A 114,041-nucleotide genomic window follows, 5' to 3' on the forward strand; every position below is an offset into this window, starting at 1 on the left:
CTCAGGCCCGGCCCTCTCCTCCCCCGACGCCAGTCCGATGTGACCGGATATATCTGATATGTCCGGCGGTTGGGTCGGCTTGGGCGCAGCAGAGGGCCGGTGCGGTTCGGTCAGCTCGGCGCAACAGAGGCCCGGTGCGGTTGAGTCGACTTAGGCGCAACAGAGGCCCGGTGCGGTTGGATCGGCTTGGTGCCGCAGAGGCCGGTCCGGCTATCCGGGCGGGCCGCCGGACAGTTCGTTGTATTCGTTCGCGCGTTGCTGGCCGGACAACTCGGCGATCGCGTCCATGATCTGGTCGGTGGCGGCCCGCCGTGCGCGCGCCTGCTTGCCGTCGGGCGGGGGCGCGAAGCGCAGCGGCGTACCGAATCGGACTGTCACCCGGCCGAAGCGAGGCAGGCGCGCGCCCACCGGCTGGATCTTCTCGGTGCCCTGCACCGCCACCGGCACCACCGGGGCGCCGGACGCCAGCGCCAGCCACCCCACTCCGGTGCGCCCGCGGTAGAGCCGTCCGTCGCGGGAACGACTGCCCTCGGGATGGATGCCGAACGCCCCGCCGCCGTCGAGCACCCGCAGCGCCGCGTCGAGCGCGTCCTGCGCTGCCCGGAACCCGCCACGGGGCACCGGGATCGCGTCGACCGCGGTCAGGAACGTCCGGCGCGGCCAGTGGCGGAAGTGTTCCTCCTTGGCCAGGAACGACACCCGGCGCGGCGTCATCAGCGGGATGAGGAAGCTGTCCAGGACGGACAGGTGGTTCGCGGCGAGGATCACCGCGCCGGTGCGGGGGACGTGGGCGGCACCGTGCACGTCGGGGCGGAAGGCCAGGTGGGCCGCCGGCAGCAGCACCGGGCGCAACGCGGACGCCAACATCACGACGCCACGCGAGCGTCGGTGGCGGGCAGGTGGGCGTCGACGGCCGCGACCAGCAGTGCGTCCGGTGCGTCCAGGCCGGTCACCACCTGGAGCGTGCCCCACTGCCACAGCTGTGCGATGCCGTGCAGGGCGGCCCACAGCGCCCCGGCCCGGGCCGCCGGCTCGGCCAGGCCGCCCCGCCGGAGCAGCCCCACCAGCACGCCGAACAGCGGGGTGCTCTCCTCGCGCAGGCCGATGTTGTTGCCGCGCAGCAGGTCGTGGCGGAACATAAGGGCGAACATGCCCGGTTCGTCCCGGGCGAACGCCACATAACGCCGGGCCAGCGCCAGCACGGCGGCGCGCGGTTCGGTGCGGGTGTCGCCGATCGTCTCGGCCACCACCGCGGCCAGCTTGCGGTAGCCCTCGCGGGCGATGGCCGCCAGCAGCGCCTGGTGGGTGGGGAAATACCGGCGCGGGGCGCCGTGCGAGACGCCGGCCCGCCGGGCGATCTCGCGCAGCGACACCGCCGCGTCACCGGCCTCGGCCACCAGCTCGACACCGGCGGCCACCAGCCGCTGCTCTACGTCCCCGGCACGCATAGACAGTGTCTACCAGTTGCCGTAGACACTGTCTACCGAGGGATCATGACGGAGGATGCAACCGGACGGCCGGGGTGCTGGTCCTTCCTGAAACGATCGTCGACCCCCCGGGAGAGCGTGTGGAAGCCGAAGACACGGTGCGCCAGGCGTACCAGGTCTACTACCGGCGGCTCGTGACGCAGGTGTTCGGCCTGGTCGGCGACCTGGCCGAGGCCGAGGACGCGGTGCAGGAGGCGTTCGCCCGGGTGCTGGCCTCGCCCCGGTCGTTCCTCAAGGCCGACGACGCCGAGCGGTGGCTGCGGGTGGTGGCCCTCAACGTCGCCCGCACCCGCTACCGCCGCCGGTGGCTGTTCGACAAGCTCGTCCGGGCCGGGCGGGTCGACGTGCCGGCGGCCGTGCCGGGACTGACCGCTGACCGGGTCGCCCTGCTCACCGCGCTGCGCCGGCTCGCGCCGCCCACCCGCGAAGCGGTGGTGCTGCACTACCTGGCCGACCTGCCGGTCGGCGAGGTGGCCGCGACGCTCGGGGTGCCCGAGGGCACGGTCAAGGCGCGGCTCTCCCGCGGCCGCACCGCGCTGGCCCGATTCCTGAACGACGACGAAGCCGCCCCGCTCACCGAGGAGGCCCGCCATGCGTGAGCCCAATTTCGAGTCGCTGGCCGCGTACGTCGAGGGCGCCGTCCGCCAGCCCGAGTTCGCCGTCATCCGGCAGCGGGCAACCAAGGTCAACCGGCGCCGTGCCTTCCTGTCGAGCGCCGCGGCCCTGGTCATCGCGCTGACCGCGACCAGCATCGGGTACGCGGCCGCGGACGGTGGCCCGCCGGAGGTCGACCCGATGCCGGCGCCGACCGAGAGCCCGGACCCGCCCGGCCTCTGGCCCCGCGTCGGCCAGGTGGTCGCCACCGGCTCGGGCACCCTCTACGCGGCGGTCGAGCCGTGCCGCCGCTGCGCAACGGAACTGCACGCCTCCGACGACGACGGCGCCACCTGGCAGGCCCGCCCCGTGCCGCCCAAGGCGAACGGCATCACGGACAGCGAGCGGTTCGCCTCGATGATGTCGCTGGGCCCGGACACCATCGCGTGGCGGGACGTCCAGACGATGACCGATTTCCAGGAGCTGTTCGGCTCGCCGGCGGTGGCTGGTGGGGACACCCCGGGCCCCGGCGAGCAGACCTCAGGCCCCGGCGAGCAGACCTCAGGTCCCGGGGAGCAGACGTCGGGCACCGGTAAGCCGCGGACCGGCGGGTTCTACACCTCCGTCGACGGCGGTAGGTCCTGGCGCCAGGCCGTCGTCGATCCCCCGGTGGCCGCAACGCCGCCCGGCGGCCGCGTGTTCGGCTGCAGCGTGATCATCGAAGAGTCGCCGTGCCGCATCTACGCCGTCGACCCGGGCACCGGCCACTTCGCGCCGCTGGCCACCCAGCCCGCCGGAATTCTGATCGAATCCCACTGGCCCGGCATGACCGACGTGCCGCTCGGCGGCCGCCTCTGGGTCCCCGGGCTCGATCCGGCCACCCGCAAACCCGCCGTGGCCACCAGCGCCGACGGCGGCCGGACCTGGAAGACCCACGTGTTCACGGCCGGCGTACCGGCCGTGTCCAGCGGAAGTTTCACCGCCGCGATGTATCTCCCGTTCATCGCCGCCAACAACGGCAAGGTGGCGTACGCGCTCCTCTACCGCGACGAGGCCGGCCGGCGCACCCCGTACCGCACCACCGACGGCGGCGCGACCTGGCGGCCGGTGTCCGGCGGCCCGCTGCCCGACGGCACCGAGCAGGGCTTCGTCACCACCGACGGCGCGCACGTGACCCGCACCGGCACGACGTTCCGGGTGGCCCGGCCGGGCGCCGGATATCGCACCGAGAAGCTGCCCGGATATCCGGCCGAGATGCTCGACCCCAACGAAAGCCGGGTGCCGTCGCAGCAGGCGGCCGGGCACTACCTGGTCAACAACAACACCCACGCCTATCTCTCCGGCAACGGCTGGAGCTGGAAGCGCGCCGACCTGCCGTAGCCGCCGTGGCCTGAGCCGCACCAAACACCGGGAGCACCGCGGTGGCGATGACGCGCGCCCAAATTCGGGGACTGGACGGGATCCGCGGGCTGCTGGCCCTCTACGTGGTGGTGCATCACTGCTGGCTGCTGACCTATCCCGGCTACCCGGCGAACACCGGGCCGGCCTGGCTCGGCTGGCTCGTGCACGGCCGGCTCGCGGTGGTCGCCTTCATCGTCCTCTCCGGCTTCTCACTGGCCACCGGGCCGGCCCGCGACGGGTGGCGGCTGGGCGGGGTACGGGATTTCGCCCGGCGGCGGGCCCGGCGGATCCTGCCGCCGTACTGGGCCGCCCTCGCGCTCAGCCTGGTGATCGTCAGCGACCCGCCGGGTCCGCGTTCGGCCGTGGTGCACATCCTGCTGCTGCAGGACCTGGTCGCGGTGCGTTCGCCGAACGGCGCGTTCTGGTCGATCGCGGTGGAGGCCGGGCTGTACGTCGCGTTTCCGGTCCTGCTGCTGCTCCGCCGCCGGGCCGGCACAACGCTGACCCTGGCCGCGGTGACCGTGCCGGTAATCGTCGCCGGCCTGCTCGGGCTCGCCGCCCCGGGCCGGCCGATCGGCTACACGCTGGAGTTCCTCCCGCTGTTCACGGCCGGCGTGGTGGCCGCCGGAGCGCGCGTCACGCCACGGCTCGCGGCGCTGGCCGCCGCGCCGGTCCTGCTCCTGATCGCGGTGCAGGGTCCGGTCTGGACCGTCCGGCACTACTACTGGGTGGATCTGGCGGCCGGGCCGGCGATCGCCCTGTTCCTGGCCGCGATCGCCGGTGGCCGCCCGGCCGCACTGGTCCGCTTCCTGGACAGCCGGCCGCTGCGCACGCTCGGCGGATTCTCGTACAGCCTCTACCTGATCCATCTGCCGGTGATCGCCCTGCTCACCCCGGCCTTCGCGGCCGTACCGGTCTGCCTGCTCCTGGCCTGGATCTTCGCCTCACTACTGGAAACGTCCGACCGGAACCGGTTTCACCAGGGCATATCGATGAGAGCGCTCTCTTGTTCCGGAACCTTTAAGGGAGACTTAAGTCGGTCAATTGCGCCTTGACCGGGCATGGGTCGAAGGGAACTGTTAACTCACTTTCCGGTTCCCCTCATCCCCACCCGGGAGCATCACCATGCGCAGAAGCGCCCTATTAGCGGCCTTTACAGCTTTCGTCGCACTAATCGCCACGTTCGGCGTACGGCTGAATGATGCCGACGCCGCGCCGACCACCTTTGCCCACCCGGGCGTGCTGGTCAGCCGGGCCCAACTCGACTTCGTGAAGGGCCGGGTCAACGCCGGCGCCCAGCCGTGGACGGCCGCCTTCAACCAGATGACGGCCAGCCGCTACGCCTCGCTCTCGCGTACCGCCAAACCCCGGGCGGTCGTCGAATGCGGCTCCTACTCCAACCCCAACAACGGGTGCACCGACGAGCGCGAGGACGCGATCGCGGCCTACACCGACGCGCTGGCCTGGTACCTCACCGGGAACGCCGCCTACGCGCAGAAGGCGATCGCGCTGATGGACGCGTGGTCGGCCACCATCACGTCGCACACCAACAGCAACGCGCCGCTGCAGACCGGCTGGGCGGGCTCGGTGTGGCCGCGGGCCGCCGAGATCATCAAGCACACGTACGGGAACTGGCCGAACCAGGGCCGGTTCGCCACCATGCTGCGCAACGTCTACCTCCCGGTGGTCATCGTCGGCAGTTCGAGCAACGGCAACTGGGAACTGTCGATGATGGAGGCCGCGGTCGGCATCTCCGTCTTCCTCGAGGACCGGGCGAGCTACGACCGGGCGATCACCCGGTTCAAGGCGCGCGCCGCCGCCTACCTCTACATCCCGGCGGACGGCAGCCAGCCGAAATACCCGCCGGTCGGCAGCGTCGACACCCCCAGCGAACTGATCAACTACTGGCAGGGGCAGAGCACCTTCGTGGCCGGCCTCTCCCAGGAGACGTGCCGGGACTTCACCCATACCGGGTACGGGATCTCGGCGATCAGCCACATCGCGGAGACCACCCGGATCCAGGGCGAGGACCTGTGGCCGTCGGTGCAGGAGCGCACCCGGCAGGCACTGGGTTTCCACACCAAATTCGAGAACGGTACGGCGGTGCCGTCCAGCATCTGCGGTGGCTCCGTGGTCAAGGGGTTCGGGCCGGTCACCGAGGTCGCCTACAACGCGCTGGCCGGACGGCTCGGGATCGCCATGACCAACACCCAGCAGTACACCGAGGCGCGCCGGCCGCAGGGCACCAACAACCTGTTCGTCGCCTGGGAGACGCTCACCCACGCGGGGAACCCGGCATGAGAAAACTGACGCAGATGGTGATGGTCGGCGTCGTCACGGCGGCGCTCGGTGCCGTCGGGGTGACCCACGCGCTGGCGGCCTCGTCCGGCACGCTGGTCAGTGCCGCCAACGGCAAGTGCCTCGACGTGACGAACGGGTCGACCACGAACGGCAACCAGCCGCAGATGTGGGCGTGCACGAGCGGCAACCAGAACCAGGTGTGGACGCTGGCCGACAACGGGTCGGTGCAGGCCCGCGGCAAGTGCCTCGACGTGGCCGGCAACTCGACCGCGAACGGAGCCGTCGTGCATCTCTGGGACTGCTACGACACGGTGGGCACCCAGAAGTGGACGCTGTCGGCCGGGCGGGACCTGGTCAACAACGCGGCCGGCAAGTGCCTGGACATCACGGACAACAATCTGGCGGACGGGGCGAAGCTCCAGCTCTGGGACTGCGGCGGCGGGGCCAATCAGAAGTGGACCTTCCCCACGGCTCCGCCCGGTGCGGGTAACCCCGATCTTGGACCCAACGTCACGATCTTCGACCCCACGATGTCCGCGGCGACCATCCAGAGCCGGCTCAACACTGTCTTCAATTCCCAGGTCACCAACCAGTTCGGGAACGCGCGATACGCGCTGCTGTTCAAGCCGGGCAACTACAACGTGGACGTCAACGTCGGGTTCTTCACCCAGGTGGCCGGCCTCGGGCTGGTGCCGGACCAGGTGAACATCAACGGTCACGTGCACGTCGAGGCGGACTGGTGGCCGGACGGGTCGCAGAACGCCACCCAGAACTTCTGGCGGGCCGCCGAGGGACTGTCGGTGACGCCCGGCGACGGCCTGGACCGGTGGTCGGTGTCGCAGGCCGCGCCGTACCGCCGCATGCACGTACGCGGAAACCTGGCCCTGTCCGACGGCGGCTGGTCGTCGGGCGGCTTCATCGCCGACTCCAAGATCGACGGCCAGATCCAGTCCGGCTCGCAGCAGCAGTTCCTCACCCGGAACTCGGCGATGGGCAGTTGGAGCGGCTCGAACTGGAACCAGGTCTTCGTGGGTTCGACCGGCGCACCGGGCAACAGCTTCCCGTCGCCGCCGTACACGACGATCGGAACGACGCCGGTCATCGCGGAGAAGCCTTATCTGTACGTGGACAGCGCCGGCGCGTACCAGGTATTCGTTCCGGCCCTGCGATCGAACACGAGCGGCACCACGTGGCAGTCGGGCACGCCAGCCGGCACGTCGCTGCCGATCAGCACATTCCATGTGGTCAAGCCGGGTGACACCGCGTCCACGATCAACGCGGCCCTGGCAGCGGGTAAGAACTTGCTGGTCACGCCCGGTGTCTATCAGCTCAACCAGACACTGAACGTGACCCGGGCCGGCACCGTGGTGCTCGGCCTGGGGCTGGCGACGTTCGTCCCGGCCGGCGGGGTGGACGCGATGCACGTGGCCGACGTGGACGGGGTCCGGCTGGCCGGCGTGCTGTTCGACGCGGGCACCACGAACTCGAACACGCTGCTGCAGATCGGCCCGCCCGGCTCGTCGGCGTCGCACGCGGCCAACCCGACCGTGCTGTCCGACGTGTTCGTCCGGGTCGGCGGCTCGATCGCCGGCAGGGCGACGGTCAGCGTCCAGGTCAACAGCGACCACGTGATCGGCGACCACGCCTGGATCTGGCGGGCCGACCACGGCAACGGCGGCACGGTCGGCTGGACTGTCAACACCGGCCGCAACGGGCTGATCGTCAACGGCGACAACGTGACGTTCTACGGCCTGTTCGTCGAGCACTACCAGCAATATCAGACGATCTGGAACGGCAACGGCGGCCGCACGTACTTCTATCAGAACGAGATGCCGTACGACCCGCCGAACCAGGCCGCGTACATGAACGGCTCGACGCAGGGCTGGGCGGCCTACAAGGTGGCCGACTCGGTGACCTCGCACGAGGCGTGGGGCCTGGGCAGCTACTGCTTCTTCAACGTGAACCCGTCGGTGGTGAACGCGCGCGCCTTCGAGGTACCGGTCAACGCGGGCGTCCGCTTCCGCAACATGGTGACGGTGTCGCTGGGCGGCGTCGGCACGATCAGCCGGGTCATCAACAACACCGGCGCCGCGGTGCACAGCTCCCATCAGGTGACGAGCATCGTCAGCGGTCCGTAACTCCTGGGGTCCGGCCGCGCAACGCCGCGCGGCCGGGCATCCTTGAACCGTGAACGCGGACGTCATCGTCGTCGGGGCCGGCCTGGCCGGGCTGGCCGCCACCCGGGAACTCGTCGCGGCCGGCAAGCGGGTCGCGCTGGTCGATCAGGAGAACGCCGCCAACCTGGGCGGGCAGGCGTTCTGGTCGTTCGGCGGCCTGTTCCTGGTGGACACGCCCGAGCAGCGCCGGCTCGGCGTGCGCGACTCGTTCGACCTGGCCTGGCAGGACTGGCAGGGCAGCGCCGGCTTCGACCGCCTGGACGGCGCTACCGGCGCCGACTCGTGGGCGGTGCGCTGGGCCCGGGCGTATGTCGAGTTTGCGGCCGGCGAGAAGCGGCGCTGGCTGTCCGGGCTCGGGCTGAGCTGGCTGCCCACGGTGGGTTGGGCGGAACGCGGCAGCCTGCGCGCCGGCGGTCACGGCAACTCGGTGCCGCGTTTCCACGTCACGTGGGGCACCGGCACCGGGGTGGTCGCGCCGTTCGTGGCGGCGGTGCAGCGGGCGCCCGACCTGGTCACCTTCCATTACCGGCACCGTGTGGACGAACTCGTGGTGACCGGTGGCGCCGTCACAGGCGTACGGGGAAAGGTTTTGGCTCCGGACACAGCGCGCCGAGGCGTGCCCACCAACCGTGACGAGACGGCCGACTTCGAACTGACCGCGCAGGCGGTCGTCGTCACCACCGGCGGCATCGGCGGCAATCATGACCTGGTACGCCGGTACTGGCCGGACCGGCTGGGCACGCCGCCCGCCTCGATGGTGACCGGGGTGCCGGCATACGTGGACGGCCGGATGCTGGAGATCGCCGAGTCGGCCGGCGCGCGCCTGGTCAACCGCGACCGGATGTGGCACTACACCGAGGGCATCCGCAACTGGGACCCGATCTGGCCCGGCCACGGCATCCGCATCCTGCCCGGCCCGTCGTCGATGTGGTTCGACGCGGCGGGGCGCCGCCTCCCCGAGCCGTGCCTGCCCGGTTACGACACCTTGAGCACCCTGCGTCACCTGCGCACCACCGGCCACGACCACAGCTGGTTCATCCTGACGCAACGGATCATCCGCAAGGAGTTCGCGCTCTCCGGCTCCGAGCAGAACCCCGACATCACGGCCCGTGACCGGCGCGCCTTCATCCGCGAGCGCATCTTCGGCAAGGGCGCGCCCGCTCCGGTCGAGGCCTTCAAGCAGCACGGGCCCGACTTCGTGGTGGCGGACACGCTGGACGAACTGGTGGCCGGCATGAACAAGCTGACCGACGAGCCGCTGCTCGACCTGGCTGCGGTGCGGGCCCAGATCGAGGACCGCGACCGCCAGATCGCCAACCCGTACAGCAAGGACGCCCAGATCCAGGGCATCCACAACGCCCGCCGTTTCCTGGGCGACCGCATCGGCCGCACCGTGCCCCCGCACCGCATCCTGGACCCGGCCGCCGGCCCGCTGATCGGCGTCAAGCTGCACATCCTGACCCGCAAAAGCCTCGGCGGCATCCAGACCGACCTGCAGTCCCGGGCGCTGACCGCGTCCGGCGCGCCCATCCCGGGCCTGTACGCAGCCGGCGAGGTGGCGGGTTTCGGCGGCGGCGGCCTGCACGGCTACAACGCGCTGGAGGGCACGTTCCTGGGCGGTTGCCTGTTCAGCGGCCGGGCGGCGGGCCACCACCTGGCCCACTCGCTGTGAGCGTCCGCCTCAGGCGGCCTCGCCGCGCGGCTCGAAACCTACTTTCAGACTCACGTCCAGAGCAGTCGCCAGCCGTTCGAGCACCATCAAGGTGGGAACGGTACCGCCGGCCTCGAATCGAGCAACCGCGGACTGCGTCATGCCCGCTGCTTTCGCCAGCTGCGTCTGGCTCCAACCCCGGCGCTCACGAAGCTCCCGGACGGAACGCCCGAGCTCGAACGCCAGCCGCGCAGCGTCGTACGCCTCAGCCGCCCCGGGCTCGGCCATCCGCCGCTCCCGCATAGCGGCCCAACCGCCACCTTCGCTCATGGCCTAGCCCTCCTCGTCCACAACGTGGTGCGCCTCGTCAATGCAGCGCGCCAACGCTCGGCGCGCCCGGTCGATTTCCCGCTCGTCCCGCATACGCGCCTTGCAGAAAACCGTCAACAGGATGATCCTCTTGTCGGTGCGACAAGCCCTGAACTATCCCAGCACGCGGACGTTGCGCCTCGAGCCTCCGAATTAGGACGCGGCGCACGGATTGTGCGGCTTCGGGAGCCGTTTGGGAGGAACGGTCAGATGCACCTGACGGTGACCGATACGACCCGCCGGAAGTAGGCTTCGACCAGGCAGGGGTCTTGATGCGCGACGCTCGTACGACGACGCTCCGCCGGCGGTTCGCCGCCGCCATGGCCGCGCCGGCCGTGCTGCTCGGGTTGCTGTCCGGGCCCGCCGCGGAAGCCGCCGTGCGGCCCGCCGAAACCGAACGGCCGTCCGCCCTTCGCGTGATGCCGCTCGGCGACTCGATCACCTGGGGTATCGGCTCCGCCGACCGCGACGGTTACCGGGCCGCGCTGCACCGGCGCCTCACCTCGGCGGGGCTGGACGTGGACTTCGTCGGTTCGGCGCGCAACGGGCGGGGACCGGACCGCGACCACGAGGGCCACAAGGGGTGGACCATCAACCAGCTGGCCGAGCACGTCGAGCCGTGGCTGACCAGGTACCAGCCGGACGTGATCCTGCTGCACATCGGCACCAACGACCTGGTGCAGGGCGTGCCGCAGCCGGCCCGCAAGCTGGCCCGGCTGCTCGACCTGATCGAGGCCGCCCAGCCGGACGCCGAGGTGTTCGTGGCCCGGGTCGTCGGCCTGGCCGACTACCCGAACCTGGAGCGGCTGGAGCGCCGGACCGCGGCGTTCAACCGGGCCGTCGGGCAGATCGTGACCGAACGCGGCGGGCGCTTCCACCTGGTCGACCAGAGCGTGGTCCGGGGCATCGACATGCGCAACGAGGTGCACCCCAACGATGTCGGGTACGCCCGGATGGCGTGGAACTGGTACCGGGCCATGGAGCCGGTGCTGAATGTCGACGGCACGGAGTGGCCGCAGGTCGCCAACCCGGACGAGGCCGCCACGTCGTTCCGCTGCATCGAATACTCCACGCTGCACCCGGCGGTCCGCGGCTGCCGCTACTGGTACCTGCGCGGCCCGAACCGCACCTGGCAGTTGCCGGTGACCCAGCGGGTGCACTACCAGGAGATCGTCGACGGCGAGGTGGTCGACCGGGTCAAGCTCGTGACGCGCTGGGTGAGCGCCCGCTAGTCAACCGTTTCCGCCTTCTCCGCCGCGGTGGTCGCCGAGGATGAGGGCATGGGTCGGCTGGTGCGCGTCGAGGGCCTGGTGGCCGTCGCGGGACTGGCCGCGTTCCTGATGATCTTCGGTGGGCTGGGCGGCGCGTCCGATCCGGCGCCCGAGGCGCGGTGGGTGGGGCTCGGCGTGCTGGTGGCGCCGGCTTTGATGGCGTACGCGCACCGCGGCGCGGCGGCCTGGGCCGGCGTGCTCGCCGCGGTGGTCTGGACGTCGCTGGCCGGCTCCGTCGCCACCGCGCTGGTCTCCTGGACGTACGCGCTGGTGGCCATCGTGCTCACCCGCCGGGACCGGTCGCCGGCCACGTCCGCGGTCCCGCTGCGGCAGCCGCCCTCGCCGCCCGGGTTGCCGAACGTCGCCGTACCGGCCGAGGTGGGCGGCTTCGCCCTGCTGCTGCTGGCCGTCGGCGGCCTGGTCCGGGTGCTGACCGGCGGCCCGGTGTCCTGGCTGGCCGCGGTAATCGCCGCGTTCGGGCTGGGCTGCGCGCTGCTGGCCCGCGTCGTGCGGCACCGCGCCGAGCTGCGCAAGCTGTTCGGCACCCTCCAGCCGGTGCACACGGTCCGGGCCGTCGAGCAGCTCGGCTACGTGCACGTCCTGCTGCCCGAGCCGGGCGGCGTGACCGCCCTGGAGTTCGCCTTCGACGTGGCCGAGCCGGACCGCCCGGCCGAGGCGGACGAGCCGCAGACCCGTCCCGGCGTGCTCTACGGCGACCCGCGGCCGGGCGCCTGGTGCGCCGTCGAGGTGGAGGGCCGGCTGCACGTGCCGGTCGGGCCGGTGGGCGACGTCCTCGAGGTCGGCTACGACGTGGTGCAGGGCCTGCCCCGCGAGATCGAGGACGACGAGGAGCAGCTGGTCGACCCGGCGGCGTTGCGGCCCGCGGACCGCGGGGTGGCCGCCTTCGAGTGCCGCGAGCACCGGATCGCGCCGCCCCGGGCCTGGGCCGCGACCGCCGCGATCGGCCTGGGCGCCGCGCTGGCCGCCGGTGAACTGGCCCTGCTCGCCGGTGGAACCGCGGCCACCCTGGCCGCGGCCGCCACGGTCGCCGCCGCGGCCGGCTACGAGTTCGGCTGGCGCACCCAGCTGCGGCCCCGGCTGCGCTGGCACGCCGGCGGGGTGGCCGCGGTCGGCTTCCGCGGCCCGGACCGGCAGCCCTGGGCCACCGACAGCGCCGTGGTGCACGACGATTCCGGCACCGTGGTGCTGACCGCCGGTGAGTCGGTGCTGACCGTGCCGGTGCCGCCGCCGTGGCCGTCCGCCGAGAGCCAGCGCAACGCCGACCAACTGGTGGCCGCGCTGCGCGACGCCCGCAGCCAGTCGTTCGAGATCAGCCCGCTGCAGCCGCCGCCGGAGATCGAGGTGCCCCGCCGCCCGGTCGCGCTCTACCTGTCCTGGCTGGCCTCCGTCGTGCTGACCGTGCTGATCCTCGGTTAGACGCGGAGATTCGAAACAACGGACGCGTAGCGTACGAATGTGGATCTGACAACCGTCGCCGAGGTGATCAGCCCGGCCGAGGTGGGCCAGTGGCGGCCGGGCGACGCCTGGCTGGGCGGTGGCACCGCGCTGTTCGCCGAGCCGCGTCCGCACCTGAGCCGGCTGCTCGACCTGGCCGCGTGCGGCTGGCCGGCGCTGACCCGCCGGGCCGACGGTCTGGAGATCGCGGCCACCTGCACGATCGCCGAGCTGGCCGCGAGCGGCTACGCCATCGCCGAGCGCTGCTGCCACGCGTTCCTGGCCTCTTTCAAGATCTGGAATGTGGCCACGGTCGGCGGCAACCTCTGCGCCGGGCTGCCGGCCGGGCCGATGATCGCCCTGGGTGCCGCGCTGGACGGCACTTGCCTGCTGCTCTCCCCCGAGGGCCGGCGCGAGGTCACGGTGGCCGACTTCGTGACCGGCGACGGCACCACGGTGCTGCGCGAGGGCGAACTGCTGCGCTCGGTGCACCTGCCGGTGGCGGCGCTGGCCGGGCGCACCGCGTACCGGCAGGGTTCGCTGCACACGCACGGCCGGTCCGGGGTGCTGGTGATCGGCCGGGTGACCGACCGCGACGGGCTGGTGATCACCGTGACGGCAGCCACGAACCGGCCGTACCTGCTGCACTTCCCGGGTCCGCCGACGCCGGAACTGGTGCAGATCGCGCTGACCGAGCGGGTGCCGCACGACGCGTACCTGGACGACGTGCACGGCCTGCGGTCCTGGCGCCGGCACCTCACCCGGCGCTACTGCAAAGAGGTCCGGCGGGAGCTGGTCGGATGAGGATCAACGGCGAGGAGCACGGCCGGGCCCCCCGTCCGGGCCAGTGCCTGCGGACCTACCTGCGCGAGGAGGGCTGCTTCGGGGTCAAGAAGGGCTGCGACACCGGCGACTGCGGTGCCTGCACGGTGCACGTCGACGGGCTGCCGGTGCACTCCTGCGTCTATCCCGCGTTCCGGGCGGCCGGCCGCAGCGTCACCACGATCGAGGGCCTGGCCGGTCCGGACGGCCTGCACCCGGCGCAGCAGGCGTTCCTCGACGCGCAGGGCTTCCAGTGCGGCTTCTGCACGGCCGGGCTGATCATGACGACCGCGGCCCTGTCCGGCGACCAGCGCGCCGACCTGCCCCGGACATTCAAAGGCAACCTCTGCAGATGTACGGGCTATCGCGCCGTCGCCGATGCGCTGGCCGGCGTGGTGAACACCGCCGAACCCGCCGCCGGTGCCGCCGTCGGGTCGGATCTCGGGGCGCCGGCCGGGCCGCAGGTGGTGACCGGGACCGCCCGGTACACGTTCGACCTGGACGTGCCCGGCGTGCTGCACATGAAGGTGCTGCGCTCGCCCCATGCGCACGCCCGGATCGCCGCGATCGGGGTGGAGGCGGCGCTGGCGGTGCCCGGCGTCGAGGCGGTGTTCACCCACGCCGACGCGCCGGACCGGCTGTTCTCCACGGCCCGGCACGAGCACACCGAGGAGGATCCGGCCGACACCCGGGTGCTCGACGACGTGGTCCGCTTCACCGGTCAGCGGGTGGCCGCGGTGGTGGCCACCTCGGAGGCCGCGGCCGAGGCCGGCTGCCGGGCGCTGGTGGTCGAGTACGAACCGCTGCCGGCCGTGCTGGACGCCGAGGCGGCGCTGCTGCCGGACGCCCCGCTGGTGCACCCGGACAAGGGCCCGAACGCGGTCGGCGAGTTGCACGCGGAACTGGGTGACGTGGCGGCCGGGTTCGCCGCCGCGGACGTCGTGCACGAGCAGACCTTCCGTACCGCCCGGGTGCAGCACGCCAGCCTCGAGACGCACGGTGCGGTGGGCTGGCTGGACGACGACGGCCGCCTGGTGATCCGGACCAGCACGCAGACGCCGTTCCTCACCCGGCGCGCCCTGGCCACCGTGTTCGACCTGCCCGCCGACCGGGTGCGGGTGGTGGCCGGGCGGGTCGGCGGCGGGTTCGGCGGCAAGCAGGAGATGCTGGCCGAGGACCTGGTGGCGCTCGCCGTGCTGCGGCTCGGCCGGCCGGTCAAGTGGGAGTTCACCCGGGCCGAGCAGTTCACGTCGGCCACCACCCGGCATCCGTTCACGGTCACTCTCAAGGCCGGCGCCACCGCCGACGGCACGCTCACCGCGCTGCAGTTGCGGGTCGTCTCGGACACCGGCGCGTACGGCAACCACGGCCCGGCGGTGATGTACCACGGTTGCCACGAGTCGCTGGCCGTGTACCGCTGCCCGAACAAGCGCACCGACGCGTACGCCGTCTACACCAACACGGTGCCGGCCGGCGCGTTCCGCGGGTACGGGCTCGGCCAGGTCACCTTCGCGATCGAGTCGGTGCTCGACGACCTGGCCCGGACGCTGGGCCTGGACCCGATCGTGCTGCGCGAGCGCAACGTGGTGCGGCCCGGCGACCACCTGCTGGCCCCGGGCGACCACGCCGAGGACCTGACCATCGCCAGCTACGGCCTGGACCAATGCCTCGACCATCTGCGCGAGGCGGCCCGCACGCCGGCCACCGACGTGCCGGACGGCTGGCTGACCGGCGACGGCATGGCGATCGCGATGATCGCCGCGGGTCCGCCCGGCGGTCACTACGCGGACGCCACCGCCACCCTGCTGCCGGACGGCCGGTACGAGATCGCGGTGGGCACCGCCGAGTTCGGCAACGGCAGCACCACGGTGCACTGCCAGATCGCCGCCGACGTGCTCGGCACCACCCCGGACCGGATCGCGGTCCGGCAGTCCGACACCGACGTGGTCGGCCACGACACCGGCGCGTTCGGCTCGACCGGCGTGGTGGTGGCCGGCAAGGCGGTGCTGCACGCCGCGCACGGCCTGCGCGCGGTGATCCTCTCCGAAACCGGCGGTTCCGCGCTGACCGTGGACGCGGTGGCCGACGGGCCCACGCTCAAGGAGGTGGCGGCCCGGGCCGGCCGGCCGCTGACCGCGAGCGGGCACTGGGCCGGCAGCCCGCGCTCGGTGGCGTTCAACGCCCAGTGGTTCCGGGTCGCGGTCGACCCGGTCACCGGCGAGATCCGCATCCTGCGCAGCGTGCACAGCGCCGACGCGGGCACCGTGCTCAACCCGCTGCAGTGCCGCGGCCAGATCGAGGGCGGGGTGGCCCAGGCGCTCGGCGCGACCCTGGCCGAACACGTGGACATCGGCCCCGGCGGACACGTGACCACGGCCGGGTTCCGGCAGTACCACCTGCCCACGTTCGCCGACGTGCCGCGTACCGAGGTCTGCTTCGCGCGGACCGACGACGCGATCGGGCCGCTGGGAGCCAAGTCGATGAGCGAGAGCCCGTTCAACCCGGTGGCGCCGGCGCTGGCCAACGCGGTGCGGGACGCCACCGGCGTGCGCCTCACCGACCTGCCGTTCACCCGCGACCGGGTGTGGGCCGCCCTGCAGCGGGCCACGGTCAGCTGAGCGCCGGAGCCACCGCCGGTTCCGGCGCCGGGATGGCCGGCAGGGTCACCGTGAAGGTGCTCCCCCGGCCCAGTTCGGAGCTGGCCGTCACGAGGCCGCCGTGCTCGGTCACGATGGTGCGCACGATGGCCAGTCCCAGGCCGGGGCCCTGCACGGCCTGGTCCATCGCGTTCGCGGCCCGGTGGAACGGGGTGAACAGGCCGGGCAGGTCGTCGGCCGGGATGCCCATCCCGGTGTCGGTCACGGTGAGCACGGCGTTCGGGCCCTCCGCCGCCAGCCGCAGCGCGAACCGGCCGCCGGCCGGGGTGAACTTGATCGCGTTCTCCACCAGCTTGCGCAGCATCAGCTCGATCTGGGTGCCGTCGCCGCGGACCCAGGCCGGCTCGGCCGTCACCTCGCTGTCCACGTCCTTGGCCCGGGCCGTGCCGGACGTCTCGGCGTGCAGGGCGGTCAGCAGCGCGGCCAGGTCGACCGGCACCGATTCGCCGCCGTCCGGCCGGCTGCCGCGGCCCAGCAGCAGCAGGTCGGCCACGGTGTCCCGGAGCCGGTGCGCGTTGCGCAGGATGGCCGACAGGCTGCGCCGCTGCATCGCGGTGAGCTCGCCGCCCGCGCCCTCGGTGAGCATCTCGGTGTAGCCCAGGATGCTGGTCAGCGGCGTCCGCAGCTCGTGCGTGACGGTGGCGATGAAGGCGTCCTTCTGCTCGTCCAGCGCGCGCAGCTCGCTGATCAGCCGCTCCTGGCGCATCCGCAGCCGCATCTGCCGGGCGGCGTGGTCGATCTCGCGGCACAGCTTGCCCAGCAGGCTGCGCTCGTCCTCGGTGAAGTCGGGCCGGCCGGCCCGGGCGAGGTACAGCAGGCCGGGCGGGCAGTCCTCGTCGCCGCTGAGCGCCACGCCGAGGCCGCCGGCGACCGGCCGGGCCACGCCGGTCCGGCCGGCCCGGATCTCGGCCACCGTCTCCGGGTCGAGCGACAGTTCCCGCTCCGGCCAGGTCACCACCAGCTGGGCGCCGGGACCCAGGGTGACCCGGCCGAGGACGGTGTCGGCCGCGAGCCCCTCGGCGATCAGCCCGGCGACCCGGCGGCCGATCTCGTGCGGGTCCCGCTCGCTGCGCAGCGCGGCGGCCACCTGCTGGCGCCGCTCGCCCACCGCGGCCCGCGCCTGCTCCTCGGTGATCAGGCGCTCCACCTCGGCGGCCAGGTCGTTCAGGGTGCTCATCACGGCGCGCAGCTCGCCCGGCCCGGACGGGACGGCACGGGCGGACAGGTCGCCGTCGGCCAGCCGGCGCAGGGTGTGCCGGACGTGCTCGATCGGGCGGATCAGGTGCCGTTCGTGCAGTAGCGCGATCGCCAGGCCGGTGAGCAGCACGAGCAGGGCGAGCGCCGCGAACATCAGCTCGGCCGTGCGGGCGGACCGGCGGTCGGCGGCGTAGACCTCGGTGCGCTCGGCGTCCACCGCGGCGTCGACGGCCGCGTTCGAGGTGCGCACGTCGTCGAACCAGGTCCGGCCGCGGGCGGCGCGCTCGACGTCGGCGTCCGCCTGCCCGGCGTTGACGATCGGGATCCCGTACGCGTAAAGCCAGTGCGCCACCGCCCGCCGTTCCGTTTCCACCAGCCGCTCGATCTGCGGATCGGTGACGCTGGCGGCCAGCTCGTCGAGGGCCAGGAACGCCTGCCGGCGGCCGTTCTCGTAGGGCGGCAGGTAGGCCCGGTCGCCGGTCAGCTGGAACCCGCGCACCCCGGTCTCGGCGTCGGTCATGAACTGCAGGACGGCCCGGTTCGCGTTCAGCATCCGCTCGATCCGCAGCGACCGCTCCAGCCGGTCGGCCTGCATCCGGTCGCTGACCACCAGCTGGAGGAAGACCAGGGCCAGGAAGAGCGTGCACAGGAGAACGAAACCGCCGACCACCCGGGCCTTGAGATTCATCGGCGCACCGCCGGCACGCCGGCCGTGGCCGGCAGGGTGAAGGTGACGGTGGTACCGCCGCCGGGGGTGTCGGCGGCCTCGATCCGGCCGCCGTGCCGGTCCACGATCCGCTGGCAGGTGGACAGGCCGACGCCGTGCCCGAGGCCGGCACCCGGGTCGATCTGGGCGAACATCTCGAACACCCGGGACCGCTGCTCGGCCGGGATGCCGCGGCCGTTGTCGGTCACCGACACCGCCCACTCGGCGCCCCGCCGCTCGGCGCTCAGCTCGACCCGGCAGGGCCGGTCCGGGTGCCGGTACTTGAGGGCGTTGCCGATCAGGTTCTGCAGCAGCTGCCGGATCAGCGTCGGGTCGCAGTCCACCACCGGCAGGTCGGGCGGCACCACGAGCGCCGCGCCGTCGATGCCGGAGCGCAGGTCGGTGACCGCCTGCTCGGCCAGGTCGCCGAGGTCGGCGGTCTCCAGCCGGCACGGCGCATTGCCGGCCCGTGCGTAACTGAGCAGCGAGGTGATCAGGCCGGACATCCGGCCCACCGCGCGGCGGGCCTGCCGGATCCAGGTGGTCATCTGCTCGTCGCCCTCAATCCGCTCGCCGAGCACCTCGAGGTAGCCGTTCACCACGGTGAGCGGGGAGGCCAGGTCGTGGCTCACCACGGCCGCGAACGCCTCCAGCTCGGCGTTCGAGCGGTGCAGCTCGGCGTTGCGGCTGTGCAGTTCCCCGGCCAGCTCGCCGTTCACCCGGGCCTGCCGGCGACGCTCGAACAGCGCGAGGATCACCTGGGCCAGGTCCTGCAGCCGGGCGATCTGCTCGGCGTTCAGCTCGCCGGGCTGATCGTGGAAGACGCAGAGCGAGCCGAGCGCGTACCCCTGCGGGGTGATCAGCGGTGCCGAGGCGTAGAACCGGACGTGGGCCAGTTCGCCGGTGACCCAGGGATTGGCCATGAAGACCGGGTCCTGGCTGGCGTCCGGGCGATGGACGAAGTCGCCCTTCTCGAAGTGCACGGCACACATCGAGTCGCTGCGCGCCGAGACGCCGCCCTCGAAACCGGTCGAGGTGAGCTGGCACTGCCGGTTCTCGTCGATCAGGTTGAGGGTGGCGGTGGGCACCCCGGCCACCATGGCGGCCACCCGGACGACAGCCTCCAGTTCGTCCCCCGCCGGGGCGTCGAGCAGGCGGTACTCGTGCAGGGCTGCGACGCGCTCCTGCTCGCGGGTCCTCACTTCGGTAGGTTCGGCAGGTAACCGCCCTCTCCTAAGGGTTCGCGCTTTCTGTGAACCTCCTGGATTCGTTACCGATCCGTAACTTACCCCGCCCTTATACACGTGGTAACGACCACACCGGCTCACGCTCGTCAATGTGTCCCGGTTGAGCACGGAATATCGGGCACGACCGTCGATGGAGTGACGCAGCGTCACGGTAGTCGCGTGACTCGGGTTACTGACCGGTAGCCGAGGCTCTTGTAACCGCCGAACCGGGGCGGCAACATTTCCCGCACGTTAAACGACGGCATCGACGGACCTCACTGCTGACGGCTGTGCGACAGGGTCGCCCGTCGATGCGAGCCTCTGGCGGTGTGGCCTGCGAGCCGTCAAGTACATCCATAGGAGGATCCGTGAAGGATGCGCTAGGCGATCCGGCATACGGGCGCACCAACTGGCGCCGGTTTGCCATCGCGGCGGGCGTGCCCGCCGTGGTCGCTGGAGGGCTGGTGTTCGGCGTCGCCAGTGGCGCGCTGGCCGCCAGTTTCTCGGTGTCCGGCAAGCAGTTCAAGCTGTCCGCCGACCGGCTTGAAGGCACTGGCTTCACCCAGTACGCAGGCGAGTTGGAGACGGTCGACGGGAAGATCCCGGCGGCCAAGTCCGGCATCGGTGAGGCGACGCTCACCAACCTCTGCCAGACCGTCGCGGCCGGACCCCTCGTTCTCCGGATCGAGGCGGGTAAGGACGCGGACAACCCGGTGGAGGCCTCCGACCTGCTCATCGGCATGTCCGAACTCAGCGGCGACGCCGAGTTCACCAATATCGACATCGGCCAGGACGCCTCCACCCTCAGCAAGGACGGTCTGCCGGAGCACGGCGCCGCCAAGAGCTTCGGGCAGCAGGCCGACAAGGTCGTCATCACCAACCTGCGACAGATCGCCTACTCGACGTCCGCGTCGACGTTCAAGCTCAAGGGCATGAGCCTCAAGCTGCACGTCGGCACCGGCAAGGAATGTTTCTGAGCTGACCCCGGGGCTCGCGGGACGTCCCGCGAGCCCTTCTCATGTGTGTTCCGCCCGTAGCGCGATTTCTGGAGGACAAGTGTCGACCGACAACTTCTGGGGCAAGTTCCGCCGCTGGCGGCGGGTCCGCCCGTTCTGGGGCGGGCTGTTCCTGATCCTGTCGGCGGCCGAGATGTTCCTCAGCTCCAACATGGAGCTCGACGGCATGCAGGTCCACCTCGGACCGCAGGGCTTCCTGTCCTACGTGCTGCCGCTGATGCTGCTGCTGTGCGGCCTGCTGTCCTGGTTCTCCCCGCCGCAGCGGCTGTTCTACGGCATCGTGGCGCTGCTCGCCGCGCTGTACTCGTTCGTCGGCCTCAACCTGGGTGGCTTCTTCGTCGGCATGCTGCTCGGCATCGTCGGCGGCGGCCTGGTGATCGCCTGGGGACCGCCGCAGCCGCGCCCGGAAGTCGAGAACACCGACGCGCCACCGAGCGACGAGCCCGGCAACCTGGCCCCGCAGGACCTCGACGAGACCCAAACCATCGATACCCAGACCATCGATACCCAGACCATCGCGGTCGCCGGCCACGACGACCGCCCGCCGTACGGCCACCAGGTGCGCCCCTCGGCGCAGGAGACCGCGATCGTCCCCGGCTTCCCGCAGCATGCGGCGCCGCGCAAGAGGCTCGGCAAGAATCCGAAGGCGATGGTCCTCGCGATGGTCCCGCTCGCGGCCACTGCGGCGATCTTCGTGGCCGGCAGCAACCAGCCGGCCAGCGCCGAGGAGTGCCCGAAGGGCCTGCCGTCCCGGTCGGCGCCGGCCTCGAAGGCCACCGCGGCCAAGACATCGGCGCCGAAGGCCACCACCGCCAAGCCCGCGCCCAAGAAGTCCAGGACCACGTCGCCGTCCGGCAAAGCGGCCGCGACCCCCTCCGCGTCCGCGTCCACGTCCGCCTCCACCGCCCCGGCCGAGGACGAGGGCGGCAACCCGATCCTGGAGGGCATCGAGAACTTCTTCGACGGCGTCGGCAATCTGCTCGGCATCAACGGCGACGAGACGCCGTCCCCGAGCGAGTCGCCGTCCCCGTCGGAGAGCCCGGCTGCGGAGGAACCCAGCGCGTCGCCGTCCGCGCCCTCTTCGCCCTCTTCGTCTTCTTCCCCGGACCAGTCCCCGTCCGCATCGGCTTCGGCCACGAGCGCGTCGGCCAACCCCAGCCCCAGCCCGTCCGACACCGAGATCCCCTGCCTGGGCGCCCGCGTCTTCGGCAAGATCGCCAGCGCCGACGACATCCCGCTGGTGTCCGCGAAGCCCGGCGTCATGAAGGTCGACTCGCTGACCATGTACAACTCCACCTACGACGGCGTGGTGGACATGCCGGTGGCCGGCGGCACCACGTTCAAGGCCCTGAAGTTCAGCATGGACAAGGCCGTGAACAAGCCCTTCAACCTGACCATCGACGAGGCCGGCAAGTCCACCACGGTAATCACCAGCGACGAGCTGACCACCACCGGCACGGTGCGCTTCTACACCCCCGAGTTCAAGGGCAACCTCTTCGGCCTGATCCCGGTGACCTTCACGCCGGACTCCCCGCCGCCGCTGACCCTGCCGGTGCTGTGGTTCACCGAGGTGACGATCCAGCTGGCCTACGTCCGCAGCGACGTACTGACCGGCGACCCCCTGAAGGTCCAGGAGAAGTTCTAGCCAGCTCGGCCCGGCAACCGTATCAGCGGGACGGGCGCGAGGTAATGCGGTCCGCCGCCCACCCGCGGGCAACCTACGAAGAGGCCCACGCGGCGGCCAACGAGGTCTCCAACTGGCAGGATCAGGTGCCTGACCCGACCTACGAGGACTACTCGGAACCCTGGAGGTAACCGTGGGCATGATGGTGGTCGGGCGCAAGGTCGCCGAGACCGTGGACGAGGTGCGATACGAGTTCGGGCTGGATCGCCGGTTCGACCCGGGTGCTCACCATCAACGAGCACACCTGGCAGGCGGCCGCCGACGACGGCCGGTTCGATTCCGCCGCCGGTGAGGTGGCCGCCAAGGTCTAAGGTGCGTGGCAGGAACGCGGAGAGTTTCCGCCGGGGGTCGTCTTCGCCAGCTGAGGACACGTCGCCCGTCACGAAACCGGGCGCTGCCGGGTCATGTCTGGTATGCCGGTGCTAATTCTCTGCGCGGTGGTCATCATCGCCGCGGTCGTTGCCAACGTCTATGCGGCCTGGGCGGACTTCGCGCGCGGCCCGCTTGCCGTGGACAACGCGATCCGGGTCGGTGTGCCGACCGCGCTCCTGCCGGTGCTGGGCGTGCTCAAGAGCGCCGGCGCCGCGGGTCTGCTCCTCGGGCTGCTCGGCGTACCCTATCTGGGTGTTGCGGCTGGGATCGGGCTGGTCCTCTTCTTTCTGGGTGCGATCGTCATTCACCTGCGCGCCCGTGAACACGACTTCATCCGCACCACGATCGGCTACCTCCTGTTGATGGTCGCGGCGCTGGCGGCAGCCGTGACGCTGGACTTGCGCCCACCGGGTTGACGTCACGCGCGACGGCCACCGCATCAGTGGCCCGATGGCCGATCGGGGGATGGAGCGGAGATCTCTGCCCGGGCGGCATCCGCCCCGAACCGCACCTGTGACACCGGCCGGAACCGGTCGTCCAGGGTCAGGATCAGCGTGAGTAGCAGCACGTAGAACACCGCGGCGGCCGGATCGAACCCGCCGCCGAATCGGGCGAGCAACCATCCCGCCGCCGCCACCATCGCGACGTTCAGCACCACCCGGGCCACGAACGCCGCCAGCAGGGACTCCACGTTGCCCGAACGCCGGGCCACCGCCATGCTGATCGCGGCGTTGACCACCACGAACGCGGCGACGCCGAGGAAAAGCTCCAGGTCGGTGGTCCGGCGCCCGGGCACCAGCTCGCCGTAAATGATGCACAACAGACCGAGCAGCACCACCTTCTCGGCGGTTGCCGCCGACCAGACCCGGCCTTGCGCGGTGACCCACCGGTCCCGCTCGGCGGCAGTGTCGATCTCTTCAGGCAGCGGGTCCGCCGCGACATGCCAGTCCCACGCCCGCGCCGGTAGCCGCGGCCGCAACCAGAACCAGCCGGCCGCCGCCAGGCCTGCCCCCAGCAGCACCAGGACCGGAACGAGCCAGGGCATCGCCCGCAGTGTGTCGGTCACGTCCAGCTGGGCGACGTGGATCCACCACTCCTGCGGCAGCTTCACGAAGATCCAGATAGCCGCCGCGGTGACCACCCAGGTCCGCCGGCTCACCCGCACCGGGTTCCAGCGCAACCGCACGATCTCGTACGCGATGAAGAAGTACTCGAAGGTGTTCGGGAAGATGAGGAGCAGCGGTCGCCAATCGGTGAGCTCGAACAGGACAACGCCGACCAACCGGTAGAAGAACAGGAACCGGAGCACGTCGAACGCCGGCCGGCTGGTCCAGTTCCGCATGGCCGCGAGGTACGCGATGGACAGGTAGAACATGTCCATCGCCTTGTCGTAACTCTGGTAGCCGGGCGGGTCGTACCCGAACAGCTGGAAGATCGACTGGTCGACACCGTCGAGCACCAGCGCCGCGACGATCGCCGGCAGGGGAAACCGGGGAATCAGCAGCGGGACGACGAAGCGCGCGCCGATGACGACCAGGAACACCAGCGTCTCCGGCTCGCTCATGGCCGGATCGTCGCAGGTGGATGGGGACCGGGGCTCACCCGTGACGGATGAAGACCTTGTTCCGGGTCGCTGCCTAGTGTCGGGTTGACCCGCCGCGAATGGCCGTAGCTACGAGGTACTGGCCACCGCCTACCACCGCGCCACTGGGTCGTCTCAGCGGTCGACTATGCCGTCACCCAGTCCCGATCGCGAAGCAGACCAGACGAAAGGGAGTCACCGCCATGCCCGACAACCGCAGCCTCGGCGTGTATTCGGAGGTAGGACGACTGCGCAAGGTGCTGGTCTGCGCTCCCGGCCTGGCGCACCGGCGGCTTACCCCGTCCAACGCCGACGATCTGCTGTTCGACGACGTCATGTGGGTGCAGATGGCGCAGCGTGACCACGCCGATTTCGTCCAGAAGCTGCGCGACCGCGGCGTCGAGGTGGTCGAGCTGCACGACCTGCTCGCCGAGACGATGGCGATCCCCCAGGCCCGCACCTGGCTGCTGGATCGCAAGATCGTCGCCGACGAGGTCGGCCTCGGCCTGCTCGAGGACACCCGCGCGTTTCTCGAGACGCTCAAGCCCGCGGAGCTCGCCGAATTCCTGATCGGCGGGCTGGCCACCAGCGACCTGCCCGAAGACTTCCGCTCCGGCTACATCGCGCTGGCCCGGGAGTCCACCGGGATCCGCGAGTATCTGATGCCGCCGCTGCCCAACACCCTCTACACCCGCGACACGACCTGCTGGTTGTACGGCGGCGTGACGCTGAACCCGCTGTACTGGCCGGCCCGGCACGACGAGACCCTGCTGATGAAGGCCATCTACCAGTTCCACCCCGACTTCGCGGGCGCCAGCGTCTGGTGGGGTGACCCGGAACGGGAGTGGGGTCTGTCCACCTTCGAGGGCGGTGACGTCATGCCGGTCGGCAACGGCGTCGTGCTCGTCGGCATGAGCGAGCGCACCTCCCGCCAGGCCATCACCCAGGTGGCTGCGGCGCTGTTCGCGGCCGGCGCGGCCGAACAAGTGGTGGTCGCCGGGATGCCGAAGCTGCGGGCCGCGATGCACCTGGACACCGTCTTCACGTTCGCCGACCGTGACATCGTGACCCTCTATCCGACCATTATGGACGGCGTTCACACGTTCTCGCTGCGTCCGTCCGACCGGTCGCCTGGCGTCGAGGTGATCGACGAGGGCGACCGGAAGTTCGTCGACGTGGTCGCCGAATCCCTGAATCTCCCACAGCTGCGGGTCATCGAGACCGGCGGGGACGTGTACGCCTCCGAACGGCAGCAGTGGGACAGCGGCAACAACGCGGTCGCGGTCGAGCCCGGCGTGGTCTTCACCTACGACCGCAACACTCAGACGAACGCCCTGCTGCGCCGCGCCGGCGTCGAGGTCATCACGATCGTGGGGGCCGAGTTGGGCCGCGGTCGGGGCGGCGGTCACTGCATGACGTGCCCCCTGATCCGCGACGCCGTCGAATTCTGAGAGGCCGGTTCGTGACCCGGAGAGGGACCCATGGCAGAGCATGAGGTGTCGACGGCGCGTCAACCGTCGTTGGTCGATGCTGTGGTGCCGCTGGTCGCGCTGGCGGCGTCGATCGCGAGTTGTCTGGCGCTGTTCGGTCTGGATGCCTTGGACGGGCCGCTGCAGGTGGCTCTGGTGGTGTGCGCCGCGATCGCCGCGTTGATCGCGTTGAAGAACGGGCACAGCTGGGCGGAGGTGCAGGGCGCCGGGCAGGAGGCGATCGCCTCGGTGACCAGTGCCTTGTTCATCCTGCTGGCCGTCGGTGCGCTGATCGGCACGTGGAACCTGTCCGGCACCATCCCGACCCTCGTCTACTACGGGATCCAGGTGCTGTCGGCGTCGTGGTTCTACGCGGCCACGGCAATCATCTGCGGGATCGTGGCGCTGAGCATCGGCAGTTCCTGGACCACCGCAGCCACGCTCGGGGTGGGTCTGGTCGGCATCGGCGGCCTGCTCGGCGTCTCGCCGGCGATCACGGCGGGTGCGGTGATCTCGGGGGCCTACCTGGGCGACAAGCTCTCGCCGTTGTCGGAGACGACGATCCTGACCGCGCAGATGGTCGGGGTCGACCCGCGCGAGCACATCAAACGGCAGGCGTGGACCTCCGTGCCTGCGTTCTTGATCGCGCTGGTCGTGTTCTTCGTTCTGGGCTGGATCAAGGCCCCCGACGTGCGGGACACCGTGTCGACGGCGACGGAGCTGGCCGACCTGGACCAGTTGTTCTGGATCAGCCCGGTGAACCTGCTGCCACTGCTGCTGCTGGTCGTGCTGTCGGTGCGCAAGGCACCGGCGTCGCTGGCCCTGCTCGCCTCGGCGCTGTTCGCCGGCCTGGTCGCGGCGTTCACCCAACGCCAGGTCATCGCCGACTTCATCGCCGGGCCGGGCAACGTGGTGGTGGAGTCCATCAAGGCGACCTGGTTGACGATGGCGACCGGGTTCCACGCCGACACCGGCCTTGCCGAGGTCGACCGGCTCGTCTCGCGCGGCGGCATGGCGAGCATGCTGTACACGCTGTGGTTGATCTTCGGGGCGGTGACCTTCGGTGTTCTGCTGGAGAAGTTCGGGCTGATCTCCCGGCTGGTCGACCCGATGATCGCCTCCGCCAAGAGCACCGGCCGGCTGTTTCTCACCGTGTTCGCGTGTGGGTTCGGCTTGAACATCGTTGCCGGTGACCAATACATCGCTCTGGTCCTTCCGGCCCGCATCTTCCGGGTCGAGTTCGCCCGGCGCGGTCTCGCGCCGACGAACCTGTCCCGGTTAACCGCCGACAGCGGAACCGTCACATCTCCGCTGGTGCCGTGGAACTCGTGCGGGGCGTTCATGGGCGCCACGCTCGGCGTCTCCACCCTGCTCTACCTGCCGTACGCCATCTTCTGTTACGCGAGCCCCGCGCTGAGCGTGCTGTACGGCGTCACCGGTTTCAAGATCGAGAGGGTCGAGCCGGTCGCGCTCGATCCGTCACCAGGACGGAGCGACCTACATGGCTGACACAGTTCCCGGCGCGGCGCACACCTCGGCCGGTAACACCCCGGCCGCCCACACCGCGCTCGCCGGCGCCTCGCCCCCAGGTACCCCGGCCGCCGATCCTCCGGTCGTGACGCCGGGCAAGATGAGTATGCCCACGCTGACCGCGATGGTGGTCGGCAGCATGGTCGGTGCGGGTGTGTTCTCCCTGCCGGCACGCTTCGGGGTGGCAACCGGCATCCTGGGATCCCTGATCGCCTGGACGATCGCCGGCACCGGGATGCTGATGCTCGCATTTGTTTTCCAGAACCTCGCCATCCGCAAGCCCAACCTGGACTCCGGGGTATTCATCTACGCCAAGGCAGGTTTCGGCGACTATGCCGGCTTCAACTCCGCGATCGGTTTCTGGGCCAGCGCGATCGCCGGTAACGCCTTCTACTGGGTTTTCATCAACGCGACCCTCGGCGCGTTCTTCCCCGCCTTCGGCGACGGCGACACCGTCCTCGCGCTGGCGTTGTCCACCGTCGGCGTCTGGCTGTTTCACTTCCTGATTGCGCGGGGAGTCCGCGACGCGGCCGTCATCAACCGGATCGTGACCGTACTCAAGATCCTGCCGATCCTGGTCTTCATCGTGGTGTTGTTCGTCGCGTTCGACGCCGGTGTCTTCGCGGACAACTGGATCGCGACCGGGTACGGCGATCTCGGCTCGCTCAACGAACAGATCCGCAACACCATGATCATCACGACGTTCGTGTTCCTCGGCATCGAAGGGGCCAGCGTCTACTCCCGCTACGCCAAGAAACGCCAGGACGTCGGCAGGGCGACCATCCTGGGCTTCCTGACCGTGCTGTCGATCTTCGCCCTGGTGACCTTGTCGAGCTACTCGGTGATGGCCCAGCCGCAGATCGCCGCGACCCGCCAGCCCTCGATGATCGGCGTGTTCGAGCACGTCGTCGGTGACTGGGGGCGCTGGTTCATCAGCGCCGGCGTCATCATCTCCGTCCTGGGCGCCTACCTCGCCTGGACCCTGATGGCCGCCGAGGTGATGTACATCCCAGCCCACAACGAGGACTTCCCGGCCTTCCTCGGCAGGGAGAACGGCAAGGGGACGCCGATCACCGCGCTCGTGGTCAGCTCACTGGCCGTCCAGCTGCTGCTGGCCGTGACCCTCGTGCTGACCGACGCGCTGAACTTCATGCTCGACCTGTGCACCAGCCTCGCGCTGATCCCGTACTTCCTCGCCGCCGCGTACGCGCTCAAGCTCGGCCTCACCGGCGAGTCCTACGAGGACGTGCCGGCGCGCACCCGCCGCAAGGAGGCGATCTTCGCGGGCATCGCGACAGCCTACACGCTGTTCCTGTTCGAGGCCGCCGGCCTGAAGTTCCTGCTGCTGTGCTCGGTGCTGCTCGCCCCGGCCACCCTGCTGTACGTCAAGGCGCGCAGCGAGCGTGGCCGCCGGCTGTTCACACCCACCGAGATCGCGCTGTGCGCCCTGATCGTGGCCGCCGGCATCACCGGCATCATCGGCCTGTGGGCCGGCTTCATCGCCATCTGAAGCAGCGTCCCGCGAAGGCCCGCCCTACCCTTGCCTGCTGTCGTCGTGCGGACCGGTCGCCTCGGCCGTCCGCGAACCGGGCGACCGGCGTGACGCACGGTCTACCCAGCGGATCTCGCTGCCGAGAAGCACGCCGAGCGCGACGGCGACCATCGTCACGGCCGTGGACAGCAGGGTATTGAGTCCGTCCAACGGGTCAGCCCCGATGTACTTGGTCGCGCCGAGCAGGCCGAGCGCCCCGGGCACGAGCAGCCAGAAGGCGGGTAGGACGCTGACCGGCGCCGGCGGCCCGTTCGGCGCACGCGCCACCAGCCGGGCCACCGGCGTCATGAGCACCGCACCGACGAATGCCGACAGCACTCCACCCAGGAAGTATCCTCCGACGACCTGCCCCGCGTACGCGATGTAGAGCACCACCAGCAGCCACCCGAGCGAGGCGCGGCGGGCGCAGTGATGCAGCACCACACCCGCACCGAACAAAGCAACGCCTAGCCAGGTGGTCCACGCCGGCAAGGGCTGCGAGCTGACCCCGACGACCGCATCGACTGGGGCGCCGACGAGTTCGGCCGCGCTGCTGATACCGAGGGCGAGCAGGAACAGGCGCATGCTGCCGGACGCCAACCGACCGGCCCCGGAGATCATTTGACCGGTGGCCAGCTCGATTGCTGCCGTCGTCAGCAGCGCGCCGGGAAGGAACGTCACCAGGGGCGCGGCCAGCGGCGCCAGCACTCCCATGCCCGGGGCGAGCCGGGCGAGCAGGAAGGCCGTAATCGCCACGCCGAAGGCGCACAACGACGGAAGGAACGGCTGCCACCGCGCCGGCGCCCGATCCGTCGCCAGTTGCAGCAGGCCGACTCCCGCGCCCAGCAGGACGGCGGCCAACAGGCCGGTCCAATCGGCCCGCAGGACCAGAGCCAGCCCCGTTGTCAGCAGCGCATAACCGGCCACCCGGGCCGCCGGCCCGAACACCGGCGGCAGAAGGCGGATCCGGTTGAGCTCGACCAGCCCATCGGCCGGCCCGATCTGACCGCGTTCCGCTGACCGGACAAGCCGGTGCAGAGCATCCATCTGCTCCAGGCGAAGCTGCTCGGTGCCGGCGGGCGCGACCGCGGTCTGCACCGTACCCAGCGTGGGCGTGGTGACGAACAACGCCGTCGCCAGAACGACGACTTCCGCGTCCGGAACACCGTTGACCGCCGCTACCCGGCCCAGGATCTGCTGAACCGACGACACCGGCTCACCGCCGTCGATCAGCGCCTGCCCCAGGGCCACGAGGAACGGCACCAGCGACCGGGAAACACCCGGGTCCGGCAGGGGCGGATCAGCCGCACGAGGACCGGCACGCGCTGCTCGACGGCCGATCGCGAGCGCGACCGCGCTCACGACCAGCAGGGCACCCAGGGCCGCGAGCAGCATGGACACCGTGATGCCAGATCGCGTCGCCGCAGGCGCACCCGCAGGCACCGGCGCCCGCGATGCGGGTGCCGCCGTCGTGGACGCCAGCGGGGTCGGGCTGGGCGGAGAGTCCGCAGACACGGACACGGACACGGACACCGGCGCCGAAGGGGTAGCAGGGTCGCTCGCCTGCGGGTCCGGCGAAATCGGCTCATCCGGTTCCGGGGTCGGCGATGGCTCACCGGCCTCGCCCGCAGACGTCGGGGCCGTTCCAGGTATCGGTGGACTGGAAGGCTGTGCGCCATCGGCCGGCCCGGCCAGGGCGAAACCGGCGGTGAGGCCGACCAGCAGGACAGCCAGCCACGACGCCGCGGAGACCGGCACCGGGAGGCCCCTAACGGCTGTCGCGGCGCCCCTGGCGCCGGGCGACACCGGCCCGGGTTGAGGCGTACCGCTTGGGAATACCGGCGTGGTCGGGACGACGATCCAGCCGCTGCGCGGTGCGACCCTGCACCGCCGCAACCGCGGGTGAATCCGGGGGCATGGGGTTGCCCGGTCGTTGAGCTTCGGCCAGTCGCTCAGCCTGCAGCGCCGCCGCGCTGGCTCGGGCCGCCGCGGCAAGTCGCTGGCTGACCCGAGCCAACGCGTCCTCGAAAACTTCGGCCTTGGCACGACTGCGGCTGTTCTTCGGGTACGCCTTGCCCCGGCCGCCGGCCGGCTCGACCTGAGCGGCAGCCTGCCGGCGGTACACCTTGACGTGTTTGTTCCGGGCCCGCCGGACCCGCGTGTGCAGTTCGATCAGCTCGTCTTCACCCAGCTGAGCCAGCCGCTCCGGCTCGGTCGCCCGGGCGAGCAGCAGCTCCGTCTCGGTGAGCGAGTTCAGTAACGCGTCCATGTCCCCATCTCTCACGGTGCGGTCACCGGTACGTCGGCTTTTTGGGCAGTGCCACCGCGCTGGTAGCCGATCTCGACGGTGTCACCGGGGCGGTGCTCCGCGACGGCCACGAGCATCTGGTCGGTGCTGTTCACGGCGGTGCCGCCGATCTGCGTGATCACATCGCCGGCGCGCAGGCCACCGCGGGCGGCTCCAAGACCGGGCAAAACCTGTTCCACGTACGCGCCGCGGGGCAGGCCGGTCGAGCCGGCCATCTCGTCGGTGACCGTCACGCTCAGGACGCCGATCATCGAGTGCTGAGCGCGGCCCGACTCGATGAGTTGTTCGGCGACGGACATCGCGAATCCGATCGGGATGGCGAAGTTGAGACCGATGCTGCCGCCGCCGCCCTGCGGGGTCTGCGCTCCGGCCGAATTGACCCCGACCTGCCGCCCGGCGCAGTCGAGCAGCGGGCCGCCGCTGTTGCCCGGGTTGATGGAAGCGTCGGTCTGCACCGCATTGACCAGGGCGGCCGGCTCCTCGCCCTGGCCGACGTCGACGTACCGGTTCAGGGCGCTGACCACGCCGGCGGTGATGGTGCTGTTGAGGCCGAGCGGCGAACCGGCCGCCACGACCGGCTGCCCGACCACCAGTGCCGACGAGTCGCCGACGGCGATCGGGCTCAGCCGGGCGGCGTTCTTGTCGACACGGATCACGGCGAGGTCGGTGGCCGGGTCGCGGCCCACCACGGTCGCCGGCACACCGGCGGGGCCGCGGGCGAAGTCGACGGTGACGCTGCCGCCGGCGCCGGGCGCGATGACGTGGTCGTTGGTCAGGATGTTCCCGTCGCCGTCCAGGACGGATCCGGAGCCCAGGCCGCTGGCCGCGCCACCCTGGACGTGGATGGTGACCAGGGAGGGAAAGACCCGGGCCGCCACCGCGGACACATCGCAGGAGGTGCCGCCGGCCGGGGCGGCGGCTGCCGGCCGGGCCGGTTCGTCGGAGCCGGCCGCCAGGGCGCCGACCACCCCGCCGGTGATGCCCGCCACCAGGGTCAGCCCGGCCGCCGCGGCGACGACGCGCCCACGCGAGACGTCCATGAGAACCTCCCGGCCGCGACGGGTCAGCCCGCCGTGCCGAGTTCCTCGGCGAGTTCCTTCTCCTGCTGGTGGGACAGCGACGTCTGGAGGACCTCGCCACCGAACGGGCGCAGGGCGTCGGCGAACTTGTCCTCGGTCCGTTCCCGGCTCATGATCACGAGGGCCGCCTTGCCGGGGGTGAGCAGGGCACGGACCCGGGCGCGGAACGAATCGTTGATGCCGGCCTGGCCCAGCTTGCCGAACAGTGCGCCGAGCGCGCCGCCGACCAGCGCACCGGCGAACGGCATGAGGAACAGCAGACCGAAGATCGCGCCCCACAGGGCCCCGGATGCGGCGCCGCCCGAGACGAACTTGCCCGGGGTGTCGACGTGGCTGTGTCCCTCGGCGTCCACGGTGACGACCGCCAGGCCGTTGAGCTCGACGATGTGATCCTTCTGGAGGTCGATGACCTGCGCGTAGGCGCGTTTGGCGGTGTCGTGGTCGCCGTACCCGATGATGATCAAGTCGGACATCGTGTGTTCCCCCTGCACAGATCGATCCTCATGGTGCGAGCAGGCAACGTTGGCATCGGTGCGGAGGGCGGGGCCTCATCCGACGTGGATGAGATCCGCAAGCCTTACGGAATCACCGCCTTTCAGCACTGCCCGAAGCCGTGAACATCGTCCCGGCGGGATGAAGCCGTGCCCGGTCGCCAGCCGTCACTGTCCTCCGTAGACCGGGCAGAGCGGAGCGCCATGACGACGGAACAGACCCACACCGCCGGCCGGCGTTACCAGTTCTCCGGCCTGGTCGTGGCCGCCGTCATGTTCTGCATGTCGTTGACGCCGTCGCTGCTGCCCCGGAGCTGGCTGATCCAGGGGTTGATCAGTGGCCTGCTGGCCGCCGTCGGATACGGACTCGGCACGCTCACCGTCTGGCTGGGTAAGCAGCTCACCGGGCGCACGCCGCCGCGACCCGGGCCGATCGCCTGGCGGGTTCTCGCCGGCGTCGCCACCGTCGGCTGCGTCATCTTCATCTACCTCGGTGCCCGGTGGCAGACACAGATCCACCGCCTCGTCGGCCTGGATCCACCGCCCCGGATCGGCTACCTGCTCGTCCTGCCCGTCGCGGTGGTGACCCTCGTCGCCCTGATCGGCCTGGCCCGGCTGCTGCGCCGGGCCGCGCAGCGCCTCGCCGCCCTCCTCAGCCGGTGGATCCCGGCGGCCGCGGCCAGGGCTGCCGCCGGCCTGGCGGTAGCGCTGCTGCTGCTCGGCATCCTCAACGGTGTCGTGCTGCGGGCGGCCTTCACCAGCGCGGACGCCTCGTTCCGCACGCTCAACGGCGAAACCCATGCCGACCTGGCCGCCCCGGCCGACCCGGTGCGGTCCGGCGGACCCGGCTCCCTGGTCACCTGGGACTCGCTGGGCAACCAGGGCCGGCGGTTCATCGGCGGCGGCCCGGGGATCGCCGAGCTCGAGGCGTTCGGCGGGCCCGGCGCCCGGCCACCGGTCCGGGTCTACATCGGCATCGACGCGGCCGGGTCCTCGCGGGAGCGGGCCGCCCTCGCGGTCGAGGAACTGGAGCGCACCCGCGGCTTCGACCGGGCCGTGCTGTGCCTGATCACCACGACCGGCACCGGATGGGTCAACGAGCAGGCGGTGGACCCGCTCGAGTTCATGTACCATGGGGACAGCGCGCTGGTCGCCACGCAGTACTCGTACCTGCCGAGCCCGATCTCGTTCCTGGTCGACAAGGAACGGGCCCGGGACGCCGGACGCGACCTGTTCGACGCCGTCTACGCGGTGTGGTCCCGGCTGCCCACCACCGGACGGCCCAAACTGCTCGTCTTCGGGGAGAGCCTGGGCTCGTTCGGCGCGGAGGCGGCGTTCAGCGGGCCCGCGGACGTCCGCAACCGTACCGACGGCATGCTGCTGATCGGCCCGCCCAACCGCAACCAGCTCTGGACCGACTTCCTCACCGACCGCGACCCCGCGAGCCCGGCGGTCCTGCCGGTCTACCAACAGGGCGAGACCGTACGCTTCGCCGCCGACCCGGCCGACCTCACCCGGCCGGCCGGAGCCTGGGGCACGCCCCGGGTGGTCTACCTCCAATACCCGTCCGACCCGATCACCTGGTGGTCCCCGCGGCTGATGGTGAGCCGGCCGGACTGGCTGACCGAGCCCCGGGGCGCCGACGTGCTGTCCACCGTGCGCTGGTACCCGTTCGTGACGTTCTGGCAGGTCTCGGCGGACATGGCGTTCGCCAACAACGTGCCTGCCGGCCACGGCCACAACTTCGGTGCCACGCCGGCCGCCGCGTGGGCGCAGATCGCGCCACCACTGGGATGGAACGCGGAGCGGACCGCCACGCTCACCCGTCTGCTGTCCCGGACCGACCGCTGACGCCGGCCGCCGCGGCCGGCACAGCGCGCCCGCCGCACCGTCACAAAGCCGGGGCGCCGCCCGGTCGTAGCTGACGAGCCGGAAGGGAGAACCTCATGGGGTCGCGAGTCGTGGTGGGCGTCGACGGATCCGAACAGGCACTGGCCGCCGTGCGCGCCGCCGCGGTGGCGGCCGGTCGCCGCGGCGTGCCGCTGCACGTCGTACACGCCTTCATTTGGCCTTATCTGCACGTCAACGTCGGGCCGGTCGACCGCGACATGCCGGAAACCGGGCTGCGGCACCATGCCGAGGACCTGCTGGCCGAGGCCGTGGCGGAGGCCGGGAAGGCGGCACCGGAGGTAGCGGTCACCACGGCACTGATCGACGGGGTGGCGGCGCCCGTCCTGCTGGCCGAAGCCCTCGGTGCCGCGCTGCTGGTGCTCGGCGACCGTGGTCTCGGCGGCGTCAGCGGCCTGATCGTCGGGTCGGTCGCCGTGCACGCGGTCGCGCACGCCGATTGCCCCGTCCTGATCGTCCGCGGCGCCGAGGCGGCAGGCGGCCCGGTCGTCGTGGGCGCCGACGGGTCCGAGTGCACCATGGCCCTGGCCGCCGAGGAAAGCACCCTTCGCCGGACCGACCTGGTCGCGGTTCTCGCCTGGCAGGACTCGGAGTCCGCGGCGCGCCACCGGCTCGGCGCATATCTGGCCGGCTGGCCGGAGCGACACCCCGGCGTGGTGCTCCGGCCGGAACTCGTCCGCGGAAACCCGAAACACGTCCTGATCGAACGGTCGCGGACGGCCCAGCTCGTCGTGCTGGGAGCGCGCGGCCGGGACACGTTCAAGGGCCTGGTGCTCGGCTCGGTCAGTCAGGCACTCGTCTACCACTCGGCGTGCCCGGTCGCGGTGGTCCGGACTCCGCCCGAAGCCGGCCGCGAACAAGCGCGATGACGGTGTCGGCGGTGCGGCCGAGATGGCTGCGCCCGTCGGGCAGCCGGGCCGCCGGGCTGATGTAGCTGCGCGGTCCCACGTGGGTGGCCGGGTCGAGCCGGTGCACGGCGATCTTTCCGGCCCGGCCGGCCCGGTTCCATCCGCTCCAGCGGACCAGAGGCCACCGTTGCGGGGAAGACCCAGCCGCCGATCCGCTCGATCCGGTCGCCGCCGCTGGTGAGCCGGTCGAGATGCCGGGCGTGGGTGATGTCGTTGGCACCGTTGTGGAAGCCGCCGAGGGTGATCAGCCAGAGCGGGCCGCCCAGCCGGGACCAGAGTTCGTCCACCGCGCCGGTGACGAGCTGGGCGCCGCCGCTGTAGCCGAGCAGCACCACCGGGACACCGCTGCCCGGCCGGTAACCGGCGCGCTGGAGCTGAGTGGCGATCTGCGAGCCGACGGCGCGGTTGTACAGGGGCCGGTAGCGATGGTCCGCGGCGATGAAGATCTGCATCACGTTGTGCAGGAAGAGCAACAGCCCGAGGTGGCGGCGCCACCACCGCCACACCGGACGGTCGGCAAGCGGATCGGCCAGCGGCGAGTACGGCAGCACCTGGCCCAGGACCCGGAGTTCCGGTGCACCGTCGATCAGCGCCCGGACCAGTTGGCCGCCGTCCCGGGTGTCGCGGAACCGGCGCTTGCCGATGCCGTCCAGGTAGACCAGGTAGGCATCCGGCGGGCGGTCCGGGCCGGCGCCCCTGGCGTACGGCATACCGGCCGGAAGGTCCGCACCGGAGGTCCGCCAGCCGGCCGTCCAGGCCAACAACTCGTAGCGGGCCAGCAGCGCCTCCACCAGCAGGACCGGCCCGAGCACACCGAGCAGCAGGACAAGCGTGAAGTCGGTCATGGCGTGACCTCCGGAACCGGCCGGCCGAGACGGGCGACCAGCCGCCGGACCGACTCGACCGCCACCGCGAGACCGAGCCCGGCCGTTGCGACGCAGCCGGCGGCAACCCACCACCCGAGCCCGGCCGACGCGGCGAGCGCGTCGGCGAGGCCGGTGCCGACGCCCGCCAGGAGCAGGGCATGCAGTGCCGGACCCAGCAGCGGAAACGCGAGCACGGCGGCCAGCAGCAGCGGGGCGGCCAACGCCGGCGACCAGAACAGCGGGTCCGCGCCGGTGGCCTCGGGCCACCTCAGCCCGGCCAGGGTCCACGCGGCCAGCGGCCAGACGGCGAACACCGCGCCGTCGACCACGGCACCGAGCAGCAGCAGTCCGGACGCCGTGCGGCGGGTCGCACCGGACCGCCGGGCCACCACGGGCAGGACCCGCCCGATCGCCTCGGACAGCCCGGCGAGCAGGAGCAGCACGGCGACAGCGGGCGACATCGCGTCAGCCCTCCGACGGCTGGCGGACGGCCGCGGTGCTGGTGCCGGTCCGCAGGTAGTGCTCGAGTTCGTCGGCGGCCCGCCGGTAGCCGCCGGCCTGCCGCTGAGCGGCCCGCAACGTGGTCGCGGCGGCCCGAAATCCGGGCTCGTCGAGCAACCGCCGGGCGAGCGCGCGAACCACGTCCACGCCGGCCTCCCGGGGATGCAGCGACAGCCCGGCACCCAGCGCGGCCACCCGGGCGGCGACCAGCGGCTGCTCGGCGCCCTGCGGCACGACCAGCATCGGGACGCCGGCGTACAGGGCCTCGTTGACACTGTTCATGCCGCCGTGCGTGACGAAGAGCGCGGCGCGGGCCAACACCTCGGGCTGCGGTACCGAGCGGCGGGCCAGCACGTTGTCCGGCAGCGGGCCGAGGGCGGCCGGATCGGTCCGTCCGGTGGCGACGACCACCGTGCCGCCCAGCGGCGCCAGGGCGGTGGCGAGCGTCGTCAGCAACCGGGGCCCCGCGTTGAACACGGTGCCCAGGGAGGCGTACAGCACCGGGTCTTGCAGCCGCTCGGCTGGGAACGACCGGTCGGCCGGGCGGGCGCCGATGCTCGGGCCGACGAACCGGTAGGACCGGTCGAGGCTCGCGGCGCCGACCTGGAACGCCCGGGAGGTGTAGACGAGATTGAGCGGCTGCCGGATGTTGCCGAGGTCGACCAGGGGCACCCCACGCGTGTCGAAGCGGCGGGACAGCTGCCGCCGCGGGCGCAGATAGCCCGGGATGCTGCCGGGCCGCGCCCCTGCGTCGGCCAGCAACCTCCACGAGACTCGAGTGGGGCTCGGCACCTGCCGGTTGAAGGCGAAGGTGGTGTACGAGGACACCGCCGGCACACCGAGTTCCCGGGCCGCGACCGCGCCCCACACGCAGGCCGAGTCGTGGACGATCAGGTCCGGCCGCACGGTACGCAGCTCGGCGAGCACGGCGGGAACCAGGCCGACGGCGGTACGGGCCAGCCCGGCCAGCAGGACGGGCGGGGTCGGTGTGTCCGGCAGCGGCTGGTCGCCACCGGGATACCGGTAGACGGTCGCGCCGGTGGCCGCGATCTCGGTGCCGAACGCCGGCGCCGTGTGGTAGGTCACGGTGTGCCCGCGACGGACGAGTTCGGCCACCACCGGCAGCGTCGGGTTGACGCGCCCGTGCATGCCGATGTTGAGGAACGCGACAGTACTCACCCTCTGGCCCACCTTCCCGCCGGTCGGATCTCCTGCCAACTTGACCGGGTGGCGGGCGGCTCTGTGACAGTCGTCAGCCGGAGTCCGGCGGGCGCAACTGCCGGCGGGACGTGATGCCGAGCTTGGTGAACACCTTGCGCAGGTGCCACTCGACGGTGTGCGGGCTGAGGAAGAGCTGGGCGCCGATCTCCGCGTTGGTCAGGCCGGTGCCGGCCAGCCGGGCGATGTGTGCCTCCTGGACGGTCAGCGAGTCACTGGCCCGGCCGGCGCGCTCGGCGACCGGCTCGCCGGCGGCGGCCAGCTCGCGGCGGGCGCGGTCCGCGAACGCGTCGGCGCCGGTCGCCACCAGCAGGTCGTACGCGGTGCGGAGCTCGCCGCGGGCGTCCTGGCGCCGGCCCTCGCGCCGCAGCCACTCGCCGTACAGCAGGTGGGCGCGGGCCAACTCGGTGCGGATCCGGGTGCGGCCGAGGTGCTCGATCGCCTGCCGGTACCGGGCGTCCGCGGTGCGGCCGGTCGCCACCAGCGCACCGGCCCGGGCCAGCGCACCGAGGGCCCAGTCGGTCCCGCTGGCGGTCGTCGACGCGCGGAGACGCTGGTAGGCGCCGGTCGCCAGTTCGGGCTGCCCGCTGCGTACGGCCGCCTCGATGAGCTCCGACAGCGCCCAGTTGACCACGCCGGACTCGACCGGATGTTCGGTGGCCGCCCGGGCCGCCGGCACCGCCTCCCGGTACCGGGACAGGCCGTTCAGCAGCATCGCCTGCGCCCAGTGGGTGACCGTCGCACCGGTGTTCTCACCGCGGGCCGCCACCTCCGCCATGGTGGCCTCCAACAGCGGGGCGGCGGCCGCCTCGTCACCGCGCCAAGCGGCCAGCGCGAGCGCGCCGTACGGAGCCAGCGCAGCCCCGGTCGCCTCGGCGATCGCCTGGATCTCCGCGACCGCGGAGGCCGCCGCCGCCTCCTCGCCGGCGAAGACGTGCACACAGACCAGGGAGTTGAGCGTCAGCGGAAGCGTGCTGAGATCGCCGACCCGGCGGGCGATGCGTACGTGCCGCTCGGTCAGGACCGGCCAGCCCTGGTCGTCCCACACGTCGGCGGCGGTGATCGACGCCAGCCACAGCCAGGCCTGGTCGTCCGCGCCGGACGTCTGGTCCGCTCGGAACGCCCGGATGGCCTCATTCACCAGCGGCATGGCGGCGTGATACCCGTCGGTGCGGGCCACCGCGATGCTGTCCAGCAGGAGGTCGCCGGGCCGTAGCCGGGCCGGTTTCGGCGCCGCCCGGATCGCCCGGGCCAGTTCCGGCACGCCGGAGCCGGTCAGCACGGCGGCACCCATCGCATCCCGGTACGTGTCCCGGGCCAGCCCCGCGTCCAGCGGTTCGAGGCGCCGGGCGGCGTCGAGGAGCAGGCGCGGGGCGGCCATGTCACCGGCGGCGAAGGCGACCCGGGCCCGCATCAGGTTGACCCGGGTCTGGTGCAACTCGCCGGCCGGTCCTTCGTCGGCCGTCAGCAGCAGCTTCAGCGCGATCTCGAAGGCGCCGCAGCGCAGTTCGGCCTCGGCGGCGACCAGGGCGCGGACCGCCCGGGTCGCCGGGTCGGGGGTCAGCTCGGTCGCGCACCGCAGGAACTCCGCCGCGGCCGCGATCCCGCCGCGACGCTGGGCCCGCTCGGCGGAGGCGACGAGTTCGGCGGCGACCTCCTCGTCGGTGTCGTCCGCGGCGTGCGCGCGGTGCCAGGCGCGCCGGTCCGGGTCGGCCGCCGGGTCGGTGGCGTCGGCGAGGGCGCGGTGCACGTCACGGCGGTCCGCGATCGGCGCCGCCCGGTAGATCGCGGTCCGCACCAGCGGATGCCGGAACCGGACCCGGGAACCCAGCTGAATCAGCCCGGCCTGCTCGGCCGGCCCGGCGGCGCCCATCGGCAGCTCCAGCAGCCGGGCCGCACGCCGCAGCAGCATCGGGTCGCCGAGCGGCTCGGCCGCCGCGGTCAGCAGCACCTTCCGGGTCAGCGCCGGCAGCGACTCCATCCGCTGGGCGAAACTGCGTTCGATCTTGCTGGCCAGCGGCTGGGCATCCGGCCGGCCGAACCCGCCGGCCATCTCCGCCGCGGTCCGTCCCCGTGGCAGCTCCAACAGGGCCAGCGGGTTGCCGCGCGTCTCGGCCACGATCCGGTCGCGTACCTGCTCGTCGAGCCGGCCCGGAACGGCCGAGTCCAGCAGCGCCCGGGCGTCGTCGTCGGGCAGTCCACCGATGCTCAGCTCGGGCAGGCCACGCCAGGCCGGTCCGGTGGCCGGCTCGCGGATCGCGAACACCACGCCGACCCGCTCGGCGAGCAGGCGCCGGGCGACGAAGGTCAGGGTCTGCACCGACGTCTGGTCGAGCCACTGTGCATCGTCGACCAGGCACAGCAGCGGCTTGCCCTCCGACACGAGGGCCAGCAGGCCCAGCACCGCCACGCCGAGCAGGAACCGGTCCGGCGGGGTGCCGGCGCGGTGGCCGAACGCGACCGCCAGCGCCTCGCCCTGCGGGCCGGGCAACCGGTCGCGCAGGTCCAGCATCGGCGCGCACAACTGGTGCAGGCCCGCGAACGGCAGCTCCATCTCGGACTCGACACCGGCCACCCGCGCGACCCGGTAGCCCGCCGGCCGTCCGGCCAGGTAATCGAGCAGGGCCGACTTACCCACGCCCGCCTCACCGCGGATCAGCAACACCTGTCCCCGGCCGGAACGCACGTCCCCGACCATCCGGTCGAGGATCGCGCATTCCCTGCGCCGGCCACGGAACTCGCGCGCCGCAGCACCGCTCGTCATGGCTCAGCCCCCCGGATTCGAGGCTAAAGCCGTTCACCGGATCACGGTAGGGGCGACCCGGTTGCCGGGAATGCCGCGATCCGGATCCGGGCCCGCCGCACCAGTTGTCGCGCGTTGGCGGCCCGGATCTGGAGCCGCTCGGCGATTTCCTGGTACGGGTACCCGAAGCCGACCCGCAGCGCGAAGGCGGCCCGTTCCGCCGCCGGCAGGCGTTCGCGCAGCAGGCGGGCGGCCTGCTCGCGGAGCGCGGCGCGTTCGGCGTGTGCGGCCGGCCCGGCGTCGCCGTGCGCGACCTCGTCCAGCAGCCAGGCGTCGACCGAGGTCTCGTGCCGGCGCCACGCGGACTGGATGACGTTGATGGCCAGCCGGGTGGTCACGGTCGCCAGGAAGGCCTCGGCGTTGCGCACCGCCGCGCGGTCCGCGCGCTGCCAGCGGAGCCAGACCTCCTGCAGGATGTCCTCGGCCTCGTCCACGTTGCGGACGATCCGGTAGGCGATGGCGAACAGGCGTCGCCGGGTGCGAACGAAGCGGTCCAGGTCGTCCTCGGCGTGGAGCGTCACCACCTCACCGTCGCCCGCGGCAGGCGCCGGCCGCGCCCCGGTGGTCCGTGGTGCCGGCCGTGGTTGACCCCGTGGCCGCCCGTGGCTGGGCCAGGAGCGGCGCTAGGAGCGGCGCTCCCGCCAGCCGGCCACCACCGCGTCGGCGTCGCGCGGCGCGAGCACCACCGGCGGCCCGTCCAGCAGGCCGACCCGGGCCTTGCCGAGCCGCTCGTTCAGCTCGGCCACGTGCGCGCGCACCTCGGCCTCGGTGCGCAGCCGGTCCACCTTGGACTCCAGGTCCTCGACGTCGCGGCGCAGGGTCAGCGTCGGCGGGATCACGCCGCTGGTGGCGCCCTCCCGGTGCAGCCAGTCCTTGACCCACCAGTCGTCCGCGTACTCCTGACCGTGGTCGGACAGCGGCTCACCGGTGCCCTTCAGGTTTTCGAACTCGCCGCGCTCGGTGGCCTCGCGCAGCTGCCGGTCGATCGACGACTCGTACCAGTGAGGCATGTTCCTATTCTATTTCGCGGCTGCGTTCCAGGCCGTCCAGCACGCGGCGCAGGCCCCACAGGTACTGCTCGGTGCCCACCCAGGTGGCCATCACGCCGGCGGCCGCGGCGGCGCGCGGGAAGCGTTCGCCGGGCACCCGGCCCAGCGTGGTGCGGCGGGCGGTGATGCGTTCGGCCTCCGGGGGCAGGGCGGCGGCCCGCGGTGCGTCGGCCACCTCGAGCGCGATCGCACCAAGAACATAAACCATGACCAGGTACGCTCCGCGCGCCGCGACCGCCGGTTCGAGGCCGCCCGCGGCCATCAGGTCGAGCAGCCGCTCGCCGAGGAACAGTGCGTTCGGCCCCTCCATCGGCCCGCCGACCAGCAGCGGGACCACGCCGGGGTGGGCCACCAGCCGGCGGCGCAGGTCGAGCGCCAGCAGTTCGACGCCGACCCGCCAGTCGCCGCGGCCGGCCGCCTCGGCCGCACCCGGTCCGGCCTCGGCCCGGCTGGCCACCGCAGTGGCGTGGTCGACCTCGCCGAGCAGCCGCTCGACCAGAGCGCGCTCGACCGCGGCCTTGTCCGGGAAGTAGGTGTAGACGGCGTTCGGCGCCACCCCGACCGCAGCCGCGATGCGCCGGATCGATGCGGCCTCGGCGCCGCCCGCGTCGACCAGGGCCAGGGCGGCATCGAGGATCTCCTCCTCGGTGAGCGCCCGCCGCGGCCCGGGTCTCTGCCTCTGCTGCACCGGCGCCCTCCCCACAAAGGCGTTCCTGCACACCGTACAACATTGATCACGGCGACCGATTTTTGTCGTACGCCAGGCGTAGGTTGACAGCCATGTGCCGCAACATTCATCAGCTGCATAACTTCGAGCCGCCGGCCACCTCCGACGAGATCCAGGCCGCGGCCCTGCAATATGTCCGCAAGATCGCCGGGTCCACCCGGCCGTCGCGGGCCAACCAGGAGGCGTTCGACCGGGCCGTGGCCGCGGTCGCGGCTGCCACCGCCGACCTGCTGGGCGAGCTGGTGACCGTCGCGCCGCCCCGCGACCGCGAGGTCGAGGCCGCCAAGGCGCGCGCCCGCGCCGAAAAACGCTACGCGTCCTGAGGCCCGCGCCGCCGGAGGAAACGGATCGGCCCGGTGGTCCGGGGCTGCCCCCTGACCACCGGGCCGATGGCGCCCCGGCGCACCCCGCCCGCGCTCGGGGGATGCGCCGCGCGGGCGTCAGCTCTTGGTGGCGTCGACCGGCTCGGACTTCGCCGTGGCGGTCGCGGGTGCGGTGCGGCCGGCGCGCTGGTAGGCGAGCAGCGCCAGCACCAGCGCCGCGAGGCCGGCTACCAGGCCGGCGATGCCGAGTGCGTTCGAACCGCCGGACTCCTCGGCGGGCGCGGCCTCGGCGGCCGGGGCGGCCGGGGCGGCACCGGGGGCGGCCGGGGCAGCCGCCAGCTTGAGGACCGGTGCGGGGCTCTCCGGCTCGGTGCCGTCGGTGGTGGGCTCGTCGATCCAGCGCACGACCGTGCCGTCCGAGTAGGTCTGCAGGGTCTTGAAGACCATCTGCTGCGCGTTCTCGGGCAGCGGGCCCATCGACACGTCGAACTCCTGGAACTGGCCGGGCTTGATGCCGTTGCCGGCCGACGCGGTCCAGGTGATCTTCGTTACCGCCTCGGTGATCTCCGAGCCGTGTGCCTTGAGCGGGGTGGCCAGCTTGCCCTTGACGGCCTCGACGGTCCAGCCGGGGGTGGGCTTGACCGACACCGAGGCAACCGGCGCGTCGGCCGGCATGTTCACCTCGATCTTGACGGTCTCGGCGCTGTCCGACTCGTTCGGCGCGCGGAAGCTCACCTTGGCGTAACCGCCGGGGGCGGCGGTGTTCGGGTTCACGGTCACGTGCGCGGCAGCCGGGCCGGCCAGCGCGAGCGTCAGGCCGCCGACCAGAGCGGCCAGCACGGCGGTGCGCTTGAGCAGGGACATCGGTGTCGATACCTTCCGCGTGTCGAATCGCCCGGTGCCGGGCACGGCTGTTGGTCGGCGGACGCCGCGGAAAAGTTCCCCGAAATCACCAATTGTTCGCCGGCAGGCGGACGTCCACCCGCAGGCCGGGGTTCGCGTCACCGAGGGTAATCGTGCCACCGTGCCGGCGTACCAACTCACGGACAATCGCGAGGCCCAGTCCGGACCCGCCGGCGTCCCGCGCGCGGGCGTCGTCGAGGCGGGTGAACCGGTCGAAGACCCGTTCACGATCCGCCTCGGGGATGCCCGGGCCGTCGTCGGTCACCGTGATCAGCCGGTGCGTACCCTCGTCGGCCACCTCGACCCGCACCCGGGAGCGGGCGTGCCGGCACGCGTTGTCGATCAGGTTGGCCACCACCCGCCCGATCGCGTCCGGCTCGACCGTGGCGGTGACCGGCGTGTCCGGCCGCTCGTAGCCGATGTCCGGGTAGCGCGACACCACGTCGGCGACCAGCGCGTCCAGGTCGATGTCGGCGAGCCGGGGCATTGCCGGCCCGCCGTCGTCCGAGCGGGCCAGCAGCAGCAGGTCGTCGACCAGCCGGCTGAGCCGTTCCACGTCGGCGAGCAGGTCGGCGGAGAGCGCCGGCCAGTCGGTGCTGCCCGCCGGCAGCCGCTGGGCCACCTCGAGTTCGGTGCGCATGGTGGTGAGCGGGCTGCGCAGTTCGTGCGCGGCGTCGGCCACGAACGCGCGCTGCCGGGCCCGGGCCGCGTCCAGCCGGTGCAGCATGCCGTTGAGCGTGACCGCGAGCCGGTAGATCTCGTCGCGCGCCTCGGGCACCGGCAGGGTGCCGGCCCGGGTGCCGCCGGTGATCTCCTCGGCGCCGGCCCGCAGCGCCTCCACCGGCCGCAGCGCGGCGCCCAGGATCCGCCACTTGATCAGCGCCAGCATGCCGACCAGCAGGGGGAACGCGACCAGCAGGGTGACACGCAGCAGGTGTACGCCCTGCCGCAGGTCGTCGGTCGACCGGGCCACCAGCACCCGCAGCGGCGCGGTCGGCGGCCCGGCCGGCACCATCACCACCCGGGCGCCGCCGGACAGCCCGATCCGGTTGCCGGGGATGTCGCGCAGGTCGCCCTCGGCCATCCCGTCCAGTTCGTCCGGGCGCAGCATCGGTACCAGCCGGTCCGCGCCCGCCGAGATGGCCAGCACCCGGTTCTGCCCGTCGATCACCTGCACCTGCATGGCCGGGCTGACCGGAATCGGCAGGCTGAGCTGGTCCTGGTTGATCAGCTTGGCCACGCCCCGGGCGGTGTCCAGCGCCTCGGTGTTGACCGCCCGCAGCAGCGCGAAGTTGAGCACGCCGATCAGCAGGATGCCGCCGGCGGCCAGTCCCGCGGTCATCACCAGCACGGTGAGCCACAGCAGGCGCGAGCGCAGGCTGAACTCGGTGGGCCGGCGCACCTAGTCCGCCGTCAGCGTGGCGAGGCGGTACCCCGCGCCGCGTACCGTCTCGAGCCGGTCCCGGCCGATCTTGCGGCGCAGGTATCCCACGTACACCTCGACCGCGTTCGGCGCGGTCTCCACCGCGGCGTCCCACACGTGGTCCAGCAACTCGATCTTGCTGACCACCTCGCCGGGACGGCGCATCAGGTATTCCAGCAGGGCGAACTCGCGGGCGGTCAGCACCACCTCGCCGGCCGCCACGGTGACCCGGCGCTCGGCCGGGTCGAGTTCGATGTCGCCGAAGGTCAGGATCGGCGGCCGCTCGTGGGCGCCCCGGCGCAGCAGCGCGCGCAGCCGGGCCAGCAGCACCACGTACGAGAAAGGCTTGGTCAGATAGTCGTCGGCGCCGCAGTCCAGGCCGTCGGCCTGGTCGTATTCGCCGTCCTTGGCCGAGAGCATCAGCACCGGCACCCAGTTGCGCTCGGCCCGCAACTGGCGCACCACCCGGTAGCCGCTGAGCCGCGGCAGCATCACGTCCAGGATCATCGCGTCGTAGCCGCCGTGCCGGGCCATCTCCAGCCCGTCCTGGCCGTCGCCGGCCACGTCCACCGCGAATCCCTCGGCCTGCAGGCCACGCTGTAGCGCCGCCGCCAGGCGCGCCTCGTCCTCCACCACCAGCAACCGCACGAGAACACCTTTACACGTCAGGTGCCGCCCCTAGGGGAAGCTCTCAGCGCTGTCACAGCGGCCGCACGGCACGCTGGGTCCAGAAAGAAACGGAGGTGGACATCGTGTCCGTGGTCAAGTCCAGGCCGGCGCTGCGCTGGCTCGTACCCGCCGCTGCTGCGGTTGTGGTCCTCGGGGGTGGCGCGGCGGCCGGCACGATCGTCGCGAGTGCGGATCCGGCCCTGCCGGAGCGCAGCGCGGCGCAGTTGCTCGTCGACGTCCAGAACGCCAAGGTCGACGGCTTGTCCGGCACCATCGTGGAAAGTGCCGACCTGGGTCTCGGGCCCATCGCCAACCTGGTGCCGAGTTCCGGCAAGGCCGACCTCACCAGCCTGCTGGCGGGCAGCAACACCGCCCGGGTCTGGTACGCCGGCGAAGAGAAGGTACGCCTCGCGCTGCTCGGCGAGCAGGGTGAGACGGACGTGATCCGCAACGGGTCGGACGTCTGGCTGTGGGACAGCGCCGAAAAGACCGCGTCCCACCTGAAGCTGCCGGCCGGCCAGGCCGACCGGAAGCCGGAATCGCTGACCGGCGTGGTGCCCAAGACCCCGCAGGAGGCGGCCGACGCGGCGCTCGCCGCGATCGACCCGACCACCAAGGTCAGCACCACCGGCGCCGCAAAGGTGGCCGGCCGGGACGCGTACGAACTGGTGCTCAGCCCGAAGGACACCGCGTCGCTGATCGGCCAGGTGCGCCTGGCGATCGACGCCGAGCACAAGATTCCGCTGCGCGTCGACGTCTACGCCAAGAACGCCACCAGCCCGGCGGTCCGGGTCGCGTTCCAGCAGATCAGCTTCGAGGTGCCGGACGCCGAGCAGTTCACGTTCAACCCGCCGCCGGGCACCAAGGTGACCGAGGGCTCCGCGGGTGCCAAGGCCGAGTTGTCCTCCGAGGACGCCGCAAAGCTGGCCGAGGAGCACAAGCGGATGGCCAAGGACCTCGCCGAGGCCGAGAAGGCGAACGACGGCGGACTCCGGGTGATCGGTGACGGCTGGACCTCGATCGTCACCGCCAAGCTGCCGGCCGAAAAGACCGACACCGCTGACAAGGGCGGGGCGGCGCAGCCGCAGAGCCCCGAGGAGGCGCAGTTCGGCGCCGCGTTCAGCCAGGCGTTGCCCGAGGTCAGCGGCGCGTGGGGTAAGGGACGGCTGTTCTCCGGGACGCTGTTCAGCGTGCTGGTGACCGACGACGGCCGGGTCTTCGCCGGCGCCGTCGCTCCGGAGAAGCTGTACGAGGCAGCCGCCAAGTAATACCTCAGAAAGTTCTAGAACTCTCCGCCGCGTTATGCAACACTGCGGCGGAGAGTTCTATAACTGTTGGAGGTGTGTGCGATGACGTTGATGGCGGAACCGGCGCTCGGCCGGTTCGGTGACTTCGGCGGCCGGTACGTGCCGGAATCCCTGGTACCGGCCTGCGCCGAACTGGCCCAGGCGTTCCGGGCGGCCTGGGCCGACAAGAACTTCCGCGACGAACTGGACGAACTGCTTGCCGTCTATGCCGGCCGGCCCACGCCGCTCACCCCGGCCCGCAATCTCTCCGCCGCGCTCGGCATCACGCTCTGGCTCAAGCGCGAGGACCTGGCGCACACCGGCTCCCACAAGATCAATAACGTGCTCGGCCAGGCCCTGCTCGCCCGCCGGATGGGCCGCACCCGGCTGATCGCGGAGACCGGCGCCGGCCAGCACGGGGTGGCCACGGCGACGGCGGCCGCGCTGCTCGGCCTGCGGGCCACGATCTACATGGGCGAGCGCGACATCGAGCGCCAGCACCTCAACGTGCAGCGGATGGACATGCTGGGCGCCGAGGTGATCCCGGTGGGCACCGGCAGCCGCACGTTGAAGGACGCCACCAACGAGGCGATGCGGGCCTGGGTGGCCGACGTCGACGGCGCACACTTCCTGCTCGGCTCGGTCGGCGGGCCACACCCGTACCCCTGGATGGTGCGTGAGTTGCAGCGGGTGATCGGCACCGAGGCCCGGCGGCAGGCCCCCGGCCTGCCGGACGTGGTGGTGGCCTGTGTGGGCGGCGGGTCGAACGCGGCCGGCACGTTCACCGGATTCGTCGACACCCCGGCCCGGCTGGTGGGCGTCGAGGCGGCCGGCGGCGCGGCGATGACCAACGGCGCGACCGGCGTGGTGCACGGCGCCCGGTCGATGGTGCTGCAGGACGACGAGGGGCAGGTGTCCGAGGCGGAGTCGATCGCGGCGGGCCTGGACTACCCCGGTATCGGTCCGGAGCACGCCCACCTCGGCGCGATCGGGCGTGCCGACTACCGGACCGTGACCGACGACGAGGTGGTCGCGGCGGTCCGCCGGCTGGCCCGCACCGAGGGCATCATCTGCGCGCTCGAGTCGGCGCACGCGGTGGCCTGGGTGCTGCGCGCGGCGGGCACGGCCGACCTGCCGGCCGGATCGACCGTGCTGCTCACGCTGTCCGGACGCGGCGACAAGGACATGGGGGCACTGTGAAAACACTTATCCCGTACGTCACCGGCGGTATCACCGCGGACTGGACCGACTACCTCCTCGCGTACCAGGCCGCCGGGGCCGACATGATCGAGATCGGGCTCCCGTTCTCGGACCCGATGCTGGACGGCCCGACGATCCAGCAGGCTTCGGACCGCGCGTTGTCCCGCGGCGTCTCCGTGGCGTCGCTCTTGGCTGACATTTCCGAAATAAAGTTCGACGTACCACTTATCGTGATGACCTACGCCAACCTGGTCATGCGTTCTGGACCGGCGGACTTCTGCCGGCGGCTCGCCGCGGCCGGCATCACCGGGCTGATCGTGCCCGACCTGCCGGTGGACGAGCTGGGCGCGGTCGAGGAGGCCGCCGCGGCCGCCGGCGTCGACCTGATCCTGCTGGCGGCGCCGGTGACCCCGGACGACCGGCTGGCCGAGATCGTGGCGCGGACCCGTCGCTTCGTCTATGCCGTGAGCCTGATGGGCACCACCGGCGAGCGCGCGACCCTGGCCGAGTCCGCGGTGACCCTGGCCGACCGGATCAAGGCCGTCTCCGACGTACCCGTCATGATTGGTTTTGGGGTTTCCGGTCCCGAGCAGGCAGCCGAGGCCGGACGCGCCGGGGACGGGGTGGTGGTGGCATCGGCCCTGATGCGTAGGGTGCTGGACGGAGCCACGCCGGACGATCTGCGGCACGAGGTCGCGGCGCTGCGCCGGGAACTCGACGCCCTGGAGGATCACGCTGACCACCCCGCGCACCCCGAAATACCAGGCGATCGCCGCTGACCTGACGGGCAAGATCCGCGGCGGCGAGCTGCCGCCCGGATCGGCCCTGCCGCCGCAGAAAGAGCTGAGCGCGGCGTACGGGGTGACGCTGGCAACCCTGCGCCAGGCGCTGCGGCAGCTGGAGGACGACGGCCTGGTGTCGCAGCAGCCCGGCCGCGGCACGTTCGTGACCGAGCCGCGGGCCGCCTACCGCCTCGACTCGCTGCGCGGCTTCGCCGAGGATCTGCGCAGCCAGGGCCACCTGGTCACCACGCAGATCCTGGGCCAGGCCGTGCACCGCCCGCCCAGGTGGGTGTCGGCCCAGCTGGGCGACGCCGACCGCGCGGTACGCCTGGAACGCCTGCGCCTGCTGGCCGGCCGCCCCGCGGTCCACCAGCTCTCCTGGATCCGCGGCACCGAGCTGGCCGAGACGGACCTGAGCGGCACGTCGCTCTACGCCGCCCTGGCCGACCGCGGCATCGTGGTGCACCGCGCCGCCGAGTCGGTGCGGCCCGGCATCCTGGCGGACTCCGAGGCGACGCTGCTGGCGCAGCCGCCCGGCACCCCCGCTTTCGTCTCGGACCGGGTCACCTACGGCCTGGACGACACCCCGCTGGTCTTCGACCGGGCCACCATCCTGGGCACGCTCCTGGAGATCCGCACCGAACGCGCGGTGACCGGCCTGTCCATGCAATGGACCCGCCAGGCCACGTCTTAGCTACGCAGCGGTTAGCTACGCAGCCGGCGCCGGACCTCCTCGATGTCGGCCGGTGCGACGCCGATCTCGTGCAGGTAGGCCTCGGCGCCGCCGTAGCGTTCGTCCACGTGCGCGAGCGTGTTGCGCATGGAGATCGGGTCGCGTTCCGGGCTCAGGCCGTAGTCGTCGATGATCGCCTCCGGCTCCACGCCGGCTATTGCCAGGGCCAGGGCGACCAGGCCGGCGGTGCGGTCCCGGCCGCCGACGCAGTGCACCACGACCGCGGCATCCGGCGGGGCCACCGCCAGCAGGTGGAAGGCGCCGGCGATCCGGTCGCGGTTGTGCTCGAGCATGGGCGCGTAGGTGTCGTGCTGGACCTCGTAGGTCAGCACCTCGTCGAGCAGCGGCACGTGGTGGTAGGCCGGGTCGGCGGCGAACGGGCTGGGCTCGCGCTCGCACTCGGCGAAGCCGCGCAGGTCGAGGAAACGCCCCACGTTGGCGGCCCGCACCGAAGCGACGCCGTGAGGCGTGAGCCGGTGCAGCCCGTCGGCCCGGATCAGCCCGCCCGGCCGGGTGCGCCCACCGTCCCGCGTGGGCAGGCCGCCGAGATCACGGACGTTTTCGCAGTCCGGCCAGTCGAGCCTCATACCCGCAGACTATCGGCGCCACCCCCGAAGCGGCGGTTCAGCAGCTGGATGTCCGGTTGCTTCCTTGGCTCCCATCAAGAGCGCCACGTCCTGTTGACCGAGCGGCGCGAGGACGCTGCTTTCCCGGGTGAGCTCCCGGTCGCCCGGTCGGCCATGTCGCACTCCCGATCTTGCGGAATTACCGATCGGCCGGCCTCAATTCCGGTCGTCGTGCCAGGCGGTTCGCAGGTCTCGCTTTGTCGTCCGCCACCAGTCGCGGAACGCGCCGGCCAGGTCGCGGAACGCCTGCCGGAAACCCGGGTCGTCCAAGCCCGCGCCCACCAACTCGAGCAGGCTGAACGACCACATCGCCGGGGCGGCCGCCAGCGCCAGCGCCGCCAACCACCACCAGCCCGTGACCGCATGGCCGACCAGCAGCGCGGTCGCTGCCGCCACCGTGATCAGGGCGGCCACATTCGCGCGGCGCATCAGGGCCGGCAGCAGGGCCAGGCAGCGCCACGGCAGGCCGCCGGCCGGCACCAGCACCCGGGCGGCGAAACCCGCCAGGACGAGGGCCAGCACCGCGGACAGCACGCGCGCGAAGATGCCGGCCGGAGGCCACCAGTGCCCGGCCACCAGCAGCAGGCAGACGACGATAGCGCCGGCGGTCAGGCCGCGGCGCAGGCCACTCAGGACGCCGCGGATCGGCCAGGTCAGCGACATCACGTCGGGGCGGGCCGGGTTCTGCCCCGCCACGTCGCGCAGGCCGCGCATCGAGCGGCGGACCCGCAGGCGTTCGGCGTCGAGCATGGCAATCAACCATTGGCCGTACGCGTTGCCGGGGTCCACGGCCAGCACGGCGCGGGCGGCCCGGGTGGCGGCCTCGCGGTGGCCGGCGTCGCGTTCCACGTCGGCCACCGTGAGCAGGGCCGCCACCGAGCCGGGGGCCAGGGCCAGACCGTGCGCCGCGGCGGCCTGCGCGCGCGGGTAGGCGCGGGTCGCGGCCAGCGCGCGGGCCAGCACCAGGTGGCCGTCGGGGGCGTGCGGGGCCAGGCGTACCGCCTCCTCGGCGGCGGCCACCGCGTCGCGTGAGCGGATCAGCAGGATCAGGCACTCGGCGCGTTCGGCGTGCGCGTCGGCCAGGCTCGGTGCCGCCGCCACCGCGGCGCCGGCGGTGGACAGGGCGGCGGCGTAGTCCCGTTGCAGGCGCAGCACCGAGGCGAGCAGGGTCAGCAGGCGGCCGTCCGCGGGGGTGGCGGCCAGCGCGTCCCGGGCGGTGCGTTCGGCGTCGGCCAGGCGGCCCACCTCGGCCAGGCGGTGGGCCCGGTGGTAGGCGTCGGAGGTCAAGGGCGGTGCTTGCGCTTCTTGAGGTACGCCGCCAAGTCGTCGTACTCGCCGCTCTCGTTCGCGAACATCGCCACGTTACGGGCGGTGGCGAACCAGCCGTCGGTGGACGGGCGGACCTCGCGGGCGGCGGCCAGCATGTCCGCCTGGGCGATCATGCGGATCTCGCCGGTGGCGATCGAGTCGCGCATGGCGAACTCGGCGGCGGTCTCGCAGACGTGGGCCAGGTCGGCGCCGGAGTAGTGCTCGGTGGCGTCGGCGACCCTGCCCAGGTCGACGCCGGCCACCGGCCGGTCGCGCAGGTGATACTCCAGGATGGCGGCGCGCGCGGCCTTGTCGGGTGGGAGGACCAGCAGCGTACGGTCGAGCCGGCCGGGACGGCGCAGCGCCGAGTCGATGTCCCACGGGGCGTTCGTGGCGGCCAGCACGAAGACGCCGTCGTTGTTGGCGTCGACGCCGTCCAGTTCGGTGAGCAGCTGGTTGACGACGGTGCGCATGGACGACGAGTTGAGCTGGCTGCGCTTGTGGCCGAGCGCGTCGATCTCGTCGAGGAACAGCACGCACGGCGCGTGCCCGCGGGCCGACTGGAACAGGTCGTGCAGGTTGCGCTCGGAGCTGCCGATCCACATGTTCAGCACGTCGGTGATGGTGAGCGAGATGAACGCGGCGCCCATCTCGCCCGCGACCGCGCGGGCCAGGAACGTCTTGCCGCAGCCGGGCGGGCCGTAGAGCAGCAGGCCGCCGCGCAGGCTCTTGCCGAACAGCGACCGCAGCTTCGGGTTGCGCAGCGGACCGAGGAACGACACCTCGAGGCGCTTCTTGACCTCCTGCATGCCGCCCACGTCGGCCAGCGTGATCGTCGACTTCTCGACGTCGAACGTGCGGTCGGCGTGCCCCTCAACCGGATCCGGCTCGTCGTCGGCTTTGGCAAACCGCGGCGGCACGATGTCACCGAGCTCCTGCTCCATAGCCGCCCAGTCAACCGAATTGTCCGAGTTAGAGGGAGAATTCGGGCGGTGGGCGGAAAATCCGCCGGGAGGGGTGGCCGCAGGCGGGATGGAGACGCCGCCGGGAGGGATGGGCGCGGAAGGGGTGGAGGCGCCGGTGGGAGGGGTGGACCCGGAGGGAGAGGTGGACGCGGCGGGAGAGGTGGACCCGGGAGGGGCCGGCGGAGCGCCACCCGGGGCGGCGGTCGCACCGCCCAGGGCGGCTGTCATCAGGCGCTGGGCGGACTCGTTTTCCGGCTCGCGGGCCAGGACCTGAGCGGCGTGCCCGATCGCCTCGGCGCCCCGGCCCGCGGTGACCAGCAGCTCGGCCAGGTGCAGGCGCAGCGGCAGGTCGTCGGGCCGGGCCTGCACCGCGGCGGTCAGGCTGTCGATCAGGGGCGAGTCGCTCATGACACCGAATTATGCCCGGGACGTGACAGGGCCCGGGTGACGAGTCACCCGGGCCCCGGTCGAGAACACGTCGTGCCTACGACGGCCTTCGGTAACCGGCGATGGTCGCCCGGTCGATCGTTGCCATCCGCACGTGGTCGCCCGTGTGTGGGGCGTGCACCACCAGGTTGCCGCCGATATAGAGGGCCACGTGGTGCAGGCTGCCGGGGTAGTAGAACACCAGGTCACCCGGTTTCAGCTCACTGCGTGACACCGACCGGCCGGAGGCCCACTGGTCTTTCGTGTAGTGCTCCAGGTGCACACCGACGCTGGCCCACGCCACCTTGGTCAGGCCCGAGCAGTCGAAGCTGTTCGGACCCTCGGCGCCGAAGACGTACGGCTTGCCGATCAGGTCGCACGCCTTCTGCGCGGCGCGGCCGCCCTTGTCGTTGCTGTAAGTCACCGGGCACGCGCCCAGGCGCAGCGGACCGTCGCTCTTGTCGGCCGCACCGTACGCCTGGATCCTGAGCTTTTGAAGTTTGCCGATCTCGGACTCGATCGCCTTCTTCTTCTGCGCGAGGTCGGCGTCGCGAGCCGCCACCGCCTCGGTCAGCACCTCGAGATCGGCCTTCATCCCGGCGTATTTGTCGCGCAGTTTCGCCACTCCGGCGATCTGCGCGTGCTGGTGCCGGGACAGCTGGTCGAGGTAGGTCAGCTTGTCGGTCAGCCCGGTCGGCGACCCGCTGATCAGCATGGCGTTGAACGCGTTCGGCGCACCCTGCTTGTAGGCGTCGACCGCGAGGCCGCGCACCTGCGAGAGCGCCACGTCCACCTGCACCTGCAGCGGGGTGAGCTGGGCGGACAGCTTCTTCATCTGGGCCTGGTTCTTGATCAGCTTGCCGTGGACGTCGTTGTACTGCTCGATGACCGGCTCGAGCTCGTTCCACTGCTTGTCGATCTGCGCCTCGATGGCGGACGGCGAGGGTGCGGCGTGCGCGGCGAAGGGCCCGGTGGTGAGAACGGTGCCGACTACCGCGACACCGCAGACCAGACCGCGCAGAACTGCCCCGATCCGTTTCACGTGGGTGCGTAGTCCTTTCCGTCGAGCCGCCGACGGCGGTGGCTCGTCAGATCGGACGGTTGACCGATGGGGGGCTGCCGAACCGGAGAACACCGTACTCCTGATCAACCAGATATATGAAGTCGGAGCCGCCGGAAACTGCTCAGAGTGGCCAGGCATCCAGCGCGCGGTCGAGCCACGGCACCACCAGGATCACGGTGGGTAGCACCAGCAGCCCGGTCGCGGCCACCGCCACCGCCGTGTTCAGCAGCGCCGGCCGGCGGTCCGGGCGGGTGAGCCGGGCCAGCCTCCGGGCGCGTGCCGCACCCATCGGGTCCGGCCCGATTTCCTCCGCCAGGGGGACGGCGTCGGTCAGCCTTTCGAGCGCGGCCCGCAGCGGGTCCGGGCCCGTGCGGCGACGTGCGGCATCGTCGGCCACCATCTCCAGGAGCAGGTGTACGGCGTCCAGCGGCGCCCGGCTGCGCAGCGGACCCGGCACGGCACGATAGAAGGCGGTGAACGACTCCAGCACCCACTCGTGGCGATGCCGGAGATGAGCCTGTTCGTGCGCCAGGACGGCGTCGACCTGTGGCCGGTCGAGCACCCGGAGCACGCCGTCGCTGAGCACCACCCGCGGTTCGCGCCCGGGCACGCAGTACGCGAGCGGCAGCGCACCGTCGAGCACCCGCAGGTTGTCCACGCCGAGTTCCTGCCGCCGCTCGGCGCGATCGAGCAGGTCGACGAGCAGCCGGTGCCGGGTGCGCCGCTGCCGGGAACGCTTGGTCACCCCGTACAGGCAAAAAAGCAGTCGGGTGACGACGACCGCCGCTACCGTCAGCGCACCGACCAGGGCCGCGGTCGCCACGAACCTGCCCGAACCGGCCGCGCGGGTGAGTTCCTCGGGCGCCGCCAGCACCACGCCGAGGGCGGAGAGCACCGCGGCCAGGGTGATCGCCTGCCAGAGCAGGACGGCGGCGGCGGGCGCCCGGTCGGGCCAGCGGGCGGCGGCCAGCGGACCCGGCACCAGCAGCGAGAGCGTCAACCCGAGCGCGCCCAACAGCAGCGCCGTCATCCGTCCAACCGCCCCGCCCACCACCCCAAAATCGAATGGCAAGCCATCATTTCCGGTTCGCAGCCTCGATCGCGGCGGCCAGGGCGTCGGGCGGCAACTGGCCGACGAAGTAGGCGAGCGCGGCGTCCTGGTCGGGCGTGGCGGACAGCGCGTCGAGCATCACCGCGGCGGTCATCTCCTCGCGGGTCTGCGCCGGCGCATAGCGGTAGGCGCGGTCGGCCCGCTGCTGGGTGACCACGCCCTTCTTGGCGAGCCGGTCCAGCACGGTCATCACGGTCGTGTACGCGAGGTCGCGGTCCCGGCTGAGCCGCTCGTGCACCTGCCGCACGGTCAGCGGCCCGGTCGCGTCCCACAACTGCGTCATGACCTCGCGTTCGAGGTCCCCGAGTGCCATGTGCACCACTCTACTGCCCAGGTAGTACTACATGGGTCGTACTACACGGCGTAGTATCTACTACGCAGCGTCGTACAGGATCGGGGGTTTTGCCTTGGACGTGCTCGACCTGACCCGGCTCCAATTCGCCGTGGTCACCATCTACCACTACTTCTTCGTGCCGCTGTCGATCAGCCTGGCCGTGACCTGCGCCGGCCTCGAGATCGCCTGGCAGCGCACCCGCAACGAGCGCTACCTGCGCCTGGTCACGTTCGTCGGCAAGCTGCTGATCGTCACGTTCGCGGTCGGCGTGGTAACCGGGCTCGTGCAGGAGTTCCAGTTCGGCATGGGCTGGAGCGCGTTCGCCACCTTCTACGGCGACGTGTTCGGGCCGACCCTGGCGATCGAGGGCATGCTCGCGTTCTTCCTGGAGGCCACGTTCCTGGCGCTCTGGTATTTCGGCCGCGACCGCCTGCCGCGGCTGCTGCACACGGCGACGATCGTCGTGGTGGCCGTCGGCACGATGCTGTCGGCGTTCATCATCCTGGCGGCCAACAGCTTCATGCAAAACCCGATCGCGTACGAGTTGGACCCGGTCACCGGCCGGGCGCGTCTGACCTCGTTCGCCGACCTGATGCTCAACAAGGTCAACCTGGCCGCCTTCCCGCACACCCTCTCCGGCGCGGCCATGGTCGGCGGCGCGCTGCTGTTGGCCATCGCGGTGTGGCGCCCGTTCTCCCCGGACAACCGCACCCTGGCCAAGCTCGGCGCCTGGATCATGCTGGCCGGCGGGGCGGCCACCGCGCTGACCGGCGACCACCTCGGCAAGGTGATCACCGAGGTGCAGCCGATGAAGATGGCCGCCGCCGAGGCCCTGTACGCGACCACCAGCGGCGCGCCGTTCTCGCTGTTCGCCACCGGCGACCCGCTGCCCGAGTTATCGCTGGAGGTGCCCTGGCTGCTCTCGATCCTGGCCAAGGGCTCACCCGGAGCCACCGTCGAGGGCATCAACGACCTGCAGGCCCGGTACGCCGCGGAGTTCGGTCCCGGCAGCTACGTGCCGATGATCCCGGTCGCGTTCTGGTCGTTCCGCCTGATGATCGGCCTCGGCATGCTGGCCGCCGCGGTTGCCGCCGTCTACCTGTGGCGCACCCGCCGCGACCGTTCCGCGCCGCCGTGGCTGCTGCGCTGGCTGCCGCTGATCCCGCTGCTGCCCACCGCCGCCAACTCGCTCGGCTGGATTTTCACCGAGACCGCCCGGCAGCCGTGGATCGCGTTCGGCCTCTCGACCGTCGAGCAGGGCATCTCGCCCACCCTGACCAGTGCCGAGGTCATCGCCTCGCTGGCCGGTTTCACGATCGTCTACGGGATTCTCGCGGTCGTCTGGTTCCGCCTGGTCCGGCACCTGGCCCGGCAGCCAAGCCAGCTTCCCGAGACCGCTGAGCCCGCCCCCGTCTACTGAGGAGCACCCGATGGTCACGTTCTGGTTCGCCGTCGTCGTACTCGCCTGGGTGTTGTTCTTCGTTCTGGAAGGTTTTGACTTCGGGGTCGGGGTGCTCGCCCCGCTGCTCGGCCGCGACGACCACGAACGCGGCGCCGCCATCCGCACGATCGGCCCGTTCTGGGACGGCAACGAGGTCTGGCTGGTGGCCGCGGTCGGCGTCACCTTCGCCGCCTTCCCCGCCTGGTACGCGGCGCTGCTGTCCGGGCTCTACCTCCCGATGGCCGCGCTGCTGCTGATGCTGGCGATCCGCGGCGTGGCCCTGGAGTTCCGCGGCAAGGGCGACGGCGTTTCCTGGCGCCGCCGCTGCGACCTGGCCCTGTCGGCGTCGTCGGCCGCCATCGTGCTGCTCTGGGGCGCTCTGCTGGCGGTGTTCGTACGCGGCCTCGCGCTGGGTCCCGACGGCGCGGTCCAGGGCGACGGCCTGTCCCGCAGCCTCACCCCGCTGCTCACGCCGGCCGCCGCCCTCGGCGCGCTGGCCGCCTTCTTTGCCGCGGTGCTGCTCGGCGCAACCTTCCTCAGCCTGCGCACGAGCGGCCCGGTCCGCCGCCGGGCCCGTCACCTGGCGCGGTGGCTGGGCGCCGGCGGCGCGGCCGGCCTGGTGCTCGCCGGCATCGGAACCGGTTCGCGGGTGGTCCTGGCCGTGGCGGTGCTGGCCTTCGCGACCGGCCTGCTGTCCCGCTACGGCCGGGAGGCGCTGGCGTTCGCGGTCACCGCGGCCGGGGTGACCACCGGCGTGGTGGCCGTCTTCACCGCCAACGGCCGGGTCGTCCTGCCCAGCACCCTGGACCCGGCGTGGTCGCTGACCATGCACAACGCGGCCGCGACGCCCGGTGCGCTGACGCTGATCACGTACGCCGGGGTGCTCATCCTGCCCGGCGTGCTCGTCTACCAGGCGTACTCCTACTTCGTCTTCCGGCGCCGGGTGGCCAGCGAGCGGGTGCCCACGTGACCCGCCCGGTCGATCCCCGGCTGCTGCGGCACGCCCGGACCAGCCGCGCCGGCATCGCCGCGCTGGCGCTGACCGGCGCCGGCCAGGCCACGGCCACTCTGGCGGTGGCGGTCGCGCTGAGCGTCCTGGTCGGCGACGGCTCCGGGTGGGCGTTGGGGCTGCTCCTGGCGGCGGCCGTGGTCCGCGCCGCGCTGGCCTGGACCGAACAGGTGGTCGCCCGCCGCACCGCCGCCCGCGTCACCGACGAGCTCCGCCGGTCGCTGCTGCGCGCCCTCCCCCGCCGCGGCCCCGCCTGGGTGGCGAACTTCGGCCCCGGCCGCCTGACCACGGTGCTCACCACCGGCCTGGACGCCCTGCGCCCGTGGTTCGGCGGCTACCTGCCGTCGCTGGTCCTAGGCGTGCTGCTGCCGCCACTGGTAGTGCTGGCGATGGCGGTGGTGGACCCGGCGTCGGCCCTGATCACCCTGCTGACGCTGCCGCTGATCCCGGTGCTGGGCGCCCTGATCGGCTGGGCGACCGAGGCGAGCGCCCGGCGGCGCTGGCAGGCGGACGCGAGGTTGGCCGGCCACTTCCTGGACGTGGTGCAGGGCTTGCCGACGCTGCGCATCTTCGGCCGGGCGTCCCGGCAGACCGCCGTCGTGGCCGACCTGACCGACCAGCACCGCTCGGCGACGCTGCGGGTCCTGCGGGTGGCGTTCCTGTCGTCGACGGCCCTGGACCTGGTGGGGACGCTGTCGGTCGGCCTGATCGCGGTGGAGGCCGGCCTGCGGGTCGCGGCGGGCACCATGTCGCTGGCTCCCGCCCTGCTGGTGATCCTGCTGGCCCCGGAGGCGTACCGGCCACTGCGCGAGATGGCGGCCCGCTACCACGCGTCAACGGCCGCGGCGGCCGCCATCGCGGACGTGGACGAGATCCTGCAGCCGGCGGCAAGCGGCTTTGCCGCCCCGGTCGAAGGGCCCGGCGTCGTCGTGGCCGGCCTGCGGGCCCGGTATCCGGAAGCGACCACCGATGCGCTCGCCCTGCCCGCCCTGACGGTCCGCCCCGGCGAGATCGTCGCGTTGCGCGGCCCGTCCGGCGCCGGCAAGACCACGGCGCTGCGGGTGCTGTCCGGCCTGCACCCCGCCGCGGCCGGCACCTTCACGGCAGGCCACCCGCTCTATCTGCCCCAGCGCCCCACCCTGCCACACGCCCGAACCGTCGCCGACGCCTTCGAGCCCGGCACCCCGGCCACCGAGATCACCGCGGCGCTGGCAGCGCTCGACATCGACCTGCCCGCCACCACGCCCCTCGGCGAACACGGCACCGGCATCTCCGCCGGCCAACGACAGCGCCTGGCCCTGGCCGCCCTGCTCCACCGCGCCACCCGGACCCCGGCCACCCTCCTCCTCGACGAACCCACCGCCCACCTGGACCCCACCACCGAACGCCGCGTCATCACCCACTTGCGCGCCGCGGCCCAGGCGGGTTCCGCAATCCTGGTGGTGGCCCACCGCCCGGCCTTGCTGGCAGCCGCCGACCGCGCGGTAACCCTCCATCCGCCCCGGCACGCCAGCCCACCGCGCCACACCGAGCAACCAACCCAGCCGCCGCCTCCCGCCCCTCCCTCCGCGCCGCCAACCCACACCCCACTCCCGACCGGGCCGCCAACCCCCACCCCTCCTCCACATCCCACCGCGCCGCCGCCGTCCGGCATTTCACCGCCCCAATCCCACGATATTTCGGATATGTCAGGCGAAACGGCCGCGCGTGACGCCCCCGCCCCGCAACGGTGGTCGGCGTGGCGGCGCCCCTGGGCCGCCGTCCTACTCGGGAGCGCCTCCAACCTCGCCGCCCTCCTCCTCACCGGTGCCGCTGCCTGGCTGCTGGTCCGTGCCGCCTCGATGCCCCCGGTACTCACGCTCTCCGCGGCGGTCGTCCTGGTCCGGGGCAGCGCCGTCGCTCGCCCCCTGCTGCGCTACCTCGAAAGGCTCCTGGCGCACGACGTGGCGTTCGCGAATCTGGGCAGGCGCCGGTCCGGGGTCTACGCGGCCCTGATCCCGCGCCTGCCCGGCCCTCACCTCCGCCGTCGCGGCGACCTGCTCACCCGGATAGTCGACGACGTGGACGCCAAGATCGACGGCCTGCTCCGCGGGCTGCTCCCGGTCCTGGCCGCGGCCACCACGCTGATCGTGACCGCCACGGTCGCCGTCTGGATCGCGCCGGCGACCGCACTGCCGCTGACCGCCGGGCTGCTGATCACCGCCGTCCTGGCACCCGCCATGGCCGCACGGCAGGCCGCCCGCGAGGACGCCGGAACCGCCACGGCCCGGGCTCGCCTGCGCGACGCCATGGTGGAGACCGTCGCCGGCCTCGAGGAACTCCCCGGCACCGAGGTCCCCGAACGCCGCAGCCGAACCCTCGCCCGCCTCGAATCCCGGGCCGCGCACGCCGCGGGCCGGGCCGCCGCGCTGGCGCACCTGGGGTGGGGCGTGGCCGTGGCGGGCACCGCTTACGCCCTCCAGCAGGCCGCCGTTCTGACCCCGGAATGGACGGCCGTGGTGCTGCTGGCCGTGGTAGCCCTGGGCGAACCAGCCCTCACCCTTCCCGACGCCGCCGTAGCCCGCCGCCGAGCCGCCGGCGCCGCCCACCGCATCGCCGCCCTCACCACCGAGCCGCCGGCCGTGGGGTTCCCGTCGACGTCCCACAACCCAAAGACAGACCTGGGGACGATTTCGGTACGCGGCCTGAGCGCCGGCTGGGATCCGGCGCGCCCGCCGGTGCTGCGCGATCTCGACCTCGACCTGCCGGCCGGCTCCCGGGTCGCGGTGGTCGGTCGTTCCGGTTCCGGCAAGTCCACCCTGGGCGCCGTCCTGGCCCGGCTGCTCGACCCGCGCGCCGGCCACCTCACCGCGGGCGGCCGGGACCTGCGATCGTTCCCCGAGACCGCGGTCCGTGGCCGCATCGTCCTGGTGGGCGACGACACCGGCCACATTTTCGCCTCGACCGTACGGGAAAACCTCCGCCTGGCCCGCCCCACCGCCACCGACCCCGAACTCCGCGCTGCGCTGGCCCGGGTGCGTCTGGACGGCTGGCTGGCCGGTCTCCCGTACGGCCTCAACTCCTGGCTCGGCACCGGCGGAAGCACCATGTCGGGTGGTCAGGCCCGCCGCTTCGCCACCGCGCGCGCCCTGCTGGCCGACCCCGAACTGCTGATACTCGACGAGCCGACCGAGGGCCTCGACGCCCCGACCGCCGAGGCGCTGATGGCCGACCTGCTGACCGCCACCACCGGCCGCACCGTGCTGCTGCTAACCCACCGCACCGAGGGCCTGGACCGCGTGGACCGCACCCTGCACCTGACCGCCGGCCGCCTGCAAACATGCACGCCCGCAACAATGCAGCCGGCGCGAGCCGGCGCGGCCCAATGAGCCGACTTCAGCCCAACCCTCCACAAACCCGGTCCATCGTGGCGATCAGTTCCGCATCGGAGACGGCCGGCGGCACCACCCGAGCGGACCGCAACCGACCCGCCTCCTCCCCGTGCGAAGCCACCGCCGCCGCCAGCTCCGCCGCCAACGCCGCCACCTCCCAGACCGCCCGCACCAGCCCCACCCGCTCCTCCGCCCGCAGGTAATCCACCTGCCGGGAGCTGGCACACTCCCCCAGTTCCCGCCGCCGGGGCACCACGATCGGCACCCCGCTCAACCTCTGCACCAGCCGCACCGTGCCGCCCGCGTGCGTGATCACCAGGTCGGCGTCCGCCAACCGCCGCTGCATCTCGTCCAGCGGCACGAAGCCGTCGTGCGGGCAGGGCGGCACCACCGAGGACGAGCCGGTCTGCACGAAAATGTCGTGGTATGCGCACAGCGGGGCGATCGCCGACACCAGGCGGTCGAACGGCCGCATGGTCATGCCGACCGTGACCAGAATGCGCGCCATCAGTACAGCTCGCCGACCAGCACCGCGCCGGAATACGCAGAGAGCCGCGACGGCCGCTGCACCAGCACGGTGTGGGCCAGCCGGGCGCACAGCCGGGCCGAGCCGCGCACGTCCGTCGTCTGCGGCAGCGTCTCCAGCCAGACCGTGCGCACTCCCAGCAGGCGTCCGGCCAGGAAGTAGCGCAGCGCCAGTCCCCGCCCGGCCGAGACGATCACGTCGGGGCGGAGCGCCCGGACGGTCCCCCACACCGCGCGGGGACCGGCGGGTTCGGACTGCCAGACCACCCGCTGATCGGCCAGCGCGACGACCGTGTCGGCGGCCCGCACCGCGACCCACGCGGTCGAGTGCCGCCGCCACCAGGGGCGCAGCGCCAGCAGATCCAGCAGGACCCCGCCGCTGGACGAGACGAGGAGCACGCGTAACGGCCGGCTCATGGCCATCGACGCTAGCCGGGCGCCGACCTGCGGGTATCCACTGTGGAGCGAATCATGGCCCGGCCGTTCAGGCGATAGCCTGCAAACATGCGCAACGGTGGATGGGTGCGGCGCCCCGGGCAATAAATCGATAAGCGTAAATGTGCTCAAGACCACCAGCGGACCAAGGGTAGTCGTCCCGCACCGGTGCGTATCGCTAGAGTCCGCCCATGGCGACTATCCACCAGGCCACGCTCACCCCTACCAAACTGGAGCTGCTGGAGGGTTGGTTGCCCACCCGCCCGTGGTACCCCGGCGCCAAGCAGCCGCCGGACCTGGACCGGCTCGGCGCGTGCCGGTTCGACGACCCGGACGGCGAGGTGGGCATCGAGATGCTGGTGGTGCGCGCCACGGACGGCCCGCTGCTGCACGTCCCGCTCACCTACCGCGGCGCGCCGCTGGACGAGGCCGACTACTACCTGATCGGCACGCTCGAGCACTCGGTCCTGGGCACCCGGTGGGTCTATGACGCGGTCGGCGACCCGGTCTACCTGGCCTGCCTGGCCACCGCTATCAACACCGGTGGCACCGAGGCCGAGGAGTACATCGAGGGTGACGCCGGCCCGCAGCGCCGCGACCCGCTCATGTCGGTGCGCGGCACCGGCTGGGCCGAGGCGCCGAAGCCGACCGGCCAGCTGGTGCGCGTGCAGGACGGTGACCCGGCGGTCGCGGTCACCACGACCGCCCGCATCGAGGTCCGCCGGGTGCTCACCGCGGAGCCGGCCGCCGGCCCGCTCGCGCTCACCGGCACCTGGCCGGACCAGCCGACACCGGTGATCCTGGCGGTGCTCAGCTGACCGCCCCGCGGATCTCCTTGGTGTAGAAGTCGAAGAACCCGTCCGGGTCGGGCCCGCAGTTCATCAGCACGATGTGGTCGTAACCGGCCGCCACGTGCGTACGGATCGCCTCCAGGTACGGCTGCGGCTCCGGCCCGACGACGAACTTGTCCGCCACGTCCTCGGGCCGCACGGTCGCCGCCGCGGCCTCGAAGTTGACCGGATTGGGCAGCTCCGCCATCACCTTCCAGCCGGTCACCGCCCACCGCGTCGTCCGGTGTGCCTCGCGGACAGCGTCCTCGGCCGAGGGCGCCCAGGCCACCGGGATCTCGGCATATTTCGGCCCGGACCCGCCGGCCGCCTCGAACGTCTCGACCAGGTCGGCCCGCGGTTCGGTGGCGAACAGCCCGGATCCGTGCGTCGCGGCCAGTTCCGCCGCCTGCTTCCCGCCGGCCGCCACCGCGATGGCCGGCAGCTTCGGCGGCAGATCGAACACCCGCGCGTCCTCCAGCCGCAGGTAAGTGCCCTCGTACGACTGATAACCGCCCTGCCACAGAAGGTTGATGATGTCCAGCGCCTCGGCCAGGCGCGCCTGGCGCTCGCGTACGGCCGGAAAGCCCTGACCCACCACATGCTCGTTGAGCCGCTCGCCCGAGCCGACACCCAGCGTGAAGCGGTCATCGGAGATGATCGCGAGCGTCGCCGCGGCCTGCGCGATGATCGCCGGGTGGTACCGCACGCTCGGGCAGGTCACGCCGGTCGCCAGCCGCAGCCGCTCGGTGCGGGCCGCAATGGCGCCGAGGACCGACCAGGCGAACGGAGAGTGACCCTGCACGTCCAGCCACGGATGGTAGTGATCACTGATCTCGACGAAGTCGAACCCGGCCTGCTCGGCCCGCACGCCCTGCCGGATCAGCTCCTTGGGCCCGAACGCCTCCGCCGCCAGCTTGTACCCGATCTGCATGAGTTTGCGGTTCCCGCGACAACCCCCGACAAACCTTTGGAGTAACGCGCGACCACTGAAAGCCGGGCGGCGGCCCGTGCACGCCTGCTCGACCAGAGCCAGGCCGCGGCCGAAACCGGTCAGGTGTGCCAGCGGCGCCACAGCGCCGCATACGGGCCGTCCCGCACCACCAGCTCGTCATGCGTGCCGAGCTCGACGATCCGGCCGGCGTCCATCACGGCCACCCGGTCGGCGTCGTGCGCGGTCTGCAACCGGTGCGCGATCGCGATCACCGTCCGCTCGTGCAGCACCGCGGCCAGCGCCCGCTCGGCGGCCCGGGCCGTCCGCGGGTCGAGCAGCGCGGTCGCCTCGTCCAGGATCACCGTGTGCGGGTCGGCCAGGATCACCCGGGCCAGCGCCAGCTGCTGGGCCTGGGCACCGTCGAGCGGATCCTCGCCCAGATCCCGGTCCAGGTCGCCGGCCCAGTCGGCACCGACGGTCCGCAGCGCCGCCCGCAGTTCCGGGTCCGGCGCCGCGCTCATCAGGTTGTCCCGCAACGACATCCGGAACACGTGGTGCTCCTGGGTGACCAGCACGACGTGCCGGCGCAGCTCGTCCGGCGGCAGGTCGGCCACCGGCACACCGCCGACCGTGACCGTCCCGGCGCGCGGCCGGTCCACCCCCGCGAGCAGCCGCCCCAGCGTCGTCTTGCCGGCTCCCGACAGCCCGACCACGGCGAGCCGCTCCCCCGGCCGCACCTCGAGATCGACGCCGCGCAGCACGTCGGGCCCGCCCGCGTACGCGTACCGCACGTCCGACACCACGATCCGCTCGTCCACCGGCCGGCCCGGGTCGCACACCTCGGGCCGCGGTACCGCCGCGATCCCCTCGACCCGCGCGAACGAGGCCGCGCTGGCCTGCAACGACTCCACCCAGACCAGGATCGTGTTCATCGGCCCGTCCAGCTGCCGAAGATAGAACACCGTCGCCACCACCGCCCCCAGCGACAGCGCGCCTTCGAAATACAGCAACCCGCCGACGAACAGCGCCACCGCGACCGGCGCGCCGTACGACGCCTCGGCCACCGGGAACAGCACGTTACGCAGGAACAGCGTGCGCAGCCGGGTGAGCCGCCCCTGCTCCACCGCGGCCCCGCCGGAGTCCAGCCGCCGCGCCGCCAGCCCGAGCGCCTCCACGGTCCGGGCACCCTCGACGGTCGCCCCCAACTCGTCGGCGATCAGCGAGTTGGCCTCCCCCTCGGCCAGGTAGGCGGGCCGGCCGCGGCGCAGGTACCAGCGCAGCGCCACCCCGATCCCGGCCAGCGCGAGCAGGCCCGCGCCACCCGCAACGGGTGCCACCAAGACCACCGCCACCAGCAGAAACACCACTCGCAGGCTGGCGATGAACACCTGCGGCAGCGCGTAGCTCATGGTGCTCGCGATCGCGCTCACGTCGCCGGTACCGCGCGCCGCCAGGTCGCCGGCCGGGACCCGCTCGGCCACCGACGCCGGCAGGTCGAGCACCCGGTCGACGAACTCCTCCCGGATCCGCCCCGCGGTCCGCTCCCCGAACCGCAGCGCCGACCGCAACGCGAACCGGGTGAACAGCACCTCGGCCACCGTGGCCGCGACGATTCCCAGCGCCAGCACGTCGGTGTGCGGCCCACCGGCCGCAATCCCGTCCACGATCCGCCCCAGCAGCCAGGGCGCCGCCAGCCCGGCCCCGGTAGCCAGCACGTTGAGCCCCACGATCACCCCGACCGCCGGCTTCTCCGCGCGCAGCAGCCGCCGATAGGCCTCGCGCACCTCCCCCGGCCCCGCGACCGGCAGCACCCCGCTCACGTGCGGCGCGAGACGAGCGCGCGGTATCCCGGCTCGTCCGTCAGCAGAGACCGGTGCGTGCCGCTGGCCACCACCCGGCCGTCGTGCAGGTAATGCACCACGTCCGCGCGGTCCAGCAGCACCGGCGACGTCGTCGCGATCAGGGTCGCCCGGCCGCGCCGCGCCGAGGTCAGCCGCTCCGCGATCGCCGCCTCGGTGTGCGCGTCCACCGCCGACGTGGGTTCCACCGCCAGCAGCATCTCGGGGTCCTGATAGAGGGCCCGCGCCAGCCGCACCCGCTGCCGCTGGCCGCCCGACAGGTTGCGCCCGCCGGCCGTCACCTCGGCCGCCACGTCATGTGCCACCGCCACGTCCAGCGCGTGCCGGACGGCGTCCTCGTCCAGCACCGACCGGCCCGCCACCACCTCGGCGAGCGGCCCGGGAAACAGGTGCGCCTCGTTGTCCGCCACCAGGATCCGGTCCCGGATCGCGGCCTTGGCGATCTCGTCGAGCCGGTCGCCGTTCCAGGTGGCGTCCGTGTTTCCGTACCGCCCCAGCCGGTCGACCACCGCGGCCGCGCCGGCACCGGCCACCGCCGTGATCAGTCCCGGCTCGACGGTCACCCCGGACGAGGGGTCGTGCAGCGAGGCCGGCCCGGTCGGCGCGTCCCGGCCGTGCAACGGCTCCGGTGTGACCGCGAGCAGGTTGGTCACCCGGCGCGCGGCGACCAGCGCCCGGCTGGCGTCGTTGCCCGTGTCGATCAGGATCCGCACCGGCAGCACCAGCGCCGCCGCGTACCCGAAAACCGCCGTGAGCTCACCGATCGTGATCTCGCCGCGGACGGCCTGGTGCGCGGCCAGCCAGGTGACCACGCCGAGGAACAGCGCGGGTATCCCGGTGCCGGAGGCGTGCACCCAGCTGGCCGCGCCGGCCAGCCGGTTGCCGGACGCGCACACCTCGGCGGAGCCCCGCCGGTAGCGGGCGGCGTGCGCGTCCTTGCCGCCGAGCCCGTTGAGCAGCCGCAGGCCACCGACGACGTCGACCAACTGGCCGTTGAGCTCGCCGGCGTGCCCGCGATACCGGTCGCCGGCCCGCTGCATCGAGCCGAGCAGCGGCCCCACCACCAGCGCGATCACCGGCGCGCCGGCCAACACCACGGTGGCCAGCAGCGGCGAGATCCGCACCAGGAGCACGGCTACCACCCCGTACCCGATCAGTGCTCCGACCCCGGGCCCGGTGACGGTGAGGCCGCGCGCGATCACCCACACGTCGCCGACGCCGATCGTCACCACCTCGCCGGCGGTGATCCGCCGGGGCAGCGCCGCGCCCAGTTCGACGGTGCGGCTCAGCACCAGCCGGATGGTGCGGTAGCCGGCGTCCAGCCGGATCTTGGTCATGGTGCGGTGCCGGAAGAGGCCGAGCACCGCGTTCACCCCGGCGATACCGAGCAGCAGCGCGGCCCAGCCGGCCAGCGCGCGCCGGTCGTGGGCCCGGAGTCCCTCGTCGACGGCCGCGCCGATGATGTACGGGGCGGAGACGAAACTGAGCATCGAGGTGGTGCCGAGCAGGGTGCCGAGCAGGATGCGCGGCCATTGCCGGACGACCAGCCAGAGCAGGTAGCGGGCCGGTCCGCGGTTCACCAGATCCCCCTCGAGCAGCCTGTTACCCTCCCGAACCGTGGGCGAACAAAACGCTACAAGAGTCGTCGGTGGGCGCAAATTCGATTTCTCGCGCCGGGTCGCCGTGATGGCGATCGTCAACCGGACTCCCGATTCGTTCCACGACCGGGGCAGCACGTACGCCCTGGACCGGGCCCTGGCGGCGGTCGCCGCGGCGGCCGAGGCCGGTGCCGACTGGATCGACGTCGGCGGCGTGCCGTTCGCGCCCGGCCCGGAGGTCACCGCGGCCGAGGAGATCGACCGGGTGCTGCCGGTGGTCGAAAAGGCGCGCGACCTGGCCGTGGTCTCGGTCGACACGTTCCGGCCCGAGGTGGCCCGCGAGGTGATCCGGGCCGGCGCCGGAGTCATCAACGACACGTCCGGCCTGCGTGACCCGGCGATGGCCGACGCGGTGGCCGGCACCGGCGCCCAGCTGGTGATCACACACAGCCTGGCACCGCCGCGCACGCTGTGGCCGAGCCCGCGCTACGACGACGTGACCGCCGAGGTGGCGGCGTTCCTGCGGGAGCGGGTGGCGCTGGCGCTCGAACGCGGGGTGCGGCCCGATCAGATCATCGTCGACCCCGGCCCCGACCTCAACAAGAACACTCTGCACACGCTGGAGCTGACCCGGCGGCTCGACGAGATCGCCGCGATCGGATACCCGCTGCTGGCCGCCACCAGCAACAAAGACTTCATCGGCGAGACCCTGGACGCCGCGCAGCACGACCGGCTGGCCGGCACGCTGGCCACCGTGGTGTTCTGGGTGCTGCGCGGGGCCCGGATCGTCCGGGTGCACGACGTGCGGGCCGTGGTCGACGCGGTGCGGATGACCGAGGCGATGCTGGGCTGGCGACCGCCCGCGTACACCCGGCACAACGTCTGATCAGTGTTTCTCGAACGCCGACAGCATGCTCTGGATCCAGGGCGTCGGCGGTACCGGGTCGGGCCCGATCACCCGCATCGCGCCCAGGCAGGTGAGCAGCATCCCGACCGCGAAGAAGTCGCGCAGTTCCTCGGCTGAGGCCCCGGTCAGCTCGCCCACGGTCTGATAGATCCGGCCGAAGCAGGCCCGCACCGGTTCGCCGATGGCCTCCTCGGCGCTGGCCGTGAAGCCGTGCAGCAGCAGGGTGATCAGCTCCCGCTCGGCGAGCAGTTCGTCGTACGCGTGACCCAGGCTGGTCAGCGACGCCTCGCGCTCGGCCGCCTGCCGGAACGTCTGCTCGATCCGGCCGCTGGCGTGGTTGACCGCGGCAATGAAGAGCTCCTGCTTGGTGCGGAAGATCCGGATCACGTACGGCTGGGAGACGCCGGCCAGGCGGGCGACCTGATCGGTCGTGGTGCCGGCATAACCGCCGTGGCTGAACGCGGTGACGGCGGCGGCCACGAGTTGTTCGTGGCGTTCCTCAGCGGTGAGGCGGGTGCGGGTCATGGTTGACAGGTTATCAGTCAATAACTAACGTACGGCTCATGGTTATCAGTCGATAACAACTAGGGGAGCAGACCTGTGACCGCAACCGCCGTCAAGCCGCCGCCCGCCGCGGGGCGCACCCGCCCGCTCGGCGCGGTGCTGGCCGCCGTGGGCATCCCGACCTTCATGGTCACGCTGGACAACCTGGTGGTGAGCACCGCGCTGCCGGTGATCCGCACCGACCTGGGCGCGTCGCTGGCCGACCTCCAGTGGTTCGTGAACGCGTACACGCTGCCGTTCGCCGCCTTCCTGCTGACCGCCGCCGCGCTCGGCGACCGGATCGGCCGCCGCCGGATGTTCCTGGCCGGTCTCGTGGTCTTCACCCTGGCCTCGGCCGCCGCCGCGCTGGCCGCCGAGCCGTGGCAGCTGACCGCGGCCCGCGCGGCGCAGGGCCTGGGCGGTGCCGCCGTCGCACCACTCGCGCTCACGCTGCTGGCCCAGGCCGTACCCGATCACCTGCGGACGGCCGCGGTCGGAGCCTGGGGCGGCATCAGCGGCCTGGGCGTGGCGGTCGGCCCGGTGGTCGGCGGCGCCGTGGTCGAGGGCCTGGACTGGCACTGGATCTTCTGGCTGAACGTCCCGATCGGCGTGGTGGCCATCGCCCTGGCCGCCACCGTGCTGGACGAGTCCCGCGGTGGCGCCCGCCGGCTCGACCCGCTCGGCCTGCTGCTCTCCGCGTCCGGCATGCTCCTGCTGGTCTGGGGCGTGGTGGACGGTCCCGACCACGGCTGGACGTCGGCCCGGGTGGTGACCATGCTGACCGTGGGTGCCGTCCTGATGGTCGCGTTCGTGGCCTGGCAGGCCCGCAACCGCACCCCGATGCTGCCGCTGTCGCTGTTCCGCTCGCGCGGTTTCACCCTGGTCAACATCGTCACGCTGACCTTCTCGGCCGGCACCTTCGGCGCGGTGTTCCTGCTGGCCCAGTTCTTCCAGGTGGTGCAGGGCCTGAGCCCGCTGGAGAGCGGCCTGCGCACGCTGCCGTGGACGATGGCCCCGATGGTGGTGGCCCCGCTGGCCGGCATCTTCGGCGACCGCATCGGCCAGCGCAACCTGATCCTGGCCGGCCAGATCCTGCTGGCCGCCGCGATCGCCTGGATGGCGCTGGCCACCACCACCGGCGTCGCCTACGGCGACCTGGCGATCGCCTTCGCGATGGCCGGTGTGGGCATGGGCCTGACCTTCGCCCCGATCAGCACGATGGCTCTGGCCAGCGTCTCCGAACAGCAGCGCGGCGTAGCCTCCGGCGCCAACAACACCCTCCGCGAACTCGGCGTCGCCGCGGGCGTGGCGGTGCTGGCCTCGGTCTTCAGCGAGAACGGCGGCTACACCTCCGGCCAGTCCTTCGTGGACGGCCTGGTCCCGGCGATCCTGGTCGGCGCCGCCATCGTGGGAGCGGGCGCGGTGGTCGCGTTCTGGCTGCCTCGCCGCGGCGCGACCGCGCCAAGCCCGCGCTGAACCCACCCGCGCTGAATCCACCCGCGCTGAACCCACCCGCGCAGGGCCCGCCCGGCCGCTCAGGCCGCGCGCAGGCCCGTGATCAGCCAGTCCACGACGCCGAGGGCCGCTTCCAGATAGCGGCGGCCCGCCGCGACATCCGCCGGTGGCGGGCGGTGTTCCCGGGCCACCTCGGCCGCCGCCCGCACCGCCGGCAGGCCCGGCACTCCCCAGTGCTGGGCCTCGTCGAGCACCCGGGCGGCGCCGGTCTCCCGGCCACCCGTGCGCAGGGCCTGGTAGCGCAGCGCGTCCACCGCGAACTTCGTGGCCATCCATGCCTCGCGCAGCACGTCCGCGCCCGGCGGGTTCGGGTCGGTGATGCGGGTCCACAGCACCGCGCGGGCGTTCTGCGCCCACATCCGGGCCTCGGCGGCGGCGGCCTCCGGTGCCGGGAAGTCGATCGGGCAGTCCGCGCCGAGCACCACCCGGCGTTCGGCGCACAGCCGGGCCGCGATCAGCGGCGAGTCGGCCAGGTCGGCGGCGGTGGTCACGTTCACCCGCAGGGTCGGCAGGCCCTCGTGCAACTGCCGGGCCAGGCTGCGCCAGCGCGGCGCCGAGGGGTCGGCCGCCACCAGCACGGTCAGGTCGATGTCGCTGAACCGGGAGGTCACCGCGGGGTCCAGCGACGAACCGGTGAGGCTGGCCCAGAGCACCCCGGGCACCTCTGCCAGCCGCTCCCGCAGCCACCCGGTCACCTCGTCGGTCGCGAGCACGGCCGGCGGCTGGAACGGGCGGGGCACGACCGGCGCTGTCTCGTCCAGGCTGTCGAGGCGGTGCAGGCGCACCGGCACCGGACGCCCGAGCACCCGGCGCACGGCCGCGACCAGTACCGCACCCTCGGCGGCCGGCAGCGGCCCGGCCGCCGCGTATTCCACCACCGCGCCGTCGTCGCCGCCGGTCACCCGTACGGCATCCACCTCGAGCGCCGCGGTCAGCTTCTCGAACTCCACCCGGTTGACCGGCCGGCCGGCGATGCCGATCGTCACGTTGCCCGGCCGGGTCGAGGTCAGGCGCAGCAGCGGCTCGCCGCACCCGCACCCGGGCTCCGCCCACTCGCCGCGGTCGCCGGTGCGGTAGCGGATCAGCGGCATGGCCCGGTTTAGCAGCGGTGTCACCAGGATGTCGCCGTCCACCACCTCGACCGCGACGCTGCCGGTCGGGTGGTATCCGCCGGTCTCCGGGCAGGACGTCGCCGCGGTACCGGCCTCGGCGAGCGTGTAGGTCGCCAAGACCCGGGTGGTGAGTCCGGCCGCCGCGGCCTGCCGGATCTCCGGGCCGACCGTCTCGCCGGAGAGCACCACGGCCAGCGGCGAGGGCGCCGGACCGCCGATCCCCCGCAGCCGGTCGAGCAGCAGCGCGAGTACGGATGGCATGGCCGTGACGACCTGGCCGTCGAGCCGGCTCAGCGCTGCGCGGAAGTCGGCGTCGGGCAACTGCCAGAGCCGGCTGAGGTTCCACTTCGCCAGCACCGCACCCGGATACCAGGGCGACGGCACGGCCACCGAGGATGCCGACCGGTGCAGGGTCAGGTGCAGCACGTCGCGTTCGTCCCAGGCCGTCTCCGGGCCGAGCGTCCGGTCCAGCAGTTCGGCCAGCTCGCCCAGTTCCTGTCGCTGCGCCGACGGGTCGAGCACGACGGACAGCGGTTCGCCGGTGGTGCCGGTGGTGCGGATCCGCTTCCAGGTGCGCGGGTCACCCTCGGTGGACCACAGCCGGGCGGCCGCGACGCGGATCTCCGGGCGGGTCAGGATCGGCACGCGCGTCAGGTCGAACGGCGGTTCCGGGATCCGGTCCTGATAGAACGGCACGGCGCGGCGGGCATCGGCGAGCAGCCCGGTCAGTTCATCGTTGACCACGTGTTCAGCCCGCGGACATGTCCGGGAATTCGGCGTCCACGCCGGCCATGTACCGGTCCAGGTCGGCGACGTCGTGTCCGGTCGTCACCCAGAACGACCGCAACTCCTCCTCCGAGTCGCGCATGGCCTGGCCCGACTCGTAGAACCACTTGTAGCGCTGCCGCTCCCGCCGGTACCGGAACATTGCCCGGAGCCGGTCGAGCTCGGCCGGCACACCGCCGTCCTGTTGCCACCCCTCGGTCAGCGCCGCGGGCATGGCGTTGCTCCGGTCGTCCCACTGGCGGATCGCGCCGGCCAGCAGGAAGGCGGTCTGATCGCTGAGCGCGGCGGGCAACACCTCCAGCACGGCGCGGACCAGCCGCTCCGGAAGGTCCCGATCCCGCAACAGCCGCTCCATCGGGTGCTTTTTCGCCATCACGATCCTCCCGTCCGTCGGTAGCCCAGCGCCGGTACCCGGCGGCTGATGCGGTCGGCCATCGCCTCCAGAATCACCGTGATCGACGTGTCCGGAGTGGCGATCCGGGCGCCGCGCAGCGCCGTCTCGCGCGCCTCGGCCAGCCGGTCCTGGCTCTCCAGCACGACGGTCAGGTTGAGCAGCGTACGGGCTAGCTCCGGACGGAAGTCACCCGCCTCCAGTTCCTCGATGACGCGGCGTAGCCGCCGCTCAGCCACCTCGGCTCCGTCCAGGTGCGACTCGCACACGGCCAGACTGGACTCGATCTCCAGACGCTGCTTGGTGTCGCCGATCTCCTCGGCGATCGCGAGCGCCTCCCGGTAGGGCGGCGCGGCCAGCGCGTAGTCGTGACGGCCCAGGTGCAGGTGGCCGAGGAGCTTGAAAACAATCAGGAGACCGTACGCGTTGTCGTTGGCCCGGTGCAGTTCGAGTGCCTCGGTCAGGTCGGCCTGCGCCGCCTCGGCATCGCGCTCCAGGTGGTTGAGGAAACCCCGGTGGCTCAGATATTCGGCACGGCGCTGCGGCGCGGACCGGTCGATGACGCCGGCCACCTCGTGCAGGGTCTCCCAGGCGCCGGAGAAGTCGCGGCTCTGCGAGAGCTTGCGGATCAGCCGCAACCGGTAGTCGATCCGGTCGCCGGTGACGCCGGCCCGGTCGGCCGCGGTCACCCGCAGGCGCAGCAACAGCAGGTACTCCTTCCAGCGGCCGTGCAGGTTGAGCCGTTCCAGCAGCGGCTCGGTGCACAGGCCGGTGACCGATTCCCAGTCCTCATCGGCCGCGGCCCGGGCCACGACCGCCGCGTAGACCACGGCCAGGACGTCGGCGGAGCAGCCGGGGTCGGCGGCCGCCGCGGCGAGCGCGGCCCGCACCTCGGCGACCGCACCGGCGCGCTCGTCCGGATGCGTACGGTCAATGGCGTCAGCGACGAGGGCCGGAACCTCCACGGTGTCCGCAACCAGATGCACCAGGCAGCGATCGACCAGCCGGGCCAGCGACTCGCCGAACGTCGCGGGCAGCGGCACCGCCGCGGCCAGCAGGCCGGCCACCGGCGCACCGGCCACCACGTCGGCGAGCGCGAGCATCCGCAGGTCGTCCGGGTCGAGCCCGGCCACCAGTCCCGCGGCCAGGTCGGGCGGCGCGGCCCGGGCCAGCGAGGCGGCCAGCAGGCTGGCCGGGGTGGTGCGGGCCAGGCCGAGCAGGGCCCGCAACGAGATCGGGTACGAGAGAAGCGCGGGCCGGATCTCCCGGGCCAGCCGGTCCGGCTCCAGATCGAGCCGGAACAGCCGCGCGTAATGCTCGATGAAAGCGACGCTCTCGGCCTCGCTCAACGGCGGCACGGCGACCGCGTGCAACGGCAGAACCGGCTCGGGCCGCCGGTCCGCCGTGATCACCACGGTCGCCCGGCAGCCGCCCGCGAGCTGCTCCAGCACGGCCGCCGCCCAGTCACCGGGCGCCAGCCGCAGCCCGTCGAGCACCAGCACCACGTCCCGGCTCGCGTACTCGGCGATCCGGTCCCGCAGCAGGTCGAGCAGCGGCCCCTTGTCGGTGCCCGGGGCCAGAAAGCCGAGCGCCCAGGTGCTGTCGGCCGCGGACGTCGGCGCGGCCGGCACGGCGACCACCTCCCGGCCGTCCTCGGCGACCAGTTCCTCGACGACGTGGCAGGCCGCCACGGTCTTGCCCATCCCCGCGAGCCCGTGCAGCACGATCGGCATCGGCGCCGCCCGGTACGCGTCGAGCGCCTCGTCGACGACCCGCGACCGCCGCCAGGTGATCGTCTCGACGCCGAGCGCCGGCCGGATCTTCGGCCCTTCGGTCGCGACCGGCATACCGTGGCCGGGCGCCTCGGCCGTGGCCGCCGCACCGCGTCCCGGCGCCTCGCCGCGGATGCCGGCCAGCAGCCGCCGCATACCTTCCGGATCGTCGGCCGTCTCAAAGGTGCACGCCGTGTACCGCCGCAGGAACCGGGGCAGGTTCTCCGGTTTCGGCTCGGTGCCCGGCAGGAACACCGGGATCACCCGGTAGCCCCGGCTGCTGACCCGCTCCTCGATGGCGCTGCGCAGTTCCTCGTTCTGCCACGGCCCGAGCCCCTGCGGCCCGATCAGCACGGCACACACGGTGCTGCGCCCGAGCGCCGACTCGAGCCCCTCCTGCCAGGCGTCCCCCGGCACCAGCTCCCACCGGTCCAGGAAGGGCTTCACCCTCGCGGCCACCAGCTGGTCGGCGATCCGCTCGACCGCCGCCGCGTCACTGCGCCGATAGCTGAGGAACACGTCGTACGAAGTGGACGCCACTCACCGGATGCTACCGCCGGGACCTCTCAGGGCGGACACAGCGATCACCGCCGATGATGGTCGAATGACGGCGGTGCGGGAACGACCCACGGCTCTGCTGGTGCTGGTATCGAGACCCTGGTTCTGGCCGGTGTCCTGGGTGCCGGCCTATCTGGGCACGGTCCTGGCCGGCCACGCCTGGCTGCCGGCCCCGGAAGACCTGCCCAGAGCGCTGGCCGCGCTGCTGGTGCTGGGCCCGCTGATCTGGGGCGCGGTGCTGGCCCAGAACGACCTGCACGACCTGCGCAGCGACCGGGCCAACCCGCGCAAGGCCACCGCCCCGCTGGTCACCGGCGCCGTAACCGAACAGCGGCTGCGCGTCTGGTACCGCGCCATCGCGGCGGCCGCCATCCTGGTAGCCCTCTTCGTCGGCCCGCTGTTCGTCCTGGGCGTGGCGGGCGTGCTGCTGCTCGGCTGGGCCTACAGCGTGCCGCCGCTGCGCCTGAAGACCCGCCCCGGCTGGGACGTAGCGGTGAACGCCCTGGTGGTAGGCGTGGTGTCCCCCGCCGCCGGCTGGGCGATCACCCGGCCGCCGTGGGAGTTCCCGTGGCAGTTCGGCCTGATCGGCCTGCTGTTCGCCGCCGCCCTCTACGTCCCCACCACGGTCACCGACCTGGCCGCCGACACGGGCGCCGGCGACACCACGTTCGCGGTCCGCTTCGGCGCGCGGCCGGCCTGGTGGCTAGGCGTGGCCCTGTGGTCGGCCGCCCTGGCGATCGCCCTGCTGTGCGCCTGGTCAGACACGGTGGTGCCCCGCTCGACGTTCGTACCCCAGCTGTTCACCGTCCCGGTCCTGATTGCCGGATATGCCCTGCTGACCCGCAACCCGAGCATCCCGAAAATGGCCGCGGTGTCAGTCCTGTTCGGCATCCCGACGGTGGGTTTCGCCCTCGCCTACATAGGCTGACCGCCACCGCGACCGCCCGCCGCCACCGACCGCCGCGCACTAGCGGCCATATAACGGGAGGGCTCCCACATCGTGGATGCCCTCCCATTGGATAGATTTCGCGTCTCACATTCCGAGATTCTCACCTCCACAAAGCGCGCATTTAGGGCGCCACGCGGCGGTCATGTGGAATCCGCGTCGGTGGATGATGCGAAATCGACGAGTTTGACCCGGCTTGGTGGCGGGACGTTGCAACGGCCCTTCCGTCGGAATGGGGCGGGGCGGGAGCGGGCGGCGGCTTTCGGCGTGGGCCCGCCCGGCGGGCGCGGGCGGGGCGGTAGTGGCTACGGCCCGGGCGCTGCACCGTCGGCGGGCCGCCGCTGCTGGTGGGGGCCCTTCGCGCGTATCTCCGATTAGTTCTTGGGGTTGTCTTCGTATTTACCTCGGGCGTGCCGAGACGCGGGGCGCGGAAGTGAGGTCGGGGATGGCTGACGAGGTTCGGGCTGCGGTGGTGGCTGAGCGGACGGAGCTGGTGCAGATGCTGGCGGGGCTGACGCCGGAGCAGTGGGCGGCACCCTCACTGTGTGCGGGGTGGCGGGTTCGGGAGGTCGTGGCGCACATCACGATGCCCTATCGGATGGGGCTGCCTCAGTTCCTCGGCGGGATGGTTCGAGCCAGGGGGAACTTCAACCGGATGGCGGACCGGGTGGCTCGGCGGGACACCGGGCGGTTCAGTGATGCGGAGTTGCTCGGGTCGCTGCGGGACAACGTGGCGCATCAGTGGCAGCCGCCGGGGGGTGGGCCGGTGGGGGCGCTGTCGCACGATCTCATTCACGGGCTGGACATCTCGGTGGCGCTCGGGGTGGCGCGGCGGCCGCCGGTGGAGCGGGTCGGGATGATTCTGGCGGCGGCGGACGGCAGGAACCTGCGGTACTTCGGGGTGGATCTGTCGGGGGTGCGGCTGGAGGCCACTGACCTGGACTTCCGGATGGGGGCGGGGGCTCCGCTGCGCGGCGCCGCGCAGGATCTGCTGCTCATCGTCTGCGGGCGGCGGGTGCCGGCTTCCCGATTGGAGGGTACGGCGGCCGGGCGGTTCACCGGCTGAGCAGGGGCCCGGCTGAACTGGGGCGTAGTGCGGGCGCCCGATGGGTAGTGGGGTAGCCATGCCACACCCTGGAGAAGTACTCGGCGACCGCTACCGGCTGGACGACCGGATCGCGGCCGGCGGCATGGGCGAGGTCTGGCAGGCCACCGACACCGTGCTCGGCCGCGACGTCGCGGTGAAGACGTTGCACGCGGAGAGGGCCGGCGATCCGGGCTTCCAGACCCGGTTCAAGCATGAGGCGCGGGCCATGGCGGTCCTGCACCACCCGGGCGTGGCCGACGTGTACGACTACGGGCAGAGCGGCCCGGACGCGTACATCGTGATGGCGCACGTCCAGGGTGAGGCGCTCAACCACCGGATCGCCGAGCGTGGCCGGCTCACCCCGGCCGAGACCATGTCGATCGTGGCGCAGGCCGGACGGGCGCTGGAGGCCGCGCACCAGGCCGGCATCGTGCACCGGGACGTGAAGCCGGGCAACCTGATCATCCAGCCGGACGGGACCGTGGTGCTGGTCGACTTCGGGGTGGCCCGGTCATCCGAGTCGGCGGCCCTGACCGGCGCCAAGGAGGTGGTCGGGACCGCCCTCTACATCGCGCCCGAGCAGGTGTCCAAGGAGACCACCGGGCCGTCGGCCGACATCTACGCGCTGGGCTGCGTCGCCTACCACTGCCTGACCGGGCACCCGCCGTTCCTCGGCGAAAGCCCGATCATGGTGGCGTTGCAGCACGTCCAGGACGAGCCGCCGGTGCTGCCGGACGACGTGCCACCGGCGGTGCGCACCCTGGTGATGACCGCGATGGCCAAGGATCCGGCGGAACGCTTCTCGTCCGCGGCCGTGATGGCCGCCGCGGCGGAGAACGCCATGACCACGGTCGGTGACACGACCGCGATCCTCGCCACGGTGCCGGCCCGAGCGCCGTCGCCCGGCACCGGTACGTCGGTGCTGCCCGCCATCGAGACCTTCGACGGCGGCGGCCGCAAACGGAAACTGCTGCTCGCCACGCTGGCGATGGCGATCCTCGCTACCGGCTTCGCGGTGCTGTTCCTGGCCAACCCGGGCGGCATCTTCCCGGGCGGCGAGCCGGCCGAGTCGGCCACCCTGCCGCCCAGCGCCGGGGCGTCCGTGAAGCCCACCTCGACCGGCCAGCAGCGGCGGACCGAGGAGAACAACGAACGCCGCGGCACGCCCGCGGCCACCCCGAGCCGCTCGCCCAGCCCGGCGGCGCCGCAGACCGCGACCCAGGCGACCACCCCGCCGGACGACGACGCGACGACCGCCACCACGGAGCCCGAGCAGACGCAGACCACCACCCAGGCCCCCGCCCCCACCGAGCCCACCACGGGCGGCGAGGACCAGGGTGAGGACAACAGCGGGCCCGGTGGCGGCGGCGGTGAGGAGGAGCCGGCCGACGTCGCGGCGACGCCGGCCGGCTGACCCCTCAGCCGATACTCACCCAGGCGTCGTCCAGGCTGCCGTGGAACTGGTCGTTGTCCACGCCCACGCCCTTGCCACCCAGGCTGAACGGCTGCGCCGACTCGACCGACAGCCCCTCCGGGATCGCCACGCTCGCCTGGATCTGGTCGTCCACCAGGATCGACAGCGTCGGCCCGGTGCGCCGGCACTCGATGGTGTGCCAGGTGCCGTCGGCGATCGACTGCCGGCTGCGCGCGATGTGCACCGTGGTGTCGGTCTTGCCGCTGATCCCGCAACTGGGCTTGCCGGACACCCCGTCGACCTGGAGCTTGTACTGCCCGCCGCCGTTCGCGTAGCCCTTCTGCAGGACGTTCTCGCCACCGCCCGCCTCGGCCGCGGTGAGCAGCACGGCCGCACCGTAGCGCAGCGGCCGCGACCCCGGGTTCAGGTCGGGCGAGTCGGCCGCCTGGAGCACCAGCCGCGGACAGGTGGCGCCGGTGCACTTGCCCGGGAACGTGATGGCCTGCCCGTTCCCACGCTTGGCAAAGGTGATCTTCCCGCCGTTGCGGACGACCGCGCGCAGCAGGTTGCCGCGCCCCGAGCCGTCGTCGAAGGTGCCGTCCGCGACGGTGGTGTCGAAGTTGTACGCGGCGACCTGCCCGGCGGCCTCCTTTTTCTCCACGAAGGAACGAGCGCCGGTGAACGACACATACCGCTTGCGGGTCACGCCGCCGACCGTGGTGAAGTCGCCGACCGCGCTGATCGCCCCGAGGGTCGCGCTGGTCGCCAGCTGACGGGTGCCGGCCACGCCGTTGGCCTGCGGCGACCAGTCGAGCAGGTTGCCCTGGCTGTCGATGGCGGCCAGCTTGCCGCGCACCACCGAACCGTCGGTGCAGACGCCCTTGATCCCGTTGTTCGTGGTGGTGCACGCCTTGTCGAAGTGGCCGCCCACGTAGGTGATGCCGGCCAGCACCGCGATCGCCTGGGCGTCGCCGTCGAAGACCCGGGTCCAGCGGGTGGCGCCGGCCGGGGTGTACGCGACCGCGCGACCGCCGAGCCCGCCGAGCGCCGCATAGACCCCGGTCTGGTCGGCGGTCAGCGCGAACACCTGGGACACCGGCTTGGCCACGAAGCCCCGGTCGAGCACGCCGGTGGCCGGGTCGACCGCGGTGAGCCGCAGCGTCGAGCTGACCCCGTTGGTGCGGTGGAACCGGCCGCCCAGGTAGATCCGGTTGTTCGCGGCGGCCAGCGCGTTCACGGTGTCGTCCGTGGTCGGCGCCCACGGGTCGAGGGCCCCGGTGGCCAGCGTGAACGCGGCCAGATTGGAGCGCGGCACGCCGTCCACCGCGGTGATCCGGCCGCCCACGTAGAGCCGGCCCTGGTGGGCCACCAGCGCGTTGGGCTGACCGAGCACGGTGTGCCGCAGCGGGGTGAGCTTCGCGTCGGCGGCGCCGAGGCCGGCCACCGCGTCCCGGGGTTCGCCGTTGACCGCGTCGAAGTCGCCGGCCGCGTACACCACGTCGCCGTCCACCGCCAGCGCGCGCACGTTGGCGTCGGCGCTCGGGTTCCAGGGCAGCAGCGCGCCGGTGCGGGCGTCGAAGGCGGCGAGGCGGGTGCGGGCCACCGCCTTACTGCCGGTCGCGGCCACGCTGGTGAAGTTGCCGCCGACGTAGACGGTGTCGCCGCGGTAGGCGACCGCGTACACCGGGCCGTTGAACGACGGGGAGGCCACCGGGTCGGGCGAGACCACCTCGGCGAGGGCGGCGCCACCGGCCGCGACCACAACCGTGGCTACCCCGACGATCAGGGTCCGGCGGACCACCGATTTACCGCTTTTTAGCAAGTTGGGCACATTGCACGCTAACGGCTGTTTCTCCGTCGAAGATGCGCCGCCGATCGGGTGGCAAAACGGACCGAACGGGCTAACCCGGGGGCAGGGCATTGCGAGTGTTCAATATATTTACGCGGCGGTAACTATGCTTGCCCGCGTACCGCGAACGAGAGGGAGAAAGTCGTGCTCCGACGCCTCGCCGTCCTGCTCGCGACGGTCACGCTCACCGCCGGCTGCGGCATCGAGGTCAAGGCCGACGCGATACCGGTGCCGTTCAGCGTCGCTCCGACACCGTCCGCGTCCGCCGGCGTACCCGAGTACGTCTGCACCGCGGCCTACAAGATCCTCACCGACGGTGCGGTCCACCTGGCCGGCTTCGTCTCCGGCAGCGGCGACTCGGCCGAGCAGGGCATCCGCGACACGTTCACCGGGATGGCCGCGCAGGTGACCGCCGAGGCCGAGCGGACCACCGACGCGGAACTGAAGCAGGCGCTGGGCACGGTGGCCGCCGACCTCACCGCGGGTGCCAAGCAGGCCGACCCGAGGGCGTACGTGGACGGCGGCTTCGCGACCGTCGGCCAGAAACTCGACGCCGCCTGCTAGTCGAGGCGGAAGTTGTCCTGCACCAGGCGCAGGGCCTCCTCGACCCGCACCAGGTCGTGCGGCTCGAAGCTGGGCCCGTTCGCCGGCGGCGCCACGGCCAGCACCACCCCCACCACTGCGCCCGCGATCACCCGGCATCTGAGGTCGTCGGCCGGCCGGCCCTCGCGTTCGGCCAGCACCTCGGCGAGCATGTCGATGGCCGCGGCCGTCTGCTGCATGACCCGGGTGCGCAACTCGGGGATGGCCGCGATCAGGCGCTGCCGGCGGCGTTCGGCGGTCCACGCCTCCTCGGTGAGCAGGTCGAAGACCGCGCGCATGCCGTCCAGCAGCGCCCGGACCGGCGGCGTCCCGGCCGGCTGCGCCCGGATCGCCTCGATCACCAGCGGATCGAAGTCGTCGGTGAGGACCACGTCCTCTTTGGTGGGGAAGTAGCGGAAGAACGTGCTCGGCGAGACCTCGGCCGCCTCGGCGATCTGCTCGACGGTGGTGGTCGCATACCCCTGATCCTCGAACAGCCGCATCGCGTGCTCGCGGATGGCCGCGCGGGTCTTCGCCTTTTTGCGCTCGCGCAACCCGGCCGGCAGGGACGAGGTCATGTTCTCGATTCTGCCAGCACCGGCATGACCAGCAGCGCCAGCACCGCGCCGCACAGCGCCACCGCGGACGCCACCAGCATCGACGCGCCCATTCCGGTGGTGAACGCGGCCTGCACCGCGGGATCGCCCAGGCCCGCAGCGACGTTGTCCCGGATCGCGGCGCCCGCCGACGCCGGCAGCGCGTCCCGGTAGGCCGCGTTCAGCACGGTGCCGAGAACCGCCACCCCGATCGCGCCGCCGACCTGCCGCAGCGCCTGCAGCAGCCCGTTGCCGACCCCGCTGCGTTCCGGCGTCAGGGCCGCCATCGCCGCGTTCATGGCCGGCGGCATGGTGAGGCCCATGCCCACGCCGGCCACCGCGATCCAGGCCGCGACGAAGCCGTAGCCGCTGCCGGCCGAGGTGAACGACCCGGCGAGCAGTCCCGCTGCCATCACCGCCAGGCCGCCGGCGATCACCGCCCGGGCGCCGAACCGGACCACCAGCCGGTCGGCGGCCCGCGCGCCCACCAGCAGGCCGCCGATCACCGGCAGCAGCCGCAGTCCGGCACCGAAGGCGTCCGTGCCGGTCACCGCCGTGAAGTACTGCGGCAGCGCGAACAGCAGGCCGAGCATCCCGAAGCTGGCCAGCGTCGCCAGCAGCGCCCCGCCGGTGAACGTGCGCGACCGGAACAGCGCCCAGTCCACCAGCGGCGACCGGATTGCGGCGAACGCGCCGAGCAGCACCATCCCGCCGAGCATCGGGACCAGGGCGGCGGCCGAGATCCAGCCGTGCTCGCCGGCCTCGATGATCCCGTACGTGAGCACCACCAGCCCCGCGGCCGACAGCAGCACGCCCCGCCCGTCGAACCGCCGCCGCCGGTCACCGTGCGACTCCGGCACCCACAGCGCCACCGCGACGACGGCGAGCGCCACGAGCGGCAGGTTGATCAGGAAGACCGCGCCCCACCAGAAGTTGTCCAGCAACCACCCGCCGAGCAGCGGCCCGAGCGGCACGCCGAGCGCGTTCGCGGTGACCCAGACCGACAGCGCCCGACCGCGTTCCCGCTCGCCGAAGAGGACGGTCAGCACCGCGGCCGACAGCGGCATGATCACCGCCGACCCGAGCCCGAGCGCCGCGCGCGCCGCGATCAGTTGCCCGCCGGTGGCCGCGTAGGCGCATGCCAGCGACGCCACCCCGAACACCACCAGCGCCCCGAGCAGCATCCGCTTGCGCCCGAGCCGATCCCCCAGCATGCCGGCCGGCAGCAGCCCCGCCGCCAGCACCAGCAGATAGGCGTTGGTGAACCACTGGAGTTCCGCCGTGCCCGCGTCCAGGTCCCGGCTCAGCGTCGGCAGCGCCACGCTGAGGACCGTCGTGTCCAGCCCCACCGCCAGCGTCCCGAGCGACAGGGCTCCCAGCGCCACCCAGCGCGATGTGAAAGTAACCATGTTTTGACAGTAGCTCTCAAATTCAAGTCACTGCCAATTCCGCTCATGATCGATCCCGCCGCGCGGGCGAAGATCCGCGAATTGGGTGCACGCCCATGCCACGATCATGTAAAGGCGCAGAAGGGAGGCCCGGCATGAAGAAGGCACTGGGCTGGATCCTGCTGATACTGGTGATCTTCTACATCGGCACAAACCCGGGCCCCGCCGCCGACATAGCCCACGGCCTGGGCGACGGCATGAGCGAAATCTTCCGTAACATCGGGACATTCCTGCGCGAACTATCCACGTGACGCCGCGCATTCTCTGCGTCGGCCTGACCACGCTCGACCTGATCTACCGGGTCGACCGCATTCCCGCGCCCGACGAGAAGGCGCAGGCCCGTTCCTTGGAGATCGCCGCCGGTGGTCCCGCCGCAAATGCGGCAATAACGGCAGCCGCACTGGGCGCGGACGTAACTTTGGTCACGGCCATCGGCGCCCATCCGCTGGGCGACCTCATCCGCAAAGACCTAAAAACCTATAAAGTACGCGTAATAGACCAATTGCCGGAGACTGCGGTGCCCCCGCCCGTGTCCGCCATCACGGTCCAGCCCGCCGGCGAACGCACCATAGTCAGCCGCAACGCCGCCACCCTGGAGGCCCCGCCCCCACCAGCCGGCCTACCTGAGGCCGACCTGACCCTGGTGGACGGCCATCACCCGCTCCTGGCCACGGCCGCGGCCCGAAGTGCCCGCCGCTTGCTGGTGGACGCCGGCACCTGGCGCGACGCGTTCACGGAAATCCTCCCGCACGCCGAGGTGGTGGCGTGCTCGGCCGCTTTCCGCCACCCGGCCCAACAGTCCCCCACGGACGAGGCCCTGGCAGCAGCCATAGCCGCCCCGGTCACGATAGTCACCCACGGCCCGTCCCCAGTCCGCTGGTTCACCCCCACCGCGACCGGCGAAATCCCCGTCCCCCGGCTCCACGCGTCCGACACAGCGGGCGCAGGCGACGCCTTCCACGGCGCCCTGGCGGTGGCCCTGACCAGCGATCGGCCGTTGCCGGACGCCATCGCCTTCGCGATCCGGGTCGCGGGCGTGCGCGTACAGCACGCCGGACCCCGGGCCTGGCTCGAAGCCCTTCCCGTCGACCTCGGATAGCCGCCCGCCCGGACAACCCCGACTTGTCGGTTCGTCCGGGCGGGAGCCAGAAACTCAGACCGTGCGGGCCAGCCGATCCGCCAGCAGCTTGGCGAAGCGGGCCGGGTCCTCCAGGTCGCCGCCCTCGGCCAGCAGCGCGGTCCCGTACAGCAACTCGGCCGTGTCCGGCAGGGCCGGGTCGTCGGCCTGGCGCTCGTGGGCCTCGCGCAGGCCGCTCACCAGCGGGTGGTCCGGGTTGAGCTCGAGGATGCGCTTGACCCGAGGGCCCTCCTGGCCCATGGCGCGGTACATCTTCTCCAGCGTCGGCGTGATGTCGTTGGCGTCGCTGACCAGGCACGCCGCCGAGGTGGTCAGGCGGTGCGACAGGCGTACCTCCTTGACCTGCTCTTCCAGCTTTTCGCCGAGGAAGGTGAGCAGCGGGCCGAAGTCGCCCTCGGGCTCGGGCTTCTCCTTTTCGGACGGCAGGTCGACCGAGCCGCGCGCGATCGACTGCAGCTTCTTGCCGTCGTAGTCGGGCACCGCCTCGACCCAGACCTCGTCGACCGGGTCGGTGAGGATCAGCACCTCGTAACCCTGGGCCTGGAACGCCTCCATGTGCGGCGAGTTCTCCACCTGCGAACGGGACTCCCCGGTCAGGTAGTAGATCTCCTCCTGGCCCTCCTTCACCCGTTCCAGGTAGGCCGCGAGCGTCGTCGGCTCGTCGCCGGCCGTCGACGCGAAGGTGGCCACGTCCAGGATCGCCTTCTGGTTGTCCGGGTCGTTGAGCAGGCCCTCCTTGACCGCCCGGCCGAACTCGCGCCAGAACGTCGCGTATTTTTCCGGGTGGTTGTTGAGCAGGTCCTTGATGGTCGACAGCACCTTCTTGACCAGGCGCCGCCGGATCATCTGGATGTGCCGGTCCTGCTGGAGGATCTCCCGCGAGATGTTCAGCGACAGGTCGGCCGCGTCCACCACGCCCTTGACGAAGCGCAGGTAGTCCGGAATCAGCTCCCGGCTGTCGTCCATGATGAAGACGCGCTTCACGTACAGCTGAAGGCCCCGGCGGGCATCCCGCTGGAACAGATCGTGCGGCGCCCGCGCGGGCAGGAACAGCAACGCCTCGTATTCGAAGGTGCCCTCGGCCCGCATGTTGATGATCTCGAGCGGGTCGGTCCAGTCGTGGCTGATGTGCCGGTAGAACTGGTGGTACTCCTCGTCGGACACCTCGGACCGCGGGCGCGCCCACAGCGCCTTCATCGAGTTGAGGGTGGCCGCCTCGTCGCCGGAACCCATCCGGATCGGGAACGAGATGAAGTCGGAGTACCGCTTGACGATCTCCTTGATCTTCCACTCGTCGGTGTAGTCGAAGAGGGCGTCCTCCTCGTCCTTGGGCCGCAGGTGCACGGTCACCGAGGTGCCGACCGGCGCGTCCGGGGCGTCGTCAATCGTGTATGTGCCCTCGCCCGCCGACTCCCACCGCGTGCCGTGCCCGTCGGTGCCGGCCTTGCGCGTGGTGAGCGTGACCTTGTCGGCGACCATGAACGTCGAGTAGAAGCCGACGCCGAACTGCCCGATCAGCGCCGCGTCCTTGGTCTCGGTGGCCTCCTTGAGCTTCGCCAGCAGCTCCGCCGTACCGGATTTGGCAATCGTGCCGATCAGCGCCACGACCTCGTCGTGCGTCATCCCGATGCCGTTGTCGCGCACGGTCAGCGTGCGCGCCTCGGCGTCCGACTCGATCTCGATGTGCAGATCCGACGTGTCCGCCTCGAGCCCGTCCTGAAGCACCGCCAGACGAAGCTTGTCCAGCGCATCCGAGGCGTTCGAGATCAGCTCCCGCAGGAAGATGTCCTTGTTCGAATAGATCGAATGGACCATCAACTGAAGCAGCTGCCGCGCCTCAGCCTGGAACTCCAGAGTCTCCATTCCCCACTCCCGTTTTGTCCCGGCACAATCCGCGCCCGCCACGATCGTATGACCCGAGAGTCACCACTCGACCACACACCGGGCACCATCCTTCAAAAACCCCGATACCGTACGGGACCCCCGCGCGCGCCGTTCCCCCGGTCCACCCCCAACGCCACCACCCCGCCCAACCGCAGACGGTCAACGCCTCCCGAACCCGACCTCGCGACCCCACCCGCGCTCCCCAACCGCCACCCCGCCTCGCCGCCGCATCCCCGACGCCACCGCCCCGGCCTCCCCGCTGCATCCTGCACGCCACCGCCCTCGCCTCGCCGCTCGCCGCTCGCCGCGATGTTGACGAGTTCGTGTTTCCAGGGCTTCTGCTATCCGGAGCGATTGCCCCCATGCAGCAGGCCCGGCACTCACTCCGTGACCGCTGCGTTCGTATCCCGGAATCGTGTCCTGGACAGCAGCCGCCGTCCCGCATCGTGGACCGAACGTTCCGGCCCCACCTTCGACCGCGCCCAAAATCATATTTCCGCTTATGTCCGGCTCGACGGACCGAGGTTGCCGAATTGATGCTTCCGGTGGCTCTTACAGGGATCGCCGGAGGCCGGCACCGGACCCGGTCCGGGATGCTCACCCGCGCGGAGCGCGATCCGCCCGGAAGCCCAGGAACGTCGTCACCTCGGTGATGAGCTCGTCGCCGAACTCGAAAACCAGCAGCGCGAACGGCTCGAGCGCCCCGCCGGGACCGGCCGGCCGTTCCTGCCGGAGCGCGAACGACCCGTTTGCCGCCGTCAAAGTCAGGCGGTCGTCGAGGCAGGCGTCCGAGGCGGACATGACCGCGCCCACCACGTCGCGCCCGCGCAGCCACCAGGTGAACGGCGGCATTGAGGTGACCACGTCGGAGTGCAGGAGCGCGACCAGCGCGGCCACGTCGTGCCGTTGGAAGGCGTCCGCGTATCGCTCGACCAGGGAGCGCTTGGCCGGATCGGACAGCGGGCTGGGCCGGCCCGGACCGGCCGCACGCAGGGCTGCCCGGGCCCGCTGCAGAGCGCTGGTCACCGACGCCACCGACGTGTCCAGCAGGGTGGCCACCTCGGCCGCCGGCCAGCACAGCACGTCGCGCAGGATCAGGACGGCCCGCTGTTTCGGCGGCAGATGCTGCAGGGCGGCCACAAACGCGAGGCGCACCGTCTCGCGGCGCTCCGCTACGTCGGCCGGGTCGGCCAGGTCTCGGTCGAGGATGGGCAGCACCCAGGTGGTCTCGGGCAGCGGCGGGCCCAGGTCTCCACCCGGTGCCGCGGTGGAGGCGAAGTCGGTGGCCCGGGCCCGGCGCTGGGCGGAGCGCAGCATGTCGAGGCAGACGTTGGTGGCGATGCGGTAGACCCAGGTGCGCAGCGAGCCGCGGGCCGGGTCGTAGTCGCCGAGGTGACGCCAGGCGCGCAACAGGGTCTCCTGCGCGGCGTCCTCCGCCTCGAACGGCGAGCCGAGCATCCGGTATGCGTATCCGACCAGCTCACCGCGCAGCGCCGCGAGCCCGTCCTGGTCGGTCTGGACTGTCATGCCGGAACGGTACCGGGCGGGTACGACAGCATGCGGCGCCTAGCGGAGCTGCCAGTTCGGGGCGATGTCCCACGGCTGCTGCAGGCACACCACCCGCAGGCCGAGCGCCGTCACGCCGCGCGCTCCCTCGGGCAGGCACTCCCGGCCGAGCACGATCTCCGGCGGCGCGGGCGTGGTCGGGGCCGGCACCACCGCGACCGGCTCCACCGGCGTGTCCGGCGCGCTGATCCGGGCGGCTTCGACGGGCTGTTCGAGCCGCCACCGCACCGCCCCGATTCCGGCCCCGTACACCGCCAGGAAGACCAGAACGACCGCACCGGCCGAGCGCCACGAGTTCTCCCGCGGCTCCGGCAGCGGTGCTGGACGCCCGTAGATCATGGCATCCACCCTGGTCCGGGCTGGTGTGCACGACCATCCGTCATTTGTAGGACTCGACTAGTTCACGAAGACCAGCAACCCGTTCGCCGGAATCGTGAGCGCCGCCGACTGCGCGAAGCCGTGCCGCCCCGGCCGGTCCGCCCGCACCGAGCCGCCGTTGCCCGCCACCCACGGGTTCGGCCAGTGGTCGTACCAGTCGGTGTTGAACGCCTCGCGCCAGCGGCCCGGCTGCGGCAGGCCCAGCTCGTACCCGTACAGGATCTGCTCTTTGAAGCTGAGCACCACCACCACGTTGTCGCGCTGGTAGGCCAGGACCCGGTTGTCCTCGTCGGGCGCATACACGTGGAGCGCGTCGGACCGCAGCGCCGGCAGTTCCCGGCGCAGCGCGATCAGGTCGGTGGTGCAGCGCAGGAAGTCGGCCATGTGCCGGTCGCCGCCGAGCGCGCCGTCCCACCAGATCCGCCGGTCGGTGCGCCCGGGGCTGTCCGACCACAGCTTGTCCTCGAGAAACTCCTGGCCCATGAACAGCATCGGCGTGCCGGGCGCGGTCAGCAGCACGCCGGTCGCCACCCGGGAGCGGCTCCGCGCGTACCAGGACCGGGGATTGCTGGCATCCGCCAGCGAGGCGATGCGTGGGTCGCGGTGGTCGTCCATGTCCAGCACGAGGTCATGATTTTCCAGGCACTGGTACGCCTGCCAGGCGTGCCGCAGGTGCGCGGGGCGATGCAGGCCACGGGCCAGGCGGCCGACGCCGACCGGTCCGGACCCGCCGCGCGCGACGTCGTGCAGCACGTCCCGCACCGCGTCCCGCAGCCCGTCGGCGTAGCCCAGGTCGAAGCCCATCCCGGCGGGCGGCGGCTGGACCGCGAGCCAGCGGTGCTCGCCCCAGTACTCGGCGATCAGCGCGGCGGACGGCTTGCGCTCGTGCAGCGCCGCGGTCATCTCCTGGCAGAAACCCCGGCCGCCCATCCGGTCGATCACGCTGACCTCGTCGAAGCGCAGGCCGTCGGCGTGGTACTCGTCCAGGAACAGGGCCGCGTTGTCGGTGAGGAACGCGCGCACCTCGGGCCGGTGGAACGCGAAGACCCGCCCGCCGGCCCAGCCCTGATCCGAGAAGTAGGCGTTGTTGTGCGGCCCCGGGTCGGCCGGCAGGTCGATGTAGTCGAGGCTCTGCCGGTCGAGGCCGCCGCCGGCGTGGTTGTAGACGACGTCGAACAGCACCGCGATCCCGTACAGGTGGCAGACGTCGACGAACGCCTTGAGCTGGGCGGCCTGCCCGGCCAGCTGCTCCGGCTTGAGCGGGTCGGCGCCGCGCTCGGCGAGCAGCGCGTTGACCGCCTCGAGGTGGGGGCCCAGGTCGTCGGGGTCGAGGCAGTAGTCCATCTCGGGCGAGAAGAGGTCGGTGCCGTTGTAGCCGAGGCTCCACTCGCCCTGGAACTCGACCACCGGCAGCGGCTGGATCGCGGTCACGCCGAGCCGGGCCAGGTAGGGCACCCGCCGCAGGGCGTCGAGGAACTTGGCCGGGCCGCGGCCGGAGCCGGAGAAGACGCCGACGTGCAGCTGGTAGACGATCAGGTCGGTGAACCGGGGCGGGGTCCAGCCGGCGTCGTGCCAGGGGTACTCGTCCGGGTCGGCGGTCAGCCCGTCGCAGTCGGGGTACCCGTACAGCTCCAACTCCCGGGCCCGCGGGTCGCGCTTGAAGCCCCGGCCGCCGGCACCGACGACATAGAACCGATATTTCCGGCCGGTCCCGACACCGCGGAAGAACCCGCCCCAAACCCCGGCGGCGTCCCGCACCAATTCAAGGTCGTCATTACCTTCGGGATGTTGTTCATCGAAGGCGATATATACACGTTCGGCGGCCGGCGCCCAGAATCGGACGGCGAGACCGCCCGGTAGCAGCGTGGCGCCCAGCGGTGTACGTGGCGTGAGGTTCTCCTGGGACGCGGGCATCGTTTGAGGCTAGTTCCGCCCGAGAGCTCTGAAGTAGCAGATCACGGACTCTCGAAAAAACTTATAGAGACAGAGCTGTTGCATAAACGCTTCTTTCGGTGTCTCATTCCTGTCAACCGCGTCGCCACTCGGAAGGCCGCCCCCCGTCGGCCGGACGAGAGCCGGATGGGATATCCGACCGCAGCGCGCCTGTGGACGTACAGGCGCGCCCTCGGTTTGGCCGGCGTGGTCGCGGGTGGATGGCCGCCACCGCCCGCTCGTGGCCGCGTCACGCGGCCGCTCGGCGGGCCGCTCTCCTACCGGGAGGGCGGCCCGCCGAAACTAGTGAGTCAGACGGTCACCGGCTTGGGAGTCCGGCGCGGCAGGGCAGGCAGCCGGCGCACCAGCGGAGCCGTCGTCGCGTGCGAGCCGTACGCGAGCAGGGCCAGGAAGACGCCGTAGACGGGCAGGTGGCCGAGCAGCTCAGTGCCGCCGAACAGCAGCAGGGTGGCGTTGAACGGGATGCCGGCGACCAGCACCGCGACCTGCGGCAGCGCGCCCGAGATGACCAGCAGCCCGAACAGCAGCTCGGTGGCACCCGCGACCGCCACGAAGGTGTCGGCCGGCACCTGGATGCCGACCAGCGCGAACACGTCCAGCTGCGGGAACAGCCGCAGGGTCTCGCGGGCCAGCGCCGGGTTGGCCAGCTTCTCGGCGAAGGCCAGGGTGATCAGCGCGCCGCCGGCACCGATCCGCAGCGCGAGCAGCGCGTTGCCCAGGGCCGCGGCGTCCGGCTCGACCCGGCCGAAGGTGCCGTCCGACGGCGGCACGAAGGCCAGGAAGACCGCGACGCCCAGCAGGTCCATCGCGGAGAGCAGGCCGACCGGTCCGGTGAACAGCAGCGCGAACGGGCCGGCCAGGGCCAGCAGGATGGCGGCCGGGCGCAGCCGGATGCCGGTGATGAACCAGACGCCCAGCGCGCCCTCGATCAGCAGCAGGTAGCTGTGGTCGCCGACCGCGAGGTCATGGGTGAGGAAGTGCCCGGTCACGGCCGCGGCCAGCAGCGAGACACCGAGGTGGACGGCGAGCAGGCGAGGCACGTACGGGACCACCTTGCCGACGAACCGCAGCGGCCGCAGCTCCGGCGTGGGCAGGTGGTTGAGGGCCACGTAACGCCAGGCCAGGGTCACACCGACCACGGCCAGGATGAGCGCGAGGGTGACCGGCCGCCAGGCGAACGACCAGTCGGTGGGGTAGCTGCCCGGGTCCGGTACGAACCACTTCTCGTGGGCCTGCGCCGGGCTGGCGATCCCGAGGACGGCGGCGCCCGCCGCGATGACGGCGCCGAGGCAGGTGCGGGTGCGGATCATGACGGGTCCAGCTCCATTCGCGTGTCGTTCTCGCCAGTTCCCTACGACACGACAGAGCTGATCATGAGCGTCACGGGCGAAGTAGGGACCAAGGTCCCGAACCCGTCAGTTCCTCGGCGCGGGCGGTCAGGAAGCGCCGTTCGGCGGCGTTGCCGGCCAGTTCGGCGGCGCGGCGGTAGGCGCCGGCGGCCTCGGCCGTCCGGTCCAGGCGCCGCAGCAGGTCGGCCCGGACGGCGTGCCGCACGTGGTGCCGGTCCAGCCCGGTGAGGCCGTCGACGATCGCCAGCGCCGGACCCGGCCCGTGCACCTCGGCGAACGCGACCGCCCGGTGCAGCGCGACGACCGGCGTCGGTGTCAGTACGGCCAACAGGTCGTACAGGACCAGGATCTGCCGCCAGTCGGTCTCCGCGGCGGTCCCGGCGTCCGCGTGCACCGCGTTGATCGCGGCCTGGAGCTGGTACGGGCCGGGCCGGTTGCGCCGCAGGCAGTCGCGCAGCACCCGCTGCCCCTCGTCGATCAGCCGCCGGTCCCAGCAGCCGCGGTCCTGGTCGGCCAGCCGGATCGGGTCGCCACCGGGACCGGTGCGGGCCGGCCGGCGGCTCTCCACCAGCAGCATGAGGGCGAGCAGGCCGGCCGGTTCGGGCTCGTCCGGCAGCAGCACGACCAGCATCCGGGCCAGCCGGATCGCCTCCGCGGTAAGGTCGGCCCGGGTCAGCTCGTCGCCGGTGCTGGCCGCGTACCCCTCGTTGAAAATCAGGTAGAGCACCGCCAGCACCGCGCCGAGCCGGGGCGCAAGCTCGTCGTCGGCCGGCACCCGGTACGGGATACCGGCGTCGCGGATCTTGCCTTTGGCCCGGCTCAGCCGCTGCCCCATGGTCGTCTCGGGCACCAGGAACGCGCGCGCGATCTCGCCGGTGGTGAGGCCGCCGAGCAGGCGCAGGGTGAGCGCCACCCGGGCCTCCGGGGCGAGCGACGGATGGCAGCAGGTGAAGATCAGCCGGAGCCGGTCGTCGCCGTTCCCGTCGCCGGGCACACCCGTCTCCCCGCCGGCGCCCGCCTCGCCACGGGTCCGGCCCGCCGCGGCCGCCTCTTCCCGGACGGCCGCCGCCTCCCGCTCGCCCCGGGCGGCTTCGCGGCGGATCCGGTCGACGGCCCGGTTCCGGGCGGTGGTGATGATCCACCCGGCCGGGCTGGGCGGGACACCCTGCTCCGGCCAGAGCCGGACGGCCGTGACGAACGCGTCCTGCACCGCCTCCTCGGCGATCGCGATGTCGCCGAAGTGGCGGATCAGGACGGCGACCGCCCGGCCGTACTCGGCCCGGAAGATCCGCTCGATCCCGGTCATCGGTGGCTCGGTCATGTGCGGTAGGCGACCGGCCGTACCTCGATGGCCAGCGGCGACAGCACCGCGGCGAGCCGGCCGCCCCAGGACAGGGCCGCGTCCAGATCCTCGGCCTGGATCAGCGTGAAGCCGCCGACGTGTTCCTTGCCCTCGGTGAACGGCCCGTCGGTGAGCAGCGGCTCGCCGTCCTTGGCCCGGATCACGGTGGCGCTGCTCGCCGGGTGCAGGCCGACCGCCGAGACCCAGACCCCGGCCGCCCTCATCTCGTCGTTGAGCTTGGCGAGTTCGGCCATGATCGGGTCGAGCACCTCCGGCGGCGGCGGGTCACCGTCGGGCTGGTAGATGCTGAGCAGGTACTGACGCATCGGAAGGCTCCTCTCTCAGGCTGCTGACACCCACTACACGATTGAGCCGTACGGGTTTTCGACAGCGCCCGGAAAATCAGGTATGCAGGACCCGTGACCGACCCGTACATCCACGTCGAGGTCAACCTCTTCCGTCACACGGCGACCCGCAAGATGCTGGCGTCGACCTTCGGGCTGGCCGCCGACCTGCCGACCCGGGTGACGACGGGCTGCGGCCTTCAGGTGTCGCTGGCGATGACCTCCCCCGAACCACGCAGCGTCACCTGCCTGCCATGCCGCGAACACGCCGCCCGCTGGCACCTCCGGGCCGCCGAGGAGGTCGAGGAGATGCACCGGCTGAACGGCGTAGCCCTCGGTTTCCCGGTCGGCAACTTCGCCGCGGCAGCCCGCGAGCACCGCGACCGCGCCCGCCGCTTCGCCCAGATCTGACCGCAAGCCCGCTCACCGCCGAGCCCGCGCCACCCGCGGTCCCCGCCCACCGACCCCAGCCCGGGGCGCCGTCACAACTCGGCCTGGTAGGCCAGCACCCCCCGGTTCACCGCGTTGATCGCCTTGCGGGCGGCGTCCCGCACCCCGGTGGAGGCAGCCGGTGCCTCCTTGACCTGGCCGAGCAGGTCGAGCACCTGGCGGGCCCAGCGCACGAAGTCACCGGCCGGCATGTCGGCGTCGTAGTGGTTGCTGCTCGCCAGCACCTGGGCGAGCGGCTCGCCCCGGGCCCACCGGTACATCGGCCAGACGAAACCGGGGTCGGGCTCGCGGGTCAGGGTCAGCCCGTGGTCGGCCTCGTCGGCGGCGATCTCGCCCCACAGCTTGGTGCAGGCGTCCACGGCCGCGGTGATCGGCCCCTTCGGCACCGTGGCCCGGTCGTCGCCCTCGCGACGCGACTCGTACAGCACCATGGACACCGCGGCGGCCAGTTCCTCGGGGGCCAGCCCCTCCCAGAGGCCCTGCCGCAGGCACTCGGCGACCAGCAGGTCGGCCTCCGACCAGATCCGGCCGAGCATCCGGCCGGCCTCGGTGACGTCGCCGGCCGGCGACAGGTAGCCGCGACCGGTGAGCACCGCGCAGACCTGGTCGAACGTGCGGGCCAGCGAACCGGTGCGGCCGGCCACCTTGTCGCGCAGGGCCTCGGTGTCGCGCTGCAGCCGGTGCCGCCGCTCGGCCCACCGGGCGTGCTCCTCGCGCTCCGCGCAGGCGTGGCACGGGTGTTGCCGCATCTGCACCTTGAGCAGGGCGATCTCGGGGTCCTCCCCGTTGCCGCCGCGACGGCTGCGGCGACCCTCGCCGTGCCGGTCGAGCCCGGTGGCGCTGACCTGCGCGGCCAGGTCGCGGCGCGCGGCCGGCGACCGGTGGTTGAAGTGTTTCGGCACCCGCAGCCGGTGCAGCACCTCGACCTCGCCCGGGAAGTCGGCCGGGCTGACCCGGCCGGCCCAGCGGTCCTGGGTGAGCACCAGCGGCCGTGGCTCGCCGAACCCGCCGTTCACCGCCTCGAGCACCACGGCGAGCCCGGCCCGGCGGCCCTGCGGCACCCGGATCACGTCGCCCACCCGCAGCCGCTCCAACGAGGACACCGCCGCGGCCCGGCGCTGCGAGGCACCCTGCCGGCTCAGCGCGCGCTCCCGCTCGTTGATCGACACCCGGATCGCAAAGTATTCGTCGAAGTCGCCGTGATGACAGGCCGCGTCCTGCCCGTACGCCTCAATGGTTTCCTGGTTTCGTTGCACCTGACGGGCCAGCCCCACCACCGACCGGTCGGCCTGGAACTGCGCGAACGACGACTCGAGCAGCTCGCGGGACGACTCGGCGCCGACCGTGCCGACCAGGTTGACCGCCATGTTGTACGACGGGCGGAACGACGACCGCAACGGATAGGTGCGCGTCGACGCCAGCCCGGCCACGTGCCGCGGATCGACCTCGGGGCTCCACAGCACCACGGCGTGCCCCTCGACGTCGATGCCGCGACGACCGGCCCGGCCGGTGAGCTGCGTGTATTCCCCAGGGGTCAGGTCGACGTGCGCCTCGCCGTTGAACTTGACCAGCCGTTCCAGCACCACGCAGCGGGCCGGCATGTTGATGCCCAGGGCCAGCGTCTCGGTCGCGAAGACGGCCTTGACCAGGCCCTGCACGAAGCACTGCTCGACCGCCTCCTTGAAGGCGGGCAGCATGCCGGCGTGGTGCGCGGCGACGCCCCGCTCGAGACCGTCCAGCCACTCCCAGTAGCCCAGGACGGTCAGATCCTCGCGGGGGATGCCGGCGACCCGGGCCTCGGCGATGCGCCGGATCTCGGCCCGCTCGTCGGGGTCGGTGAGCCGCAGCCCCGCGGACAGGCACTGCTGCACCGCGGCGTCACAGCCGGCCCGGCTGAAGATGAACAGGATGGCCGGCAGCAGCCCCGCGCGTTCCAGCCGGTCGACCACCTCGGCCCGCGGCGGCGGCTGCCAGCGCCGGGACCGGCCGCCCCGGTAGCCCGGTCCGTGCGCCCGGTCAGTCAGTTCGAGCCGGCGCATCATCTCGCGGGTGTAGCGGAGAAGTTCCGGGTGCACGTCGTGCTTGCGAGCGGCGTCGGCGTCGTGGAACAGGTCGAACATCCGCCGCCCGACCAGCATGTGCTGCCACAGCGGAACCGGCCGGTGCTCGCTGACCACCACCTCGGTGTGCCCGCGAACGGTGACCAGCCAGTCCGCGAACTCCTCGTAGTTGCTGACCGTCGCGGAGAGGGAGACAAGCGTCACCGACTCGGGCAGGTGGATGATCACCTCCTCCCAGACCGCACCCCGGAACCGGTCGGCCAGGTAGTGGACCTCGTCCATCACCACATAGGCCAGCCCCGACAGCGCGGGCGACGAGGAGTAGAGCATGTTGCGCAGCACCTCGGTGGTCATCACCACCACCGGCGCATCACCGTTGATCACGTTGTCGCCGGTGAGCAGCCCCACCTTCTCCGGCCCGTACCGCTCCACCAGGTCGTGGAACTTCTGGTTGGACAGCGCCTTGATCGGCGTGGTGTAGAAGCACTTGCGCTCCCCCACCCCGTTTTGGCCCGCCCGCAGCGCCAGGTGCACCGCGAACTCACCCACCACCGTCTTGCCGGCTCCGGTGGGCGCACACACCAGCACCCCGCTGCCCCGCTCCAGCGACTCACACGCCGAGCGCTGGAAGTCGTCCAGGTCGAAGCCGACATCCAGCATGAAGTCGTCAAGCGCCGGAAACTCGGCCAGCCGGGCCGCCCGCCGCTTGGATTCCGCATACCGTTCGGCGGGACTCGTCATGAACACCAGGCTAGTGCGTGGGTACGACAACCTGCAGCACCGGCGGTTGCGTCCCGGCGCGCGGGAGCGGCTCGGTATGGTGCACCCGTGCCGGATGCTGTGGAATCGACCGATCACCCTCCCCATCGGCCGGCCCGCCAGGTCGACGCCGTGCTGTTCGACTTCCACGGCACGCTGGCCCAGGTCGAGGACCCGGTGCTCTGGGTTCAGGCGGCCGCCGCGGCCTGCGGGCGAGACCTGGATCGCACCCGCGCCACGGTGCTTGCCGACCGCCTGGTGATGGCCGGACGAGCCGGCGGACCGGTGCCGCACCGGGTCCCTCCGCACCTGGCCGAGCACTGGGCCGACCGGGATCTGTACGCCCACAGCCACCGCGCCGCCTACACCGGCCTGGCCGCGACCGTGCCGACCGACGTCGAGGGTCTGGCCGACGCCCTCTACGACCGCCTGCTGGGCCCCGACGGCTGGCTACCCTACGCCGACACCGCGCCCACCCTGCGCACCCTGCACGACGCCGGCATCCGGGTGGGGGTGGTCAGCAACATCGGCTTCGACATCCGTCCCCACTTCGCCGCGTGGGGCTTGGAAGATCTGATTGACGCGTACGCGCTGAGCTACGAAATCGGCCGAGCCAAGCCCGACCCGGCCATCTTCCTCCGCGCGTGCGGCATGCTCGGCGCCGACCCGGAACGCACCCTCATGGTCGGCGACACCCCGGCCGACGCCGGCGCGGTAAAGGCCGGCTGCGCCGCCCTGGTCCTCCCCGCGGCCGAACCGGGCCACCCCAACGGCCTGTCCGCCACCTTGGCCCTGACCGGCTGCACCACCTGACACCGGCCGCCGCACCATCCCGCGCCGCCACACCACACCACACCACACCGCGGCCGTTCGGCGGCGGCGGCGAGAACTGCCGACGGACCACCATCGCGTCGCGGACAACCGCCAACGCCGGGGCAACCCCAGCTCAGGCGTAGGCGTCCAGGGCGACACCGCGCCGCACGCCCTTGCGAGGCTGGTCGGCCGGCTTCGGCGCCGGCTGCTCCGCGGCCGCGGGGGCCGCGGGGGCCTCCGACTTCATGATCGCCTTCGGCTCGGCGTCCGGGGCGGCGCCGCCCGCCTCGGGCTGCACGGCCGCGTCGGCCATGGCCTTGAACGTCGAGCGGGCGGTGTCGAGAGCGTTGGAAGCGAGACCGGCGTATCCGCGGAGCGAGGTGAGCGACATGCCAACCTGTTCGGCCGCCGGTGGCAGAACTGACCGCCAAGCTAGCGCAGCAACCGGATCGCTCCCGGGCGAACCGTCACCTCGAGCGGCAGCGGGCCGAGGCGCTCGCCGTCCGCGTAGCCGATGATGCCGTCGGCGTGCAGGCGCACCTGGCGGCAGCGGAACGTCCGCACCCGCGGGTCGGTCACGTGGGTGCCGTGGCGCAGCCGCGGTTTGAGGCGGGCCACCGTGACCCGGCTCAGCGGCGCCGCCGTCACCACGTCCAGCAGGCCGTCCGCCGGGTCGGACGCGGGCACGATGCGCATGCCGCCGCCGTAGCTGGCGCAGTTGCCGACCGCCACCAGCGTGCCCTCGAAGCCGTGGTGCACGCCGTCGATCTCCAGGGCGTAGATCCGCGGGCGGAGCCTGGTCAGCTCGAGCAGGATGGCCAGGTCGTAGCGTCGCGGGCCGCGCGGCCAGCGCATCCGGTTGGCGCGTTCGTTGACAATCGCGTCGAAACCGGCCGCCAGCACCGCACCGAACCAGCGGCCCTCCCCGTCCGTGCCGACGCTGTGCGCCAGGTCCACCCGGTGTTCGCGTCCCTCGGCGAGGGCCGCTCTGATCGCGTCGGCGGCGGCTAAAGGCTCATCCGGTACGCCGGTGCACCGCGCGAAGTCATTGCCGGTGCCGGCCGGGATCACGCCGAACCCGACGGCCCGGTCCGCGGCCGCCTGGAGCGCCTGGTGCACGGTGCCGTCGCCGCCGACCGCGACCAGCGCCACCGCCCCGCCGGCCACCGCCCGGTGGCAGGCCTTCTCGGCCTCCTCGGAGTTCGACGCGGTCAGCAGCTGCACCGCGTGCCCGGCCGCACCGAGCCGCTGCAACACCCCCGGCAGCAGACCGCGGTGCCGGCCGCGCCCCGCCGAGGGGTTGGCCAGCACCGCGATGTCGCCGCTCGTCACAGCGGCACCGTACTACGAGATGTCGTCGTACCGGCCGTCCAACGGCCGCGGACGGGCGACCGGGGCGGGCGCGTCGATGACGCTCGGCGCCTCGACGTGCTCGGCCGCGCCGACCGGTTGCCGGTCGTCCTCCAGGGGCGAGATCTGGTCGTCGTCGAGGCCGGCGTAGATCTCCTTGCCGCGGCCCTTGCGCTTGTCGTTGAGCGCCGCCACACCGCACGCGATGAGGTAGAGCACCACCAGGCACAAGGCCAGCAACGTCATGCCGAACGGGCCGGGGTCGGGGGTGGCGACCGCGGCGAACCCGAACGACAGGAACACCACCACCCGCCACCAGCTGAGCAGCCTTTTCGCGGTGGCCACCCCGGTGAAGTTGAGCATCAGCAGGATCAGCGGGAACTCGAACGCCACCCCGAACAGCAACAACATGCTGGTCACGAAGCCGGTGTACGCCCCGACCTCAAGCTGGGTGGCCTCGCCGAGGACACCGGCCTCCATGATGAACGCCAGGCTGTGCCCGACCACCAGGTAGGCCAGCACGGCACCGCCGACGAACAGCGGCGTCGCGATGGCGACGAAGACGTACGCCCATTTGCGCTCGTGCCGGTGCAGTCCGGGGGCGATGAAGGCCCACAGCTGGTAGAGCCAGACCGGGGCACCGACGACCACGCCCACCCACAGCGCGATCTTGAGTCGGATGAGCAACACGTCGACTGGCCCGAGGACGACCCAGTCGCAGTACTCGGTGCCGTCGGCACGCACCGAGATCGACGAGGGCAGCGAGCAGTAGGGCTTGCCCAGCAGGTCGAAGACCCACTGGGAGATGATGAAACCGACAATCAGCCCGGCGACCAGGCCGAGCGACGCGATGAACAACCGGTTGCGCAGCTCGCGGACGTGGTCGATCAGCGTCATGGAGCCGTCGGCGGCCTGTTGGAACTTAGTGGGCCGCCCCTTGCGGCGAAGGGTCAGCGCCATGACCGATCAGCGGTCGTGGGTGCGCTGCACCGGGTCGACGTACGGCTGCGGCTGCGGCTGCTGGTATTGCGGCTGCGGCTGGGCGGCCGGCTGCTGGTAGCCCGGGGGCGGAGGCGGCGGCGCCTGCTGGCCCTGCTGGTGCAGCACCTCGCCCTGGATGGGCTGGCGGCTGTGCTGGGGCTCGGCCTTTTCCGCGACGTCGTTGTTCTCGTCGATGAGGCCCTTGGTCTCGGCCTTGATGATGCGCAGCGACCGGCCCAGGGACCGGGCCGCGTCCGGAAGTCGCTTCGCGCCGAACAGCAGCACGAGGACGACCACGAAGATGGCTATGTGCCAGGGCTTGAGGGCACCCATGGGGAACTCCAGTCGGTCGGATCAGTTGTGCGGGGTCCATCGTACGTGTCAATTCTTGGGAATCGGCCCGGCGGGACCCCACCGGTTTCTCTCGATCCCGCGAAGCTACCTCGCGTCCGCAAGGCCGGTAAAGGCTACCTACGTTCCGATCTAGCGGCTATTGCGGCGATTTTTCCCTCGAGTTCAGCCACGGTTTGCTCGAGAACGACGGCCTTCTCCTGAAGTTTCATCGCCTCGGTCTGCCGGCGTTGCAGCTTGAGCACGGCCCGGTGCAGCGCGCCCAGCCGGCCGGCGAGCGGCGCGGCCGCCGCCACCAGAATGATCAGAGCGACCACGACCACGGCGATCCAGACCCAGAGCAGCACGGCGCCCACCCTACCGGCCCGGCGCGCTGTACCTGTCGAGCGCCGCCGTGGCCTGCGCCCGGATCCGCTCCAGCAGTTCCGGCGGGCCGACCACGGTCACGTCCGGCCGGCCGAGCAGCAGCCGTTGCGCCCAGCCCAGGTCGGTGACCCGCATGGTCACCACCCACTCGTCGCCGTCCCGGCGGATGTCCTCGACCGGGTAGTACTCGGCGATCCACCGGCTGCCCCGGCCCACCCGCACGGTCACCAGCGGCAGGTCGGGCGTGGGGTGGAAGACGCCGGTGCTGACGTCGTGCGGCACCGCCTCGTCCGGCGGCGCGGCCGGCTCGTCCAGCTCGGTGAAGGCGTCGATCCGGTCGACCCGGAACATCCGGGTGGCCTCGGCCCGCCGGCACCAGGCCTCCAGGTAGGCCCGGCCCTCGACCATGAGCACCCGCATCGGGTCGACGACCCGCTCGGTGGTCTCGTCCCGGGCCGCCGTGTAGTACGTGATCCGCAGCGCGTGGCGCCCCTCGACCGCGGCCCGGATCCGGTCCAGCCGCTCGGCGTTGGCCGGCAGCTTCACCGCGACCGGCGCGTCGGCCAGGTCGCCGGCCGCATTCTCGATCTTGGCGAGGGCCCGCTCGATCACGTCCCGGGTGCCGGTGCCGGGCGTCTCGGCCAGCATCCGCAGCGCCACCACCAGGGCGAGCGCCTCGTCCGGGGTGAGCCGCAGCGGCCGGTCGATGCCCGCGTCGTGGCTGATCGTCACCCGGTCGCCGTCGAGCGCCATGTCGATCAGGTCGCCCGGTCCGTACCCGGGCAGCCCGCACACCCAGAGCAGCTCCAGGTCCTCGCGCAGCTGGCGCTCGGTCACGCCCTGGTCGGCGGCCGCCTCGGCGACCAGAATGCCGGGCCGCGCCAGCAGGTACGGCACGAGGTTGAGCAGCCGCCCGAGGCGATCCACGGAGGGCTTGGGTGCGGTCACGCTGAGCCTCCTCGGGCATGCCCTCCTGGCCCTATGCCCGCTCCGCTCGCGCCGGTGCAGTCGGTCATGCTGAATCTCCTCGGGCATGCCCTCCTGGCCCTATGCCCGCTCCGCTCGCGCCGGTGCAGTCGGTCATGCTGCCACCACCCCGTCGTGGCGGGCCATGACCTCCTTGAGCTGCTGGATGACCGCCTCGCGGACCTCCGGCGGGCCGTCCGCGCGCACGTCCGGCCCGTACCCGACGATCGCGCCGGCCAGCTGCTCCGCGTCCGCGTACGGGATCACCAGTTTGTCGCCGTCCGGACCCGGCAGCGTCTCGGACGCCCAGCGGCGCAGCCCCGCGGCCCGGCCGGGCCGGACCGTCACGGTGGCCCGCCCGGTGCGCGGCACCGGGCCGTCGAAGCCGGCCACGTGGCTGATCAGGTCGACCTTGGCGGGCGGCACGAACGCGTCGGGCCGGCCCACCGGGCGCACGCTGCCGACGATGCGGGACAGCCGGAAGCAGCGGGTGGCGTCCCGGTCGCGGTCGTGACCCACCACATACCACCGGCCGCGCCAGCACACCACGCCCCACGGTTCGAGCCGGCGGATGGCGGGCTCGTCGACCTCGGGCACCCGGTAGCTGAACGTGACCGCGCGCCGGTCGCGGGCGGCCGTGGTGAGCGGCGCGAACGCCGGGTCGACGGTGACCACCGGCTCCACCCCGAGGGTCGCCTGCGGGTCCACCTCGACGCCGGCCGCACGCAGCTTGGCCAGGCCGGACGACGCGGCCGCGGCCAGGCCGGCGTGCTGCCAGAGACGGGCCGCGATGCCGACCGCGGCGGCCTCGTCCGGCTCCAGGATGATGTCCGGCAGTGCGTACTCTCGGTGCGCGATGCGGTAGCCCGGCTCGTTGTCGAAGACGCTCGCGGTACCGGTCTCGAGGGGCACGCCCAGCTCGCGCAACTCGGCCTTGTCGCGTTCGAACTTGCGCTGGAACGCCTCGTGGTCGCGCGGGTCCTCGGGGTCGTGCTCGTAACCGGGCACGGTCGCGGCGATCTGCGCGGCGGTCAGGAACCGTCGCGTGGACAGCAGGCAGATCACCAGATTGACCAGGCGTTCGGTGCGGGTCCGCGACACAGCAGGCAACGCTAGCAGCCGATCGGGCCGGACGGTTATTCGTGACCGGCCGGGGGACGACACCCGACACCCGGGCCCGCCGGGCGCCACCACCCCGGCGGCGGCGTCGAGTAACCTCGCCGCTCATGGTGCGGTGGCGGTCCGGGACGGTGCTGGCGGTTCGGCGACGGTGGCACGGGGCGGCCGAGGTGGAGGTCCGCACCGGCGACGGCGACCTGCGTGCGCTCGCCTACCCGGCGCTGGTCGGCGACCCTGAACCGGGCGACCGGGTGCTGCTCAACGTGGGCGCCCTCGTGATGGGCCTCGGCACCGGCGGATACGCGCTGGTGGTGGCGCTGCCCGACCGGCTGCCCGCGGACCCGCTGGCGGACGGCACCACCCGCGACGCCGGCCACCTGGTCAAGGCCCGCTACACCCCGCTGCAGGCGATCCGGCTGGGCGTCGACGAGGAGGCCTCGCCGCACCGCGCGGTGCTGGAGTCGGCCACCTCGCTGGACGGCATGCCGGTGGTCACCGCCGACCTGCACTCGGCGTTGCCGGCGATCCTGGCCGGGGTCCGCGCCGACCGGCCGGACTGCCGGGTGGCGTACGTGATGACCGACGGTGGCGCGCTGCCGGCCTGGTTCTCCCGCACGCTCGACGGGCTCCGCGGTCACCTGGCCGGCACGATCACCACCGGTCAGGCGTTCGGCGGCGACCTGGAGGCGAGCACCGTGCACACCGGGCTGCTGGCCGCCCGGCACGTGCTCGGTGCGGACGTGACCGTGGTGGCGCAGGGGCCTGGCAACCTGGGCACCGGCACCACCTGGGGGTTCTCCGGGGTGGCCCTGGGCGAGGCGGTCAACGCGATCGGCACGCTGGGCGGGCGGCCGGTCGGGTCGCTGCGCATCTCGGACGGGGACGGCCGGCCCCGGCACCGCGGCGTCTCCCATCACAGCCTCACCGCGTACGGGAGAGTGGCCCTGCTCCGCGCGGACCTGCCGGTGCCGGACGGCCTCGAGCCGCACCTGGCTCGCGAGATCGACGCGGCGCTCGCGCCGCTGGCCGAGCGGCACCATCTGGTGCGGGTGCCGACCGGCGGCCTGGACCGGGCGCTGCGCGAGAGCCCGGTCGGCCTGTCCACCATGGGGCGCGGGCTCGACCAGGACCACGCCTACTTCCTGGCCGCCGCGGCCGCCGGACGGCACGCGGCCGCGCTGCTCAGCCCAGCTTGCGCACCAGGGTGACGCCGTCGCGCACCGGCAGCATCACCGACTCGACCCGGGCGTCGGCCACGATCGCGGCGTTGAGCCGGCTGACCACCACGTCGGAGTCGCGGACGGGGTTGAGCACGTTGCCGTCGCGCAGCACGTTGTCGAGGACCAGCAGGCCCCCGGGGCGCAGTCGCGGTACCAGCTCGGCGTAGTACTCCGGGTATTCGCTCTTGTCGGCGTCCAGGAAAGCGAAGTCGATCTCCGACTCGGCGGGCAGCTGCCGCAGCGAGTCGACGGCGGGGCCGAGCCGCAGCTCGATCAGCTCGTCGACCGCGGCCCGCGCCCAGTACCTGCGGGCCACCGCGGTGTATTCCTCGGACACGTCCAGGGCCAGCAGCCGGCCGTCCTTGGGCAGTCCGCGGGCGATGCAGATGGACGAGTATCCGGTGAACACGCCGACCTCGACCGCGTACGACGCCCCGGTGAGCCGGACCAGCATGGTGAGCAGCTGGCCCTCGTCGTGCGTGATCTGCATCCCGGCCGCCTGCGGGAAGACCGCCACGGTTTCCGCCGCCAGGTCGCGCAGGAGGTCGTCGGCGGGCGAGCTGTGCGCCAGCACGTAGTCGTTGATCTCGGGACGAACGATGTCTGCCATGCGCATTACGGTTTCACATGCTCGCGATCAGCCGCTCCACGCGCTCGTCGTACGCTCGGAACGGGTCCTTGCACAGCACCGTGCGCTGGGCCTGGTCGTTGAGCTTGAGATGCACCCAGTCGACGGTGAAGTCACGCCGTTTCTCCTGCGCGTGCTTGATGAACTCGCCGCGCAGCCGGGCCCGGGTGGTCTGCGGCGGCGTCTCCTTGCACTCGAAGATCTCCAGGTCGTTGGTGATCCGGTCGACCTGCTTGCGACGCTCCATCAGCGCGTACAGGCCGCGGCCCCGGCGGACGTCGTGGTAGGCCAGATCGAGCTGGGCGATCCGCGGGTGGCTCATCGGGATCTCGTGCTTGGTCTGGTACCGCTCGATCAGCTTGTACTTCGAGACCCAGTCGATCTCGCGGGACACCGGGTCGAGGTCACCGCTCTCGATCGCGTTGAGCACCCGGCCCCACAGCTCGACCACCCGCTTGGCGGTCTGGTCGCCGCCCCGCCGCTCGACGAACTCGGTGGCCTTGGCCAGGTATTCCTGCTGGATCTCGAGGGCGCTGACCTCTTTGTTGTTGGCCAGGCGGATCTTGCGGCGGCCGGTGACGTCGTGGCTGACCTCGCGGATCGCCCGGATCGGGTTTTCCAGCGTGAGGTCGCGCATCACCACGCCCGCCTCGATCATGCGGAGCACGATGTCGGCGCTGCCCACCTTGAGCAGGGTGGTGACCTCGTTCATGTTCGAGTCGCCGACGATCACGTGCAGCCGGCGATAACGCTCGGCGTCCGCGTGCGGCTCGTCCCGGGTGTTGATGATCGGCCGGGACCGGGTGGTGGCGCTGGAGACGCCCTCCCAGATGTGCTCGGCGCGCTGGGACAGGCAGAACACCGCACCGCGGGGGGTCTGCAGCACCTTGCCGGCGCCGCAGATCAACTGCCGGGTGACCAGGAACGGGATCAGGACGTCGGCGAGCCGGCCGAACTCACCGTGCCGCGAGACCAGGTAGTTCTCGTGGCAGCCGTACGAGTTGCCGGCCGAGTCGGTGTTGTTCTTGAAGAGGTAGATCTCGCCCGCGATCCCCTCGTCGTGCAGCCGTTTCTCGGCGTCGACCAGGAGACCCTCCAGGATCCGCTCGCCGGCCCGGTCGTGGGCGACCAGGTCGGTGACGGAGTCGCACTCGGGGGTCGCGTACTCAGGATGGGAACCGACGTCGAGGTAGAGACGGGCACCGTTGCGGAGGAAAACGTTGCTGCTGCGCCCCCAGGACACCACTCGGCGGAACAGGTAGCGGGCCACCTCGTCCGGCGACAGCCGCCGCTGCCCCCGATAAGTACACGTGACGCCGTACTCGGTCTCGAGGCCGAAAATTCGCCGTTCCATGACGAAACACTAGCCTCATCGGGCATCCATTGGCAGTCACCACTCGCGCATTCCCGGGTACTGACCGCAGTTGCTGATCACCGGATCGGGTCTGCGGCGCGAACTGGCAGATAAACTGCCGGTGCGATGAACCTCTTGGTCACCGGTGGCGCCGGCTTCATCGGCTCACATTTCGTGCGAGCACTGCTCTCGAACCGGTTGCCGGGCCTCGAGGGCTCCTCGGTCACTGTCCTCGACCGGGTCGCAGAGCCGGAAAACCTGGCCGGCCTGGACGGCTTCCGGTACGTGTCCGCCGACATCGGCGACGCGCCGTCGGTCGGATCGGCCGTCTACGACCAGGACGTGATCGTGCACTTCGCGGCGGCCGAGCAGGCCGAGTCCGGCGACTTCGCGGCCACCAACATGATGGGCACCCAGGTGCTGCTGTGGGCCGCGCTGCGCCACCGGGTGCCGCGCTTCGTGCAGGTGTCCACGGCCGAGGTGTACGGGTCGATCGACGACGGCGCCTGGACCGAGAACGCGCCGGCCGCACCCATCACGCCGTACGCGGCCAGCAAGGCGGGCGCCGACCAGATGGCCCTCACCTACCACGAGAGCCACGGCCTGCCGGTCATGGTGGTCCGGGCGACCGCCACCTACGGCAGTCACCAGCACCCCTCGAACCCGGTCCCCCGCCTCATCACGAGCGCGCTGGACGACCGGCCGGTGGAGGTGCCGGACAACGGCCGGGTGCGCGACTGGCTGCACGTCGAGGACCACTGCCGGGCGCTGGGCCTGGTGGTGGCCGGTGGCCGGGCCGGCGAGATCTACCACGTCGGCGGCAGCCTCGAACTCGCCCACCACGACCTCGCCGAACTGGTGCTCGACGAGTGCGGCACCGGCTGGAGCCGGGTGGTCGCGGTCGCCGAGGACGAGACCGGCGACGAGCGGCAGGTCCTCGACGACTTCAAGATCCGGCATGAGCTGGGCTGGCGCCCCCAGGTGGAGTTCACCAGCGGCCTGGCCGACACGGTCGACTGGTACCGCAAGAACTCCGGCTGGTGGCGCCCCCTGCTCGGCTAGTCCTTGTCGTCCTTGGGCTTGTCGTCCTTGGGCTTGGCGTCCTTGGGCTGCGCGTCCTTGGGCTGCGCGTCCTTGCCCTCGGCGTCCTCCGACGCGGCCGAGACGGTCGGCTTGTCCTCGGCCGGGCTGGGCGGGGCCGCGTCCACGCCGCCGAGGTCCTTGTCGGGCACGTCGTGGTCACCGCTGAGCAGCGTGGTCAGCGCCGCGTCGGCGAGCCGCCGGAAGGTCCGGCCCCTCCGCCGCCGGTCGAGCACTGCCACCTCGAGCTGCTTGGGGCCGAGCTGCCGCGCCTGCCCGTTCTCGCCGCCCACGCTGCCCAGCGCCTCGGCGGCCAGCGCCAGCGCGGTGGTCAGGTCGGCCGCGGTGTCGTGGCGCTCGCGCAGCACGTTCGAAATGGCCTCGGCCTGCCCGCCCATCGCCATGAAGCCGGGCTCGTCCATCACCGAACCGTCGTACGTGACCCGGTACAGCTCGTCGGCCTCCGGCGTGGCACCGACCTCCGCGATGCAGATCTCCACCTCGTACGGCTTCTGCGTCTCGGAGAAGATCGCACCCAGCGTCTGGGTGTAGGCGCTGGCCAGCCCGCGCCCGGTGACGTCGCGCCGGTCGTAGCTGTAGCCGTTCAGGTCGGCCATCCGCACGCCGGCCCGGCGCAGGCTCTCGAACTCGTTGTACCGGCCCACGGCCGCGAAGCCGATCCGGTCGTAGATCTCACTGATCTTGCGCAGCGTCGTGATGTTCTCGGCGACCATCAGGATGCCGCCCTCGTACGTCAGGACCACGGCGGAGCGGCCGCGGGCGATGCCCTTGCGGGCGTATTCCGAGCGGTCCCGCTGCACCTGCTCGGGTGATGCGTAGAACTGCATGGCCACGGGTGGCTACTCCCTTTCGTCCCTGGTGAAGTCGGCTCGGGTGCAGCGGGGACTAGCCGCCCGGGTTTTCCATCCGGCCGCGGACGACCTCCTCGGCCACCGCCGCGGTCTCCTCCTCGGTCAGGCGGTGAGTGCCCTGCGCCGTGGCTGTCATCACCACCGGATAGATCTTGCGGGTGAGGTCGGGGCCGCCGGTCGCGGTGTCGTCGTCGGCCGCGTCGTAGAGCGCCTCGACGGCCAGCCGGACCGCGTCGCCGGTGCTGACCCCGGCGCGGTATTTCTTTTTCAGCGCGGACTTGGCGAACAGCGAGCCCGAGCCGATCGAGTCGTAACCCGTCTCCTCGTAGAGGCCGCCGGCCACGTCGAAGCTGAAGATCCGCCCGGCCCGGGCCGGGTCGGCCGGCGCCAGGTCGAAGCCCGCGAACAGCGGCACCACCGCGAGCCCCTGCATGGCCGCGCCCAGGTTGCCGCGGACCATGCCGGCCAGCCGGTTGGCCTTGCCGTCCAGGGAGAGCATGATGCCCTCGATCTTTTCGTAGTGCTCCAGCTCCACCTGGAACAGCCGCATCAGCTCGATGCCGATGCCGGCCGTGCCGGCGATGCCGATCAGCGAGTAGCTGTCGGCGGGGTGCACCTTTTCGATGTCCCGGCTGGCGATCAGGTTGCCCATGGTGGCCCGGCGGTCGCCGGCCATCACCACGCCCTCGGCGGTCGAGATCGCCACGATCGTGGTGGCGTGCGGCGCGATCTCACCGGCCGCGAGACCCGGCGGCAACGGCCGCCGCCCCGGCAGCAGGTCGGGGGCCGCCTGGTTGAGGAACTGCGTGAAGGAGGACGTCCCCGAGTTGGTGTAGACATCCGGCAGCCGCCCGGATGGATCAAAGTCCTTTGCCACGTGGTTCCTTTCAGATACGTGATCTGCCGCCGCGCCGGCCCGCGTGGCGCCGGTGCGGTTGAAGAACAATATCCCGCACGCTCCACCGGTGCGATGATCGTGATCGACGTGTTGGGAGCGCCACCCACGACCAGGAACCAGCCTGCCGGAAGTGCCGCTACCGGGGCGGACAATGCCACGATGGCCGGCCGCGTCGCCGCGTCCGGCCATCGGAACTCCGCCGGTTCAGTTACCGAATTCGGCTATGGGCGTAACTCCGCGTCCCACCACCTGAATCGGACAATCAGCTCACTCGCCGCCCTTTTGGACGTATCCTCGGACGAACTCCTCGGCGTTCTCCTCCAGTACCGAGTCGATCTCGTCGAGCAGATCGTCGACGTCCTCGGTCAGCTCCGCGTGCCGCTCGGCTACCTCCGGGTTTGCCTCAACGGTGACGTCGTCGATCTCCTGGTCGTTCCGGCCCTTGCCGGACTGCGACTGGCCGCCGGTGTCTCGGGTTGCCATCGGTGTCCCCCTTCTCACGTCACCCCTGTACGGGCCCGAAGTCCGCACAACATCGGGATGGGAAAAACCTACCTCGCTGGTACGACAAAACCCGCTGCCGGTCCGGGTGTTTTCTCAGCGGCTCGTGATGACCTCGAGCAGGTCCTTCGCACTCTCACACTTGTCGAACAGGGCACCGACGTGCTTCTTGGTGCCGCGCTCCGGTTCCATCATCGGCACCCGGACGAGCGACTCCCGGCCCACGTCGAAGATGACCGAGTCCCAGCTGGCCGCGACCACTTCGGACGCGTACTGGGCCAGGCAGCGGCCGCGGAAGTAGGCCCGGGTGTCCTCCGGCGGCTCGTACATGGCCTTCTCGGTGGCGGCGTCGTCGAGCAGCGTCTTCATCGAGCCGCGGGCCACCAGGCGGTGATAGAGGCCCTTCTCCGGGCGCACGTCGGCGTACTGCAGGTCGACCAGTTGGAGCTTGGGCGACGACCAGCCCAGGTCCTCCCGCTCCCGGTAGCCGTCGAGCAGGCGCAGCTTGGCCACCCAGTCCAGGGTGTCCGAGCAGAGCATCGGGTCGCGGCCCAGCTTGTCGAGGATGTCCTCCCAGCGGGCCAGGACGTCGGTGGTCTGCTCGTCGCCGTCGTCGCCGTAGCGCTCGGCCACGAACGCGGCAGCGCGCTCGTAGTAGGCCCACTGGAGGTCGAGCGCGGTCAGCCGGCGCCCGTCGCGCAGCCGGATCAGGTGCTTGAGGGCGGGGTCGTGGCTGACCGCCTTGAGCTCGCTGACCGGGTCGGCGATGCCCAGTTCGCCGGTGAACACCTTCTCCTCGATCATCGCGAGCACCAGCGACGTCGTACCCATCTTGAGATAGCTGGCGATCTCGGACAGGTTGGCGTCGCCGATGATCACGTGCAGCCGGCGGTATTTGTCGGCATCGGCGTGCGGCTCGTCGCGGGTGTTGATGATCGGCCGCTTCAGCGTCGTCTCGAGACCGACCTCGACCTCGAAGAAGTCGGCGCGCGACGAGATCTGGAAGCCGGCGCCGGAGCCGTCCTGCCCCAGGCCCACCCGGCCGACGCCGCAGAAGATCTGCCGGGTGACGAAGAACGGGGTGAGGTGGGCCACGATGTCGGCGAACGGGGTCTGCCGGCGCATCAGGTAGTTCTCGTGCGAGCCGTACGACGCGCCCTTGTTGTCGGTGTTGTTCTTGTAGAGCTGGATCCGGTGGGTGCCCGGGATGGTGGCGGCGCGGCGGGAAGCCTCGGCCATCACGCGCTCGCCCGCTTTGTCCCACTTCACGACATCGAGCGGATTGGTGCACTCGGGGGTGCTGTATTCCGGGTGGGCGTGGTCGACGTAGAGCCGAGCACCGTTGGTCAGTATCACGTTCGCGAGACCGAGGTCCTCGTCGGCGAGGGCGTCGGCCGGGTCGTAGGCGGCTCCGGAATAGGTGAAGCCGCGCGCGTCCCGCAGCGGCGACTCCTCCTCGTAGTCCCAGCGGGCACGGCCACCGCGAGTCAGCTCCGGCCGCGCTCCATAGGCGTTGACCACCTGGGACGAGGTGACCATCGGGTTGGCTCCGGGCTGCCCGGGAACCGAAATCCCATACTCGACCTCGGTGCCCATAATCCGCCGAACACTCATGCGACCACCCTGTCCGCCACGATGCCCTCGCTGCTCATGTATCGAGCCTAGACGCTCTGGCGTTCGTTCTGCCCCCGCCCCGTGCCCGGCGATGCACGCTGGGTGGCGAACACCGGCGTCCGAGGCGGGCGCGGCTCGAGGCGGGCGGTCAGCCGCCGGCCGAGTGCCTGGCCCGGCAATTCCACCATGCGGTACGCGAGCCAGGCGACAACGATCACCACGACGAGGTACGCGAACCCGACGAGTACCCGCACCGCCCCCGGCCGGGTCCCGAGATCTGGGACGACCCGGGGAAGCAGGAACAGCACGATCACATGCAGCAGATACAGCGAGTAGCTGATCTGACCCAGCCAGGTGAGCGCCGCCGGGACCGTGCGGGATTTGCACGCGTACGCCACGGCGAAGGTGATCGCGACCGCCGCGGTGTTGGCGAGCCACACCCGTACGGCCGCACCGGAACCCAGATGTGTCCAATGCGCACCCACCACGCCGAGCCCGACCACGGACAGCGAAATCGCCGCTGAGCGGCGGCCGATCTGGCCGTGCTGCGCGCGATAGACCACGGTGCCGGCGAACATGACGGCGAGCAGCAGCAGGCCCTGCCAGGACGCGATGACGGTGCTGTCCCGGGTGGCGTGCCCGTTGAGCGCGGGCAGCAGGACCATCGCGATGCCGCCGGCGCCGGCCACGAGGACCATCCGGCCTTTCTGGTACGCGGGGTCTGTCAGGTACGCGAGCAGACCGAGCCCCACCAGCACCACCAGGACGGCGGCGGTCACCCGGCGCTCGGCAACGGTGCCGCCCAGCAGATCGTTCGGCAGGGCCGGCCCGAGCAGCAGCGCAACCAGCGCGAGACCGGACGCCCACCACGCGCTCCAGCGGTGCAGCCGCCACGCGAAAAGTCCGGCAACGATCAGATAGAACGTCATCTCGTAGGCGAGCGTCCAGAACACCCGCAGGGCGCCGCGCTGGCCGAGCAGGTCGGGCAGCATCGTGACATGCGCCAGCACGCCGGTGACCGTCTCCTGGCGCAGACCGGCCGGCCAGCGCAGCCAGCCGAACGCGCAGACCAGGGCGAACAGCGCGATGGCGGCGAGGTAGGCCGGGTAGATCCGGCAGAGCCGCCCGATCCAGAACCGGCGCAGGCTGCCGTGCCGCTCCAGCGACATCGGGATGACGTAGCCACTGACCAGGAAGAACAGCAGCACGCCGTACTTGCCCAGGTCGATGTGCCGCATCACCGCGAGGTGGCGTTCGGTGCCGATCACCTGCGGGCTCAGGTGGAAGCAGACGACCACGAGGGCCGCGTATCCGCGCAGAGCATCGAGCCAGCCAAGCCTCATGCCCGGTGCAACGACAACGCGGGCGGAAGGGTGATCCCTCCGCCCGCGCCGCCCTGAGCTTTACCGGCACTGAGCTTTACCGGTACTGGGCTTTACCGGTACTGGGCTTTACCGGTACTGGGCCTTACAGGTACTGGCCGGTGTTCGTGGCCGTCTCGATGGAGCGTCCCGCCTCGGCACCCTTGCCGCCGGAGACCAGGGTGCGGATGTAGACGATCCGCTCGCCCTTCTTGCCCGAGATGCGGGCCCAGTCGTCCGGGTTGGTGGTGTTCGGCAGGTCCTCGTTCTCGCGGAACTCGTCGACGCAGCTGTCCAGCAGGTGCTGGAGGCGCAGCCCCTTCTTGCCCGAGGTGAGGAACTCCTTGATCGCCATCTTCTTGCCGCGGTCCACGATGTTCTGGATCATCGCGCCCGAGTTGAAGTCCTTGAAGTACAGGACCTCCTTGTCACCGTTGGCGTAAGTGACCTCGAGGAAGCGGTTTTCCTCGGACTCCGTGTACATCCGCAGGACGACCGCCTCGATCATCGCGGCCACCGTGACGTCCCGGTCGTTGCCGTGCTCGGCCAGGTCGTCGCCGGACAGCGGCAGGCCGGCCAGGATGTACTTGGCGAAGATGTCCTTGGCCGCCTCGGCGTCCGGACGCTCGATCTTGATCTTCACGTCGAGCCGGCCGGGGCGCAGGATCGCCGGGTCGATCATGTCTTCCCGGTTCGAGGCGCCGATCACGATCACGTTTTCCAGGCCCTCGACACCGTCGATCTCGCTGAGCAGCTGGGGAACGATGGTGTTCTCCACGTCGCTCGAGACGCCGGAGCCACGGGTCCGGAAGATCGAGTCCATCTCGTCGAAGAACACGATGACCGGCGTGCCCTCGCTGGCCTTCTCGCGGGCCCGCTGGAAGACCAGCCGGATGTGCCGCTCGGTCTCGCCGACGTACTTGTTGAGCAGCTCGGGACCCTTGATGTTGAGGAAGTAGCTGGTGTGCTTCTCCTCACCGCGCCGCTCGGCGATCTTTTTGGCCAGCGAGTTGGCCACCGCCTTGGCGATCAGGGTCTTACCGCAGCCGGGTGGGCCGTAGAGCAGGATGCCCTTCGGCGGCCGCAGCTGGTGTTCCCGGAACAGGTCGGCGTGCAGGAAGGGCAGCTCGACCGCGTCGCGGATCTGCTCGATCTGGGAGTGCAGGCCGCCGATGTCGCCGTAGTCGACGTCCGGGACCTCCTCCAGCACGAGCTCCTCGACCTCGCTCTTCGGGATCCGCTCGTACGCGTACGCCGAGCGGGGCTCGATCATCAGCGAGTCGCCGGCCCGCAGCGCGGAGACCTGCAGCGAGTCGGCCAGGAAGACGATCCGCTCCTCGTCGGCGTGCGAGACGACCAGGGCCCGGTCACCGGGCTCGCCGCCGGGGCCGCTGAGCACCTCCTTGAGCAGGACCACCTCGCCACTGCGCTCGAAGCCGAAGGCGTCGACCACGTTCAGCGCGTCGTTGAGCAGGACTTCCTGCCCGCGCTTGAGCTCCTCGGTCTCCAGCGACGGGGAGACCGCCACCCGGAGCTTGCGACCTCCGGTGAAGACATCCACCGTGCCGTCCTCGTGCGCGGCGAGGAACACGCCGTAGCCGCTGGGCGGCTGGGCGAGCCGGTCAATCTCTTCCTTGAGAGTGACGATCTGTGCCCGGGCTTCCTTCAGGGTCGCCACGAGCCGGTCGTTGTTCTCGGTCACTCGGGCCAGCTGCGCCTGCGTTGCCGCAAGCCGTTCCTCGAGCTGCCGGACGTGCCGTGGGCTCTCGGTCAACTTACGCCGAACCAGGGCTAGTTCCTCCTGCAGGAACGCGACCTGGCTGGAGAGATCGTTGGCCTCTTTCTCCCAACGTGCGGCGCGTGAGTCCGCCTCGTCGTTACGTGCCACGTCCCACCTCCCCGGGGGCTCGAACGTCTTGCGATAACACTAGCTGCTGCGGGCCGGATTTCGACCCATGCAACACCCTCGTCACTGAGTCTTGATCCATTCGGCCAGTGCCCGCAAGTTGGTTGTCGGAGGCTTCCGGTACCGTCGGATGGGGCCATTTCTGGGAGGTGCGGAGTGTCGGCGCAGACCGGTACGGACGAACTGCGGGTCTGGGTGGATCAGGACCTGTGCACCGGTGACGGACTCTGCGTGCAGTACGCACCCGAGGTGTTCGAGTTCGACATCGACGGCCTCGCGTACGTCAAGGACAGCAGCGGTGAGCTGCTGCAATCCCCCGGCGTGCGCACCGACGTCCCGGGCCACCTGCGGCTCGAGGTGATCGACGCGGCCAAGGAGTGCCCGGGCGACTGCATCCACGTGGTCCGGTCGTCGGACGACGTCGA

101 protein-coding genes (1 of these 101 running past the window's edge) are annotated in these 114,041 nt (G+C 71.9%); 40 read left to right on the forward strand and 61 right to left on the reverse strand.

What is annotated here, in order from left to right:
* Window positions 1-210 precede the first annotated feature (210 nt).
* Window positions 211-867, reverse strand: a complete 657-nt coding sequence (locus Ari01nite_RS12265; RefSeq protein ID WP_203781406.1) for a lysophospholipid acyltransferase family protein — start codon at window positions 865-867, stop codon at window positions 211-213.
* Window positions 867-1,448: a TetR/AcrR family transcriptional regulator gene (locus Ari01nite_RS12270; RefSeq protein WP_203781312.1), complete on the reverse strand. Its 582-nt coding sequence runs from the start codon at window positions 1,446-1,448 to the stop codon at window positions 867-869. The genes Ari01nite_RS12265 and Ari01nite_RS12270 overlap by 1 nt, the downstream gene beginning before the upstream one ends.
* 119 nt (window positions 1,449-1,567) lie before the next feature.
* Between Ari01nite_RS12270 and Ari01nite_RS12275 the strand changes: the two genes are divergently transcribed.
* The 6 genes from Ari01nite_RS12275 to Ari01nite_RS12300 all read left to right on the forward strand — a co-directional run bounded on the left by Ari01nite_RS12275 (window position 1,568) and on the right by Ari01nite_RS12300 (window position 9,632).
* Window positions 1,568-2,086 carry an RNA polymerase sigma factor gene (locus tag Ari01nite_RS12275; protein ID WP_203781313.1) on the forward strand — a complete coding sequence of 173 codons (519 nt, stop codon included), beginning with the start codon at window positions 1,568-1,570 and terminating at the stop codon, window positions 2,084-2,086.
* Window positions 2,079-3,461: a sialidase family protein gene (locus tag Ari01nite_RS12280; protein WP_203781314.1), complete on the forward strand. Its 1,383-nt coding sequence runs from the start codon at window positions 2,079-2,081 to the stop codon at window positions 3,459-3,461. Before Ari01nite_RS12275 ends, Ari01nite_RS12280 begins: the two co-directional genes overlap by 8 nt.
* 47 nt (window positions 3,462-3,508) lie before the next feature.
* Complete coding sequence (locus tag Ari01nite_RS12285; RefSeq protein ID WP_239162702.1) at window positions 3,509-4,537, forward strand: acyltransferase family protein; 1,029 nt, start codon at window positions 3,509-3,511, stop codon at window positions 4,535-4,537.
* Window positions 4,538-4,607: 70 nt separating this feature from the next.
* Window positions 4,608-5,783 carry an alginate lyase family protein gene (locus Ari01nite_RS12290; protein WP_239162692.1) on the forward strand — a complete coding sequence of 392 codons (1,176 nt, stop codon included), beginning with the start codon at window positions 4,608-4,610 and terminating at the stop codon, window positions 5,781-5,783.
* Entirely contained in the window at window positions 5,780-7,921 is a 2,142-nt protein-coding gene (locus tag Ari01nite_RS12295; protein ID WP_203781316.1) for an RICIN domain-containing protein, read from the forward strand. The genes Ari01nite_RS12290 and Ari01nite_RS12295 overlap by 4 nt, the downstream gene beginning before the upstream one ends.
* 49 nt (window positions 7,922-7,970) lie before the next feature.
* Window positions 7,971-9,632 (forward strand): FAD-binding dehydrogenase, encoded by a 1,662-nt coding sequence (locus Ari01nite_RS12300; RefSeq protein ID WP_203781317.1) that lies wholly within the window; start codon window positions 7,971-7,973, stop codon window positions 9,630-9,632.
* Window positions 9,633-9,641: 9 nt separating this feature from the next.
* Here the strand turns inward: Ari01nite_RS12300 and Ari01nite_RS12305 are convergent, their stop codons facing one another.
* Window positions 9,642-9,899, reverse strand: coding sequence for a helix-turn-helix domain-containing protein (locus Ari01nite_RS12305; RefSeq protein WP_239162693.1), 258 nt, complete (start codon window positions 9,897-9,899; stop codon window positions 9,642-9,644).
* A gap of 353 nt (window positions 9,900-10,252) precedes the next feature.
* On the opposite strand from Ari01nite_RS12305, the gene Ari01nite_RS12310 reads away from it, so the two are divergent.
* The 4 genes from Ari01nite_RS12310 to Ari01nite_RS12325 are packed head-to-tail and all read left to right on the forward strand — an operon-like array spanning window position 10,253 to window position 16,146.
* Entirely contained in the window at window positions 10,253-11,212 is a 960-nt protein-coding gene (locus tag Ari01nite_RS12310) for an SGNH/GDSL hydrolase family protein (RefSeq protein ID WP_203781319.1), read from the forward strand.
* Window positions 11,213-11,260: 48 nt separating this feature from the next.
* Entirely contained in the window at window positions 11,261-12,688 is a 1,428-nt protein-coding gene (locus tag Ari01nite_RS12315; protein ID WP_203781320.1) for a hypothetical protein, read from the forward strand.
* A 39-nt stretch (window positions 12,689-12,727) separates the two neighbouring features.
* Window positions 12,728-13,510 carry an FAD binding domain-containing protein gene (locus tag Ari01nite_RS12320; protein WP_203781321.1) on the forward strand — a complete coding sequence of 261 codons (783 nt, stop codon included), beginning with the start codon at window positions 12,728-12,730 and terminating at the stop codon, window positions 13,508-13,510.
* The gene (locus Ari01nite_RS12325) at window positions 13,507-16,146 is read left to right on the forward strand and encodes a molybdopterin-dependent oxidoreductase (RefSeq protein WP_203781322.1); all 2,640 of its coding nucleotides are present in this window, start codon (window positions 13,507-13,509) and stop codon (window positions 16,144-16,146) included. Before Ari01nite_RS12320 ends, Ari01nite_RS12325 begins: the two co-directional genes overlap by 4 nt.
* Here Ari01nite_RS12325 and Ari01nite_RS12330 read toward each other — a convergent pair.
* Both Ari01nite_RS12330 and Ari01nite_RS12335 read right to left on the reverse strand, forming a co-directional pair.
* Window positions 16,139-18,070, reverse strand: coding sequence for an ATP-binding protein (locus tag Ari01nite_RS12330; RefSeq protein ID WP_203781323.1), 1,932 nt, complete (start codon window positions 18,068-18,070; stop codon window positions 16,139-16,141). The genes Ari01nite_RS12325 and Ari01nite_RS12330 overlap by 8 nt on opposite strands.
* Window positions 18,067-19,290, reverse strand: a complete 1,224-nt coding sequence (locus Ari01nite_RS12335) for a sensor histidine kinase (RefSeq protein WP_203781324.1) — start codon at window positions 19,288-19,290, stop codon at window positions 18,067-18,069. Before Ari01nite_RS12335 ends, Ari01nite_RS12330 begins: the two co-directional genes overlap by 4 nt.
* A gap of 392 nt (window positions 19,291-19,682) precedes the next feature.
* Between Ari01nite_RS12335 and Ari01nite_RS12340 the strand changes: the two genes are divergently transcribed.
* The 3 genes from Ari01nite_RS12340 (at window position 19,683) to Ari01nite_RS12350 (ending at window position 22,802) form a co-directional block, all read left to right on the forward strand.
* The gene (locus Ari01nite_RS12340; RefSeq protein WP_203781325.1) at window positions 19,683-20,291 is read left to right on the forward strand and encodes a DUF6230 family protein; all 609 of its coding nucleotides are present in this window, start codon (window positions 19,683-19,685) and stop codon (window positions 20,289-20,291) included.
* A gap of 79 nt (window positions 20,292-20,370) precedes the next feature.
* On the forward strand, window positions 20,371-21,975 hold the full coding sequence (locus Ari01nite_RS12345; protein WP_203781326.1) for a DUF6114 domain-containing protein: 1,605 nt from the start codon (window positions 20,371-20,373) through the stop codon (window positions 21,973-21,975).
* Window positions 21,976-22,451: 476 nt separating this feature from the next.
* Window positions 22,452-22,802 (forward strand): DoxX family protein, encoded by a 351-nt coding sequence (locus Ari01nite_RS12350; protein WP_239162694.1) that lies wholly within the window; start codon window positions 22,452-22,454, stop codon window positions 22,800-22,802.
* 23 nt (window positions 22,803-22,825) lie between these two features.
* On the opposite strand, the gene Ari01nite_RS12355 is transcribed toward Ari01nite_RS12350, so the two are convergent.
* Window positions 22,826-23,950 (reverse strand): hypothetical protein, encoded by a 1,125-nt coding sequence (locus Ari01nite_RS12355; RefSeq protein ID WP_203781328.1) that lies wholly within the window; start codon window positions 23,948-23,950, stop codon window positions 22,826-22,828.
* Between the two features lie 221 nt (window positions 23,951-24,171).
* Between Ari01nite_RS12355 and arcA the strand changes: the two genes are divergently transcribed.
* Genes arcA through Ari01nite_RS12370 form a run of 3 tightly spaced genes read left to right on the forward strand, consistent with a single transcriptional unit; the run spans window position 24,172 to window position 28,477 of the window.
* Window positions 24,172-25,419 (forward strand): arginine deiminase, encoded by a 1,248-nt coding sequence (gene arcA / locus Ari01nite_RS12360; RefSeq protein ID WP_203781329.1) that lies wholly within the window; start codon window positions 24,172-24,174, stop codon window positions 25,417-25,419.
* Between the two features lie 30 nt (window positions 25,420-25,449).
* Window positions 25,450-26,946 carry a Na+/H+ antiporter NhaC gene (gene nhaC, locus Ari01nite_RS12365; RefSeq protein ID WP_239162695.1) on the forward strand — a complete coding sequence of 499 codons (1,497 nt, stop codon included), beginning with the start codon at window positions 25,450-25,452 and terminating at the stop codon, window positions 26,944-26,946.
* On the forward strand, window positions 26,939-28,477 hold the full coding sequence (locus tag Ari01nite_RS12370; RefSeq protein WP_203781330.1) for a basic amino acid/polyamine antiporter: 1,539 nt from the start codon (window positions 26,939-26,941) through the stop codon (window positions 28,475-28,477). The genes nhaC and Ari01nite_RS12370 overlap by 8 nt, the downstream gene beginning before the upstream one ends.
* Window positions 28,478-28,501: 24 nt before the next feature.
* Here Ari01nite_RS12370 and Ari01nite_RS12375 read toward each other — a convergent pair whose 3' ends face one another.
* From Ari01nite_RS12375 to Ari01nite_RS12390, 4 genes are all read right to left on the reverse strand, one after another.
* On the reverse strand, window positions 28,502-29,893 hold the full coding sequence (locus Ari01nite_RS12375) for a threonine/serine exporter family protein (RefSeq protein ID WP_203781331.1): 1,392 nt from the start codon (window positions 29,891-29,893) through the stop codon (window positions 28,502-28,504).
* A gap of 373 nt (window positions 29,894-30,266) precedes the next feature.
* Window positions 30,267-30,767, reverse strand: a complete 501-nt coding sequence (locus tag Ari01nite_RS12380) for a hypothetical protein (protein WP_203781332.1) — start codon at window positions 30,765-30,767, stop codon at window positions 30,267-30,269.
* A gap of 11 nt (window positions 30,768-30,778) precedes the next feature.
* Window positions 30,779-31,846, reverse strand: a complete 1,068-nt coding sequence (locus Ari01nite_RS12385; protein WP_203781333.1) for a S1C family serine protease — start codon at window positions 31,844-31,846, stop codon at window positions 30,779-30,781.
* 23 nt (window positions 31,847-31,869) lie between these two features.
* Complete coding sequence (locus tag Ari01nite_RS12390; RefSeq protein WP_203781334.1) at window positions 31,870-32,358, reverse strand: DUF1269 domain-containing protein; 489 nt, start codon at window positions 32,356-32,358, stop codon at window positions 31,870-31,872.
* A 222-nt stretch (window positions 32,359-32,580) separates the two neighbouring features.
* On the opposite strand from Ari01nite_RS12390, the gene Ari01nite_RS12395 reads away from it, so the two are divergent.
* Window positions 32,581-34,227 carry an alpha/beta hydrolase gene (locus Ari01nite_RS12395; RefSeq protein ID WP_203781335.1) on the forward strand — a complete coding sequence of 549 codons (1,647 nt, stop codon included), beginning with the start codon at window positions 32,581-32,583 and terminating at the stop codon, window positions 34,225-34,227.
* 95 nt (window positions 34,228-34,322) lie between these two features.
* Window positions 34,323-35,153: a universal stress protein gene (locus Ari01nite_RS12400; RefSeq protein ID WP_203781336.1), complete on the forward strand. Its 831-nt coding sequence runs from the start codon at window positions 34,323-34,325 to the stop codon at window positions 35,151-35,153.
* Here the strand turns inward: Ari01nite_RS12400 and Ari01nite_RS12405 are convergent.
* The 7 genes from Ari01nite_RS12405 to Ari01nite_RS12435 all read right to left on the reverse strand — a co-directional run bounded on the left by Ari01nite_RS12405 (window position 35,084) and on the right by Ari01nite_RS12435 (window position 42,317).
* Window positions 35,084-36,037, reverse strand: coding sequence for a hypothetical protein (locus Ari01nite_RS12405; RefSeq protein WP_203781337.1), 954 nt, complete (start codon window positions 36,035-36,037; stop codon window positions 35,084-35,086). The genes Ari01nite_RS12400 and Ari01nite_RS12405 overlap by 70 nt on opposite strands.
* Window positions 36,034-36,519, reverse strand: a complete 486-nt coding sequence (locus Ari01nite_RS12410) for a hypothetical protein (RefSeq protein WP_203781338.1) — start codon at window positions 36,517-36,519, stop codon at window positions 36,034-36,036. The genes Ari01nite_RS12405 and Ari01nite_RS12410 overlap by 4 nt, the downstream gene beginning before the upstream one ends.
* Window positions 36,520-36,523: 4 nt before the next feature.
* Window positions 36,524-37,738, reverse strand: coding sequence for a macrolide family glycosyltransferase (locus tag Ari01nite_RS12415; protein ID WP_203781339.1), 1,215 nt, complete (start codon window positions 37,736-37,738; stop codon window positions 36,524-36,526).
* Between the two features lie 73 nt (window positions 37,739-37,811).
* On the reverse strand, window positions 37,812-40,541 hold the full coding sequence (locus Ari01nite_RS12420; RefSeq protein WP_203781340.1) for an ATP-binding protein: 2,730 nt from the start codon (window positions 40,539-40,541) through the stop codon (window positions 37,812-37,814).
* Between the two features lie 41 nt (window positions 40,542-40,582).
* Window positions 40,583-41,101, reverse strand: coding sequence for a sigma-70 family RNA polymerase sigma factor (locus Ari01nite_RS12425; protein ID WP_203781341.1), 519 nt, complete (start codon window positions 41,099-41,101; stop codon window positions 40,583-40,585).
* 102 nt (window positions 41,102-41,203) lie between these two features.
* Window positions 41,204-41,590 carry a DnaJ family domain-containing protein gene (locus Ari01nite_RS12430; RefSeq protein ID WP_203781342.1) on the reverse strand — a complete coding sequence of 129 codons (387 nt, stop codon included), beginning with the start codon at window positions 41,588-41,590 and terminating at the stop codon, window positions 41,204-41,206.
* A gap of 4 nt (window positions 41,591-41,594) precedes the next feature.
* The gene (locus tag Ari01nite_RS12435) at window positions 41,595-42,317 is read right to left on the reverse strand and encodes a TetR/AcrR family transcriptional regulator (protein ID WP_203781343.1); all 723 of its coding nucleotides are present in this window, start codon (window positions 42,315-42,317) and stop codon (window positions 41,595-41,597) included.
* Between the two features lie 92 nt (window positions 42,318-42,409).
* On the opposite strand from Ari01nite_RS12435, the gene Ari01nite_RS12440 reads away from it, so the two are divergent.
* Entirely contained in the window at window positions 42,410-42,679 is a 270-nt protein-coding gene (locus Ari01nite_RS12440) for a DUF2277 domain-containing protein (protein ID WP_203781344.1), read from the forward strand.
* 117 nt (window positions 42,680-42,796) lie between these two features.
* Here Ari01nite_RS12440 and Ari01nite_RS12445 read toward each other — a convergent pair whose 3' ends face one another.
* The 3 genes from Ari01nite_RS12445 to Ari01nite_RS12455 form a co-directional block, all read right to left on the reverse strand.
* Complete coding sequence (locus tag Ari01nite_RS12445) at window positions 42,797-43,543, reverse strand: YcnI family copper-binding membrane protein (protein ID WP_203781345.1); 747 nt, start codon at window positions 43,541-43,543, stop codon at window positions 42,797-42,799.
* An 85-nt stretch (window positions 43,544-43,628) separates the two neighbouring features.
* Window positions 43,629-44,945, reverse strand: coding sequence for a sensor histidine kinase (locus Ari01nite_RS12450; RefSeq protein ID WP_203781409.1), 1,317 nt, complete (start codon window positions 44,943-44,945; stop codon window positions 43,629-43,631).
* Window positions 44,946-44,984: 39 nt separating this feature from the next.
* Window positions 44,985-45,653: a response regulator transcription factor gene (locus tag Ari01nite_RS12455; protein ID WP_203781346.1), complete on the reverse strand. Its 669-nt coding sequence runs from the start codon at window positions 45,651-45,653 to the stop codon at window positions 44,985-44,987.
* A 104-nt stretch (window positions 45,654-45,757) separates the two neighbouring features.
* Here Ari01nite_RS12455 and Ari01nite_RS12460 point away from each other — a divergent pair, with 104 nt between their 5' ends.
* The 4 genes from Ari01nite_RS12460 (at window position 45,758) to Ari01nite_RS12475 (ending at window position 49,636) form a co-directional block, all read left to right on the forward strand.
* On the forward strand, window positions 45,758-46,942 hold the full coding sequence (locus tag Ari01nite_RS12460; protein ID WP_203781410.1) for a LolA family protein: 1,185 nt from the start codon (window positions 45,758-45,760) through the stop codon (window positions 46,940-46,942).
* Between the two features lie 81 nt (window positions 46,943-47,023).
* Window positions 47,024-48,160 carry a tryptophan synthase subunit beta gene (gene trpB / locus Ari01nite_RS12465; RefSeq protein WP_203781347.1) on the forward strand — a complete coding sequence of 379 codons (1,137 nt, stop codon included), beginning with the start codon at window positions 47,024-47,026 and terminating at the stop codon, window positions 48,158-48,160.
* Window positions 48,157-48,939, forward strand: coding sequence for a tryptophan synthase subunit alpha (trpA, locus tag Ari01nite_RS12470; RefSeq protein ID WP_203781348.1), 783 nt, complete (start codon window positions 48,157-48,159; stop codon window positions 48,937-48,939). The genes trpB and trpA overlap by 4 nt, the downstream gene beginning before the upstream one ends.
* A gap of 28 nt (window positions 48,940-48,967) precedes the next feature.
* The gene (locus tag Ari01nite_RS12475) at window positions 48,968-49,636 is read left to right on the forward strand and encodes a GntR family transcriptional regulator (protein ID WP_307837776.1); all 669 of its coding nucleotides are present in this window, start codon (window positions 48,968-48,970) and stop codon (window positions 49,634-49,636) included.
* An 11-nt stretch (window positions 49,637-49,647) separates the two neighbouring features.
* On the opposite strand, the gene Ari01nite_RS12480 is transcribed toward Ari01nite_RS12475, so the two are convergent.
* The 6 genes from Ari01nite_RS12480 to Ari01nite_RS12505 form a co-directional block, all read right to left on the reverse strand.
* The gene (locus tag Ari01nite_RS12480; RefSeq protein WP_203781349.1) at window positions 49,648-50,262 is read right to left on the reverse strand and encodes a tyrosine-protein phosphatase; all 615 of its coding nucleotides are present in this window, start codon (window positions 50,260-50,262) and stop codon (window positions 49,648-49,650) included.
* A gap of 195 nt (window positions 50,263-50,457) precedes the next feature.
* Entirely contained in the window at window positions 50,458-51,588 is a 1,131-nt protein-coding gene (locus Ari01nite_RS12485) for a hypothetical protein (protein ID WP_203781350.1), read from the reverse strand.
* Complete coding sequence (locus Ari01nite_RS12490) at window positions 51,585-52,982, reverse strand: AAA family ATPase (protein WP_203781351.1); 1,398 nt, start codon at window positions 52,980-52,982, stop codon at window positions 51,585-51,587. Before Ari01nite_RS12490 ends, Ari01nite_RS12485 begins: the two co-directional genes overlap by 4 nt.
* 76 nt (window positions 52,983-53,058) lie before the next feature.
* Window positions 53,059-54,042: a C40 family peptidase gene (locus Ari01nite_RS12495; protein WP_239162696.1), complete on the reverse strand. Its 984-nt coding sequence runs from the start codon at window positions 54,040-54,042 to the stop codon at window positions 53,059-53,061.
* 142 nt (window positions 54,043-54,184) lie between these two features.
* Window positions 54,185-55,093, reverse strand: coding sequence for a M56 family metallopeptidase (locus tag Ari01nite_RS12500; RefSeq protein ID WP_203781353.1), 909 nt, complete (start codon window positions 55,091-55,093; stop codon window positions 54,185-54,187).
* Between the two features lie 46 nt (window positions 55,094-55,139).
* On the reverse strand, window positions 55,140-55,487 hold the full coding sequence (locus Ari01nite_RS12505; RefSeq protein ID WP_203781354.1) for a BlaI/MecI/CopY family transcriptional regulator: 348 nt from the start codon (window positions 55,485-55,487) through the stop codon (window positions 55,140-55,142).
* A gap of 94 nt (window positions 55,488-55,581) precedes the next feature.
* On the opposite strand from Ari01nite_RS12505, the gene Ari01nite_RS12510 reads away from it, so the two are divergent.
* The 3 genes from Ari01nite_RS12510 to cydC are packed head-to-tail and all read left to right on the forward strand — an operon-like array spanning window position 55,582 to window position 61,326.
* Window positions 55,582-56,928, forward strand: a complete 1,347-nt coding sequence (locus Ari01nite_RS12510) for a cytochrome ubiquinol oxidase subunit I (protein ID WP_203781355.1) — start codon at window positions 55,582-55,584, stop codon at window positions 56,926-56,928.
* Between the two features lie 10 nt (window positions 56,929-56,938).
* Window positions 56,939-57,919 carry a cytochrome d ubiquinol oxidase subunit II gene (gene cydB / locus Ari01nite_RS12515; RefSeq protein ID WP_203781356.1) on the forward strand — a complete coding sequence of 327 codons (981 nt, stop codon included), beginning with the start codon at window positions 56,939-56,941 and terminating at the stop codon, window positions 57,917-57,919.
* Entirely contained in the window at window positions 57,916-61,326 is a 3,411-nt protein-coding gene (gene cydC, locus Ari01nite_RS50865) for a thiol reductant ABC exporter subunit CydC (RefSeq protein WP_203781357.1), read from the forward strand. The genes cydB and cydC overlap by 4 nt, the downstream gene beginning before the upstream one ends.
* A gap of 7 nt (window positions 61,327-61,333) precedes the next feature.
* On the opposite strand, the gene Ari01nite_RS12525 is transcribed toward cydC, so the two are convergent.
* Together Ari01nite_RS12525 and Ari01nite_RS12530 are read right to left on the reverse strand one after the other, a co-directional pair.
* Window positions 61,334-61,837, reverse strand: coding sequence for a hypothetical protein (locus Ari01nite_RS12525; RefSeq protein WP_203781358.1), 504 nt, complete (start codon window positions 61,835-61,837; stop codon window positions 61,334-61,336).
* Window positions 61,837-62,271: a hypothetical protein gene (locus Ari01nite_RS12530; RefSeq protein ID WP_203781359.1), complete on the reverse strand. Its 435-nt coding sequence runs from the start codon at window positions 62,269-62,271 to the stop codon at window positions 61,837-61,839. The genes Ari01nite_RS12525 and Ari01nite_RS12530 overlap by 1 nt, the downstream gene beginning before the upstream one ends.
* Before the next feature lie 209 nt (window positions 62,272-62,480).
* Between Ari01nite_RS12530 and Ari01nite_RS12535 the strand changes: the two genes are divergently transcribed.
* Entirely contained in the window at window positions 62,481-63,107 is a 627-nt protein-coding gene (locus tag Ari01nite_RS12535; protein WP_203781360.1) for a CG0192-related protein, read from the forward strand.
* On the opposite strand, the gene Ari01nite_RS12540 is transcribed toward Ari01nite_RS12535, so the two are convergent.
* The 3 genes from Ari01nite_RS12540 to Ari01nite_RS12550 form a co-directional block, all read right to left on the reverse strand.
* Window positions 63,100-64,050 (reverse strand): TIGR03557 family F420-dependent LLM class oxidoreductase, encoded by a 951-nt coding sequence (locus Ari01nite_RS12540; RefSeq protein WP_203781361.1) that lies wholly within the window; start codon window positions 64,048-64,050, stop codon window positions 63,100-63,102. The two genes, Ari01nite_RS12535 and Ari01nite_RS12540, sit on opposite strands and share 8 nt — an antisense overlap.
* A gap of 119 nt (window positions 64,051-64,169) precedes the next feature.
* On the reverse strand, window positions 64,170-65,870 hold the full coding sequence (locus tag Ari01nite_RS12545) for an ABC transporter ATP-binding protein (protein ID WP_203781362.1): 1,701 nt from the start codon (window positions 65,868-65,870) through the stop codon (window positions 64,170-64,172).
* Window positions 65,867-67,432 (reverse strand): ABC transporter transmembrane domain-containing protein, encoded by a 1,566-nt coding sequence (locus Ari01nite_RS12550; protein WP_203781412.1) that lies wholly within the window; start codon window positions 67,430-67,432, stop codon window positions 65,867-65,869. Before Ari01nite_RS12550 ends, Ari01nite_RS12545 begins: the two co-directional genes overlap by 4 nt.
* A 163-nt stretch (window positions 67,433-67,595) precedes the next feature.
* Between Ari01nite_RS12550 and folP the strand changes: the two genes are divergently transcribed.
* Window positions 67,596-68,393, forward strand: coding sequence for a dihydropteroate synthase (gene folP / locus Ari01nite_RS12555; protein WP_203781363.1), 798 nt, complete (start codon window positions 67,596-67,598; stop codon window positions 68,391-68,393).
* Here the strand turns inward: folP and Ari01nite_RS12560 are convergent, their stop codons facing one another.
* Window positions 68,394-68,939 (reverse strand): TetR/AcrR family transcriptional regulator, encoded by a 546-nt coding sequence (locus tag Ari01nite_RS12560; RefSeq protein ID WP_203781364.1) that lies wholly within the window; start codon window positions 68,937-68,939, stop codon window positions 68,394-68,396.
* Between the two features lie 75 nt (window positions 68,940-69,014).
* Between Ari01nite_RS12560 and Ari01nite_RS12565 the strand changes: the two genes are divergently transcribed.
* The gene (locus tag Ari01nite_RS12565; RefSeq protein WP_203781365.1) at window positions 69,015-70,433 is read left to right on the forward strand and encodes a DHA2 family efflux MFS transporter permease subunit; all 1,419 of its coding nucleotides are present in this window, start codon (window positions 69,015-69,017) and stop codon (window positions 70,431-70,433) included.
* Window positions 70,434-70,492: 59 nt separating this feature from the next.
* On the opposite strand, the gene Ari01nite_RS12570 is transcribed toward Ari01nite_RS12565, so the two are convergent.
* From Ari01nite_RS12570 to Ari01nite_RS12580, 3 genes are read right to left on the reverse strand one after another with little or no spacing between them, the layout of a single operon-like run.
* Window positions 70,493-72,328 (reverse strand): phenylacetate--CoA ligase family protein, encoded by a 1,836-nt coding sequence (locus Ari01nite_RS12570; protein WP_203781366.1) that lies wholly within the window; start codon window positions 72,326-72,328, stop codon window positions 70,493-70,495.
* A 4-nt stretch (window positions 72,329-72,332) separates the two neighbouring features.
* Complete coding sequence (locus tag Ari01nite_RS12575; protein WP_203781367.1) at window positions 72,333-72,743, reverse strand: hypothetical protein; 411 nt, start codon at window positions 72,741-72,743, stop codon at window positions 72,333-72,335.
* Window positions 72,743-75,073 (reverse strand): TIR domain-containing protein, encoded by a 2,331-nt coding sequence (locus tag Ari01nite_RS12580; protein WP_203781368.1) that lies wholly within the window; start codon window positions 75,071-75,073, stop codon window positions 72,743-72,745. The genes Ari01nite_RS12575 and Ari01nite_RS12580 overlap by 1 nt, the downstream gene beginning before the upstream one ends.
* Window positions 75,074-75,137: 64 nt before the next feature.
* Between Ari01nite_RS12580 and Ari01nite_RS12585 the strand changes: the two genes are divergently transcribed.
* The 3 genes from Ari01nite_RS12585 (at window position 75,138) to Ari01nite_RS12595 (ending at window position 78,538) form a co-directional block, all read left to right on the forward strand.
* Window positions 75,138-76,019: a UbiA prenyltransferase family protein gene (locus Ari01nite_RS12585; protein WP_203781369.1), complete on the forward strand. Its 882-nt coding sequence runs from the start codon at window positions 75,138-75,140 to the stop codon at window positions 76,017-76,019.
* Between the two features lie 463 nt (window positions 76,020-76,482).
* A complete protein-coding gene (locus Ari01nite_RS12590; RefSeq protein WP_203781370.1) occupies window positions 76,483-77,103 on the forward strand; it encodes a maleylpyruvate isomerase family mycothiol-dependent enzyme in 621 nt (206 codons plus the stop codon).
* A gap of 58 nt (window positions 77,104-77,161) precedes the next feature.
* A complete protein-coding gene (locus Ari01nite_RS12595; RefSeq protein WP_203781371.1) occupies window positions 77,162-78,538 on the forward strand; it encodes a serine/threonine-protein kinase in 1,377 nt (458 codons plus the stop codon).
* A 4-nt stretch (window positions 78,539-78,542) separates the two neighbouring features.
* Here the strand turns inward: Ari01nite_RS12595 and Ari01nite_RS12600 are convergent, their stop codons facing one another.
* Window positions 78,543-80,339, reverse strand: a complete 1,797-nt coding sequence (locus Ari01nite_RS12600) for a LamG domain-containing protein (RefSeq protein ID WP_239162697.1) — start codon at window positions 80,337-80,339, stop codon at window positions 78,543-78,545.
* Between the two features lie 192 nt (window positions 80,340-80,531).
* Here Ari01nite_RS12600 and Ari01nite_RS12605 point away from each other — a divergent pair, with 192 nt between their 5' ends.
* A complete protein-coding gene (locus Ari01nite_RS12605) occupies window positions 80,532-80,951 on the forward strand; it encodes a hypothetical protein (RefSeq protein ID WP_203781373.1) in 420 nt (139 codons plus the stop codon).
* On the opposite strand, the gene Ari01nite_RS12610 is transcribed toward Ari01nite_RS12605, so the two are convergent.
* Window positions 80,948-81,547, reverse strand: coding sequence for an acyl-CoA-like ligand-binding transcription factor (locus Ari01nite_RS12610; RefSeq protein WP_203781374.1), 600 nt, complete (start codon window positions 81,545-81,547; stop codon window positions 80,948-80,950). The two genes, Ari01nite_RS12605 and Ari01nite_RS12610, sit on opposite strands and share 4 nt — an antisense overlap.
* Complete coding sequence (locus tag Ari01nite_RS12615) at window positions 81,544-82,974, reverse strand: MFS transporter (RefSeq protein ID WP_203781375.1); 1,431 nt, start codon at window positions 82,972-82,974, stop codon at window positions 81,544-81,546. The genes Ari01nite_RS12610 and Ari01nite_RS12615 overlap by 4 nt, the downstream gene beginning before the upstream one ends.
* Before the next feature lie 134 nt (window positions 82,975-83,108).
* Between Ari01nite_RS12615 and Ari01nite_RS12620 the strand changes: the two genes are divergently transcribed.
* A complete protein-coding gene (locus Ari01nite_RS12620) occupies window positions 83,109-83,264 on the forward strand; it encodes a hypothetical protein (RefSeq protein ID WP_203781376.1) in 156 nt (51 codons plus the stop codon).
* Window positions 83,261-84,112, forward strand: a complete 852-nt coding sequence (locus tag Ari01nite_RS12625) for a PfkB family carbohydrate kinase (protein WP_203781377.1) — start codon at window positions 83,261-83,263, stop codon at window positions 84,110-84,112. The genes Ari01nite_RS12620 and Ari01nite_RS12625 overlap by 4 nt, the downstream gene beginning before the upstream one ends.
* A gap of 54 nt (window positions 84,113-84,166) precedes the next feature.
* Here Ari01nite_RS12625 and htpG read toward each other — a convergent pair whose 3' ends face one another.
* The 7 genes from htpG to Ari01nite_RS12660 form a co-directional block, all read right to left on the reverse strand.
* Entirely contained in the window at window positions 84,167-86,014 is a 1,848-nt protein-coding gene (gene htpG, locus Ari01nite_RS12630; protein WP_203781378.1) for a molecular chaperone HtpG, read from the reverse strand.
* Between the two features lie 618 nt (window positions 86,015-86,632).
* Entirely contained in the window at window positions 86,633-87,562 is a 930-nt protein-coding gene (locus Ari01nite_RS12635) for an RNA polymerase subunit sigma-70 (protein ID WP_203781379.1), read from the reverse strand.
* A 39-nt stretch (window positions 87,563-87,601) separates the two neighbouring features.
* Window positions 87,602-87,940, reverse strand: a complete 339-nt coding sequence (locus Ari01nite_RS12640; protein ID WP_203781380.1) for a hypothetical protein — start codon at window positions 87,938-87,940, stop codon at window positions 87,602-87,604.
* A gap of 57 nt (window positions 87,941-87,997) precedes the next feature.
* A complete protein-coding gene (locus tag Ari01nite_RS12645; RefSeq protein WP_203781381.1) occupies window positions 87,998-89,893 on the reverse strand; it encodes an alpha amylase C-terminal domain-containing protein in 1,896 nt (631 codons plus the stop codon).
* 329 nt (window positions 89,894-90,222) lie between these two features.
* A complete protein-coding gene (locus tag Ari01nite_RS12650; RefSeq protein WP_203781382.1) occupies window positions 90,223-91,242 on the reverse strand; it encodes a hypothetical protein in 1,020 nt (339 codons plus the stop codon).
* Window positions 91,243-91,312: 70 nt separating this feature from the next.
* Window positions 91,313-92,602, reverse strand: a complete 1,290-nt coding sequence (locus tag Ari01nite_RS12655) for an RNA polymerase sigma factor (protein ID WP_239162698.1) — start codon at window positions 92,600-92,602, stop codon at window positions 91,313-91,315.
* Window positions 92,599-92,949: a YciI family protein gene (locus Ari01nite_RS12660; RefSeq protein ID WP_203781383.1), complete on the reverse strand. Its 351-nt coding sequence runs from the start codon at window positions 92,947-92,949 to the stop codon at window positions 92,599-92,601. The genes Ari01nite_RS12655 and Ari01nite_RS12660 overlap by 4 nt, the downstream gene beginning before the upstream one ends.
* 93 nt (window positions 92,950-93,042) lie before the next feature.
* Here Ari01nite_RS12660 and Ari01nite_RS12665 point away from each other — a divergent pair, with 93 nt between their 5' ends.
* On the forward strand, window positions 93,043-93,378 hold the full coding sequence (locus tag Ari01nite_RS12665; RefSeq protein ID WP_203781384.1) for a hypothetical protein: 336 nt from the start codon (window positions 93,043-93,045) through the stop codon (window positions 93,376-93,378).
* A gap of 71 nt (window positions 93,379-93,449) precedes the next feature.
* Here the strand turns inward: Ari01nite_RS12665 and Ari01nite_RS12670 are convergent, their stop codons facing one another.
* Entirely contained in the window at window positions 93,450-96,218 is a 2,769-nt protein-coding gene (locus Ari01nite_RS12670) for a DEAD/DEAH box helicase (RefSeq protein ID WP_203781385.1), read from the reverse strand.
* Window positions 96,219-96,305: 87 nt separating this feature from the next.
* Here Ari01nite_RS12670 and Ari01nite_RS12675 point away from each other — a divergent pair, with 87 nt between their 5' ends.
* The gene (locus tag Ari01nite_RS12675; protein ID WP_239162699.1) at window positions 96,306-97,049 is read left to right on the forward strand and encodes an HAD family hydrolase; all 744 of its coding nucleotides are present in this window, start codon (window positions 96,306-96,308) and stop codon (window positions 97,047-97,049) included.
* A gap of 133 nt (window positions 97,050-97,182) precedes the next feature.
* On the opposite strand, the gene Ari01nite_RS12680 is transcribed toward Ari01nite_RS12675, so the two are convergent.
* The 7 genes from Ari01nite_RS12680 to Ari01nite_RS12710 all read right to left on the reverse strand — a co-directional run bounded on the left by Ari01nite_RS12680 (window position 97,183) and on the right by Ari01nite_RS12710 (window position 102,164).
* Complete coding sequence (locus Ari01nite_RS12680) at window positions 97,183-97,440, reverse strand: hypothetical protein (RefSeq protein WP_203781386.1); 258 nt, start codon at window positions 97,438-97,440, stop codon at window positions 97,183-97,185.
* Between the two features lie 41 nt (window positions 97,441-97,481).
* A complete protein-coding gene (locus Ari01nite_RS12685; protein ID WP_203781387.1) occupies window positions 97,482-98,381 on the reverse strand; it encodes a diacylglycerol kinase family protein in 900 nt (299 codons plus the stop codon).
* A 12-nt stretch (window positions 98,382-98,393) separates the two neighbouring features.
* Window positions 98,394-99,359 carry a twin-arginine translocase subunit TatC gene (gene tatC, locus Ari01nite_RS12690; protein ID WP_203781388.1) on the reverse strand — a complete coding sequence of 322 codons (966 nt, stop codon included), beginning with the start codon at window positions 99,357-99,359 and terminating at the stop codon, window positions 98,394-98,396.
* A 6-nt stretch (window positions 99,360-99,365) separates the two neighbouring features.
* A complete protein-coding gene (gene tatA, locus Ari01nite_RS12695; protein WP_203781389.1) occupies window positions 99,366-99,713 on the reverse strand; it encodes a Sec-independent protein translocase subunit TatA in 348 nt (115 codons plus the stop codon).
* A 134-nt stretch (window positions 99,714-99,847) separates the two neighbouring features.
* Window positions 99,848-100,078 carry a hypothetical protein gene (locus Ari01nite_RS12700; RefSeq protein ID WP_239162700.1) on the reverse strand — a complete coding sequence of 77 codons (231 nt, stop codon included), beginning with the start codon at window positions 100,076-100,078 and terminating at the stop codon, window positions 99,848-99,850.
* A gap of 10 nt (window positions 100,079-100,088) precedes the next feature.
* On the reverse strand, window positions 100,089-101,045 hold the full coding sequence (locus Ari01nite_RS12705; protein ID WP_239162701.1) for a helix-turn-helix transcriptional regulator: 957 nt from the start codon (window positions 101,043-101,045) through the stop codon (window positions 100,089-100,091).
* Window positions 101,046-101,177: 132 nt separating this feature from the next.
* Complete coding sequence (locus Ari01nite_RS12710; RefSeq protein ID WP_203781392.1) at window positions 101,178-102,164, reverse strand: helix-turn-helix transcriptional regulator; 987 nt, start codon at window positions 102,162-102,164, stop codon at window positions 101,178-101,180.
* A 125-nt stretch (window positions 102,165-102,289) separates the two neighbouring features.
* Between Ari01nite_RS12710 and Ari01nite_RS12715 the strand changes: the two genes are divergently transcribed.
* Window positions 102,290-103,390, forward strand: a complete 1,101-nt coding sequence (locus tag Ari01nite_RS12715) for a DUF3866 family protein (RefSeq protein ID WP_203781393.1) — start codon at window positions 102,290-102,292, stop codon at window positions 103,388-103,390.
* Here the strand turns inward: Ari01nite_RS12715 and Ari01nite_RS12720 are convergent.
* Both Ari01nite_RS12720 and pafA read right to left on the reverse strand, forming a co-directional pair.
* Complete coding sequence (locus Ari01nite_RS12720) at window positions 103,365-104,012, reverse strand: O-methyltransferase (protein ID WP_203781394.1); 648 nt, start codon at window positions 104,010-104,012, stop codon at window positions 103,365-103,367. The two genes, Ari01nite_RS12715 and Ari01nite_RS12720, sit on opposite strands and share 26 nt — an antisense overlap.
* A gap of 13 nt (window positions 104,013-104,025) precedes the next feature.
* Window positions 104,026-105,384: a Pup--protein ligase gene (gene pafA / locus Ari01nite_RS12725; RefSeq protein ID WP_203781395.1), complete on the reverse strand. Its 1,359-nt coding sequence runs from the start codon at window positions 105,382-105,384 to the stop codon at window positions 104,026-104,028.
* 126 nt (window positions 105,385-105,510) lie between these two features.
* Between pafA and Ari01nite_RS12730 the strand changes: the two genes are divergently transcribed.
* A complete protein-coding gene (locus Ari01nite_RS12730; RefSeq protein ID WP_203781396.1) occupies window positions 105,511-106,446 on the forward strand; it encodes a dTDP-glucose 4,6-dehydratase in 936 nt (311 codons plus the stop codon).
* Here Ari01nite_RS12730 and prcA read toward each other — a convergent pair.
* The 6 genes from prcA to arc all read right to left on the reverse strand — a co-directional run bounded on the left by prcA (window position 106,443) and on the right by arc (window position 113,598).
* Window positions 106,443-107,318: a proteasome subunit alpha gene (prcA, locus tag Ari01nite_RS12735; RefSeq protein ID WP_203781397.1), complete on the reverse strand. Its 876-nt coding sequence runs from the start codon at window positions 107,316-107,318 to the stop codon at window positions 106,443-106,445. The genes Ari01nite_RS12730 and prcA overlap by 4 nt on opposite strands.
* A 52-nt stretch (window positions 107,319-107,370) precedes the next feature.
* Window positions 107,371-108,213, reverse strand: coding sequence for a proteasome subunit beta (prcB, locus tag Ari01nite_RS12740; protein ID WP_203781398.1), 843 nt, complete (start codon window positions 108,211-108,213; stop codon window positions 107,371-107,373).
* Window positions 108,214-108,501: 288 nt separating this feature from the next.
* Window positions 108,502-108,717 (reverse strand): ubiquitin-like protein Pup, encoded by a 216-nt coding sequence (locus tag Ari01nite_RS12745; RefSeq protein WP_203781399.1) that lies wholly within the window; start codon window positions 108,715-108,717, stop codon window positions 108,502-108,504.
* 114 nt (window positions 108,718-108,831) lie between these two features.
* Window positions 108,832-110,349: a depupylase/deamidase Dop gene (dop, locus tag Ari01nite_RS12750; RefSeq protein WP_369076766.1), complete on the reverse strand. Its 1,518-nt coding sequence runs from the start codon at window positions 110,347-110,349 to the stop codon at window positions 108,832-108,834.
* Between the two features lie 47 nt (window positions 110,350-110,396).
* Entirely contained in the window at window positions 110,397-111,692 is a 1,296-nt protein-coding gene (locus Ari01nite_RS12755) for an acyltransferase family protein (protein ID WP_203781400.1), read from the reverse strand.
* A 124-nt stretch (window positions 111,693-111,816) separates the two neighbouring features.
* Window positions 111,817-113,598 carry a proteasome ATPase gene (gene arc, locus Ari01nite_RS12760; RefSeq protein WP_203781401.1) on the reverse strand — a complete coding sequence of 594 codons (1,782 nt, stop codon included), beginning with the start codon at window positions 113,596-113,598 and terminating at the stop codon, window positions 111,817-111,819.
* A gap of 174 nt (window positions 113,599-113,772) precedes the next feature.
* On the opposite strand from arc, the gene Ari01nite_RS12765 reads away from it, so the two are divergent.
* Window positions 113,773-114,041 carry the 5' portion of a ferredoxin gene (locus Ari01nite_RS12765; RefSeq protein WP_203781402.1) on the forward strand. Its footprint extends 25 nt past the window's final position, so the window shows 269 of its 294 coding nt (coding positions 1-269); its start codon is at window positions 113,773-113,775; its stop codon lies beyond the right edge, outside the window.

The organism is Paractinoplanes rishiriensis (genome assembly GCF_016862375.1).
GTDB classification, from domain to species: Bacteria; Actinomycetota; Actinomycetes; order Mycobacteriales; family Micromonosporaceae; genus Actinoplanes; species Actinoplanes rishiriensis.

What these genes read in the sequence shown, in the direction of transcription:
- Ari01nite_RS12265 (WP_203781406.1), bottom strand. Translation starts at nt 867, where the DNA reads ATGTTGGCGTCCGCGTTGCGCCCGGTGCTGCTGCCGGCGGCCCACCTG.
- Ari01nite_RS12270 (WP_203781312.1), bottom strand. Translation starts at nt 1,448, where the DNA reads ATGCGTGCCGGGGACGTAGAGCAGCGGCTGGTGGCCGCCGGTGTCGAG.
- Ari01nite_RS12280 (WP_203781314.1), top strand. Translation starts at nt 2,079, where the DNA reads ATGCGTGAGCCCAATTTCGAGTCGCTGGCCGCGTACGTCGAGGGCGCC.
- Ari01nite_RS12285 (WP_239162702.1), top strand. Translation starts at nt 3,509, where the DNA reads ATGACGCGCGCCCAAATTCGGGGACTGGACGGGATCCGCGGGCTGCTG.
- Ari01nite_RS12290 (WP_239162692.1), top strand. Translation starts at nt 4,608, where the DNA reads ATGCGCAGAAGCGCCCTATTAGCGGCCTTTACAGCTTTCGTCGCACTA.
- Ari01nite_RS12295 (WP_203781316.1), top strand. Translation starts at nt 5,780, where the DNA reads ATGAGAAAACTGACGCAGATGGTGATGGTCGGCGTCGTCACGGCGGCG.
- Ari01nite_RS12305 (WP_239162693.1), bottom strand. Translation starts at nt 9,899, where the DNA reads ATGGCCGAGCCCGGGGCGGCTGAGGCGTACGACGCTGCGCGGCTGGCG.
- Ari01nite_RS12310 (WP_203781319.1), top strand. Translation starts at nt 10,253, where the DNA reads ATGCGCGACGCTCGTACGACGACGCTCCGCCGGCGGTTCGCCGCCGCC.
- Ari01nite_RS12315 (WP_203781320.1), top strand. Translation starts at nt 11,261, where the DNA reads ATGGGTCGGCTGGTGCGCGTCGAGGGCCTGGTGGCCGTCGCGGGACTG.
- Ari01nite_RS12325 (WP_203781322.1), top strand. Translation starts at nt 13,507, where the DNA reads ATGAGGATCAACGGCGAGGAGCACGGCCGGGCCCCCCGTCCGGGCCAG.
- Ari01nite_RS12330 (WP_203781323.1), bottom strand. Translation starts at nt 18,070, where the DNA reads ATGAATCTCAAGGCCCGGGTGGTCGGCGGTTTCGTTCTCCTGTGCACG.
- Ari01nite_RS12355 (WP_203781328.1), bottom strand. Translation starts at nt 23,950, where the DNA reads ATGAGCGAGCCGGAGACGCTGGTGTTCCTGGTCGTCATCGGCGCGCGC.
- arcA (WP_203781329.1), top strand. Translation starts at nt 24,172, where the DNA reads ATGCCCGACAACCGCAGCCTCGGCGTGTATTCGGAGGTAGGACGACTG.
- nhaC (WP_239162695.1), top strand. Translation starts at nt 25,450, where the DNA reads ATGGCAGAGCATGAGGTGTCGACGGCGCGTCAACCGTCGTTGGTCGAT.
- Ari01nite_RS12370 (WP_203781330.1), top strand. Translation starts at nt 26,939, where the DNA reads ATGGCTGACACAGTTCCCGGCGCGGCGCACACCTCGGCCGGTAACACC.
- Ari01nite_RS12375 (WP_203781331.1), bottom strand. Translation starts at nt 29,893, where the DNA reads ATGCTGCTCGCGGCCCTGGGTGCCCTGCTGGTCGTGAGCGCGGTCGCG.
- Ari01nite_RS12380 (WP_203781332.1), bottom strand. Translation starts at nt 30,767, where the DNA reads ATGGACGCGTTACTGAACTCGCTCACCGAGACGGAGCTGCTGCTCGCC.
- Ari01nite_RS12385 (WP_203781333.1), bottom strand. Translation starts at nt 31,846, where the DNA reads ATGGACGTCTCGCGTGGGCGCGTCGTCGCCGCGGCGGCCGGGCTGACC.
- Ari01nite_RS12390 (WP_203781334.1), bottom strand. Translation starts at nt 32,358, where the DNA reads ATGTCCGACTTGATCATCATCGGGTACGGCGACCACGACACCGCCAAA.
- Ari01nite_RS12395 (WP_203781335.1), top strand. Translation starts at nt 32,581, where the DNA reads ATGACGACGGAACAGACCCACACCGCCGGCCGGCGTTACCAGTTCTCC.
- Ari01nite_RS12400 (WP_203781336.1), top strand. Translation starts at nt 34,323, where the DNA reads ATGGGGTCGCGAGTCGTGGTGGGCGTCGACGGATCCGAACAGGCACTG.
- Ari01nite_RS12405 (WP_203781337.1), bottom strand. Translation starts at nt 36,037, where the DNA reads ATGACCGACTTCACGCTTGTCCTGCTGCTCGGTGTGCTCGGGCCGGTC.
- Ari01nite_RS12410 (WP_203781338.1), bottom strand. Translation starts at nt 36,519, where the DNA reads ATGTCGCCCGCTGTCGCCGTGCTGCTCCTGCTCGCCGGGCTGTCCGAG.
- Ari01nite_RS12420 (WP_203781340.1), bottom strand. Translation starts at nt 40,541, where the DNA reads ATGACGAGCGGTGCTGCGGCGCGCGAGTTCCGTGGCCGGCGCAGGGAA.
- Ari01nite_RS12430 (WP_203781342.1), bottom strand. Translation starts at nt 41,590, where the DNA reads ATGCCTCACTGGTACGAGTCGTCGATCGACCGGCAGCTGCGCGAGGCC.
- Ari01nite_RS12440 (WP_203781344.1), top strand. Translation starts at nt 42,410, where the DNA reads ATGTGCCGCAACATTCATCAGCTGCATAACTTCGAGCCGCCGGCCACC.
- Ari01nite_RS12445 (WP_203781345.1), bottom strand. Translation starts at nt 43,543, where the DNA reads ATGTCCCTGCTCAAGCGCACCGCCGTGCTGGCCGCTCTGGTCGGCGGC.
- trpB (WP_203781347.1), top strand. Translation starts at nt 47,024, where the DNA reads ATGACGTTGATGGCGGAACCGGCGCTCGGCCGGTTCGGTGACTTCGGC.
- Ari01nite_RS12480 (WP_203781349.1), bottom strand. Translation starts at nt 50,262, where the DNA reads ATGAGGCTCGACTGGCCGGACTGCGAAAACGTCCGTGATCTCGGCGGC.
- Ari01nite_RS12490 (WP_203781351.1), bottom strand. Translation starts at nt 52,982, where the DNA reads ATGAGCGACTCGCCCCTGATCGACAGCCTGACCGCCGCGGTGCAGGCC.
- Ari01nite_RS12500 (WP_203781353.1), bottom strand. Translation starts at nt 55,093, where the DNA reads ATGACGGCGCTGCTGTTGGGCGCGCTCGGGTTGACGCTCTCGCTGCTG.
- Ari01nite_RS12505 (WP_203781354.1), bottom strand. Translation starts at nt 55,487, where the DNA reads ATGGCACTCGGGGACCTCGAACGCGAGGTCATGACGCAGTTGTGGGAC.
- cydB (WP_203781356.1), top strand. Translation starts at nt 56,939, where the DNA reads ATGGTCACGTTCTGGTTCGCCGTCGTCGTACTCGCCTGGGTGTTGTTC.
- Ari01nite_RS12525 (WP_203781358.1), bottom strand. Translation starts at nt 61,837, where the DNA reads ATGGCGCGCATTCTGGTCACGGTCGGCATGACCATGCGGCCGTTCGAC.
- Ari01nite_RS12530 (WP_203781359.1), bottom strand. Translation starts at nt 62,271, where the DNA reads ATGAGCCGGCCGTTACGCGTGCTCCTCGTCTCGTCCAGCGGCGGGGTC.
- Ari01nite_RS12535 (WP_203781360.1), top strand. Translation starts at nt 62,481, where the DNA reads ATGGCGACTATCCACCAGGCCACGCTCACCCCTACCAAACTGGAGCTG.
- Ari01nite_RS12540 (WP_203781361.1), bottom strand. Translation starts at nt 64,050, where the DNA reads ATGCAGATCGGGTACAAGCTGGCGGCGGAGGCGTTCGGGCCCAAGGAG.
- folP (WP_203781363.1), top strand. Translation starts at nt 67,596, where the DNA reads ATGGCGATCGTCAACCGGACTCCCGATTCGTTCCACGACCGGGGCAGC.
- Ari01nite_RS12560 (WP_203781364.1), bottom strand. Translation starts at nt 68,939, where the DNA reads ATGACCCGCACCCGCCTCACCGCTGAGGAACGCCACGAACAACTCGTG.
- Ari01nite_RS12575 (WP_203781367.1), bottom strand. Translation starts at nt 72,743, where the DNA reads ATGGCGAAAAAGCACCCGATGGAGCGGCTGTTGCGGGATCGGGACCTT.
- Ari01nite_RS12585 (WP_203781369.1), top strand. Translation starts at nt 75,138, where the DNA reads ATGACGGCGGTGCGGGAACGACCCACGGCTCTGCTGGTGCTGGTATCG.
- Ari01nite_RS12590 (WP_203781370.1), top strand. Translation starts at nt 76,483, where the DNA reads ATGGCTGACGAGGTTCGGGCTGCGGTGGTGGCTGAGCGGACGGAGCTG.
- Ari01nite_RS12595 (WP_203781371.1), top strand. Translation starts at nt 77,162, where the DNA reads ATGCCACACCCTGGAGAAGTACTCGGCGACCGCTACCGGCTGGACGAC.
- Ari01nite_RS12610 (WP_203781374.1), bottom strand. Translation starts at nt 81,547, where the DNA reads ATGACCTCGTCCCTGCCGGCCGGGTTGCGCGAGCGCAAAAAGGCGAAG.
- Ari01nite_RS12615 (WP_203781375.1), bottom strand. Translation starts at nt 82,974, where the DNA reads ATGGTTACTTTCACATCGCGCTGGGTGGCGCTGGGAGCCCTGTCGCTC.
- Ari01nite_RS12620 (WP_203781376.1), top strand. Translation starts at nt 83,109, where the DNA reads ATGAAGAAGGCACTGGGCTGGATCCTGCTGATACTGGTGATCTTCTAC.
- htpG (WP_203781378.1), bottom strand. Translation starts at nt 86,014, where the DNA reads ATGGAGACTCTGGAGTTCCAGGCTGAGGCGCGGCAGCTGCTTCAGTTG.
- Ari01nite_RS12635 (WP_203781379.1), bottom strand. Translation starts at nt 87,562, where the DNA reads ATGACAGTCCAGACCGACCAGGACGGGCTCGCGGCGCTGCGCGGTGAG.
- Ari01nite_RS12640 (WP_203781380.1), bottom strand. Translation starts at nt 87,940, where the DNA reads ATGATCTACGGGCGTCCAGCACCGCTGCCGGAGCCGCGGGAGAACTCG.
- Ari01nite_RS12645 (WP_203781381.1), bottom strand. Translation starts at nt 89,893, where the DNA reads ATGCCCGCGTCCCAGGAGAACCTCACGCCACGTACACCGCTGGGCGCC.
- Ari01nite_RS12650 (WP_203781382.1), bottom strand. Translation starts at nt 91,242, where the DNA reads ATGATCCGCACCCGCACCTGCCTCGGCGCCGTCATCGCGGCGGGCGCC.
- Ari01nite_RS12655 (WP_239162698.1), bottom strand. Translation starts at nt 92,602, where the DNA reads ATGACCGAGCCACCGATGACCGGGATCGAGCGGATCTTCCGGGCCGAG.
- Ari01nite_RS12660 (WP_203781383.1), bottom strand. Translation starts at nt 92,949, where the DNA reads ATGCGTCAGTACCTGCTCAGCATCTACCAGCCCGACGGTGACCCGCCG.
- Ari01nite_RS12670 (WP_203781385.1), bottom strand. Translation starts at nt 96,218, where the DNA reads ATGACGAGTCCCGCCGAACGGTATGCGGAATCCAAGCGGCGGGCGGCC.
- Ari01nite_RS12680 (WP_203781386.1), bottom strand. Translation starts at nt 97,440, where the DNA reads ATGTCGCTCACCTCGCTCCGCGGATACGCCGGTCTCGCTTCCAACGCT.
- tatC (WP_203781388.1), bottom strand. Translation starts at nt 99,359, where the DNA reads ATGGCGCTGACCCTTCGCCGCAAGGGGCGGCCCACTAAGTTCCAACAG.
- tatA (WP_203781389.1), bottom strand. Translation starts at nt 99,713, where the DNA reads ATGGGTGCCCTCAAGCCCTGGCACATAGCCATCTTCGTGGTCGTCCTC.
- Ari01nite_RS12715 (WP_203781393.1), top strand. Translation starts at nt 102,290, where the DNA reads ATGGTGCGGTGGCGGTCCGGGACGGTGCTGGCGGTTCGGCGACGGTGG.
- Ari01nite_RS12720 (WP_203781394.1), bottom strand. Translation starts at nt 104,012, where the DNA reads ATGGCAGACATCGTTCGTCCCGAGATCAACGACTACGTGCTGGCGCAC.
- pafA (WP_203781395.1), bottom strand. Translation starts at nt 105,384, where the DNA reads ATGGAACGGCGAATTTTCGGCCTCGAGACCGAGTACGGCGTCACGTGT.
- Ari01nite_RS12730 (WP_203781396.1), top strand. Translation starts at nt 105,511, where the DNA reads ATGAACCTCTTGGTCACCGGTGGCGCCGGCTTCATCGGCTCACATTTC.
- Ari01nite_RS12745 (WP_203781399.1), bottom strand. Translation starts at nt 108,717, where the DNA reads ATGGCAACCCGAGACACCGGCGGCCAGTCGCAGTCCGGCAAGGGCCGG.
- dop (WP_369076766.1), bottom strand. Translation starts at nt 110,349, where the DNA reads ATGAGTGTTCGGCGGATTATGGGCACCGAGGTCGAGTATGGGATTTCG.
- Ari01nite_RS12755 (WP_203781400.1), bottom strand. Translation starts at nt 111,692, where the DNA reads ATGAGGCTTGGCTGGCTCGATGCTCTGCGCGGATACGCGGCCCTCGTG.